The organism is Kitasatospora nipponensis (assembly GCF_039528135.1).
In the GTDB taxonomy this organism is placed as follows: domain Bacteria; phylum Actinomycetota; class Actinomycetes; order Streptomycetales; family Streptomycetaceae; genus Kitasatospora; species Kitasatospora nipponensis.
The window spans coordinates 1-91,142 of sequence record NZ_BAAALF010000011.1 but is presented as its reverse complement, the minus strand read 5'-3'; the positions used below and the strand labels follow the sequence as shown (position 1 = coordinate 91,142).

Here is a 91,142-nt window from a genome sequence, read left to right as displayed (position 1 = left end):
GCCCTTCGACGACATCCGGTTCCTCGCCGAAGGCGTGCTGCGCGCGCCCCTGGCGGCCTTCCCCGGGACGGTGCCGACCGTTCGGGACGGCCTCTCCCGGGCCGCCCGGGCCCGGCAGGTCCGGCGGCTCCCCGGCCGACCTCCGAGCCCAGCACCCCCGCGCCCCGGCACAGCGTCAACAGCCGCGGGCTGCACGCGGGCGGGCCGGGCGCCGCGCCGGCGTCCGGTTCCCTGCACCTGCCGCCGCTCGCCGCGCTGCCCCCGGCCGGCGCCACCCCGCCGCCGCAGCAGCCGTCGCACGACGGCCCCGGCAACGTCCCGGCCCCGATCCCGCCCGCCGTCCCGTCCGCGGGCCCGACCGCCGGGCCGGTGCCGCCCGCAATCCCCGTCCCGCCGCCGGTCGTCGAGGCCGAGCCCGCGCCCACCCACGACGTCGCCCCGGCCCCGGCACCCGCCGACCCGCGCCTGCCGCTGCGCCCGGAGCCGGTCCCCTCCACCCCGCCCGGCGGCACACCCGTTGGCGGCGGCACGCCCGCGTACGCCCGCACCGACGCCGACGACCTGCTCGCGATCCTGCGCTCCCCGGAGGCGCACGCCCCCCGGACCACCCCGCGGATCCGCCTGCTCGGCCCGGTCGACGTGCAGGGCGCGGTCGGTCCCGCCGAGCCGGGCGCGCTGCCCGCGCTGACCGAGCTCGCCGCCAGCGTCGCCCTGCACCCGGGCGCCGACCCGGCCGCCGTCGACCGCGCCCTGCACCCCGGCGACCACGCCCGTCCCGACCAGGCGCTGCCCGCCTCGCTCGCCGAACTCGCCGCCTGGGTCGGCGGCGACCCCGACGGTCGGGCCTTCCTGCGCCAGGACATCCCCGACACCTGCACCTTCGCCCCGACCGTGACCTGCGACTGGGACGAGTTCCGCAGCCTCTACCGGCGCGGCATGCGCAGCACCAGCACCACCGCCGACGCGGCGCTGGCGCACGCGCTGGCCCTGGTGCGCGGTGCCCCGTTCGCCGAGACCCCGGCCACCGGCTACGGCTGGGCCGAGGCGATCCGCCAGGACATGCTCGCCGCCGTCGTCGACACCGCGCACGAACTGGCCGCCCGCCGCCTGCAGTACGGCGACCACCGCAGCGCCGAGGCGGCCGTCTTCCGCGGCCTGGCCGTCGCCCCCGACGTCGAACTGCTGCACCGCGACCTGTTCTACGCCTACGCCTCGGCCGGCGCCCGCGACCAACTCCTGAAAGCCGTCAACCGCCTGGACGCCCTCAGCCGCCGTACCGGCCGCAGCCTGGACCCGGACACCGTCTCCCTGCTGCGCGACCTGCTCTCCAGCCCCTGAGGCCGCGCGCGAACCGCACGGCGGCGTGCCGCAGCGACGTGTCGAGCACACGGCGGTGCGGCACTCCGCCGTGGGAGGCGGGCGGTCGTGGACGCGCTCGGGTGTCGGCTCGGCCCGACCATGGCTCCGGAGCAGGCTAGGGAGACCGAGGCCCGGGTGGGATGAGTTCGGTACGGGCGTCGCCGGTCTGAAGGACGTCGACGCGCGACTCCAGGCCTTCGGGTGCCTGCCGCACGGTAACCCCTGGGCGGTGCAGGTGAACGCGTGCCAGGCAACCGGGGGTTGCGGCGGTCCAGTGCCGGCTGACGCGCGGGCGCGGCGCACCCCCCACGCGTCAGCCGGCCAACCCTGCTGTCGGGCAGCCGACTTACTGCTCGGGGCTGCCGTACGGGCGGGTGATCATCTCCATGCCGTGGCCGGCCGGGTCCAGGAAGTAGACGCCGCGGCCGCCGTGGTGGTGGTTGATCTCGCCCGGGAGCTTCAGCTGCGGGTCGGCGTAGTAGGTGATCCCGGCGTCCAGGATCCGGGCGAACGCCGCGTCGAACTCCTGCTCCGACAGCAGGAAGGCGTAGTGCTGGCAGGTGATCGGCCCGGCCGGGGCGGTGGCGAAGTCCAGGGTGACGCCGTTGGCGGTGCTGACCGGGACGAACGGGCCCCAGGCGGGGCCGACTTCGAGGCCCAGGATGCCCGCCAGGAACTCGGCGGACTCCCGGTTGTCGCGGGCGTGGACGATGGTGTGGTTCAACTCGACCGACATGGGTGAGATGCCTCCGTAGGCACTCGTGGCCACCTCCATGCCTCACCCGGTCGGTGACCGGCACGCGATGCCACGTCCACGATCCTAAACAGCCGCGACCGCCCCGTCGAGGGCCGCCCGCGGTGGCCCGGACCAGTGGCCGGATCAGTGCACGGCGGTGGCCGGTCCGTCGCCCGGTGGGCGCCTCAGTGCACCGCGGGGGCCAGGGTCCAGTCGATGGCCGAGAGGGTGACCATCGACAGCAGGGTGGACCAGAGCACCGAGTCGCGTGGCAGCGCGGTGCTCAGGCCGTACTGGCGGGCGTAGACGAAGACGTTCTGCGCGGTCGGCAGGGCGGAGCAGATCACCACGGCGAGCAACTGGTGCTCGTTCAGGTGCAGCAGCAGGCTGCCGACGGCGAAGGCGACCAGGGGCTGCACCAGGTTCTTGCAGACCACCGCGAGGCCGACCTCGGCCCGCAGGCCGGCCGGTCGGGCGGCCGCACCCGCCGCGCGGGCGGCGGCCGGGCCGGCGTGCAGCGACATGCCGAGCGTGATCAGCGCGGTCGGCACGCCGGCGCTGCCGAGCACCTCGCAGGAGTGGCCGAGGGCGGTCGGCAGGCGCAGGCCGGTGGCGGAGCAGAGCGCGCCCAGCGCCGACGCCAGGATGATCGGGTTGCGCAGCGGCAGCCGCAGCATGCGCGCCACCTGCCCCCGGGCGCCGCCGCCCTCGCGGTCGCCGGCGGTGTCCGCGTCCAGCGTGCCGAGGATGATCGGGGTGACCAGCAGGACCTGGAAGAGCAGCACCGGCCCCACGAAGGAGGCGTCCCCGAGCACCTGGACCGCCACCGGGATCCCCAGGTTGGCCGAGTTCACGTAGCCGGCCGCCATGCCGCCGATCGCCTGGTCGGCCAGCCGCCGTCCGAAGAGCCAGCGCGCGCCCGCCCAGCCGAGCAGCGAGGCCGCCGCGGTGCCGGCGGCGAAGGCGAGCATCGAGGGGTTGGCGAAGGTGGTCAGCGGCGCTTTGGCGAGCATCGTGAACAGCGCCGCGGGCATGGCCACATGGAAGACGAACCGGCCGAGCACGGCCTCCGCCTGGTCGCCCAGCAGCCCGGTGCGGCTGACCAGGTAGCCGATCGCGGTGAGGACCCAGATCGGGACGAAGCTGGCCAGCAGGGGCTGCAGGGCGTGCATAGGACCTCGAACGGTACGCCCCGCCCGGATCGCGGGCCGGAGGGTGGGCGCGGTGCGGGCCCGGAGGTGGCCGGGCCCCGAGCAGTCAACCAGGCGCCCGCGCACCGCCGGTCGGGACCCCACCCCGGGGAGAAATCGACCGCGGGCACGTCACCCGGGTAGGCGGCGTCGATCACCGCGTCGTGCCCGGCGGTGACGGCGGGCACCCTCGCCGGGGCCGCCACGTCCCCGGCGGTCACCGTCGCGCCCGGCGTTGCCGCCCGCCCCGAACACGGCGGTCCTGCTCATCCCGGTGCTCCTCCGCTCGATGCCGGCCTGACGTGTCGTCGTGGCCGATGCGCCGACCGCAGGGCGGGACCCCCTGGTTACTTCGACGATGCCGGCGGCCACCGGCCCGGAGCGGGTCGGCGCCGCGCCCGGCGGCACGCTCGCGGTGCTGCCCGGCGCAGGTGCGGCGGCACCGCGCCGGCCTGCGCACCCGGCGTGGAACGGGGGGCCGTGACCCCGTAAGGTGGCGCGGAAAGGGGAGCGCCACGGCTGGCCGCGACCCTCGGACAGAGACCGCCCAGGGCGGCGGGCGGGGTGGTGACCGGCGTTGGCGGACAGTGCATCGATCTCCGGTGTTCCGGCGGCCGAACCCCCGCCGGACCCGCCGGCGGTCCTGCTGGCCGAGGACGCCGCGCCGCTGGGCCCGCCGCCGCCCGACCGGGCCGCGGCCGATCGGACCCTGGCCGACCGGGCGCCCGCCGACCGCGACAACCCCGCCGACCCTCATCTGACGGCCCCGCACCCGGCCGGCTCGCACCCGGCCGGCCCGCACCTGACCGAACCGCACCCGGGCGAGCGGTACCTGGCGGACCGCCAGCCGCCCGGCATGGCGACCGTGGTCGGTGGCGGCCTGCGCGGGCGGATCCTGGCGGTGGAGGGCGGCTACGGCGGCTCGGGCCGGCGGGGTTGGGGCCGTGGCGGCAGCGGTCAGGCCCAGGTGCTCTCGGCCATGCTGGCCGCCGTCGCGCCGCAGACCCTGCTCGCCGCCGACGCGGTGGACGCCGTGCACCTGCCGTCCGCGAGCGATCCGCAGACCGTCCTGGCCCACCTGCGCGCGGCCGCCCGGCACCCGGGGCCGCTGCTGCTGCACCTGGGCGGCCACCTGGTCGCCGACAAGCGTGGCGGCGGGCTGTACCTGACGCTGCGTGACGCGAAGGCCGGCACGATCCGCCAGGACGGCCTGGCCTGGCAGGCCGTGGTCGGCGAGCTGCAGTCGCGGCCCGCCGACTGGGACACGCTGGTGATCGCCGACCTGAGCGCCGAGCAGGGCGCCTGGCCGCTGCTGGGCGCACCCGGCGCGCTGGTGGACGGGCTGCCGCTGTGGGCGGTGGTCAGCCCCGACCCCGAGCAGATCGGGACCTTCACCCGCGCGCTGATCGAGGCCCTGCACGGCGGCCGCCCCGGCGCCGGGCCGGTGCTGGCGCCCGAGCAGCTGCGCCAGCAGGTGCACTCGGTGCTCCGCCCCGACGTGCTGGTCTTCGCCTCCTACGGGCCGAACCGCCCGGTCTTTCGCAACACGGCCCGTCAGCAGGCGGGCGAGGTGCGCCCGATGGCGGGCCCGGCGGCGAGCGGCGGGCTCGGCCGGCCGGTCGGCGGCCGCGGCCCGGCGATGCCCGTCACGGTGGCCGCGCAGGCCGTGGGCGCGCGCGCCGTCCCGTTGCCGAGACCGGCGGTGGACCGCGGACCGGTGACGCTGCTGAAGGCCGACGCGCCGCCGACGGTCCGTCCGGTCCGACCGGTGTCGCTGCTGAAGGCGGCACCCAAGGCCGTGCCGCCCGCCATCACCCCCGAACCCGTCGTACCCGTCGAGCCCGCTGTTCCCGTCGAGCCCGCTGTACCCGTCGAGTCCGTCGAGCCCCCCGAGGACTACCGGGCCTCGCTGGGCCGCATCGTGCGCACCGCCGACGCCGGTGAGCACGCCGCCGCCGCCGGGCTCGCGCTCGCACTGGAGGAGCAGGTCATCGCCGCCCACGGCCCGGTGGCCGAGCCGGTGCTGATGGTGCGTCAGGTACGGGCGCACGTGGCCCGCTTGGCGGGCGAGCCGGCGGTGGCGGCGGAGCTGTACCGGGAGGTGGCACTGGTGCTGCTGGCCGCCCAGGGGCCGGACGACCCGGAGACCCAGCGGGTGGCGACCAACGCGGAGGCGTGCTGGCGGGCGATCCCGGACAGCGCGCGGGCGTTGGCGGCCGCGCCGCTGATCCTGGAGCTGCGCGCCCACCTGCCGGGCCCGGACGGCCGCAAGCTGCGCGCGGCCGAGCGCTACCTGGCCCAACTGGCCGCCGCCGCACCGCAGTAGCCCACGCGCCGGGTCCCATTCGCCCGATCCGTCGCGCCCCCGGAAACGCGTGAACCGGCCGGCGCCACCACCGCGCAGTCGCGCAGAGGTGGCACCGGCCGGTTCACCGGCGCGTCGGGGGCCGAGCCGAGCTGTCAGGCGCGGCGGCCGGCCCCCGACGCTTCGTCAGCGTCCCGCGAGGGCGTGGACGAACTTGGTGGCGTCGATGGTGCCGACACCCGAGGCCATGTCGTAGCCCTTGGTGGCCGCGTAGCCCGTCACGCCGTTCCAGCCGTTGTCACTGGTGGTGACGTCGGTGATGCCGCTCCACTGCGAGGGCAGCAGGGACAGGCCGTACAGGCGCCAGTTGAGCTGGCCGAGGCGGTAGCCCGCGGCCTGGTCGGCGAGCGCGACGACGCCGGAGAAGATCGGCGAGGCCTCGCTGGTGCCACCGGTGAGGTGCCAGCCGACGCGGGTCGGGTCGAACGACTCGTACGTCCAGGCCGCGCCGTCCACCGCCGCGCTCATGCTGATGTCCGGGGTGCCACGGTGCGAGCCGACCACGTTGGCCACGCCCAGCTGGTACCACGGGCGGTCGAAGACCGCGGACTGGCCACCGCCGCCGGCGCCGTAGGCGTCGTGCCACACCGCGTCGGGCGCGGTGCGGTTGCCGTCGTTGTCCAGGGTCAGCTGGGTGCCACCGATGCTGGTGACCAGCGGGTCGGAGGACGGCCAGGAGTTGACCTTGTACGGGTACAGGTTGCTGTTGTTGTCGGCGTCCGTCACGCCGTTGTCGCCGGAGGAGGCGAGCACCGTCACGTTGTGGTCGGCGGCCGCCTTGAAGGCGTAGCGCAGGTCGGTGAGGGAGGAGTAGTCACCCTTGTCGAAGCCCGGGAAGGTGTTCTCGGTGGCCCCGAAGCTCTGGGTGATGACGTCGCCCTTGCCCTGCTTGATGAGCGCCTTCTCGGCGTCCATCATCTCGGGCAGACCGGTGACACCCTCGGTCTCGGCGACCCCGGTCTCGACCAGGACGATGTGGGCGTCCGGGGCGATCGCGTGGGCGTACTCGACGTCCAGCGTGGTCTCGCCGGCCCAGCCGGTGTGGTCCGGGTTGGTCGGGTCGAAGGGCGGGACGTTGCCCCACTTGACGACCTCGACGTTGGTGTCCGGGATGCCCCACTGCTTGTCGAACGTCTGCAGGTCCGACTGGATCGTCGGCGAGCCGAAGGAGTCGACGATGACGATCGTGCGGCCCTTGCCGGTGATGCCCTGCTTGTACAGCGGGTTCAGGTTGTACGCGGTGCGGTACTGCAGCGGCGAGTAGCAGTGGATGCCGATCTGCGATACGCAGTCGCTGGTGCTGATGGGGGAGGTGCGCCCCACCGCGTTGATGTGGCCCTGCGAGGCCGGCCGCAGCTTGAAGGCGGCGTGAGCCGGTGCGGCGACCGCTGCGACCGTGCTCTGGGCGGTGACGGTGCCGGCGGTCAGGGCGGTGGCCCCGACAGCGAGCATGGCCAGGGCCCGGGCGGACACGGAGCGTCGGGGGCCCGCGGTGGCGGGGGAGGTGCCCATGGAACTCCTTTGGATGGAGGGTCGGGCCGACACGGGGCCGGCACGGTTATCTCATCGTGTGGAGAGCCGATGGATCTATAGTCATTTCGGACTCTTGACATGCCTGCGCGGCATGCCGACATGTCCCGAAAAAGCGTTCGGAAGTTACCCCTGATGGCGCTGATCGGAGCTGTGCCCACCTCATCAGAGGGGGCGTCAAGGCGAGGTAAAGACCGGCCGACCGGTTTCGGACGCGCCGGGGGCCAGCCTGACCCCCCTGCCCGCGCGGTCCGTCCCCGCTGGGCGGATGGGCGGCGAACGGTGCGTGAACTCTCCCTGCTCCGGCCCCCACGGGGGCCTTCGGGTGACCAGGATCTGCGCTGACCCGTGCAGCTTCCCGTACGGACGTACCCGGGAGGGACCTCCATGCCCCATCGCAGGATCGCCACCGCAGCAGCCGTCGCCGTCACCATGCTCGCCGCCGTCACCGCCACCGCCGGGCCGGCCCTGGCCGCCGGCGCGGACGGATCGTCGGGCCCGGACGGGTGGGGCCGCGGCGGCCACCACCACGGCGCGCTGAGCTACACCGTCGGCACCCCCGTGGTCGACAAGGTCAAGGGCGGCCCCTGGACGCTCGCCCAGGGCGACCCGACGCTCGGCGCCCCGTACAGCCGGAGCCTGCCGGTCTACGCGGGCGGCGGGAGCGGGACCGTCACCGTCGGCGGTGTCAGCTACCCGAACCTGGCCGTCGACCCGGCCGGCTCGGGCGCGGTCCCGGCCGCCAGCGGCGTGACCGGCAGCCCGGGCCCGCTCACCGGCTACTGCTCCAGCGGCGGCGCCACCCCCGAGACCGGCTCGGTGGTCCGTCAGCCGCAGGGCAGCACGCTGCCGATGCAGCCGTACTACTTCCCGTTCGTCACCAGCGAGGACGGCGGCGAGACGCTGAACGGCCTCTTCGACTACCGCCCCAAGGACGGCGACGAGGCGGTCGTGGCGGCGACCTCCACCGACCACGGGCGGACCTGGCGGTACGCGGGCCAGGCCCTGGAGCAGAACGCCGGGCTCTGCCCGAACGGCAACACCAACGACGACGGCCAGGGCCACGCCTTCGTGCTGACGGTGCCCGACTACGCCGGCACCGGTCACCGCGGCCAGGTGCTCTACACGCTCTCGCGCCCCTCGGGCGACGCGCTCGGCACCAACCTGATCGTGCACCACCTGACGCCCAAGGGCGGCAACCCGCTGGCCGGCCTGCCCGCCGCCGAGCCGGTCGGCGAGGGCGGCGACACCACCGTCACGGCGCCGGTCGCGGTCCCGGCCGGCCCGGGCGGCGCCGGCGTCACCATCGCGGTGGTCGCCACCGCCGAGGACGAGCAGCCCGGTCACTTCTCGGTCGCCGGCGTCACGGTGGACTGCAACGACGCCGCCGCCACCGCGACCGCCTTCACCGGCTGCACCACCCGCACCGGCACCGGCGTCACGCTCGCGGTGGGCGACGCGGTGCGGGCCGACGCGGTGATCCCGGCGAGCGCCCAGCAGACCTCCGGCCTGATCGCGCCGGACGGCATCATCAGCACCCTGCCGCACTACCCCGGCGCGCCCAAGGGCAGCGTCGCGGTGCTCTACACCGAGAAGATCGCCGGGTACTTCGCCCCGACCACCACCACGGCCGCCGTCACGCTGCCGGCCGCGACCCTGCCGGTGGCCGACACCTCGGCCCTGCAGCCGGTCGGCGGCTCGGTGACGGTCAGCCTGGGCACCCCCGCGGGCATCGTCCAGGTGAGCTGCACCGGCGCCGACGCCACCCACCTGACCGGCTGCACCGGCGGCACCGGGGCGGTCGCCAAGGGCAGCAGCGTCGGCGCGCCCGGCGCGGCCACCGTGCCGTACGACCAGCTGGCGCGGATCGGCGAGGGCAAGAACAAGCCCAAGTCGCTCTACGGCAACAACGAGGACTACACCGTGGTGCGCGCCGCGTACACCACCGACGGCCTGCACTTCACCGACCTCGGCCAGGTCAGCGGCCTGGGCGACCCCACCAGCACCAGCGACAGCGTGCTGCGCTGGATCGGCTCGCGCGGCACCGTCATCACCAACCCGGACGGCAGCTACGGCCTCTTCCTGTCCGGCGCCTACGCCTCCGACGGGGACAGCGACGCCTTCAACCAGATCTTCTACTCCTCCTCCCGGGACGGGAAGACCTGGTCCGCGCCGCAGAAGCTGATCGGCACCGACTACACGTTCTCGGCGCTGGCCCGGCAGGCGGCGAGCGGCGGCGCGCTGGACGTCAGCGGCTACTACGGCGGCCGGGTCTACGACCCGACCGTGGTCCAGAACGACAACGGCACGCTGACCATGCTGTTCGCCGGGTACTCCACCCCCAAGCCGCTGCCCGCCACCGGCAGCGTCTACGGCACCGACCCGGCCGCGCCCTACACCGTGCCGGCCGCCCAGCCCGCCGAGTACCGGACCATCCTGAGCGTCACGCTGCGCCCGCACTACGGCAGCTGAGCGCCCCACCGGTGCGCCGCGCGGGGTCCGGACACCCGGACCCCGCGCGGCGCCGTCGTCCCGGCTCGCGGAGTGCTGCGGTGCTACATCCAGAGGTCCCGGACGATCCCGGCCAGCCGCCGGCCCTGGGCGAGGCCGGCGTGGGCGGAGGGGGTGCGGGTGGCGGGGGAGAGCGGGTCGGCGCCGAACGCGGCGGTGGCCTCCTCGTCGGGCGAGATCAGCTCGACCCGCGACTCCTCGGCGAGCAGGGCGATCTCCTCCGCCAGCGCCGGGTCGGTCATCGGGGCGATCACCAGGACCCGGTCATGGCCGGCCGCCAGGTCCGCGTTGTTGGAGGAGCGGACGCCGCCGTCGATGTAGCGGCGGTCGCCGACCGTGACGGCCGGCCAGATGGCCGGCACCGCGCAGCTGGCCGCCACCGCGTCGACCAGCGGGACGCCGCTGTGCCGGTCGAAGAGGCGCACCTCGCCGCTGTGCGCGTCCACCGCGACCAGGGTGATGGCGCGCTCGGGCCATTCGTGCACCGGCAGCCGGCCCTCGATCACCGCCCGGCGCTCGGCCTCGGTGACCGTCTCGGCCTCCAGCGACATCGCGCCGGCCCGCCGGCGCAGCTCGAGCGGGTCCGACACCTCGGCCAGCAACGCGCCCCAGATCTCCATCAGTTCGGCGATGGTCAGGTGGGTGGGGGTCAGTTCGGGGTACTGCCGCGCCGGGTCGGCCTGCCGCTCGAAGAGCTCGCCCAGCGGCAGGCCGCTGGCCAGCTGCCCGGCCGTCGTGGAGCCCGCCGAGGTCCCCACCACCAGGTCCGCCCCCGTGACGTCGACCCCCTGTTCGGCGAGGCCGGTGAGCACGCCGATCTCCCAGGCGATGCCCGCCACCCCGCCGCCGCCCAGTACCAGTGCCCTTGTCGACATGTCGATCCCCTCTTCTGACTGCACACCAGGTGTCTCGGGGCCAGCCTCGCTGACGCATGATCAATTCCGCAATCCCGTTCCACCGCAGTCGTCTTGCGCCCACCACGACCGGCCGTTCGGTCCGGGTGCGGGCGCGCTACACTCGCCCCCCGTCCGCCCGCCCGGCCGTCCACTTTTTGTCCACCGGCTGTTCAGCTGGCCGTCCAGCCGTCCACCCGCGACCCGAACTGGTACCGACCGATGCCCTACGCGACTGCCCGCTACGCCCGGCGAACCCTGGGGGCGCTGGGCATCTTCACCCTCGGCGTGCTCGCGCAGGTCGTCCACGCGCTGGTCTTCGACCAGGTGGTGGTCGAGCCGACCCGCCACTGCCACCGCGCCGCGGCGGTGCCGTTCGTCTCCTACCTGGCCGGGTTCGTGGTGCTGGGCCTGACCGCGGCGACCGTGGTGGCCGTGGTGCGCGCGCTGGGCCGCCACCCGCGCGGCGGCGGCGCGCCGGCCCACTGCTGCCTGGCGGTGCTGGTCCTGCTGCTGTTCGCGGCCGCCCTGCTGATGCTGTTCGACGCGGCGGCGCTGCACGCCGACTTCGACCCGGGCGAGCTCGACCCCTTCCACTGCGGGCAGTGAGGGCGCGGGCAGCACGGGGGGACGGTGGGAGCAGCCCGCCGTCCCCCCGGTGACCCGGTCGTTCAGTGACCGGCCGTCAGCGCGCCCCGCCGTTGACGTACAGGGTCTGGCCGCTGACGTACGAGGCCTCCTCGCTGGCCAGGAAGGCCACCACGGAGGCGATCTCCTGCGGCGTGCCGGCCCGGCGCAGCGGCGTGCGCGCGGCCACCTCGGCCTGGTGCTCCTCGGGGGTCGCGCCGACCCGCTCGGCGGTCGCGGCGGTCATCGAGGTGACGATGTAACCGGGCGCCACCGCATTGACGTTGATGTTGAACGGGCCCAACTCGATGGCCAGGGTGGCGGTCAGGCCCTGGATGCCGGCCTTGGCGGCCGCGTAGTTGGCCTGGCCGCGGTTGCCGAGCGCCGAGCGCGAGCTGAGCGAGACGATCTTGCCCCACTTCTGCGCCACCATGTACGACTGCGCCACGTGGCTGCAGTTGTACGCGCTGGTCAGGTTGACGGTCAGGACGGCGTCCCAGTCGTCCTTGGGCATCTTGAAGAAGAGGTTGTCGCGGGTGATTCCGGCGTTGTTCACCAGGATGTGCAGGCCGCCGAGGTCGGCGGCGATCTGCGCGAAGACGCCCTGCACCGCGTCGTAGTCGCTCACGTCGCAGCCGTAGCCGCGCGCGGTGCCGCCCTTGGCGGTGATCGCCTCGGCGGTCTGCTGCGCCCGCTCGGCCGTCAGGTCGACCACCGCCACGGTGGCGCCCTCCTCGGCCAGCAACTGCGCGGTGGCCGCGCCGATGCCCTGGGCGGCCCCGGTGACCACGGCGACCCTGCCTGCGAAACGTGCCATCTCTGCTACTCCCTCGATGTCGACTGTGACGTTGACGTTGACCGCGTTGCCCACGTCAACTCAGCGGATCTTCCCGGTGGTTCAGGACGCGTTCTCGACCAGCACGGCGGTGCCCTGACCGACGCCGACGCACATGGTGGCCAGCCCGCGCCGGGCGCCGGTGCGCCGCATCCGGTGCAGCAGGGTGGTCAGGATCCGGGCGCCGGAGCCGCCCAGCGGGTGGCCCAGCGCGATGGCCCCGCCGGTCGGGTTGACCAGGTCCGGGTCGAAGCCCAACTGCTCGACGCAGGCCACCGCCTGGGCGGCGAACGCCTCGTTGAACTCGGCCTCCTGGACGTCCGCCACGCTCCAGCCCACCCGGTCCAGCACCTTGCGGGTGGCGGGAACCGGGCCGATGCCCATCACGTCCGGGTGCACACCGGCCGAGGCGCCCGCCACGTAGCGGCCCAGCGGCTCCAACTCCAGCTCGCGCAGGGCCGCCTCGCTGACCAGCAGCAGGCCGGCCGCGCCGTCGTTCATCGGGGAGGCGTTGCCGGCCGTCACCGTGCCGCCGGCGCGGAAGACCGGCTTGAGCGCGGCCAGCCGCTCCAGGCTGCTGTCCTCGCGGATGCACTCGTCCCGCGTCACCGTCACGCCGTCCGGGCGCTGCACGGCGAGCAGTTCGGCGTCGAAGTGGCCGTCCTTGCGGGCGGCGGCGGCGCGCTGGTGGCTGCGCAGCGCGAAGGCGTCCTGGCGCTCGCGGCTGATCCCGTAGCGCTCGGCGACCTCCTCCGCGGTCTCGCCCATGCTGAGCACGCCGTGCAGGTCGCGCATCAGCGGGTTGGTCAGGCGCCAGCCGAGGCGGGTGTCGAAGGTCTCGATCCGGTGCGGCAGCGCCTCGTCGGGGCGCGGCAGGACGAACGGCGCGCGGGTCATCGACTCGCAGCCGCCGGCCACCACGATCTCCGCCTCGCCGGAGCCGATGGTGCGGGCGGCCATCGTGACGGCCTCCATTCCAGAGGCGCAGAGCCGGTTCACGGTGGCGCCGGGCACGCTCTCGGGCAGGCCCGCGAGCAGCACGGCCATCCGGGCGGCGTTGCGGTTGTCCTCGCCGGCCTGGTTGGCGGCGCCCCAGTAGACGTCGTCGATCCGGGCCGGGTCGAGGGCGGGCACGTCGGCGAGCAGGCCGCGCAGCACGGCGGCCGACAGGTCGTCGGGGCGGACGGTGGAGAGCGCTCCGCGCAGCTTGCCGATCGGGGTCCGGCGGGCGGCGGCGAAGTAGACAGGGCGCACGGCGTTGGGCTCCTCTGAGGGGTGGTGGCGTGTCGGGGGACCGGGACGTGGGAGGGCCGGAAGGGTCAGAACGCCGAGACGCCCGTCAGTGCCCGGCCGATCAGCAGCTTGTGGATCTGGCTGGTGCCCTCGTAGAGGGTCATCACCCGGGCGTCGCGCAGCAGCTTGCCGACCGGGTACTCGTCGATGAAGCCGTACCCGCCGAAGACCTGCAGCGCGTTGTTGGCGGACCGCACGGCCGCCTCGCTCGCGAACAGCTTGGCCACCGAGGACTCGGTGGCGAAGGGCAGGCCGCGCTCGATGTGGTCGGCGACCCGCCAGGTCAGCAGCCGCGCGGCGTCCAGGTCCACGGCGATGTCGGCGAGCAGCTCCTGGACCAACTGGTAGGAGGCGATGGGCTTTCCGAACTGCTCGCGCTCCGCGGCGTAGCGCACCGCGGCGTCCTGGCAGGCGCGGATGATGCCCACGCAGCCGGCCGCCACCGACATCCGGCCCTTGGCCAGCGCCGCCATCGCGACCGTGAAGCCCTTGCCCAGCGGTCCGAGCCGGGCGCCGTCCGGCACCCGCACCCGGTCGAGGACCAGCTCCGCGGTGGCCTGGCCGCGCAGCCCGAGCTTGCCGTGGATCTCGCGCCGCTCCAGGCCGGGGCTGGCGGTGGGCACCAGGAAGGCGGTCACGCCCCGGTGGCCCGCCTCGCCGGTACGGGCGAAGACGAGGGCGACCTCGGCCCAGGTGCCGTTGGTGATGAACATCTTGCTGCCGCTGATCAGCCAGTCCTCGCCGTCGCGCACCGCGCGGGTGGTCAGGTTGGCGGCGTCGGAGCCGGTGCCCGGCTCGGTGAGCGCGAAGCAGGCCAGTGCCTCGCCGGAGCAGAGCCGCGGCAGCCAGGACCGCTTCTGGTCCTCGGTGCCGTAGCTGTTGATCGACTTGCCGACCAGCCCGAGCGAGACCGAGACGATCCCGCGCACCGCGCTGTCGCCGCGGCCGAGTTCCTCCAGGACCAGGCAGTACGCCAGGTGGTCGCCGCCGCTGCCGCCGTACTCCTCGGGCAGCGTCAGGCCCAGGAAGCCGAGCTTGCCCAGCTTGCCGACGACGGACCGGTCCACCGACTCGGCGCGGTCCCAGGCGGCGGCGAACGGCGCGATCTCGCGGTCGGTGAAGTCGGTGGCCAGCCGGCGGACCGCCTCCTGCTCCTCGGAGAGCTCCAGGTCCATCGTCAGACTCCTCGGGTCCGGTACCGGGTCGGGGTCGATCGGATAGTCTGCCGACCGGTCGATCGGTCGGGTGATCGGTCTAAACTAGCGGTGCAAGTTTTTTCGGACTCTACGCCCGCCCGCACCGATCTGGGAAGACCCGCCCACGGGCCCCCTGCGAGAATGTCGCGATCGCCACCCGACCGGAGGAGCCCACGCCATGGCCCGCCCCCGCACCCCGCTGCTCAGCCGCGAGCGGATCGTCGGCGCCGCGCTGGCCCTGGTGGACGCCGAGGGGCTCGACGCGCTCTCCACCCGGCGGCTGGCCACCGAGCTCTCGGTCAGCGGCCCCTCGCTCTACAACCACTTCGCCACCAAGGACGACCTGCTGGACGCGGTGGTCGACTACGTGATGGGCGAGGTGGACCTCGCGATGTTCACCGCCGGGACCGACTGGCGCACCGCCCTGCGCGACTGGGCCCGTTCCTACCGCGCCGCACTGGCCGCCCACCCGCACATCGTCCCGGTCCTCGCCCAGGGCCCGGGTCGCCGTCCGAACGCGCTGCGCCTGGCGGACGCCGTCTTCGGCCACCTGGTCGCGGCCGGCTGGCCACGCGGCCAGGCCACCCGGATCGGCGCCCTGATGCGCTACTTCGTCACCGGCTCCGCCCTCGGCTCGTTCGCCGCCGGCTTCCCCGAGGACGCCCGCCTCTACACCGACGACTACCCCCACCTGAGCGAGGCCCACCGCCTGGCCGAGCACCGCCGCACCGTGGACGAGGGCGCCTTCGCCCTCGGCCTGGAAGCCCTGCTGGACGGCCTGGACCTGCGCTTCGCGGCACTGGAGCGCTGACCGGCCGCAGGCCCGCCCGTCGGTGCCCCGGCCCCGGGCCCCGGCGGTGTGAACGAGCACGCACCCGCTGGGGCGGAGGAGCGTTCTCAGGCGCGGTCTGAAGGCTTGGGCGGGTCGGTGAGCAGACGGCCCGACCACCGGAACTGATCCTGTGACTCGCTCTGCTCCAGTACTCCTGCCTGAGCGAGTTGCAGCAGCACCTGATGCAGTGCGTTCCCCAGCGGGTTGACGCCCCAGAAGACGTACTTGACGTTCGAGAACGCCTCCACCTCGGAGAAGACTCCCAGCGACTGGCCGAGGCGGAACGCTGCCCAGTCGTCGTCAGTCCACTCACGCAGTCCCACTGACAGATCCACGACCGCATCCTCGCACCCGCACCCCGGCCCCACGGTCGACCCGGCGAACCAGTGCGGTCTGCGTCCTAGCGGGGTGACCGGCGGTGGAGTTGGCGCAGGCCGAGGCTGCCGCCGGCCAGGAAGAGGCCGAAGAAGGTGAACAAGCCGTCCGCCCGGACGAACTCGCCCTGCCAGCGGGCGTACTGCTCGTGCGGGACGTCGGTCCAGTCGGAGTGGTCGAGGTCCGGTACCGACACCTGGTACCTCGGGCCGGGCAGCACGCGCGCGCTGCCGTTGGAGCCGCCGACGGCGAACCCGCCGACCACGACGGCGAGGCAGAGCAGGGCGACGGTGCCGAGTCCGATCCGCACCCGCCGGTGCGGGAACATGGCCCTCCAGATCTGCTTCTGGGCCGCGCGGTACGCGGCTCGCTCCTCCCTGCCGAGGCTGCGCGACTTCCCACCCATGACCAGGGCGAACGACGCGATGAGCCAGAGCCAGAACGGGAGGAGGATCGCGCCCGCGATGCCTGCCAGGTTGCCGTGGGTGAGCAGCACCCGGTTCGAGGGCCAGGAGACCAGGCTGTCGACCGCGGCGAGGAGCAGCAGGGCGGCGCCGCCCGCTCCGGCGACCAGATCGATCGCAGCACAGAGTCGGGAGCGGGTGCGCCACCGTGCCAGCCGCGCGGAAGTGGTGGAGTTCCCGTCCGGGGTGGGGAGCGGCGCGGTGTTCTGGGGTATCGGCACAACTGGACGGTAGACCTCCGCCCCGCCGGCGTCGATCAGGTTTTCCCTCCACTGCGCGCGGGGCGCCGGGCGGACCGCGGCTCAGACGACCAGGACCCGGCGCCCGCGGGTGTGGCCGGCGCGGCTGTCGGTGTGGGCCGCCGCTGCCTCGGCGAGCGCGTACGACTTCTCGACCGGGATGCGGAGCCTGCCCCGGGAGATGAGGTCGACGGCCTCGGCGAGCGCGTCCGGCACGCTCCCGGCCACGCCGGAGAACCGGACACCCAGCTGCGGCGCATCGAGGTCGGCGATGGAGACGACCTTGCGCGGGTCCCCGGTCAGCTCGACGAGTTCGCGGATCACGCCCGAGCCGGCCAGGTCGAGGGCAGCGTCGATCCGGCCCAGCTGCCGCACCCGTTCGACCCAGCCCTCGTGGTAGGTCGTGGCGAGGGCGCTCAGCGTGCGCAGGTAGTCCTGGTTCGCGGCCCCGGCCGTGCCGATCACCGTGATGCCGCGCGCGTGGGCGATCTGCAGCACCGCCGACCCGACGCCCCCGGACGCGCCGCTGACCAGCAGCGTCTGTCCGGGCCGCACGCCGACCTCGCGGATGATGCGCAGCGCGGTCTCCACCACCGACGGGTACCCGGCCGCCTCCTCGAAGTCCACTCCCTCGGGGATCCGAGCCCAGGCCGACAGCACGGCGAACTCGGCGTACGTGTCGGCGCCTTCGCCGAACACGCGGTCGCCGACGTCGACCCCCTCGACGCCCTCGCCGACCTCGTCCACCACCCCGGCGGCGTCCAGCCCGACCCCGGCGGGCAACGTGACGGGATGGGCCCCCAGGACCTGGCCCTCCCGGATCCTCCAGTCGACGGGGTTGACGCCCGCCGCCCGTACGGCGATGCGGATCCGGCCGGGGCCCGCGTGGGGCTCCTCGGCCTCCACCAGGCGCAGGACTTCGGGACCGCCGAACTCGGTGAAGCTGATTTTCCTCATGCGGCCGACGATAGCCATAACCGTTAGGATTTCACAATGGTTAGGGATTCATACCTGGTAGGGTCAGCACATGACCGAGCCGTCCGGACGCCGTGAACGCAAGAAGGCCGCGACCCGTCAGAAGATCGCTGACACCGCCCTGCAGCTCTTCCTGGAGCGCGGGTACGACGTCGTGGGCATCCGTGACGTGGCGGCCGAGGCCGACGTGGCCGTCACCACCGTCTTCGCCCACTTCGCCTCGAAGGAGGCCCTGGTCTTCGAGCGCGACGAGGACTTCGAGCAGCGCCTCACGCGGGCGGTCACCGACCGCTCGCCGCACGAGCCCCTCATCCCGTCCCTGCACCGCGAGGTCCAGGCGCTGGTGCGGCACTGCACGGCGGAGGGCAGCGCCCCCGTGCGACGCATGATCGAGGGATCACCCGCCCTGCGGGACCACGAGGAGTCGATGATCCTGCGTCACGCACAGGCGCTGGCAGCGGCCCTGGCCGCCGATCCCCACCTGTCCCGGAGTGCGACGGCCTGCCGGGCGACCGCGCGGTTCGCCATCGACGCCTACGCGCTGGCCTGCCGGGCGGACGATCCCGACGCCACGGTGGACGAGGTCTTCCGGATGATCGAGGCGGCCTGGGAAGCCACCGCGCCCTGAGCCGATCAGCTGACTACCGCCGGCCCGGGGCGTCGGCTCGGGCCTCGGCGTACCACGTCAACAGCGGTGCCAGGTAGTCGACATGCGGCTGCCACCGGGTCGCACCGGCACAGGGCCCGGCGGCCCTGGCGGGGTCTGCCGGAAGAGGGGCGGGCGTCCCATCGCAGGAGTGGTCGGCCGCAATCAGGAGGCCTGGGCCGCCAGTTGTTCGGCCTTGGCCACGGCCTCGTCGGCGCCGGCGGTCTCGAGTTCCACCACGGCCGGGTCCTCGAGCAACGCCCGGGTGTAGACGACGTAGCCACCGCCGGGGACGAGACCGATGTTGACCGGCAGGACCGTGCCGTCGCCCGTCCACCACGTGGGCCCTGTGGCGAACCGCAGCGTCACATGGCTGGTGAAGGGGTAGTAGCAGCTCAGCGGGGTTCTTCTCGCGGCGAGGACCAGGTCCGTGAGGATGGGTGGGACCCATGACGCCCCGGGACGGCGATGGGACTCGTCCTCGATTTCGGCAGCTCGGATCCGAAAGTCCCATGCCTCGCTCGGAGGATCGCTCACACTCCGATTTCGGTAACGCACATGATCACGCCAGGGCCTCCCTTACTCGGGCCCGCCGCCGACGTCGGGACCAGTAGTGTCCGGTCCATGCGATATGACGTGGTGATCTTCGACAATGACGGCGTACTCGTGGACAGTGAGCCGATCGCCCACCGGGTGCTGTCCGGATACCTGACCGAGCTCGGCTACCCGACCACTCTTGAGGAGTCGTACCGGGACTTCCTCGGGAACGCCGGGCACAACGTCCACGACGTCATCATGGAGCGCTACCAGGGACGGTTGCCGGAGGACTTCGAGGCCCGCTGCCATGAGCGGGTCTTCGCCGCCTTCCGAGCCGGTCTTGTGGCATCAGCGGGCGCCGAGGAGGTGCTGAAGACCCTTCAGCAGCGTGACCTGCCGTACTGCCTCGCGTCCTCCTCCAACCACGAGTGGATCCGGCTCTCCCTCGACTTGGCGGGCTTGCGCGGACACCTGGCCGACGACCGGATCTTCAGTGCCCAGGACGTCGGCGTCGGCAAGCCGGCGCCCGATCTCTTCCTCCACGCTGCGAAGACCCTGGGCGTGGCTCCTGAGCGATGCCTGGTGGTCGAGGACAGCCCGAACGGTGTGCTGGCCGCCCGCTCGGCCGGGATGGACGTCTACGGCTACACCGCCCTCACCGACCCCGCCAAGCTCACGGCTGCCGGCGCCACCGGGTTGATCGCCGGACTGCCCGAGGTACTGGCACTTCTGGCGCTCTGAGCTTGAGGTAAAGAACAAGCCAGGTGGACGTCAGGCGGGTCCGAAGGCGCCCGTGTCGACGCCGCCGACGGGCCGACGAATCCCCATCAGGACAGCCGAAGCGTCAGTCGGACCCAGGGCCGGACCCGCCGGCAACGTCACCACGCACATCATCACGGTCAGGCCAGGGCGGCTCCGCCGTCGAGGGTGAGCACCGTGCCGGTCGCGTAGCCGTTGTCCAGGAGGTAGAGGTAGGCCGCCGCGGCCTCCTCGGGGCTGCCGACGCGCTGCACGGGAAGGCCGCTGCCCTGGGCCTGGAGGAAGGCCTCCGGGTCGGGCACGGTGCTGTCCCAGAGCTCGGTGCGGATCGCGCCGAGGCGGACCGCGTTGACCCGCAGGGGGGCGAGTTCCAGTGCCAGGGCCCGCGTCAGGCCCTCGACGGCCGCGGTGATGCTGGCGCCGAGCGAGGTTCCGGGGGCGGGCCGGGTGGCGAAGGCGCCGGAGGTGAAGGTGATCGAGCCGCCCGGGCGGAGACCCGGCGTCGCGTACTTCGCGGCGAGCAGGGCGCCCCAGAAGCGGCGCTCGAAGAACGTTCGGGACTCCTCGGCGGTGAGGGCGGCGAGCGGCTTCAGCACCAGGGGTTCGCCCGCCGTGTAGACGAGGTGGTCGAACGCGCCGACCCGGTCGAAGAAGGCGGCGAGCGCGGCCTCGTCGGCGACGTCCAGCACGATGCCCTCGGCCGGGCCACCGAGCTTCCTCACCGCCAGGTCGACCCGGTCCTGGCTGCTGGAGGCGACGACCACGTGCGAGCCCTGAGCCGCCGCGGCCTGCGCGACGGCGAATCCGACGCCGGAGGTACCACCGATGACGACGACACGCCGGGTGTCTGCTGTGTTGTTCATGGTGAGGACGCTACGGGTCGCGACCGAGACGATGAATGGCCTGAAGTCTCGATTCCCTGTCTGATCGTCTCGATTTCGACGCGCTAGGGTGGGCGGATGGACATCCTCAGCGACACGCTCGCTGCCCTGCGCACCGGGCGTCCGTCCGTGGTCCGCACCGATGCGCAGGCGCCCTGGGGTGTGCGCTTCCAGCCCATCGCGGGAGCCGGATTCCACGTCGTCGTCGAAGGGCACTGCGTCCTCCTGCCGGTCGGCGGCGATCCGCTGGCACTGGGCCCCGGCGACGTGGTGTTCCTGCGGCGCGGTACCGATCACGCCATCTGCGACGCCGTCACCAGCGAGCCGGTCGCCTTCGAACCCGACCGCGTCGACACCTCCTCGCCGATCGGGCGCTTCGCGGTCGAGGGCGACGGTGCTCGCAGCGTGCTGGTGTGCGGGGCCTACCACCTCGACGTCGACCGGCCGCACCCGCTGCTCGGCGACCTCCCGGAGGTCATCCACCTCCCGGCCGGCCCGGGCCGGCATCCGGCGCTGCGCTCGGCGGTCGACCAGCTCTGCGCCGAGATGCACCGGCCGCAGCCCGGGTCGGACTCGGTGGTCACGACGCTCGTCGACCTGCTGCTTCTCTACATCCTGCGGTCCTGGTACGCCGAGTTGCCCGGCGAGCAGACGCAGGGCTGGGCCGCGGCACTGAACGACCCGTCGATCGCCCCGGCGCTGAAGGCGATCCACGACGACCCGGCGCATCCGTGGACCGTCGAATCGCTGGGGAGCCGGGCCGGGCTGTCGCGCGCCGCGTTCGCCCGGCGGTTCACCACGGTGGTCGGCGAGCCGCCGCTCAGCTACCTGACGACGTGGCGGATGGCCGTCGCGGCGCGGATGCTGCGCGAGACGGCCGACCCGCTGAGCACCGTGGCCGAGAACGCCGGCTACACCTCGGAGTTCGCGTTCGCGAAGGCCTTCAAGCGGCACTACGGCGCCCCGCCCGGGGCCTATCGGCGGGAGCGGCGGACGGTGTCGGCTGCGCTGTCGGTGCCGGGTTGATGCTTCTGACTGGAAGGAGGGGGGAGGGCGGCGGACGGCCCCGGCCGGAGGGGGTCTCCGCGCCGGGGCCCGGGGGCCGTGTCAGACGGTACCGAAGGTGCCGGTCCTGACGCCGGTGACGAAGGCCTGCCAGTGGGCGGCGGGGAAGACGAGCGCGGCGCCGTGGGGATCCTTGGAGTCGCGGACGGGGACGAGGCCGGGGAAGTCCGGGGCGACCTCGACGCACGAGCCGCCGTTCTGGCTGTGGCTCGACTTGAACCAGGATGCGGCGGACAGGTCCGGGTGCGTCATGTCAGTTCCTCTCGTGCCTTGCGGATCAGGGCCAGGGATTCGGTTCTGGGCAGCGCATCTGCCTGGAGCCGATCGTAGGCCCTCTCCCAGTCGGCCACGGTCGTCGTCTCGCGGATCACGAATCCCCGGTCCGCCGATTCCGTGTAGCCCGCCACCGAGCGGTCGGGGAAGGTCAGCAGGGTGACGAAGGCGCCGAACGGGATCGGCTCGTGGAGGCTGAAAGGAGTGATCTGCAGGATCACGTGCGGTTGCGCGGCCATGGCCACCAGATGGTCCAACTGGGCGGCCGTGACCTCCGATCCACCGATTCGGCGCCGGATGGCGCTCTCATCGATGACGGCATGGATGAACGGCGGGGAGGTGCGCAGGTGCAGTCGTTGACGGGTGGCCAGGAACCTCAGTCGCTCATCGGCCTGTTCGCGGGTGATCGCGCCGCGCTGGACGTTGGCCGTGGCATGGGCGGCGGCGTACTCGCGGGTCTGCAACAAGCCCGGGATGATGGTCGGCTCGAAGATGCGGATCTTCGTCGCGCGGGTCTCCTGCGCCGCGTGCTCGGGGAAGCCCGGCAATGCCGACCGCTTGACCCCCCACCACATCAACTCCAGGGTCTGGCCGGTGCCCAATGCCGCGTCCGCCGACTTTGCGAACTTGAGAGTGGGGGACTTGCGCGCCGTTTCCACGGCCGAGACGTACGTTCCCGAGTACTCCATCCGCTCGGCCAGCTGGTCCTGCGACCAGCCGTGCGCCTCGCGCGAACTGCGCAGTTGCGAGCCGAAGGCGGCGCTGGGGGATGACTGCGGGTCAAGTGTCCTGATGTTCACCATGGTCGGCCCCGTCTCCACTCCCGATACGGACAGGTTGAAGAGTTCCCCGCGATCCGCGACTCTGAACATCCTTCGGTAATCGGATGACTACCGAGGGCAAGCGGGCGTGCTCTCGTGTTCACCCCACCCGGGGGCAACCAACCGTTCCGCCCGCTGAGTTGACGTTCACCCACTGCGTGCTGGAGGTGGCTTCGCCATGCCCGGATTGCTTGCGGAAAGGCCCGCTTCGTCGGGTCGCGAGGAGTGCTGGTTGCCGAGTACCGCCCGGGCGCCGCGTGCGGCCCGGCAGTTGCTGGGCGGCTTGCTCGAACGGGTCGACGGCGGTGGGCGGTTCGCGGAGGACGGCGCACTGGTGGTGACGGAGCTGGTCTCCAACGCGGTCCGCCACGGGCAGCCGGGTGGGGCGCGCCGGCTGGTGTTCGTACGGTTCGACCTGGCGGTGGACCGGCTGACGGTCGAGGTGCACGATGCGAGTCCACTCCCACCATGCGAGGTGACCCCCGACGCCATGGCGCAGGCCGGGCGCGGGCTGCTGCTGGTCCGTGCGCTCACCACGTCCTGGGGCTGGGGGCCGCGCGAGGGCGTGGGCAAGGCGGTCTGGGCGGTGCTGGCGCCCGCGGGGGGCCCGCCGCGCTCCCGTAGCGCGCGGCGGGCCGCCCCGGGGCAGGTCGGCGACTGAGGAGCCCCCGCGTCCCGTCGGGCGGCCGGTCCGTCGGTGGACGGACCGGCCACCCGGGGAACGGGCGTCAGTCCACGGGGGCGAGCGGGATGTCGAGGTAGGACTCGGCGCCCTGCGGGGAGCTGAACTCGATGGTGGTCGGGGTGGAGTTGGCGTCGGCGAAGAACTGGTCGTGCGTGTCGATGACCAACTGGAGCTGGCGGCCCCTGGCCAGGACGTAGTGGGCGGGCTGCAGGGAGAAGGTCACCGTGGTGGCCTGGCCGGCCTGCTGGTTGGTGAGGGTGTAGGGGGCGTTGGTGATGATGGCGGCCTTGCCGGTGGCCGGGTCGCGGTCCAGCAGGTAGGCCACGATCGTGGCGTCCATCGCCCGCGGCTTCACGGTCACCCGCAGTTCCAGGTCGCCCTGGACGCGCATGGGCTGCTCCAGCGGCGCGGTGGTCCAGGTCGCGGCGAGGTCGCGGTCGATCTCGGCGGTCTTGTAGACGTGGGGCATGCCCAGGCGCTCGGCCAGGCCGGTCTGGACCAGCTTCGGGGCGACGACGACGTCGGTGCCCCGGCCGGTGGCCTTGACGGAGCGGGTCCAGCCCGGCTGCGGCTGATCCCGGGTCAACTGCCCGTCGCTCTCGCCGGCGGCCGCGCCGCTCAGGTGGAACCGCTGCCCGGGCAGGGCGTATGCGGCCCAGTCGGGGTGGGAGAGGTCGGACAGGAGGTTGTGCATGTACTCCGAGCGGATGCCGAACCGGGGCTCCCGTCCGTCACCGGCGCTGCCGCCGAGGTGGTGGTCCACCCAGCGGTAGGCCATCTCGGTGGGCTTGGAGATGAAGCCGAACAGGCCGGGCAGCTCGCTGTTGCCGTGGTCGCCCACCTGGACGAGCAGCGACTTGGGACCCTGCAGTTGGGTGAACAGGTCGACGACGGCCGGTACCGAGAAGATCGTCTCGTGCCAGGCGGTGGTCAGCAGGATCGGCGTCCGGGCGTCGTTGAACGCCGCCAGCTGGTGCTTCGGCGAACGTGCCCGGGCGAACTCCCGGACCTCGTCGTCGATGGTGTTGTTGCGGATCTTCTCGATGACGCCGCGGAACTCCTTCGAGCACCGCTCCTCGCCGAAGAGCTGCACGAGCGCCTCGAAGGCCTTCAGGTGGCGGGTGCCGTTCTCGTACAGCGAGGCGAACAGGTCGCCCCAGGCGCTGGTGCCGGCCACGGCCTTGACCCGCCGGTCCTTCGCGGCCACCAGCAGGCTCGTGCCGGCGCCGTAGGAGGAGCCGAAGAAGCCGATCCGCTCCGGGTCGACGGAGTCCTGTCCGACCAGCCAGTTGATGATCTCGCCGCCGTCGGCGACGTCCTGCGGGCCGGCGACCTGGATCTCGCCCCCGGAGTCGGCCAGGCCGCGCTGGCTGTAGGCGAGGACGACGTAGCCGCCGAGCGCCCAGCGCGGGAACATGCCGAGGTAGGCCTTGCGGCCGATCCCGATCAGCGGGGCGGGCATCACGATCGCGGGACAGGTCTGACCGGGCGCGAGGTTGCGCGGGACGCTCAGCGCCGCGTCGATCAGTGTCCCGTCGGCCATGGCGATCGAGACCTCCTGGTAGCCGGCGATCTCCGCGTACATCTCGTAGGTGTCGGCCAGGCCCCACTGGTCGAGCCTGCCGATGCGGCGCGGCGACGGGTCCAGGAGTGCCTCGCTGATCGCCTCCAGCCTGGCGAGGTCTTCGCTGCTGAGCGCGAACGGGCTGTCCGAGGGGCTGCTGACGGGCATGGCTGTATCGCCTTCCGTGGCAGGGGTGCTGACGAAGTGTCAGAGACATGCTCACCCGGCTGCGATCACCCTCGGGGGGCGTCCGATGCCGACCACCCGAACGAGTGATCGGCGTCGCCTAAACCTTGGACGCGACGGCGAAATCCCGGTGTGCCGAGGCGGCCCGATGTCAGGCGGCCGGGGTGTCGGTGAGGCCGTCGATCACCAGGTCGCCGAGGCGCACCTGGTACCGGACGTCCCGCGCTCCCGTGCCGTCCGCCTTGGCCTCGGTCAGGACCACCGTGGCGTGGCCGTCGGCGCTGCCCCTGTCGCTCACCGACCAGGTGTCGGGGACCTCGTTCTGACGGAAGACCGGGTCCGTCCGGTGGGGGAAAGGTTTCCGCACTTGCCCGTCCGGCGGCGGTCAGGGTGCGCAGCGCCACCCGTACGGCCGGTGGGGCGCCGACGGCCGCGCGCCCCCGACTCGTGTCACCAGGGCGTCCTGGCCACGAAGGCCGGGCGCAGCGAGGGGTCCACCGGGTCGTAGTAGCGGTGGAAGACGGCGGTGGCGCCGCCGGAGACCGGGGGAACGATCCAGCTCCAGTCGGTGGGCGTGGGCCGGCCCAGCCGCTTCTCCTGGGCCACGTGCTTGAGGAAGCGCTCGGACTCGGTGTGGTGGTCGGCCATCGTCACGCCCGCCTCCTGGAAGGAGTGCAGGACGGCGACGTTCAGCTCCACCAGGGCGCGGTCGCGCCAGAGCGTGCGCTCGCTGCCGGTGTCCAGGCCCAGCCGGGCGGCGACCTCGCCCAGCAGGTCGTAGCGGTCGGCGTCGGCCAGGTTGCGGGCGCCGATCTCGGTGCCCAGGTACCAGCCGTTGAAGGGCGCGGCCGGGTAGCGGACGCCGCCGATCTCCAGCGTCAGGTCGCTGATCGCGGGCACGGCGTACCAGCGCAGCCCCAGTTCGGCGAACCAGGGGTGGTCGGGGTGGCTGAGCGGGACCTCCAGCGTGGTGTCGTCCGGGAGTTGGTACCAGCGCGGCTTCTCGCCGGGCCGCTCCTGGATCATCAGCGGCAGGACGTCGAACCGGCCCTCGCCGCGCTTCCACCCCAGGTCCTCGGCCCGGGCGGCGAGTTGGCCGCCCGCCGGGTCGCCCGTCCAGCCGCCGCCGGGGCGCGGGTGGCCGGCGTAGCGCACCAGTTGGGCGTTGACGATCCGGGCGGCCGGGCGGCCCGGGCGGTCGGGGGCGAAGACGCTGATCACCGGGCGGATCCGGCCGCCGTTGGAGGCCAGCCGCAGGTGCTCGAAGCACTGCTCGGCGAGGTCGTCGGCGCTGGCGAGTGCGCGCAGGTCACGCACCACCAGGCTGCGCCAGTAGAGCCGGCCGATGCAGCGCGCGGAGTTGCGCCAGGCCACCCGGGCGCCGAACGAGAGCTCCTCGGGCAGGTGCTGGTAGGTGCCGGTGCGGTCGATCTCGTCCAGCACCTGGCGGATCCGGGGTTCGGGGTCGCCGGCGCCGGAGCGTTCGGCGTGGAACTGCCGGATGAAGGCGGCCGCCTCGGCAGGGTCGGTGAACGGGACGAGGTCGGCGGCGGGTGCCGGGTCGGTGCCCGTGCGGACCTCGGCGTCCGCGCGGACCTCGGTGCCGGTGCGGACCTCGGTACCGGTGTGGACCTCGGCGCCGGTGGAGGGCTCGGCCGCGGGCCGGCGGGCCTGACCGGGGACGGTGGGGCGGTTGCCGGTCCCGGCATGGCCCAGCGGGCAGCCGGTGGCGGGTACGCCGACCGCCGTGGTGGGCGCGGCAGGTGGAGCCGGGGCGGTGGCGGCGGCAGTCGGGGCGGTGGCAGGCGAGGCGGCGGCGGGTCTGCGGGAGCGAATCCGGCTGAAGATCAAGGGGCGTCCTTTCCGCACCCATGGATACCGCGCCGGCGGGGCCCGGCGGCCGGGAGTGGGCGAATCCCGGACCGGACCCCGCACGGCGCGCTACGCTGCCCCGCCTACACCGATCGTGCGATGGTCAGACCGGACTGACCCGCCTTGCTGTCGGGTGCCTCCGTACTTCCTTCGGCAGCGGCCATCCGGTCCTGCGGGCGGCGCGCCAGCAGGTACCCGAGCCCGATCAGGCTCACCGTGCCGACCCCGAGCAGCGCGGCCCACACCTGGTACCAGGGCGCCCCGGCCGGCGCGAGGATCGTGCGCGGCCAGCAGATGTTGACCACCTCGAACCCGGTCCACAGCACCGCCAGGGCGTTCAGCACCGTCCCGGCCCGGCCGTAGTCCACCTCGCCGGCCGGGCGCCAGGTGCCGCGCAGCCGGGCGATCAGGGCGGCCAGCGTCAGCAGGAAGAACGGCAGGAAGGTGGCCGCGCTGCCGAAGGTGATCAGGCTGCCCATCGCGGTGGCCTTCAGGCCCAGCGGCAGTGCGGCACAGCTGATCACGGTGGCCGCGACCAGTCCGCCGATCGGAGCCTGGTGCCTGTTGACGGCGCGCACCCGGGCCGAGAACGGGAAGACGCCGTCGCGGGCCAGCGAGTACAGGCCGCGCGCCGCACCGCCCTGCGAGGCCATCAGGCAGGCGGTGAAGCTCACCAGCACCACCACCACGAACGGCTTGGCCGACCAGTCCCCGAAGGAGCTGGTGACGGCGGTGGTGACCGGGTCGAGGTCCCGCCCGGCGACCACCGCGGCCGGGTCGGGGTGCGCCAGCGCCACGGCGACCGCGTTCAGGATCACCACCGCGCCCACGCTCAGCAGCGCATACCACATGGCGCGCGGCACCTGGCGGCCCGCGTCCTTGGTCTCCTCGGCGGTCGAGACGCAGGCGTCGAAGCCGATGAACGCCCAGCCGCCGACCGCGACGACGGCCAGGAAGGCCAGCAGGCCGCCGGTGCCGGTCGCCGCCGGCGCGCCCAGGGTGTCGGTGAGCAGGCCGAAGCCGTGCTTGCGGAAGAAGAGCAGCAGCGAGACGCCGACCAGCACCGAGGCGATCGCCTCGGCGGCGATCCCCAGCGAGACGAACCAGCGCAGCAGGTTGATCCCGTAGGCGTTGACCAGCGCGCAGAGCAGCGTGAAGCCGGCCGACACCAGGACCAGCTGGGCGGGCGTCGGGACGGCCCCGACGAGCGCGAAGACCCAGGGCGAGGCGAGGTAGGCGACCGTGGTGTTGGCGAACATCACCGCGAACTGCCAGAGCCAGCCGCTCATCCAGGCGAAGGAGGGGTTGGCCAGCCGCCGGGTCCACTGGTAGGCGCCGCCGGCCAGCGGCCACTGCGAGGCGAGCTCGGAGTAGACGCAGACCACCAGGGCCTGGCCGAGCAGGCAGATCGGCAGGGCCCAGATCCAGGCGCCGCCGTCGATGCTCATCCCGACCTGGGCGACCGCGTAGAGGCCGACCACGGGGGAGACCACGGCGAAGCCCATCGCGATGTTGCCGAGGATGCCGAGGCTGCGCCGCAGTTCCTGGCGGTAGCCGAGGGCGGCCAGCCGTTCGCTGTCGTCCGGCCGGGCCTGCGGGAGGTCGGTCTGCGGGAGGTCGGTCGGTGGGTGGTCGGTCTGCGGGAGGTCACTCATCTGGGCCGCCTGCTCTGCTGTGAGGGTGTGAGGGGTGAGGGGTGAGGGGCTGTGAGGGAAAACTAACTTAGTTAGTTGGGAACCGTAGACCGCCGACCCGCGGAAGCGGAAGGGTCGACACCGGGCTGTAACCTGACGCCGACTGCCACCGCGGCGGCGGGTGACGAAGGGTGGGGGCGTGGGACGACCGGCGAAAGCCCTGCTGAGCAGGGACATCATCGCCCGGGCGGCGCTGGAGGTGGTGGACGGCCACGGGCCGGCGGGGCTGACCATGCGGGCGCTGGCCGACCGGCTCGGGGTCAAGGCCGCCTCGCTCTACAACCACGTGGCCGGCAAGGACGAGCTGCTCGACGCCCTGGCCGAGCTGGTCAACGGCGAGATCGACCACACGCCGCTGCACACCGCCGCGGCCGGCCCCGACCACGACTGGCGCGAAGAGGTGGCCCGGTACGCCCGCGGCTACCGCCGGGTCTTCCTGCGCCACCCCAACACCATCGCGCTGCTGGCCCGGCGCCGGGTCGAGGCGGCCCGTCAGCTGATCGACTACGACGCGCTGCTCGCCGCGCTCGGACGCGCCGGGGTGGGCCCGGCGGGCGCCGGCGGGGGCCCGGCCGCGCGGGGCTGGCCCCGGCGGCCGCCGCGGTGGCCGCCGCCGCGCTGGACTACCTGGTGCTCGGCTCGGCCCTGGAGACCTTCACCGAGGGCTTCGCCCGCCCGCCCGCCGACTACCGGCCGCACTACCCGGCGCTGGCCGAGGCGCTGGAGGCCTCCGCCGCCCGCGGCGGCGGCCCCGGCGGGCTGGACGAGCGCGGCTTCGAGCTCGCCCTGCGCCTGCTGCTCAACGGGTTGGCGGCCCCGGGCGCCTGACCCGGGCGGCCCGGGGCGCCCGGACGGACCCGCGCCCGCGCGGTCGGTTCCCCCGTCGCCGCCCGGTTCAGCCCTGCGGGCCGCTGCCCGACGGCGTGCGGCCCGAGCCGGGCGGGCCGGCGAAGACCTGGGCGATCGGCACCCACGCGGTCGCCACCGGACCGCTGACCGTCAGGGCCAGGTCCTCGGCGTGCCGGCGCTGGGCGACCAGCAGGCAGAAGTCCAGTGCCGGCCCGCTGATCCGGTCGTTCGCCTGCTCCGGCCCCCAGTGCCAGTGCTCGCCGTCCGGCCCGGTCAGCTCGACCCGCACCGGCTCGGTCGGCACCGCCAGGCCGTGGGCGGCGAAGGCGAACCCCATGGTCCGCACCCCCAGGTGCGCCACGTGCCGCAGGCGCGCGGTCGGCGGCCGGGTGACGCCCAGCGTGTCGGCCACGTCCTCGCCGTGCGCCCAGGTCTCCATCAGCCGGGCGGTGGCCATCGAGGGCGCCTTCATCGCCGGCCCGAACCACGGCAGTCTGGTACCGGCCGGCACGGCCGCCAGCGCGTCGAGCAGCTTGGCCCGCCCGGCGCGCCAGTGTTCCAGCAGCTCGGCCGGCGCCAGCAGCGCGCCGGCCTCCGCGCCGCGGTCCACCACGCCGTCGAACTCGGCCGCGCCCAGCAACAGTTCGGCCGCAGCCGGGTGGAAGCCGAGCGGGTCGTGGATGGCCCGCAGGCTCCACTCGTCGGTCCAGGCGAGATGGGCGATCTGGTGCGCGATGGTCCAGCCCGGGGCCGGTGTGGCCTGTGCCCACCCCCGGTCGTCCAGTGCGGCCACCAGCGCGTCCAGGCCCTCGCTCTCGGCCGCCAGGTCCGCCAGCAGCGGTTCGATCTCCGCCATCGCCCACTCACCCTTCTCGGTTCCCATGGTCCACCGACGCCGGTGGCGGCCGCGGTTGCGATCCGCCCCGGCGTGGCGCCGGTTCACGGCATCGGTCGACGCCGTCGGTCCACCCGGCCGGTCCACCCGGCCGGTCCAGCCGGTCAGTTCACTCCACGGCTGTGCCCGGCCCAGTACGGCTCGCGCAGCCGGAACTTCTGCAGCTTGCCGGTGCTGGTGCGCGGCAGGCTCTCGCGGAACTCCACGCTGGTGGGCGCCTTGTAGCCGGCCATCCGGGCCTTGCAGTGCGCGATCAGGTCGGCCGCCTCGGCGCTGCGCCCCGGCTTGAGGACGACCAGCGCCTTCACCGTCTCGCCCCACTTCCGGTCCGGCACGCCGATCACCGCGACCTCGGCGACGGCCGGGTGCCCGTAGAGCACGTCCTCCACCTCGATCGAGCTGACGTTCTCGCCGCCGGTGATGATGACGTCCTTCTTGCGGTCCGAGATGGTCAGGTAGCCGTCCTCCAGGCTGCCGCCGTCCCCGGTGTGGAACCAGCCGTCCTTCAGGGCCGCGGCGGTTTCGTCCGGCCGCTCCCAGTAGCCGGTCAGCACGGTGTTGGAGCGCACCAGCACCTCGCCCTGCTCGTCCACCCGCAGCCGGGTGCCCAGCGCCGGGGCACCGGCCCGCACCAGCTTCTCGGCCCGCTCGGCCGGCGGCAGGTCGTCCCACTCGGCGCGCGAGCGGTTGACCGTCACCACCGGGGAGGTCTCGGTCAGCCCGTAGATCTGCAGGAACTCCCAGCCGAGTTCGTCCTCCACCCGCTGGATCACGCTGCTCGGCGGCGGGGCGCCCGCCACGATCATCCGGACCCGGTCGCGGCCGGGAACCGGCCCGTCCCACTCGGCCGCCGCGTCCAGCACGCTCGCCACCACCGCCGGCGCCCCGCACAGGAACGTCACGCCGTGCCGCTCCACGCGGCGCAGGATCTCGGCGCCGTCCACCTTGCGCAGCACGATGTGCTGGGCGCCCAGGCCGGTCAGGCCGAACGGCATGCCCCAGCCGTTCGCGTGGAACATCGGCAGCGTGTGCAGGTAGACGTCGCGGTCGCTCGCCCCGAAGTGCAGGGCCATCAGCGTGGCGTTCAGCCAGTTGTTGCGGTGGGTGAGCTGAACGCCCTTGGGCCTGGCAGTGGTTCCGCTGGTGAAGTTGATCGTCGCGGTGTCGTTCTCGTCGATCCGGTGCTCCACCGGCGCGGTGGTGAAGTCGTACAGCTCGGCGTCGGAGGCGGCGCCCAGCACGTACCGCCGTGCGCACGGCACCCCGGCCAGCGCCTCGTCCAGCTCGGGGTCGACCAGCAGCAGGCTCGCGCCGCTCTGTTCGACGATGTAGGCGACCTCCTCGGCTCTGAGCCGGAAGTTCACCGGAACGAGGACCCGGCCGAAGCCGCTGACACCGTAGAACGAGGTCATCAACCGGGCCGAGTTGTGCGAGACGATCGCCACCCGCTCGCCGCGGCCCACCCCGAGCCGGTCCAGCCCGGCCGCCTGGGCGCGGGCCAGCTCGGCCATCCGGCGGTACGTCAAGGAGCCCCAGGACTCGGCGGGTTGGGTGGGCTCGTCGATGAGGCCGATGCGGTCCCCGTACACCGATTCGGCGCGATCCAGAAAGTCCATCACGGACAGTGCGGTCTGCATTCCCCCCACTCTGGCCCCGTCCGTACGTCCGGCGCCAGAGCGCGTCAACGGCCGACGGTCGCGACCGCCCCCGTGGCGCGGTCGGCGGCCGGGAAGCGGCGCGGGGCGGGTGGCCGAGGACCGGCCGCCCGCCCCGCCCGACGCGCCGTCAGATCGACGGCGAACGTCAGGGCTTGAGGTCCACCACCTGCGGGTCGTGGTCGCTCGCCTGGTTGGCGTACTCGGAGTTGACGTGCGCCACCTGGTCCGTGCAGTCCTTCACGCCCTGGGTCACCAGGATGTGGTCCAGCACCTCCGACACGCCCTCGTAGTCGTAGGTGTACTGCTGGTCGACCGGCAGCGTGCTGATCGGGTCGGTCAGGATCGAGGGGCCGGTGCCGTCGGAGGTCCCGGTGCGCAGCGAGGACAGCGCGGGGCTGAACTGGTAGTCGTTCAGGTCGCCCAGCACCACCACGGCGGCGTTCTTCCTGGCGTCCAGCAGGTGCTGCACGAAGTCGTGCTCCACCTTGGCCGGCCCGAGCGCTGCAGGGGAGTCGGGATCCGAGTGCCCGCCGTGGGGGCTGGACGGAGGCTGGGAGCGGGACCGGCGACCGAGTCGGACGGTCGGCTGTCCTAGGGCGAAGGAACCCCCGCCGCCGGGCCCGACGGCTGATCCGCGGCGGGGGTCGGCGGAGCGAGAGTGCAGGTATGAACAGCACGGACATCACCCACACCGCCCTCTCGCCGTCGCCGTCGCCCTCGCAGCCGCAGGGGCCGAGCGCCCCCGGTCCGGTCGCCGTCGTCACCGGGGCCTCCCGGGGCCTGGGCCTGGAGCTCGCCCGGGCGCTGGCCGCGGACGGCTGGCAGCTGGTGATCACGGCCCGCAACCCGGTCGAACTCGCCGCCGCCGAGGCACTGCTGCGCCCGCTCACCACCGTCCTCGCGCTGCCCGGCTCGGTCGTCGACGACGACCACCGGGCCGAGCTGGCGGGCGCCGCCGACCGGCTCGGCGGCGCCGCCCTGCTCGTCAACAACGCCTCCACGCTGACCGGTTACGACCTGGAGGGGGCCGCGCCGCCCACCCTGGCCGGCTTCCCGCTGCCCGGACTGCTGGAGACCTTCGAGGTGAACGTCCTCGCGCCGATCGCGCTGACCCAGCTGCTGCTGCCCCAGCTGCGGATGCACGGCGGCTCGGTGATCAACCTCAGCTCCGACGCCGCGGTCGAGGCGTACGCCGGCTGGGGCGGCTACGGCGCGAGCAAGGCCGCCCTCGACCACGCCTCGGCGGTGCTCGCCCTGGAGGAAGCGCAGGTACGGGTCTGGGCCGTCGACCCGGGCGACATGCGCACCCGGATGCACCAGGAGGCGTTCCCCGGCGAGGACATCTCGGACCGGCCGCTGCCCGGCACGGTCGTGCCGGCCTTCCGGACGCTGCTGCGCGAGCGGCCCGCCTCCGGCCGGTACCGCGCCGCCGACCTGTCGGCCGTGCCCGAGGCCGTAGCCGAGTCCGTGCCCGAGGCCCTGCCCAGGACCGTGCCCGAGGCTGGGTCCGTCATCGCCGCCGCCGCTTCGGACGGCCGCTGAGATGACCCCGACCACTCTCCTCGCCCAGGACGACGACTGCGACCACGACGGCGGCAGCGGCTTCGACTTCACCGTCCCGCCGGAGCTCTCCGCCCACGCCCCGGCCGAGGCGCGCGGCCTGACCCGCGACGGCGTGCGGATGCTGGTGGGCCACGGCGACCCGGTGCGCGCCGAGCACCGCTCCTTCGCCGACCTGCCGAACGTCCTGGCCCCCGGCGACCTGCTGGTCGTCAACAACTCGGCCACCCTGCCCGCCGCCCTCCCGGCCACGCTGCCGGACGGCCGCCCGGTCGTGCTCCACCTCTCCGGCGCCCACCCGGACCCGCGGGGCGCCCACCTGGTGGAACTGCGCCGCCCGGCCGGCGCCGCCGGCGGCGCCGCCGAGTACCTCGCACCGGCCGACAGCCCCGCCGAGCCCGGCCTGCGGCTGCGCCTGCCGGCCGGCGGCGAGGCGGTGCTGACCGCGCCCTACACCGCGCGGCTCTGGCACGCCCGGCTCACCACCCCCGGCCCGCTGACCGGCTACCTGGCCCGGTACGGCAAGGCCATCCGCTACGGCTACGTGGACCGCGACTGGCCGATCTCGGCCTACCAGACGGTCTTCGCCGCCGAGCCCGGCAGCAGCGAGATGCCCAGCGCGGCGCGGCCGTTCACCCCGCAGCTGGTCAGCGCGCTGGTGGCGCGCGGCATCCTGATCGCGCCGATCACCCTGCACACCGGCGTCGCCTCGCCGGAGGCTCACGAGGCGCCCTACGCCGAGTGGTTCCGCGTCCCGGCGGCCACCGCCCGGCTGGTGGAGCACGTGCGCGGCAGCGGCGGCCGGGTGGTCGCCGTCGGCACCACGGCGGTCCGCGCCCTGGAGTCGGCGGTCGGCCCCGACGGGCGCGCCCGGGCCGCCGAGGGCTGGACGGACCTGGTGATCACCCCCGAGCGCGGCGTCCGGCTGGTCGACGGCCTGCTCACCGGCTGGCACGAACCCGAGGCCTCGCACCTGCTGATGCTCGAAGCCGTCGCCGGCCGGCCGCTGCTCGACCTCTGCTACGCGCAGGCGCTCGCCGGACGCTACCTCTGGCACGAGTTCGGCGACGTCAACCTCCTGCTGCCCGGCGCCCGTTGAGGCAGGCGCAGGGCAAGGTCGCAGGCCGCGGGTCAGCCGCGCCGCCGCAGGTCGGCGACCAGGCGGAAGCGCTCCAGCACGACCAGGGTGTCGTCGTCGACGGTGAACGTCGGGTCCGCCAACGCCTCGCGCATCTGCGGGCTGTGCCAGAACCGCTCGTGCCCCGCCCGCCACTGGGCCACGGTGGTGTCGCCCTCGCCCTCGTCCACCGCGTGGGCGAGGTCCACCTCGGCCAGCCGGACGACCCGCACGCCCGTCGTCTCCAGCACGGCGACCGGCCGCTCGGCCGAGTCGGGCACCACCGACCGCCCGCCGACCACCGGCAGCGGCTCGTTCTCGTGCTCGAGGTCGGCGAGCAGTCCGGTGGTCGAGGTCTTCGTGCCGTCGAGGATCGCCGCGACCAACCGGTCACGCAGCGGCCCGGGAAAGGCGAACTGGTTGAGCGGCAGGCCGGCGTACTCGGCGGGCAGCGTGGTGTCATGGGTCACCGGGTCACCCTAGATCCACTCACCCGGCCGCCGTCGAGCGATTTACCCGACCGCGGTGCCGCGCCCAGGGTTCGGGGCCAGGTTTCGGGGCCAGCGCCGTGCCCAGCTCAGCGCCCCAGCACCGCACCGCCGTTGAGACCGATGACCTGGCCGGTGAGGTAGCCGCCCGCCGGTGAGGCGATGTACCGGACGGCCGTGGCGACGTCGGCCGGCGTCCCGGCCCGGCCCACCAGGGTGTCGGCGACCTTGTCGGCATGGAACTCGGCGCTCCACCGGTCACCGAAGATCTCGGTGTCGGCGACGTAGCCGGGGGCGAGCACGTTGACCGTGATGCCGTCCGGGCCCAGCTGGCGGGCCAGGCCGAACGCCCAGCCGTGCAGGGCGGCCTTCGCGGCCGCGTAGGAGCCGGCCGAGTGGGAGCCGGCCCCGCCGCGCTGCGCCGCGGCGGAACTGATCATGATCAGCCGGCCGCCGGGCCGCCGCAGGTGCTCCTGCAGGGCGGTGGTGAGCAGGACGGCGGTCAGCAGGTTGGTGTCCAGGTCCCGGCGCCAGGCGCGGGCCAGGGCGGGCAGCGTGTCGTCCTCGGGGGCGCTGATCACCGCCCCCGCGTTGTTGACGAGGACGTCCACCGGTCCCAGCGCGGTGATCTCCGCGACCGCCCCGGACACCTGGTCGGCGTCGGACAGGTCGGCCCGGACCGGTACCACCCGCCCGGCGCCGACCGCCTGGTCGATCTCCGCGCGGGCCTGCTCCAGGACCTCCGCGCGCCGTCCCAGGATCACCACCCGGTCGCCGCCGGCGGCGAGCTCCCGCGCGATCGCCTTGCCGATGCCGGTGCCGCCTCCCGACACCACCGCAAGCCGTTCCCCCACCATGCCCCCCTGGCCGTCGAGCGCCTGGCCGGCCCGGCCACGCGGTGATCATCGACGGCCAGCCTAGCGCGGGCGGGTCCGCGGGCCCGCTCGGCGCCGGTCGCGCCCGCTCGGCGCGGATCGGTGCCGTCGCCACCTCGGCTAGCCTGAACGCACGATGAACGGTTTCACCACGCCCTGGGGCGAGCTCCCACTCACCCGGTTCCCCGAGGACCCCCGCGACCGGCTCCGCGCCTGGGACGCCGCCGACGAGTACCTGTTGCACCACCTGCACGGCGACCACCGGCACGGCGACGAGGAGCACGGCGAGCTGCCGGGCTCGGCCGCACCGGTCGACCTCGCCGGCGCCGCGGTGGTGCTCGGCGACCGCTGGGGCTCGCTGACCACGGCGCTGGCCACCGCCCGTACCGCCGGGACCGCCTCGGTGGCGGGCGGCGAGCAGGTCCTGATCACCGACTCGTTCCTCGGCCGGCAGGCCACGGCCGCCAACCTCGCCCGCGCCGGGTTCGCCCCCGACGCCGTGCGGCTGCTCAGCACCGCGGACGCGCCGCCCGAGCGGATCGACCTGCTGCTGGTGCGCGTCCCCAAGAGCCTGGCGCTGCTGGAGGACCAGCTGCACCGGCTGGCCCCGGCGATCCACCCGGGCACGGTCGTCATCGGCACCGGCATGGTCACCGAGATCCACACCTCCACGCTGCGGCTCTTCGAGCGGATCCTCGGCCCGACCCGCACCTCGCTGGCCCGGCGCAAGGCGCGGCTGATCTTCTGCGTCCCCGATCCGGCGCTCGCCGCCACCCGCCCGGCCAGCCCCTGGCCGCTGCGCTACGCCCTCCCCGACGACCTCGGCGTGCTCGCCGGCCGGACCGTCACCAACCACGCCGGCGTCTTCTGCGCCGAGCACCTGGACATCGGGACCCGGTTCTTCCTGCAGCACCTGCCGCACCGTCAGGGGCCCGACCGGGTGGTCGACCTCGGGTGCGGCAACGGCGTGCTGGGCACCGCCGCGGCGCTTGCCAACCCGCGGGCCGAACTGACCTTCATCGACGAGTCGTTCCCGGCGCTCGCCTCCGCCGAGGCCACCTTCCGGGCCAACGCGGGCCCGGACGCGCCCGCCGAGTTCCTGGCCGGCGACGCGCTGGACGCCGTCGGCGCCGGCTCGGTCGACCTGGTCCTGAGCAACCCGCCGTTCCACTCGCACCAGGCCACCACGGACGCCACCGCCTGGCGGATGTTCACCGGGGCCCGGCGCGCGCTGCGCCCCGGCGGCGAGCTGTGGATCGTCGGCAACCGCCACCTCGGCTACCACCTCAAGCTCCGCCGGCTCTTCGGGCGCTGCGAACTGGTGGCCGGGAACCCGAAGTTCGTCGTCCTGCGGGCCGTCAGGCAGTGAACGCGCGGCGGCTCGGCCGCCCGGGGGACCCCGCCCCCGGGTCGCCGCGCCGTCGCCCGCCTACCGTCGCCCGCCTACCGTCGCCCGCTTACTGTCGGCCGCTTGTCGTCGGCCGTGCTCGGTGGCCCGCTGACGGCGGACCACCTACGCCGGCTTCCACTCCTCGGCCAGCAGGCCGTAGAGGACCTCGTCGGCCACCGCGCCGTACACCCAGGCGGCGGACCGCAGGGTGCCCTCGTGGACGAACCCCGCGCCCCTGGCTGCGGCCACCATCGGCCCGTTGCCGCTCAGCGTCTCCAACTGCAGCCGCCGCAGCCCGCGCACCGCGAAGCCGTACTCGCACAGCACCCGCACGGTGTCCGTGCCGAGCCCGCGCCCGCGGAACGCGGGGCGCAGCGCCAGGCCCAGGTGGGCGACCCGGTTGTGCGTGTCGATGCCCCAGAGCAGGGCCTCACCGGCGAGTTCGCCGGTCTCCAGCAGGACGATCGAGAAGAACGCCACGTCCGGGTTGGGCGCGGTGACGGCGAACGGCGACTGGTCCGACCCGGCGGGCACCGGGACCCAGGGACGGGTGTCGGCCGCCGCCCGGGTGGGCACGTCCTCGTAGAGCTCGTGGTGCAGGATCGGTACGTCGTCCTCGTGTCGGGCCCGTAGCCCGATCAGTGTGCCTCGCATCATGCCGCCTTGGTACCGTCCGTCCGCCCTGCCCGGCAACCGAATTGATCGCGGCGGCCGGGCGGGGCGGCGGCAGGTCACGCGGGGTCGGCGAGCTGCGCGGGCACCGCGCCGAGCCACCAGGAGGGGTGCGCGGTGCCGTCGGTGGTGCGTCCGTCGCGGTGGACGTAGTGCCGCACGTCGCGGCCTGGCTCGGCGAACTCGCCGTCCAGCGCCCGCTCCAGCCACTCGGCGCCGAACCGGAAGACCTCCGCGGCGACTCCGCCCAGCGGGTGGAACTCGTTCTCGTAGACCCGGATCTCCTTCGGCGCGGTGATCCGCCGGTAGCTCGCCAGGGCCTGCTCCAGAGGAGTGAGCTCGTCGAACTCGCCGATGCCGAACAGCACCGGGCAGTCGATCTCGCCGACCAGGTCGCCCAGCGGCATCCGGGCCGCCAGGTCGCGGTCGAAGGCCGCCTCGTCGGTGTAGCCGGCCATGTACATGTAGTTGTTCTTGAAGGTCGGCTGGGCCCGCTCGAAGATCGTCTCGAAGTCGCCGGTGACCGCCTCGAAGGCGGCCAGCGCCGCCAGCCGGCCGTCGGTGGCCGCCGCGCGCGAGCCCCAGTAGCCGCTCATGCTGATGCCGAACATGCCGATCCGCAGCGGGTCGACCTCCGGCAGCGTGGTCAGGTGGTCGAGGTAACGGCCGATCGCCCGCTCGTAGTTGGTGAGGTCCACGGTCACGCCGCCGGCGCGGGACTCGCCCTGGCCCGGTCCCTCGATCGACAGGGCGACCATGCCGCGCGAGGTGTAGTAGCGCTCGGCGGCGTAGATGTAGTCCTCCTTGATCATGTCCATCCCCGGTCCGAGGATCACCGCGGGGGCGCCCTGCACCGGGCCGGCCGGCAGGTGCAGCAGGGCGTGGATCAGGCCGCCCTCGAAGTCCAGGACGACCCGGCGCACCCGCCCGCCGCGCAGCGCGCCGAGCCGCTCGACGCAGTGGTCGGTGCGGGTGCGGAAGGCCGCCTTGCGCGGATCGGCGGCGTCGAAGACGGAGTACTGGGCCCGGCCCCACATCACGGCGGCCCGGACGTACAGGTCGGCGGCGGTCTGCTCGAACCCGCCGCGCTCGTGGTGGGCGGCCCGCTCCTCGGTCTGGCCGGCCACCGTCGCCCACGCCTTGGGCAGCATCGCGCCGCTGCGGACCAGGGCGAAGACCTTGTCGAAGTCGGTGTGGTCGTGCCCGAGCTGTTCCAGGGTGCCCTTGGCCTCGGGGTGCAGGGCATCGAAGCCGCCCTGCGCGAGGGCGATGTCCAGGGCCCAGCTCTGGCCGGTCGAACGCACGGTCATGGGAGGTTCCTTCCAGCGGACGGCCGGCGTGGGGAGCGCGTCGGCCAATGGCTAAGTACTTATATTTAAGTACTGAGGCTAGGGTGTCTGTCAACCCGAGCTCGCCGACCCGAGCCAGCTGATCCGACCTCGCTGGGAGAGCCCCCGTGTCCACACCCCCGCCCACCGCCGACCGCGACCAGGCGCTCGGCCGCCTGTCCCGGGCCGCCTACAGCCTCAGCGCCGCCGACTCGCGGCTGCGCGGTCGCGCCACCCGCACGCCCGGCGCGCTCTCGCTCACCCACGCCCGCGCGCTGCGGGTGCTGGCGGAGGAGGGGCCGCTGCCGATCGGCCGGCTGGCCGCCTCCACCGAGACCACCGGAGCCGCCGCGACCCAGCTGGTCAACGGCCTGGAGGCGGCCGGCTACGTGAGCCGCGACAAGGTGCCCGGCGACCGGCGCTCCGTGGTCGTCTCGCTCACCGAGGCCGGCCGGCGCCGCCACCAGGAGCGCGAGCTCACCCTCGCGACCGCGCTGAGCGAGGCCCTCGCCCACCACGACGCCGCCGCCCTGGAGGCCGCCGGCGACGTCCTGCGCCGGCTGGCCGAGGTCTACGACCGGCTCTGAGCAGTGGTGATGGGGGGTGGGTGCCCGTCGTGCCGACCGCGGCAGCCGGCGCCGGCCAGGGCGCCGAGCAGCAGCACCCCGCCGGCCGCCAGCAGGGTGCCGGTGAGCGAGCGGTCGGCGCCCAGCCCGGCCAGGCCCGCGCCGAGCGCCCAGCCGGTGGTCTTGAGGCTCGCGCCCGTGGTGAAGACCTGGCCGCGCAGCCGCGGCGGCGCCTCCCGGTGGCGCACCGCGATCAGGGCGCTCAGCTGCGGCCCCTCGCCCACCCCGACCAGCAGCGCGCCGGCCACCACCAGGGGCGGCCACCCGGTGGCGACGAGCAGCAGGGCGGCGGCCAGCACCAGGGTGGCGGCCCGCAGGACGGCGTCCGGGCGCAGCAGTCGCGGCATGGGCGGCGGCCGTCGGGCCAGCAGCGCAGTGGTGACCAGCGCCGCGGCGGCCGTCGCGGAGAGCAGCAGCGCGCCACGGTCGGCCGCGCCCAGCGCCCGCGCGCCGAGCAGTGGCCCGCAGGCGACCAGCATGCCCTGCCCCGCGCAGGAGACCACCGAGGTCACCGTCGCCCGCGCCAGCGGCGCGCTGCGGGCGATCGCCCGCAGTCCCGCGGCGAGTTCGGCCCGGATCGGCGGGGCCGGGTCGACCGCCGCCGCACCGTCGGTCGGCTCGGCCGGCGCCGACGGCAGGGTCAGCGCCGCGGGCAGCGCCAGGCAGATCAGCGCGGCCGCCCCCGGCACCGCGCCCGCCCCCCCGGCCAGCGCCCCCGCGCGGGGGCCTCGCCCGCGCCGGGGGCCGCCCCGGGCAGACCGGCGCGGCCCCCGCCGGCACCGCGCCCGCCGCCCCGACCAGCGCCGCGGCGAGTCCGGCCAGCGCCGGTCCCAGCAGGGCGGCCAGGCTGAAGGTCATCGCGTCGAGCGCACCGGCCCGGGCGAGCGCTGCCGCGGGCACCACCCGCGGCAGCTGCGAGGTCCACCCGCCGGACAGGGCCGGTCCGAGCAGTCCTGCCCCCACTGCCAGCAGGACGGTCGCGCCGAACGGCAGGCGGGTCAGGCAGAGCGGTACGGCGGCGAGCGCGACCGTGTAGCCGCCCAGCGCCCGGGCCAGCAGCCGGCCCGGCCGGCGGGCCCGATCGAGCAGCACGCCGATGGCCGGGCCGCCGAGCGCCGCCGCGACGGTGATCGCGGCCAGCAGGGTGCCGGCCGCGGCGGTCGAGCCGGTGGTGGCGAGGGCGGCCAGCAGCAGGGCGGGCCCCGCCATCTCGTCGCCGGTGCGGGCCGCCGCGGCACCGGCCGCGTAGCGCAGGCCCGGGTAACGGTTTCGCATGCCCGGCACGTTACGCAGGTAACGTAAAACTTGACCAGATGCGTTACATTCGCCGGGTGCCCCCTACCCCGGACGACTGGTCCACCCGCCACTCGGTGCTCGCGACCGCCCGCCGCACCGCCGCCCTGGTCAACGCCCTCGCCGTGGAGGACCCGACGCCGGAGGCGATCGCCGCCGTGTTGCGCGAGCACGGCGAGCCGGAGCCGATCGACCTGGACGAGGACGACGTCGCCGCGATGCGGGCGGTCGCCCAGCTGCTGCGCGAGGTCCTCGCCGCCACCGAAACCGGCGTCGCCGCCCGGGAGTTGAACCTGCTGCTCGCACGTACCACCGGCGCCCTGCGGCTCACCTCGCACGGCGGCGCCGCCCCCTGGCACCCGCACCTCGACGGTGACGACGACGCCCCGTGGGGCGAGTGGTTCCTGGCCTCGTCCTGCCTGGCCATGACGGTCCTGATCTGGGACCAGCAGCGTCCGCCCGGCGGCCTCTGCGCGGCGTCCGGCTGCCGCAACGTCTACCTCACCCAGGGCAGCGGCCTGCCGCGCCGCTACTGCTCGCGCCGCTGCGCGACCCGCGAACGGGTGGCCGCCCACCGCCGCGCGCACGGCTGACCGGCGGGGGTGCCCCGCCGGTCAGCCGGCCCCCACCGGGGCCGAAGGGGGAGCAGGGGGTCAGACGGTGGCCAGTGCGACCTCGGTCGACTTGATCAGCGCGACCACGCTCGATCCGGCGGCCAGACCCAGCTCGGTGACCGCGTCCCGGGTGATCGCGGCGGTCAGCTCGCCGCCGGCGATGGAGACCTTCACGGTGGCCATCGCGGGGCCGGCGGCGATGTCCGTGACCGTACCGGGGAGCTGGTTGCGGATGCTCAGACCGGCGACCGGTCCGGTGGCCAGGGCCACCTCGGTGGACTTCACCACGGCCCGCACCGCGGTGCCCTCGACGAGCCCGAGCTCCTTGACGGCGTCCACCGTGATGGCCGCGGTGATCTCCTGGCCGCCCGTCAGCCGGGCCTTCACGGTGGCCATCGCCTCGCCGGTGGTGACGGAGCTGACCGTGCCGGGAATCTGGTTGCGGATGCTCAGAGTCATGGACGAACAACCTCGCAGGGATTGAGGGGGAGCAGGCTTCCCGCCTGCCGTACGCCATCGACCCTAGCCAGGAATTCCGACCCCCGCCCGACCCCACTCGCGCCTGCGAGGTGCTTTTCGTCAGGGGCTCGCAGATCGGAGACGGTGAATTCCCGATGAGCCATTCGGCAGCCCGTTCGCCGCCCGTTCGACAGGCCGTTCGGCAGCCCTTAGGCACCCGTTCGGAAATCGCCCGCCGGCCCATTCCGTCGACGCCCGGCGCCCCCTGGTCCCCCGCCCTTCCTCACCCCGTGATGACGACCTTGCCGCGGGCCCGGCCCGCCCGCAGGTAGCCGACCGCGTCGGCGACCTCGGCCAGCGGGAACGTCCGGTCGACGACCGGCGTCACGGCGCCGGACTCGATGAGCCCGGCGAGGAACCGGAGGTCGTCGTGGCGCTGATCGGAGAGCAGCGGGCGCAGGCGCTGGCCGACGAACGGCGACAGCAGCAGCGCCCGCACCTGCCGGTCGGTGCCGCCGAGCCACCGGCCGCCGCCCTCGCCGCCGACCATGACGAGCGTGCCGCGCGGCGTCAGGGCGCGGCGCAGGTGCCGCAGCGGGCGGTTGCCGGCGATGTCGAGGACGAGGTCGTGGCGACGGGTGCCGTCGGTGGCGTCCTCGCGGGTGTGGTCGATCACCTCGTCGGCGCCGATCGACCGCACCAGGTCCGTCTTGCCGGTGCTGCACACGCCGGTCACGTGGGCGCCGTAGGACTTGGCCAGCTGGACGGCGTACGTGCCGACCCCGCCGCCCGCCCCGATCACCAGGACGCGCTGACCGGCCGTCAGGTTCCCGCTGTCGCGCAGGGCCTGCAGGGCGGTGCAGGCGGAGATCGGGACGGCGCCGGCCGCACCGAAGTCGACGTTCGCCGGCTTCAGCGCGATCCGGTCCTGCCGGGCGCAGGCGTAGGCGGCGAAGGTGCCGGCTCCGGTGCCGTACACCTCGTCGCCCACCTGGAAGCGGGTGACATCCGGGCCGACGGCCTCGACCCGTCCGGCGAGGTCGGTGCCCCGGATCCGGTTCCGGGGCGCCCGCAGCCCGAAGCCCATGGCGCGGACCAGGTAGGGCCGCCCGGCGGTCAGGTGCCAGACGCCCTGGTCGACGGCGGCCGCGTGCACCCGTACGAGGACCTCACCGCTGCCGGGGACCGGGCGGTCGACCTCGTCGAGGCGCAGGACCTCGGACGGCGGCCCGTAGGAGTCGTGCACGACGGCCCGCATCCTGGGCGGGCCGGCGTCGCTCCCGGTCTGGGTCTCGGAGGCGGAGGCGTTCACGGGGTCTCTCCTTCTGCGGGGTACCGGCCTTCTGCGGGGTACTGGAACACGTCGTCGAGCGGGACGCCGAACACCCGGGCGATCTGGAAGGCCATCTCCAGGGAGGGCGAGTAGCGGCCCTGTTCGATGGCGATGACGGTCTGCCGGGTGACACCGATGCGGCGGGCGAGTTCGGCCTGGGTCATCTCGTCGTGGGCGAAGCGCAGCGCGCGGATGGAGTTGGTGACCCGGGTCGGCTTCACCACGGGTGGAAGCCCAGCCGGTAGGAGACGATCTTCGCGGTCGAGCCGAGCAGCGCGGAGAGCACGAAGGCCAGGTAGATCGCGTTGGCGATCCAGAACTGGTCGGCGCGGGCCAGCGCCAGGCCCAGCCCGGCCACGCCCCCGATCACCAGGAACGACTGCCCGACGTACTCGCCGAAGCGGTGGATCTCGCGGTCGCGCTGGTCCTTGGTGTTCGCCCCCCTGGGCGAGGCGAGCGCCACCGCGATGTTCAGCGCGATCGACGCCACGATCGAGGCCCCCACGGTCCACACCAGCAGCGCCCCGTAGGACGCGTGGGCCAGCGGCGCGCCGCCCGCCCGGCCGAGCAGCACGACCAGGTAGGCGGTGTAGGACACCACCGTGACCAGGACCATGATCCAGGCCCGTTTCTCTTCGTACGCCATGCCCGCTCCCCTGGGATGTAAAGAAAACCTGACACTCGGGAGTGTGAAGCAGCCTCGACATGGTGTCAAGAATTCTTTACTCAGCGGGCTTGGCAGGTCGGGTGTCGCAGTTGGCCGCCCGGGCGGGGGAGGGCTGGTCACCGCACGCCGCGAACGCGATCATGGCGGGATGACCGATCACCCGTCCCCCGCGCCGCCGACCGTGCTGCGGCTCGCCCGGTACACGAGGACCGAGCAGAACGGCATCCTCGGCGACGGCGCCGACCCCTTCGGCGTCGCGGACACCGGCCTGACCTGGCTCCCCAAGGAGCACCACTTCGGCGTCACCCGGCAGGGCCGCCTGGTGGCCCACGCCGGCCTGCTCAGGCTGCCGCTGTCGATCGGCGGAGCCGCCACCGAGGCGGTGGGCGTCGGGGGAGTGGCCGTCGCGGCCGACCAGCGCGGCCAGGGGCTGGCCCGGCTGGTCGTGGCCGCGGCCCTCGACCACGCCCGCACGATGGGGCCGCGCTACGGACTGCTCTTCTGCCGGCCGCCACTGGTCCCCCTCTACGGGCGGCTCGGCTGGCACCCCATCGACGAGGACGTGCACGTCGAGCAGCCCATCGGCCCCACGCTCATGCCGCTGCGCACCCTGTGGACGCCCCTGCACCCCGGCGCGGCCTGGCCCCCCGGGCCGGTCCGCCTGCACTCGCTCCCGATGTGAGCGCGGGCCCCGCCCCCGTCGCCGCTCCCGTCGCCGCCCCCGTCGTCGTCGGGCTCAGTCGTCGGCGGCGACCAGCAGGGTGAGCACGCCCGCGGGGCGGTCGATGAGGACCAGCTCGTGGAACTCCATGTGGATGGGGCCGTAGTCGTGGTGCGCGTCCTCGGGGAGCTCCCCGAGCTCGTAGCGACTGGTCGCCCGGTGGATCGGCGTGAAGACCGCTTCGTGCAGCCGCTGGTCGAGTTCGGCCGGGAGGGCGATGCCGTCGACGGGAGCGGCCCAGGAGCGGATCACGCCGGTCGCGGTGGCGTCGTCGACGGCCAGGTAGCTGTCCGGGGTGATGCGGTCCGACCACCACTGGCCGTGGCGCGGCTCGAGCCAGACGCCGGCGCCGTCGTAGGTGTCGCGGAACTCCGGATGGGCGATCAGGGCGGTCAGCAGGGCCCGGTCGTCCCGCGGCGCGCCGGCCGGCAGGTGGAAGCGCTTCAGGTGGACCCACCGGCAGGCGTCCCCGAGCCCGTCGGGGAAGGCGAACGTCACGAAGTTGACGAAGGGGCTGTCCCAGTGGGTCAGCGCGGGGGTCGACGGCATGCCGATCAGCATCGACCACCGCACCGAGGGGACGAAATCGCCGCAGCCCCGGTCGTATGCTCCGCAGCATGCCACAGTCCGAAGAGGCGGCCGGGTCGGCCATGACGATGCTGACCGAGGTGCTCCACCGTGCCGGCGTCACCGCGGAGTTCGGGCCCTGCCCGGCCGCCGACCTGCGGACGGCGGCCCGGGACCTGCCGCTGTCGCCGGAACTGGTGAACCTCTACGCGACGTTCGGGCCACTCGACCCGGTCCACATCCCCGCCCCGCTCGGGGGCATCACCCTCGTGCCCGCCCGGGACCTGGTGTCCCGCCAGTCCTGTTACCGCTGGCACGGCACCGGCGGGCACCGGCTGGAGGGGTGGCCGGACGCGTGGGTGGTCATCACCGACCACTCGGGAGATCCGTTCATCGCCGACACCGCGGCGCCGGGCACCCGGGTCGGCATCGCCGTCCACGGCACGGGCTCATGGCGGCCGTTCTGGGTCGCCCCCACGCCGGCGGACTTCCTGGTGCTGCTCGCCTGCCTCACCCAGGCCTATGCCGTGGAGCATCTTGGCCGCTCCGGTGAGGCCGAGGGTGACGACGACGAAAGCTGGCCGCCCGGCTCGCCGTCCTCCTGGCCGACCATGCGCCGGGAGTCGATGCCGCGGCATTCCTGCACTACCTGAGCCAGTAGGGCCGAGGCAAAAGCAGAGGCAAGGAGGTCATCCACTCCTTGCCACTCTCAACGTATAGCGCACCAGGGGGCTTGCGACAAGGCCCGGTCGATGTCCCAGAATGGTCGGCCACGGCCTGGTCCCGCGGAATTGCCGGATGCACGAAGGCCGTTATCCGATCCCGTTGAATGGGTGTTCTGATGATTGACGTGATCGTGGTCGGCGCCGGACCGACCGGCCTGATGCTGGCCGGTGAGTTGCGGCTGGCCGGCGTGCACGTGGTGGTGCTCGAGAAGTTGACCGAGCCGACTTCGCAGTCCCGCGGGCGCGGTCTGCATGCGCGCAGCGTCGAAATGCTGGACCAGCGCGGCCTGCTGGAGCGGTTTCTCGCGGTCGGTGAGAAGTTCCAGGCCGGCGGTCTCTTCGGCGGCATCGTCAAGCCGTGGCCGGACCGGCTGGACACGGCCCACCCGTACGGCCTCGCCATCTCGCAGCCGGCCACCGAGCGGCTGCTCGAGGAGCACGCCGTCGAACTCGGCGTCGAGATCCGGCGCGGCTGCGACGTGGTCGCCCTGACCCAGGACGGGGACGGCGCCGGGGACGAGGCGGGCGTTTGCGTCGAGCTGGCGGACGGCCGGCGGCTGCGCTCGCGCTACCTCGTCGGGTGCGACGGCGGCCGCAGTACGGTGCGCAAGCTGCTCGGCGTGGGCTTTCCCGGCGAGCCCGCCAGGGTCGAGACGCTGCTCGGCGACCTGGAGCTGGCCGAGGACCCGGCGACCGTGGCCGCCGTCGTCGAGGAGGTCCGCCGGACCCACCTGCGCTTCGGCGCCATCCCCGAGGGCGACGGGGTGTACCGCGTGATCGTGCCCGCCGACGGCGTGGCCGAGGACCGCACGACCGGGCCCACCCTCGAGGAGTTCAGGCAGCGGCTGCGGGACGTCGCCGGCACCGACTTCGGCGCGCACTCGCCGCGTTGGCTCTCCCGGTTCGGCGACGCCACCCGCCAGGTGGAGCACTACCGGGTCGGCCGGGTGCTGCTGGCCGGGGACGCGGCGCACATCCATCCGCCGACCGGCGGGCAGGGGCTCAACCTCGGCGTGCAGGACGCCTTCAACCTCGGTTGGAAGCTGGCCGCGGCGGTCAACGGCTGGGCGCCGCAGGGGCTGCTGGACAGCTACCACGCCGAACGGCACCCGGTGGGCGCCCGCGTGCTGGACAACACCCGCGCGCAGATCACCCTGCTGGGGACCGACCCGGGCGCGGTCGCGCTGCGTGAACTCTTCTCGAAACTGATGGACTTCGAGGAGGTGAACCGCCACGTGACCGGGATGATCACCGCGGTCGAGGTCCGCTACGACCTCGGCGAGGGCCACGACCTGCTCGGCCGGCGGCTGCGGGACGTGCGGCTGCAGCAGGGCCGCCTCTACGAGCTGATGCACGGCGGCCGCGGCCTGCTGCTCGACCGCACCGGCCGCCTCTCGGTCGCCGGCTGGACCGACCGCGTCGACCACGTCGTCGACCTCGGCGACCACGGCGACGAACTGGACGTCCCCGCCGTGCTGCTGCGACCGGACGGCCACGTGGCCTGGGTCGGCGAGGACCAGCAGGACCTCCTCACCCGACTGCCCCGCTGGTTCGGCGCCGCGACCGCCCGCTGACCACGGCCGGGTCCGGAGGCAGGGGCCCCGACCACGGTCGGGGCCCCTGGCCGCGGGCCCCTCCGCACGGCCTCCTACTATCGATTCGCATTCTCCTTCGTCGGACGCTGATGCCCGCCTGGTCGTGTGCCCGCCGTCCAACGCCCCACACGACACCACGCCTCCGCCGCAGGGCGCCGCAGGCGCGCACCGAGGAGGAACCCTCATGAACGGCCGGAGGATCGGCGCGGCCGCCGCGACAGCGGTGGCGCTCCTGGCTGCCCGCGACCTCATCCAGAAGAAGCACGCGCTGCTGCGCAACTTCCCGGTGGTCGGGCACGCCCGGTACCTGCTGGAGACCATCGGGCCGGAGCTGCGGCAGTACATCGTGACCTCCAACGAGGAGGAGCGCCCGTTCAGTCGTGACCAGCGCAGCTGGATCTACGCCTCCGCGAAGGAGGAGAACAACTACTTCGGGTTCGGCACCGACGTCGACGTCGAGCACGTGCAGGGGCACGCCTACCTCAAGCAGCGCACCTTCGCCGGCGCCCTGCCCGACGCGCACGACCCGCAGGCCCCGCTGCCCTCGGCCAAGGTGCTGGGCGGGCCGCGCGGGCGCGCCAAGGCCTTCCGGCCCGCGAGCGTGGTGAACATCTCCGCGATGAGCTTCGGATCGCTCTCCGGCGCGGCCATCACGGCGCTCAACAAGGGCGCGGCGCTGGCGGGCACGATGCACAACACGGGTGAGGGCGGGCTCTCGCCGCACCACCGCAACGGCGGTGACCTCGTCCTGCAGATCGGCACGGCGTACTTCGGCTGCCGCAACGAGGACGGCAGCTTCAACCTCGCCAAGCTCAAGGAGGCCGTCGCCGGCGCCCCGGTCAGGGCGATAGAGATCAAGCTCTCGCAGGGCGCCAAGCCGGGGCTGGGCGGCATGCTCCCGGGCGCCAAGGTGACCCCGGAGATCGCGGCGATCCGCGGCATCCCGGCCGGCAAGGACTGCGCCTCCCCCTCGCGGCACACCGCCTTCCACGACGTCGACTCGATGCTCGACTTCGTCGAACTGCTCGCCACCGAGACCGGTCTGCCGGTCGGGATCAAGAGCGCGGTGGGCGAGCTGGGCTTCTGGCAGGAGCTGGCCACGCTGATGGCGCGCGGCGACCGCGGCGTCGACTTCGTGACCGTCGACGGCGGCGAGGGCGGCACCGGCGCGGCGCCGCTGATCTTCACCGACTCGGTGTCGCTGCCCTTCCGGATGGGCTTCTCCCGGGTTTACGGCACCTTCGCCGAGCAGGGACTGACCGACGACCTGACCTTCATCGGCTCCGGCAAGCTCGGCCTGCCCGAGAACGCGGCGGTCGCCTTCGCCCTGGGCGCCGACATGGTCAACGTGGCCCGCGAGGCGATGCTCTCCATCGGCTGCATCCAGGCGCAGAAGTGCCACACCGACAAGTGCCCCACCGGCATCGCCACCCAGAACCCGTGGCTGTCCCGCGGCCTGGACCCGACCTCCAAGTCCACCCGGGCCGCCGTCTACCTGCGCACCCTGCGCAAGGAGCTGATCAAGGTCTCGGGCGCCCTCGGCGTCGCCCACCCGGCCCTCATCACCGCCGACGACATCGAGATCATGAACGGCGACTACGAGGCCCGCACCCTGGCCGCCGTCTACGGCTACAAGGACGGCTGGGGCCAGCTCGGCCCGCACCTCAGCAAGGAGCTCACGGCCCTGCTCACCACCAAGTGACGTCCGCGGGCCCGTCGCGCCGTGCGACGGGCCCCACCGAAGGTGAACGGGGAGGCACGACGGTGGAACCACTCACAGCCGCGGTACGGGACGGGGACGTGCAGGCGGTGGACACCCTGCTGCGGGCAGGCGCCGACCCCGACACCGTCGACGAGCACGGCACTCCCGTCCTGTGCCTGGCGGTGGAGGCCTTCGACCTCCCGATGGTGGAGACCCTCCTCAGCGCGTACGCGAGCCCGGACCGCGCCGACGCCCTCGGCCGCACCCCGCTGCTGCGCGCGATCGAGCTGGGCGCCGGCGACCTCACGAGCATGATGGTCGGCCGTGGCGCCCACCTGTGGATCAAGGACGCCGAAGGGCGCGACGCCCTGGCCTTGGCCAGGCACTGGCACGGGACGGACGTCGTGGCCGAGTTGGGCCGCAGGAGCGGTGGGCGGGGTCCGGTCGACCGCCGTGCCGTCCGGTCCGATTCCGGGTCCCTGTGCGAGCAACTCTCCCTGGGCGGCCTGACGGTCAGGACCGGGCACGCGGCGATACTCACCGGACTGGAGAGGTCGTACGGCATCGCGACGCCCTTCGACGACCTGCTCTCCCGCGCGCTGGCCGAGCCCGACGTCGACCACGACGTGTGGTGGGCGACGACCGACACCCTCTCCGGGCGACGCACCCCCGCCACCTGGGACGCGGCCGCCGCCCTGCGCGAGCGGCCCGACCCGTTGGAGCGCTACTTCGGCGCGATGGTCCTGCGGTTGATGGCTCTCTTCGACGAGAGTGACGACGCGCCGTTCGAGGGGCCACTCGTCGACCTCTTCCTGCCCTGGGTGGCGAGCGAGCCGGACCCCCGCGTCGCCTGGTGGCTCACCGCCGGACTGGCCGACACCCCGGACCCGCGGTGCGACGGGCCGCTCACCACCCTCACCCGGCACATCGACGCCACGGTCCGGCACGCGGCACTCTCGGGGCTGCACCGCACGATCCAACGGGGCGACCGCGAGGCCCTGTCCGCAGCCGTGGCACGCACCGAGGACGCGGACGTGGCGGTCCGCCAGCAAGCCTGCCGCACCCTCGGCTCCGCGCCCACCCACGATCAGGACGCCACCGCCGCCCTCGCCGCCTGCCTCACCGATCCGGCCGAGGAGGTACGGGTGGAGGCCGCCGCACGGCTCGCGCTCCGCGACGACCCGCGGGGGGACGAGATCCTGGACGGCGTCCCTTTCGCCGACTGGAGCTCCCCCTATGACGGGCTGCTCTACGAGGTGTTCCGGCACCGTCAGCCATAGTCGTGAGCATTCCGGAAGTGCATGCACAACTGACGGGCGCGCGCGAGGGCATGCTGATCTTGGCTCCCGGGAAGAACGGAGTCGTACCTGGATCCAGTGACCCGGCCGACCTCCGGCAGGCTCTGGCTGCCGCTCGCGTCCCGGGAAGAGAGAACACGCATGGGTGTCCCAATGCCGAGCCGCGGGGACTACGCGACTGATTTCGACTACGACCAGGCGATGACCGAGTACTACAACCGCCTGAACGACGATGACTCGAAGACTCCGCCGCCCAATGTGACGTCTATTCCCGACCCCCCGCCGGGAGTTGACCTGGATTCCCCGAGATCCGGCCGGTCGCCGTACATTTCCAAGGGCCTGTTGATATCGGTTCCGTTCGCGGTGCTGATGGCCTTCGGCCTGCGGAACGGAAGTCACCTGCTCCCCCTCTGGGTTCGGGGCGTGGCCGGCCTCATGGTCGCCGGGCTCGGCTCACCCAGGATTCGCGGGTGGATCGGCAGCGCGATCGCCATGGTCATCGCCGTGGTGTTCATCGCCTTGTTCGTCGAGATCATCCTGGTGCTGACACACAGCCACATCCCCTGGCTGGGGAGCTGAAACCCCACCCCCGTTCCACGGCAGCCCCCTCGCCCCCTGCGGACACCTGGCGAGCAAGGCCGTAATGGGCGCCGAGGCTTACCCCGTGTCACCGGCCGGCCTTGCATCGCGTGGACGGTCTGCCCGGCCGGGGTGGATGATCCGGTCATGCCGACCGAAGAAGAGCTCGATGCCATGGAGCTGCGCATCGCGGCCGCGTCCACGGGTCCGTGGGTTCCCGTGCTGGAGACGCGCGGTGCGACCGGCGGGGCGAGCCGGATCCAGATCGCCCCGGCCACGGCGGTGGAGGACGATGAGATCCATCTCAGCCGGTTCACCGACGGAGAACGGGTCCAGGTCGGTCCGGACCTGCAACTGGACGCCGATCTCGACTTCGTCGCTTCCGCGCGACAGGACATGCCCCGCCTGATCGCCGAGGTGAGGCGACTGCGTGCCCTGCTGGAAGGGGACAGCGAACGGCGGCAGGTGGCTTTCGTGGCGCTCCGCGAGCTCGGGCGAAGCCACGACTACCGCGACCGGGCGGATGCCGGTCGCGGCCTCGCGGCCTTCGCCGACCTGCAGGAGGCCTCCGGGCCACTGCTGGAGCTCTTGCTCGACCCGGGGGACACCTTCGTCACCCGAGTGACCGCGGAAGCCGTGCTGCGACGAAAGGACAGGGTCGGACTGACGATAGTCGCCTCCGCGTTGGCAGTCGCCGACCCGAATCACAGCGACTGGATCCACACCGCAATCCTCGACGTGTTCGGCATCTTCTCCGAGGACCGGGACAACGCGATGCAGCTGTGCGAGGAGATGTCGCGGAACACGGACAACCGCGTTGCCCGCGGGGCCCGTCGGCTGCACGAAATCCTGGACGACATCGATCCCGTTCTCCGCCCCGCATAGCTCCGCACTTCGGGATGGGGGCTTCGGAGGGCTTCGGCGTCAGCGAGCCGTAGGGTTGGCGCGCCAAGACAGTCTGCTGGCAGGGGAGACGCGTGCGGTCCGGGGAACATGCGGGGTGGGAGCGGGACTTCCCGGTCCGGTATCTCCTGGTGCGGGAGGACAGCGATGGTGAGGAGGGCGTGCTGTGGGGGCGGTGCGCGGAGGTCGAGGGCCTGTTCATGGACCCGCCTCCGCTGCCGCGAGAGGTCCTGACGCTGCGCGGCTGCCCGCGCGAGAGCCTGCTGGTCCAGGCGGTGGTGGCCGGCGCCGAACCGGTGCGGCTGCTGGGGGACGGAATGCTCTCGATCGAGCCTGTGGATCCCTCGAACGACGGGCCGGCCCGCTTCTGGGACCTGGAGGACACGGCTGTCCTGGCCCAGTGGCCCACACCGGGCGATCCCGGGTGCGTGGACATCGTCGTGGGCACCGGTGTCAGGGAGGACGACTTCTGGGGCGGCAAGCAGCTGCCTTCGAGTCCGCGGTTCGACCTGTGGTTCCCCGCGATCCGGGGGGACAGCCCTTCGGGTGGCTGTCGTTCCATTGACAGCCTCTTCACCCCGCGTCCGCAGCGACCCACCCAACCCGTGCGCCTGATCGGCTGCGAACCCGCCGAGCCGCTTCTGGCCCTGCTGTGCCGTCCCCTTCCACAGAAGGGCGATTCGATCGCGCTCCGGCCCCTCGACCACCACGGCCGGACGATGACCCGGTACCGCCTCGACGTGCACATCGTCGAGGCACGCCCGTCCGTCCTCGGCGGGGCCCTGATCGACGTCACCATCACCGACCCCGGCGACGACCGCCCCACCCTGGCCGCCCGCGCAGTCTGGGAGATCTGGTCCGATGGTGTTCCCACGCGGCCCAACCAGTGGGCACAGTTCGACAGCGAGGGCCGGTCCGAGTGGCTGGACCTCACCCGCTGCGGCCCGTACGGGCTGCAAGGCCTCTCCGGCGGGACGTACCACCTGGACGGACAGCACGTGACCGACCGGAGCGGCTTGCTCCTGGCGCTCGGCGAAGCCCTGCTCGGCCCTGGCGCCAACTACGGCATATGTCTGGACTCGGTGGCGGACTGCCTGTGCGGCGGGTTCTCCGTCGTCCCCCCGTTCACCCTCGTCTGGCACCACGCCGCCATCGCCCGCCACGCCCTCGCCGGGCATGTTCTGGCCCACCGCGGCAGCCTGTCCTACTTCGAGGAGACCGTGAACCTCCTGCGCGAGCACGGCGTCACCGTCGTGCTCCAGTGAGGGAGGCGACGGACAATCCCGGACCCCTTGAAGTGGAGCAGGGCTCCAGCAGTCCGAACGTCGAGCGGCAACGTGATGCCGGCCAGGCACTGGTGGACCAGAAGTACGCCTCGACGTCCTCCGGCGTCCAGTCCCACGGGTATGTCGCGGTGAACCGTGCGAACCGCCGCGCCAGGCTCAGCCGGTCATCGATCGTCCTCTTCGCCGGCAGCCGGCTCCGCAGCGCGGGGATGATGGTCACCGTGGATACGACATCACCGGACCAGCGGGCCCTGGTCGAAGCGGGTTGGCAGAAGGTCCGCGACGACGGGCGGGTCCGTCCGGACCTGCTCGAAGCGGCCTACGCCGAACCCCGCCTGCGCCAGTTGTTCCCCTGGACGGGGATGGGAGAGCTGCACTTCAGCCGCTGCACGGAATGGCAGTGGGCATGGGACGTTCCGTACATCCAGCCCGCGTCGGAAGGCGAGTACTGGGTCGCCGGCCCCCTGCGCAGCGAGTCGGTGAGTCCGGCCCGGACGGCACTGGAGGCCGTCGCGATGGTCGTCGACCGACTCCCTCCCCACTGCAGACCTGCCCTCGTCGGAACCCCGGAGGAACTCGCCGCCCACGACGCGGCGATCCTGCGCGCGAACCGCGCGAACCGTGAGACCCCGGGCCCCGATCGCTCGACGAGCTGATCTCGGTTCCACTCCTCGTGACCCACTTCCAACGATCGCGTCCCGGCGCGCGGGCTCGCCCAGGTGACCGTGCTCAGCTCGCCAACGGAAGCGCTCACTCCCGGGCGGCGGACCTTGCATGAATGTTCCGTGTTGCGTATATTCATGCCAAGTCCTAGGAGGGAACTGTCATGGCATTGCGAGTCGCCGTCGCCGGAGCCAGCGGATACGCGGGTGGCGAGGTGCTGCGTCTGCTGCTCGGCCACCCGGAGGTGGAGATCGGGGCGCTGACCGGCGGGTCGAACGCCGGGACCAGGCTCGGGGAGCTGCAGCCGCACCTGCCGGCGCTGGCCGACCGGGTGCTGGAGCCGACGACCGCGCAGACACTCGCGGGGCACGACATCGTCTTCCTGGGGCTGCCGCACGGGCAGTCGGCCGCGGTGGCCGAGGAGCTGGGCGAGGACGTCCTGGTGATCGACTGCGGGGCCGACTTCCGGCTCCGGGAGGCGGCGGACTGGGAGCGGTTCTACGGCTCCGCGCACGCCGGGACCTGGCCGTACGGGCTGCCGGAGCTGCCGGGGAACCGGGCCGCGCTCAAGGGGAGCCGACGGATCGCGGTGCCGGGCTGCTACCCGACCGCCGTCTCGCTGGCGCTCTTCCCGGCGTACGCGGCCGGCTTCGCCGAGCCGGAGGCGGTGATCGTGGCTGCCAGCGGGACCTCGGGGGCCGGCAAGGCGGCCAAGACCAACCTGCTGGGCAGCGAGGTGATGGGCTCGGTCACCCCGTACGGGGTCGGCGGGGTGCACCGGCACACGCCGGAGATGTCGCAGAACCTGGGCGCGGTGGCGGGGGAGCCGGTGACGATCTCCTTCACGCCGACCCTGGTGCCGATGTCCCGGGGCATCCTGGCGACCTGCACCGCCAAGGCCAGGCCGGGCGTCACGGCGGCCGGCCTGCGCGCCGCCTACACCCGGGCGTTCGCCGACGAGCCGTTCGTCCACCTGCTGCCCGAGGGTCTGTGGCCGCAGACCAAGTCGGTGTACGGCGCCAACACCGCCCTCGTCCAGGTCGCCCTGGACGAGCACGCCGGGCGGATCATCGCGATCAGCGCGATCGACAACCTCGTCAAGGGCACCGCCGGCGGCGCGGTGCAGAGCATGAACATCGCCCTCGGCCTGCCCGAGGAGCTGGGCCTTCCCGTGAACGGAGTCGCACCGTGACCACCCCCCAGAACAGCGGCGAGGCCACCCCTCACCACGGCGGCGAGAGCGCGGCGCAGGGCATCGGCGTCACCGCGGCGCGCGGCTTCCGCGCGGCCGGGGTGACGGCCGGCATCAAGGCCTCCGGCACCCCGGACCTCGCCCTGGTCGTCAACGACGGCCCGTCCTTCGCGGCGGCCGGTGTCTTCACCTCCAACCGGGTCAAGGCCGCTCCGGTGCTCTGGTCCCAGCAGGTGCTGAAGGACGGCCGGTTGGCCGCCGTCATCCTCAACTCCGGTGGCGCAAACGCCTGCACCGGCCCGGCCGGCTTCCAGGACACGCACGCCACCGCGGAGCGGGTCGGCGCCGAACTGGGCGTCGGGGCGGGCGAGGTGGCGGTCTGCTCGACCGGCCTGATCGGTGAGCGGCTGCCGATGGACCTGCTGCTGCCGGGCGTGGAGCTGGCGGTCAAGGAGCTCACCGGGCACGGCGGCGAGGCGGCCGCGATCGCCATCAAGACCACCGACACCGTGCACAAGACCGCGGTGGTGCGCAGCCCGGCGGGCTGGACCGTCGGCGGGATGGCCAAGGGCGCGGGGATGCTCGCGCCGGGCCTGGCCACCATGCTGGTGGTGCTCACCACCGACGCCCGGGTGCCGGCCCCGGAGCTGGACGCGGTGCTGCGCGCCGCCACCCGCACCACCTTCGACCGGGTCGACTCCGACGGCTGCATGTCCACCAACGACACGGTGCTGCTGCTGGCCTCCGGTGCGAGTGGCGTGACGCCGCAGGGCGAGGAGTTCGCCGCCGCAGTCGAGCGGGTCTGCGCCGAACTGGCCCGGCAGCTGATCGGCGACGCGGAGGGGGCGAGCAAGGACATCCGGATCGACGTGACCGACGCCGCCACCGAGGACGAGGCCGTCGAGGTGGCCCGCACCATCGCCCGCAACAACCTGCTCAAGTGCGCCCTGCACGGCGAGGACCCCAACTGGGGCCGGGTGCTGGCCGCGATCGGCACCACCGCGGCCGCCTTCGACCCGGACCGCCTGGACGTGGCGATCAACGGCGTCTGGGTCTGCCGGGGCGGCGCGGTCGGCGAGGACCGCTCGCTGGTCGACATGACGGGACGTCAGATCACCATCACCGCACGGCTGAACGCGGGTGGGGCCGGGGCCACGGTGTGGACCAACGACCTGACCGCCGACTACGTCCACGAGAACAGCGCCTACTCCACCTGATCCCCGGGGGACAGAGACCGTGCAGATCGCACCCAAGGGCGAACAGGCCCGCAACAACACCGCGTTGCCCAAGGCGCTCACCCTGATCGAGGCGCTGCCGTGGCTGGAGCGCTTCCACGGCAAGACCGTGGTGATCAAGTTCGGCGGCAACGCCATGGTCGACGAGGAGCTCAAGGCCGCCTTCGCGCAGGACGTGGTCTTCCTGCGCTACGCGGGCCTGCACCCGGTGGTCGTGCACGGCGGCGGCCCGCAGATCAGCGCGCAGTTGGAGAAGCTGGGGCTGGAGTCCTCGTTCACCAACGGGCTGCGGGTGACCACCCCGGAGACCATGGACGTGGTCCGGATGGTGCTGGCCGGTCAGGTGCAGCGCGAGCTGGTCGGCCTGCTCAACGCGCACGGGCCGTTCGCGGTCGGCATGACCGGCGAGGACGCGCACACCATGACCGCGGTCAAGCGCTACGCGGTGGTGGACGGCGAGCAGGTGGACATCGGGCTGGTCGGCGACATCGTCAACATCGAGGCGGGCGCGGTGAAGGCGCTGCTCGCGGACGGCCGGATCCCGGTCATCTCCTCGATCGCCCGCGGGACCGACGGCCACGTCTACAACATCAACGCGGACACCGCCGCCGCCGCGCTCGCCGCCGCGCTGGGCGCCGAGATGCTGGTGGTGCTCACCGACGTCGAGGGCCTGTACGCCAACTGGCCGGAGTCCGACGACGTGATCAGCCAGCTGTCCGCCTCCGAGTTGGAGGCCATACTGCCGACGCTGGCCAGCGGGATGCTGCCCAAGATGGAGGGTTGCCTGAAGGCGGTCCGCTCGGGCGTGGGCACCGCGCGCGTGCTGGACGGACGGGTGCCGCACAGCCTGCTGCTGGAGATCTTCACCGACGAGGGGATCGGCACCATGGTGGTGCCGGACGACGAGAGCACCGTACTGGGGGGACTGGCATGACCGGGCACGACAGCACCGACGCGAGCGGCGGCAACGCCACCGGCGCCGAGGGCACCGACGCCACCAGCGCCGACGGCACCGCCAACACCGCGCTGACGGACCGCTACGAGCACGCGTTCACGCACAACTACGGCACCCCGCGCCTGCCCCTGGTGCGCGGCGAGGGCGCCCGGCTCTGGGACGCGGACGGCACCACCTACCTCGACCTGGTCGGCGGCATCGCCGTCAACGCGCTGGGCACCGCGCACCCGGCGATCGTCGCGGCGGTCACCGAGCAGATCGGCCGGCTCGGCCACGTCTCGAACCTCTTCACCGCCGAGCCCACCATCGCGCTCGCCGAGCGGCTGCTGGCCCTGGACGACCGGCCGGGCCGGGTCTTCTTCTGCAACTCCGGCGCCGAGGCCAACGAGGCGGCCTTCAAGATCAGCCGGCTGACCGGCCGCACCCACCTGGTGGCGCTGGAAGGCGCCTTCCACGGCCGGACCATGGGCGCGCTCGCGCTGACCGGACAGCCCGGCAAGCAGGAGCCGTTCCGCCCGCTGCCCGGTGACGTCACCCACGTCCCGTTCGGCGACGTCGAGGCGCTGCGGGCGGCCGTCACCACCGCGACCGCCGCACTCGTGCTGGAGCCGATCCAGGGCGAGAACGGCGCGGTCCCGCTGCCGGCCGGCTACCTGCGGGCGGCGCGCGAGATCACCCGGGCCACCGGCACGCTGCTGGTACTGGACGAGATCCAGACCGGCATCGGCCGCACCGGCCACTGGCTGGCCCACCAGGCGGAGGAGGGCGTCGAGCCGGACGTCGTCACGCTGGCCAAGGGCCTGGGCGGCGGCCTGCCGATCGGCGCGGTGATCGCCTACGGCGAGGCGGCCGAACTGCTGCGGCCCGGCCAGCACGGCACCACCTTCGGCGGCAACCCGGTGGTGGCCGCGGCGGCGCTGGCGGTGCTGGACACCATCGAGGCGCAGGGACTGCTGGGCCAGGTGCAGAAGGTCGGCGACCGGCTGCGCCACGGCGTCGAGGCGCTCGGCGACCCGCTGGTGGCGCACGTGCGGGGTGCCGGCCTGCTGCTGGGGATCGTGCTCACCGCCCCGGTCGCCGCCCGGGTCCAGGCGGCGGCCCAGCGGGCCGGTTTCCTGGTCAACGCGGCCGTGCCGGACGCGGTGCGGCTGGTCCCGCCGCTGATCCTCACCGAGGAGCAGGCGGACGAGTTCCTGGCCGCGCTGCCCGGCATCCTGGACGAGGTCCGCGCCGAGCTCACCTCGCCGGACGCCCCGGCCGAGCAGGGCCGAGGGTAGTCCGGGAGAATCATCATCATGACCGTGCCCCCTCATCTCCAGCCCGCCGGGCCGACGCCGCAGGTTCCGCAGACCCGCACCGCGCGCCACCGCCGGATCGTGGACCTGCTGACCCGTCAGCCCGTGCGCTCGCAGAGCCAGTTGGCCAAGCTGTTGGCCGACGACGGGCTGGTGGTCACCCAGGCCACGCTCTCCCGGGACCTGGACGAGCTGGGGGCGGTCAAGATCCGCAACCGGGACGGCGCGCTGATCTACGCGGTGCCCGCCGAGGGCGGCGACCGCACCCCGCGCGCCCCGATGGGGGAGTCGGCCAGCGAGGGGCGGATGGCGCGTCTCGCCGGCGAACTGATGGTCTCGGCGACCGCCTCGGGCAACCTGGTGGTGCTGCGCACCCCGCCCGGCGCGGCCCAGTTCCTGGCCTCGGCGATCGACACGGCCGAGGTCTACGAGATCATCGGCACCATCGCGGGCGACGACACCGTGCTGCTGATCAGCCGCGACCCGGCCGGCGGGCAGGCGCTGGCGGACCACCTGATGCAGCTGGCCCAGGCCCGCAGCGACCGTCAGTAGCGACCGTCAGTAGGGACCGGCGGTAAGACGCTAGGGACCGTCGGCAAGACGCTCCCCGGCCGGGCGGCAGGGCGCCCAGGGACGCGAATCAGCCATTCTGCGATGGCCCCCGGCCCGCTCTTCGTGTGCATCACAACTCCGGGCTAGGTTGGCATCACGGAACGTTGGTTGCCTCGGGCAACCGGCCCACCCTTCGCCCCCATCGAGGTCCCGCCATGCACGTGACTGTCGACCAGGACCGCTGCTGCAGCTCAGGCCAGTGTGTGCTGACCGCTCCCGCGGTCTTCGACCAGAGCGAGGAGGACGGGCTCGTCCTGCTGCTCCAGGACCGGCCCGCCCCCGCCCTCTTCCCCCAGCTGCGGACCGCCGCCGCGCTCTGCCCCGGCGGCGCGATCACCGTGCGGGAGGTGTCGGCATGAGCATCGTCGACGCCCCGTTCAGCCTGCCGGCCCCCCGCGAGGGCTGCCCCTTCGACCCGCCGCCCGGCTACCGCGAGCCCGCGCCGGCCAGCCGCGTCAGCCTCTGGGACGGCACGCCCTGCTGGCTGCTGACGGCCTACCAGGACGTGCGGACCGCCCTGACCGACCGCCGGTTCAGCGCCGACGCCCGCCACCCCGGCTTCCCCTTCCTCTCCCCGGGCCGGCGCGAACTGGTCACCGACAAGCCGAGCTTCCTGCGGCTCGACGATCCGGAGCACTCCCGGCTGCGCAGGATGCTCACCACCGACTTCCTGATCAAGCGGGTCGACGCGATGCGCCCGCAGATCCAGCGGATCGTCGACGAGCGGCTGGACGCCATGCTGGCGCTCGGCTCGCCGGTCGACCTGGTGGCCGAACTGGCGCTGCCGGTGCCCTCGTTGGTGATCTGCGACCTGCTCGGCGTGCCGTACGCCGACCACGACTTCTTCCAGGAGCAGAGCCGGCGCCTGCTCGACAACGCGGCCAGCGCCGACAGCGTGCGCCAGGCGCTGGACCGGCTCACCGGCTACCTGAGGGAGCTGGCCACCGCCAAGCGCGAGCGGTTCGCCGGTGCGGGGGAGGAGCTCGCCGAGGCCGACGGGATCCTGGCCAAGCTGGCCGTGCGCGAGGACCTGACGGTGGCGGAGGTCGCCTCCAACGGCCTGCTGCTCCTGCTCGCCGGCCACGAGACCACCGCGAACATGACCTCGCTCTCCACCCTCGCGCTGCTGCGCAACCCCGAGCAGGCCGAGCGGCTGCGGGCGGACCCCACGCTGGTGCGCGGCGCGGTGGAGGAGCTGCTGCGCTACCTCACCATCGTGCACACCGGCCTGCCGCGGGTGGCGCTGGAGGACGTCGAGCTCGGCGGGGTGGCGATCGCGGCCGGCGAGGGCGTGCTCTGCATGCTCGCCACCGCCAACCGGGACGAGGAACTCTTCGCCGACGGCAGCGCGTTGGACGTCGAGCGGGACGCCCGCCGGCACCTGGCCTTCGGCTTCGGCGTGCACCAGTGCCTGGGGCAGCCGCTGGCCCGGGCCGAGCTGCAGATCATCCTGGAGACGCTGCTGCGCCGGCTGCCGGCGCTGCGGCTGGCGATCCCCTTCGAGGAGGTCGACTTCCGTACCGACGCGCTGATCTACGGGATCCGTGAGCTGCCGGTGGCCTGGTAGCCGGCGCGGCGACCCGCCGCCGATCAGCGCGGCGACCGGCCCCCGACCGGCCCCCCCATCGGCTCCCGGCCACCTGGTGGTCGGTCGGGGGCCGGTCGGACTTGGAGTTTCATGCAGAGTCGTGCATACTTATGCCTATCAGCGCATGAGACACCACTGCGTGAGACATCAGCGCGTGGGCCACCGAAGAAGGAGCAAGCCGTGACCGAGCGCGTCGTACTCGCCTACTCGGGCGGTCTGGACACGTCCGTCTGCATCGGCTGGATCGCCGAGGAGACCGGCGCCGAGGTCATCGCCGTCGCGGTCGACGTCGGCCAGGGCGGCGAGGACCTGGACGCCATCCGCCAGCGCGCCCTGGACTGCGGTGCGGTCGAGGCCGAGGTGGCCGACGCCCGCCAGGAGTTCGCCGACGAGTACTGCCTGCCGGCGCTGAAGGCCAACGCCCTGTACCAGGGCCAGTACCCGCTGGTCTCGGCGCTCTCGCGGCCGGCCATCGTCAAGCACCTGGTGGCCGCCGCGCAGAAGCACGGCGCGAGCACCGTGGCGCACGGCTGCACCGGCAAGGGCAACGACCAGGTCCGCTTCGAGGTGGGCATCCAGTCGCTGGCCCCCTCGCTCAAGTGCATCGCCCCGGTGCGCGACTACGCGATGACCCGGGACAAGGCGATCGCCTTCGCCGAGGCCAAGAACCTGCCGATCGTCACCACCAAGAAGAACCCGTACTCCATCGACCAGAACGTCTTCGGGCGGGCGGTGGAGACCGGGTTCCTCGAGGACATCTGGAACGCGCCGATCGAGGACGTCTACGAGTACACCCAGAACCCGGCCACCCCCCGCGAGGCCGACGAGGTCGTCATCACCTTCGAGGCCGGCGTGCCGGTCGCGATCGACGGCCGCAAGGTGAGCGTCCTGCAGGCGATCGAGGAGCTCAACAAGCGGGCGGGCGCGCAGGGCGTGGGCCGGCTCGACATGGTCGAGGACCGGCTGGTCGGCATCAAGTCCCGTGAGATCTACGAGGCGCCGGGCGCGATCGCGCTGATCACCGCGCACCAGGCGCTGGAGAACGTCACGGTCGAGCGCGAACTGGCCCGCTACAAGCGGCAGGTGGAGCAGCGCTGGGCCGAACTGGTCTACGACGGCCTGTGGTTCTCGCCGCTCAAGCGCGCGCTGGACGGCTTCATCAACGAGGCCAACCAGCACGTGACCGGCGAGATCCGGATGGTCCTGCACGGTGGTCGGGCGGTGGTCAACGGCCGCAAGTCGGACCAGTCGCTGTACGACTTCAACCTCGCCACCTACGACACCGGCGACACCTTCGACCAGTCGATGTCCAAGGGCTTCATCGAGATCTTCGGCCTCTCCTCGAAGATCGCGGCCCGGCGCGACCAGGGCTGAGCCCACCCCGCCGCCCCACCACCGCGCCACCCGGGTCCCGGCCGTCTCCCGCGGCCGGGACCCGTCCCCTCCCCCCGACCCCAGCAAGGAGCCCACGCGATGCCCGCCGACCAGAACGCCGACGTCCGCCTCTGGGGCGCGCGCTTCGCCGACGGCCCCTCCGAGGCACTGGCCAAGCTCTCCGCCTCGGTCCACTTCGACTGGCGCCTCGCCCCCTACGACATCGCCGGCTCCCGGGCGCACGCCCGCGTCCTGCACCGGGCCGGCCTGCTGTCGGACGACGAACTCGCTGCCATGCTGGCCGGGTTGGAGCAGCTGCTGGCCGATGTCCGCAGCGGCGTGCTGACCGGCACGATCGCCGACGAGGACGTCCACACGGCGCTGGAGCGCGGGCTGCTGGAGCGGCTGGGCGCGGAGCTCGGCGGCAAGCTGCGGGCCGGCCGCTCGCGCAACGACCAGATCGCCACGCTCTTCCGGATGTACCTGCGGGACCACGGGCGGATCATCGGCGCGCTGATCCTGGACCTCCAGGAGGCGCTGGTGGGCCTGGCCGAGGCGCACCCGGACACCGCGATGCCCGGCCGCACCCACCTGCAGCACGCCCAGCCGGTGCTCTTCGCCCACCACGTCCTCGCGCACGTGCAGGCCCTCGGCCGGGACGCCGAGCGGCTGCGCCAGTGGGACACCCGCACCGCCGTCTCGCCGTACGGCTCCGGCGCGCTGGCCGGCTCCTCGCTGGGCCTGGACCCGGAGGCGGTCGCCGCCGAACTGGGCTTCGAGGGCGGCTCGGTCGGCAACTCCATCGACGGCACGGCCTCGCGCGACTTCGTCGCCGAGTTCGCCTTCGTGACCGCGATGATCGGCATCAACCTCTCCCGGATCGCGGAGGAGGTGATCATCTGGAACACCAAGGAGTTCGGCTTCATCACGCTGCACGACGCCTTCTCCACGGGTTCCTCGATCATGCCGCAGAAGAAGAACCCGGACATCGCCGAGCTGGCCCGCGGCAAGTCCGGGCGCCTGATCGGCAACCTCACCGGCCTGCTGGCCACCCTCAAGGCGCTCCCGCTGGCCTACAACCGGGACCTCCAGGAGGACAAGGAGCCGGTCTTCGATTCCTGCGACACGCTGGAGGTGCTGCTGCCCGCCTTCACCGGCATGATGGCCACCCTCACCGTGCACCGCGAGCGGCTGGAGGAGCTCGCCCCGGCGGGCTTCTCGCTGGCCACCGACATCGCCGAGTGGCTGGTCAAGCGCGGCGTGCCGTTCCGGGTCGCGCACGAGGTGGCCGGCGCCTGCGTGAAGGTCTGCGAGGGCCTGGGCATCGAGCTCGGGGACCTGACGGACGAGCAGTTCGCCGCGATCTCGACGCATCTGACACCGCAGGTGCGCGAGGTGCTCAGCGTGCACGGCGCGATCGGCTCGCGGGACGGGCGCGGCGGCACGGCGCCCAGCGCGGTCGCCGTCCAGCTGGCCGAGGTCAAGGCCGACCTGGCCGTCCAGCGGGAGTGGACCGAGCGGTAGCGGCAGCGTGACCGGTCACGGCACCGGTCACAGGGCTCCGGAACGGGGGCGCGGCAGCGAGTCTGCCGCGCCCCCGCCGTCGTCCCCGCCCGCGCACCGGGGCGCAGGGCCCGCCCGCTCGCGCGGTGCCGCGCCCGCGTCCGCGCCGCTTTGTTTGCACTGGGTCAGCCGAGTGATTTCTGCCACCTGTGACGGCCGGGGGGTTGAGAACAGCTGAAGGCTGGGTAGAGCGCTGGCGAACGTATCTCCGGTTCGGCTGATACGGTCGTGCGCTGTTCCCGGTCAGGGTCACCCCCTGCCGGGCCAACCTCCGGCAGGCCATCCGGTGCGGAACCCTCACCCTGCGCGCCGGGAATTGACGATGGGAGGCCCCCGCACATGGGCATGAGTGTGATCATCTCGGTGGCGACCGAGCAGGACACCGAACAGATCCTCAAACTCCAGTACCTCGCCTTCCAGGGCGAGGCCGAGCTCTACGGCGACTGGTCGATCGAGCCGCTGACCCAGTCCCTGGAGGACCTGCGCGAGGAGCTGGCCGACCGTCACGTGCTGGTCGCCCGGCTCGGCGGCGAGGTGGTCGGTTCGGTCCGCGGCTGGGTCGACGAGGACGGCGTCGGCCGGATAAGCCGCCTGGCGGTGCACCCGCGGATGCAGCGGCACGGCCTGGGCGGGCGCCTGATGAGCGCCGTCGAGGAGCGCATGCTGGCCGAGCGTCCGGTGCACGCCTTCCGGCTCTTCACCGGCCACCGCAGCCTGGGCAACCTGCGCCTCTACGCCCGCCAGGGCTACCGCGAGACCGAGGTCCGCCCGGTCAACCGGCTGCTCAGCCACGTCACGCTGGAGAAGCCCGTCCCGGTCGCGCTGGCGACCGCGGTCTGAGTCCCACCGGGCAGGCCCGAGCCGGGCCGCGCCCGTCCGCGCGGCCCGCACCCGAACGGCCCCGTCCCCGCTCCCCGGAGCGGCGGCGGGGCCGTTCGCGTCGGTCCCCGTGTGCCGCGGAGCCCTTGTGCCGGCTGCACCGTGTCCGCATTTCGGACAACACATCCTGCTCACTGGGATGCTGTGAGCTCATCTGTTTTACTGGTTCCTATGACTGCGACGACGAAATCCACCGCCCCCGGCACCATGCCGGCAGGTGTGCGTGGCATGTGTTGTCGAATGTGTCCCTGCTGAACCGGGTCATCGCCCGGCGGGCCGCCGCCCGCCCAGCCCGGTTCGGCCCGGCCCCGCACCGCGCCCCGCACAGCTGACCGCTGAGCCTGTCCGCGCGGACGGCCCCGCGACATCGTGGCCGTGATCGGGAGCAACGCTCCACCGGCCCCACCCCCACCCCACCCCCCCGCACGGCATCGTGTCGCGATGTCCGGACAGCGGATCGGCACGCCGTCGTGTGCCCCATTCATGCCTTTTCTCCCCTTCCGTCCCCGACCATCGGAAAGCAGCTGTGATCACCACTCAGGGCCTCACCAAGGTCTACACGTCGCGCGGCCGCCAGGTCAGCGCGCTGCAGGGCGTCGACCTGCACGTCCGAGAGGGCGAGGTGTACGGCGTCGTCGGCACCAGCGGCGCGGGCAAGAGCACCCTGATCCGCTGCGTCAACCTGCTGGAGCGCCCCACCTCCGGCACGGTCACGGTGGACGGCGTCGAGCTCACCGCGCTGCCGGGCACCGAGAAGCGGGCCGGCCGCGAGCTGCGCGCCGCCCGGCGCCGGATCGGCATGGTCTTCCAGCACTTCAACCTGCTCTCCTCGCGCACCGTGCAGGAGAACGTCGAGCTGCCGCTGGAGATCACCGGCCTGGACCGCGCCGCCCGCCGCCGCAAGGCCGGCGAGCTGCTCGACCTGGTCGGCCTGGCCGACAAGGCCCGCGCCTACCCCGGCCAGCTCTCCGGCGGCCAGAAGCAGCGGGTGGGCATCGCCCGCGCGCTGTCCGGCGACCCCAAGGTGCTGCTCTCCGACGAGGCCACCTCGGCGCTCGACCCGGAGACCACCCGCTCGATCCTGGCGCTGCTGCGCGACCTCAACCGGCAGCTGGGCCTGACCGTCCTGCTGATCACCCACGAGATGGACGTCATCAAGTCGGTCTGCGACTCGGCCGCGCTGATGCGCGGCGGGCGGATCGTCGAGGCCGGCCCGCTCACCGACCTGCTCGCCACCGGCGAGTCGGAGCTGGCCCGCGAGCTCTTCCCGCTCAGCGAGTTCGGCACCGGCCGCCCGGACGGCACCGTGCTGGAGATCACCTTCCAGGGCGACACCTCCGGCCGGCCCTTCGTCTCCCAGCTGGCCCGCACCTACCAGATCGACATCAACATCCTGGGCGCGGCGGTGGAGACCATCGGCGGCCGGCTGGTCGGCCGGATGCGGGTCGAGCTGCCCGGCAGCCACCAGGACAACGTGGTGCCGATCGGCTACCTGCGCGAGCAGGGCCTGCAGGTGGACGTCCTCGGCGCCACCGCCACCGCCCCCGCCACCCGTACCGGCGCGGTCGCGGACCTGATCACCGGCGATCGCGCCCTGGAGAACGGAGTGGTCGCATGACCTGGGACGACATGCAGCCGCTGCTGCGGACCGCCACGCAGGAGACCTTCCAGATGGTGGGCATCGCCACCCTGGTCGCCCTGGTGCTGGGACTGGCGCTCGGCGTCCTGCTGGTGCTCACCGACAAGGGCGGCCTGCTGCAGAACCTGGCGGTCAACAAGGTGGTCGGCGCGGTCGTCAACGTGGGGCGCTCGCTGCCCTTCGTGATCCTGCTGGTCGCGCTGATCCCCTTCACCCGCTGGGTGGTCGGCACCTCCATCGGCTGGCAGGCGGCCACCGTGCCGCTCGCGGTGGGCGCCATCCCGTTCTACGCCCGGCTGGTGGAGAGCGCGGTGCGCGGCGTCGACGGCGGCCTGGTGGAGGCCGTCCAGGCGATGGGCGGCAGCACCTGGGCCGTGGTGCGCAAGGCCCTGCTGCCCGAGGCGCTGCCCGCCCTGGTCTCCGCCCTGACCACCACGGTGATCGCCCTGGTCGGCTACTCGGCGATGGCCGGCACGGTCGGCGGCGGCGGGCTGGGCAACCTGGCCATCACCTACGGCTACATGCGCTTCGAGACCGGCTTCATGGTCGTCATCGTGATCGAGCTGGTGCTGCTGGTCACGCTGGTCCAGCTGCTCGGGGACTTCGCGGTCCGCCGCCTGAGCCACCGCGGCGCCGCCCGCCGGCTGCCGGCCCTGCCGCGCCGCGGCTGACGGCGCGACCGAACCGCCGCTGACACGCGCCCGCCGCGGCCGCACCCGCACCGACCGACCCCCCTGACTTCCGCCCCCCGGAACCCCGGGTGCGCGGGCCCCGGGACCACGTCCCGGACCACCTGATCCACCAGATCAACGGAGAAAGGCACTTTTCGTGCGTACCGTCCTGAAGTACACCGCAGTCCTCGCCACCGCCGGCCTCACGCTCTCCGTGGCGGCCTGCTCCTCCGGCTCCTCCAGCTCCTCGAACAGCGCCGACAAGCCGCTGGTCGTGGTCGCCAGCCCCACCCCGCACGCCCAGATCCTGAACTACATCAAGGACAACCTGGCGGCCAAGGCGGGCCTGAAGCTGACGGTCAAGGAGGTCTCGGACTACACCCTGCAGAACCCCGCGGTGCAGGACGGCTCCGCCGACGCCAACTACTTCCAGCACGTGCCCTACCTGACCGACTTCAACAAGACCCACGGCACGGACCTGGTGTCGGTCGAGAACGTCCACCTGGAACCGCTGGGCGTCTACTCGAAGAAGGTCAAGAAGATCACCGACCTGGCCCCCGGCGCCTCGGTCGCCGTCCCCAACGACGCCACCAACGAGGGACGCGCGCTCAAGCTGCTCGCCGACAACCAGGTGATCACCCTCAAGGACGGCGTCGGCACCGGCGCCACCGTCCACGACGTCACCGGCAACCCGAAGAACCTGAAGTTCAAGGAGCTGGACGCCGCCCAGCTGCCGCGCGCGCTGGACGACGTCGACGCCTCGGTGATCAACGGCAACAACGCGCTGGGCGCCAACCTCAAGCCGGCCACCGACGCGATCCTGCTGGAGAAGGCCGAGGGCAACCCCTACGCCAACGTGCTGGCGGTCAAGAAGGGCCACGAGAGCGACCCGCGGATCCAGAAGCTGGCCCAGCTGCTGCACTCCGATGAGGTCAAGAAGTACATCGACGACACCTTCACCGGCTCGGTCGTCCCGGCGTTCTGACCGGGTCCCACCCCGCGCCACCCGCACCCGGCCGCCCCGCCGACCCTCCGGTCGGCGGGGCGCACGCGCGTGCGCGCGCGCCGGGAGCTGACGCTCCGTCGACCCGCGGCAACGCCCGCGCCGCACGGGGCGTACCGTGGGTCCACGACCCGGCGAGGAGAGACGGTATGCCAGCGAGCTTCCCCGAGACCGCGATCAGCACCGAACGGCTGCTGCTGCGCCCTCTGGAGGAGGGCGACGTACCCGCGCTGGTCGCCATGATGGCCGACGACCTGGTGCTGAGCTGGACCGACGTCCCGCAGCCCTACACCCGCGCGCACGCCCTGCGCTGGATCCGCCACGAGGCGCCGGCGCTCAGAGCCGACGGCCGCGGCATCGCGTTCGCGGTCACCGAGCACCTGACCCAGCGTCTGGTCGGCCTGGTCGAGCTGCGCCACACCGACTGGCGGCTGCTGAGCACCGAGACCGCGTACGTCACCGCCCCCTGGGCACGCGGCGAGGGCTACGCGGTCGAGTCACTGCTGGGCCTGGCCCAGTGGCTCTTCGAGGACCGCGGCTTCCACCGGCTGGAACTGCGCACCGCGGCCGGCAACACCGCCGCCCAGCAGGTCGCGCAGAAGATCGGCTGCATCAGCGAGGGCGTGCTGCGCAGCGCCTGGATAGTGCGCACCGGGGAGGTCGGCTCGGCGGGGGAGGAGAGCCGCAGCGACCTGATCGTCTGGAGCCTGCTGCCCGAGGACCTGGACCCGATGGACGGGCCGGACCCCTATCCCGTCCAGGCGGACCGTTTCGCCCTGCACGACTGACGTCCCCGCCGGCAACCGCTGCCGGTAGCCGCCGGGCGTCCACGGGAACCACCGCCCCGACGAGCCCGCGAACGCGCCGCAGGACGGACGAAGATCGCCGAAACCCCGGCAGCGCGCCGCTCACCAGGTACCCTCTGCTCCTGGGCGGATGGCCGCGACGACAGCCGGGGGTGCAGCACCTCCCGCAGGCGGCCCGCCGGCCGATCCAGGGTCGGGGCGCGCGCACTGCCGCGCGCCGTGACCGCGTCGTGAAGCGGGAACCGAGGGAGAACAGCCGCGATGGCTGACCGGATCACGGTCATCGGGTGGGACGGCACGCCGCTGACCGAGGCGGCCGCCGCCGCGCTCGCCGCGGCCACCCTGGTGGCGGGGGCGCCCTACCAGCTCAACGCGCTGCCGGTACCGCCGGCCGCCGAGCGGATCGCGCTCGGCAGCGTGGAACTGGCGGCGCGTCGGATCGCCGAGCACCGCGGTGCGGTGGTGGTGGTCGCCGAGGGCGACCCGGGCTTCTTCGGGGTGGTCCGCACGCTGCGCCGGCCCGAGTACGGGCTGGAGCTGGAGGTGCTGCCGGCGGTCTCCTCGGTCGCGGCGGCCTTCGCCCGGGCCGGCATGCCCTGGGAGGACGCCCAGGTGGTCAGCACCCACGGCGGGCGGCTGCGCCGGGCGGCCAACGTCTGCCGCGCGCACACCAAGGTCGCCGTGCTGACCAGTGCCGACGCCGGGCCCAGCGAGCTGGCCCTGATGCTCCGTGGGGTGCACCGCACCTTCGTGGTCTGCGAGGCGCTGGGCACCCCGGACGAGGACGTCACGGTGCTCACCTCCGACCGGGTGCCGGACCACGACTGGCGCGACCCCAACGTGGTCCTGGTGATCGGCGGCAGCAGCCAGCCGGTGGGCGTGGACACCGCGGCCGGCTGGCTGGCGGGCCGCCCGCTCGGCTACCCGGCCGCCGAGCGCGGCTGGGCGCTGCCGGGCGAGGCGTACGACGGGGAGACCGGGCAGACCCTCTCCGCGCAGACCCGCGCGGTGGTGCTGGCCCGGCTCGGTCCCGGTCCCGGCGACCTGGTCTGGAGCGTGGGCTCGGGCAGCGGGGCGCTCGCGGTGGAGACGGCGCGCTTCGGCGCGGCGGTGGTGGCGGTGGAGGCGGACGCGGCGGCCTGCGCGCGGATCGCGGTCAACGCGCGCCGGTACGGCGTCGAGGTGGAGACCGTGCACGGCAGCGCGCCCGAGGTCCTGGGCGGACTGCCGGAGCCGGACGCGGTGGTGGTCGAGCACGGCGGCCTGGACGTGGTCCGCGCGGTGCTGGACCGCCGGCCGGACCGGCTGGTCGCGGTCGCCGGCACCCTCGCCGAGGCGGAGGCGATCCGCGGTGCGGCCGCCACGGCCGGCTACCAGGTCGAGGGCGCCCTGCTGCAGTCCGCGCCGCTGACCGCCGAGGACGGTCTGGCGATCGGCGCCGGTGAGAGCACGCTGCTGCTCTGGGCCGAGGCCGGTTCCTGACCGTCGTCGGCCCTTTGCCGCGCGGTCGGCGGCCGGTTGGCGGGTCGTTGCCGAGCAGTTGGCGACCGATCCCGGGACGATTCGGACACCGATTCGATCGGCTGTCAGTCGGGGCCGGTAGTCTGACGGTCCGCCGCCCGCCACCTGTCCGGGGCGGCGGTCGCGCCGACGTGGTGCAACCCACACGGAGATCGGCGCGTGGGCATTCGACTGACGCGCACCCGACCGGGAGAATGTCCCGGGGTCCGGGTGGTCGTGCCGGTTGCCCCGGGCTGTCGTTAGTTCAGGTGACGGTGCATTGCGGCCGGTCGCCCCGACCGGGGTGTGCCGGAGCCGGCACCGGGCGCCGTGACCAGCCGGACGGACCACGGTTTGCGTGCGACAGCGCGCAGGCCGGCAGTTGTTGTGGGGTGGGCCGGCACGCGGCTTGGACCCGGAGCGGGCAGTGCGCCCCGGTCGGTGACCGGGTCGCCAAGGACGCGGATGCGGCCTGGAAGGAGTGTTGACATGACCGACGGAGGTCACGTCCCCCAGGAGGGACGGCCGGAGCACCTGCTCCCGGAGACCGGAACCGATCCGGCGCCCGGAGGTGGCGGATGGGTCTCCGACCTCGGCGGCCGGCCGGTCGCCCCGGGCACCCCTCGACCGCCCTACACCTTCATCGACCAGCCGGACCGGCCGGACCACCTCGACGACGAGGACGACGTCCTGCTGATGCCCGGTCCGCAGGGCTCCTGGAGCGACGCCGCGACGCCGGTGGTCCCGCTCACCGAGTCGCTCGGCGGCCAGGGGGGTTACTCGGGTGCCGCGGTCTTCGCGGTGGCCGACGGCTCGATCGCCTTCCCCTCGGCCGCGCAGCCGCTCACGCCGGCTGCGCCCGAGCTGCCGGCGGACGGGGTTTCCCAGGTTTCCCCCGTTTCCCCGGGGGTTTCCCCGGCTCCGGCCCCGGTCGCGTTCACCCCGCTGGTGGCGGCCGTGCCGGCCGACGCCGCGTTCCCGACCGCGCCGACGGGCACCGACCCGTCGGTCACCGTCCACCTGGTGGACGTCGCGGCCGAGCTGGCCGGGTCGGGCGCGAGCGGCACGCCGGTCGAGCCCTCCTGGCCGCCGCTGGCGCCGCCCGGGCTGGAGGGCGAGCCCGGCGGGCAGCCCGCCCCGGGCACGCCGCAGGCCCCCGTCGCGGTCGTGGCCGCGCCGGAGCCGGTCGCGGCCCAGCCCGTGCGCCGCCCGCTGCACGCCGGACCGCCGATTCCGGACCCCTCGCTGATGACCGGTCAGGTGCCGGTCCGCTCGCTCGCCGACCGCGGTCCGTCCGGCCAGGGCGCCACCCCGCCGCCCGGCGTCCCGCCCGTCCCGCCGGTGGGCCCGGTCGCCGTCGCCGCCCCGCTCGCCGTCGCGGTGCCGGCGCAGCCGGCCGTGGAGGCCGAGCAGCTGGTGACCGAGCCGGTCGCGGCCGAGCCGGTGGCGGTCGCACCGGTGGTGGCCGAACCCGTGGTGGTGGAGCCCGTGGTGGAGCCCGTGGTGCTCCCGGCGCAGGCCGTGGTGGCCGACCCGGTGGCGCCCGTCGTGCCGGTGACGCCCGCCGAGATGCCGTCGCCCGAGGAGGTGGCCGCCGTCGTCGCCCAGGAGGTCCCGGTGCAGGACGCCGCCGTACAGGAGGCCCCGATCCAGGAGGCTCCGGCCCAGGACACCGCCGCGCAGGAGGCCGCCGCCCCGGCCGAGCAGGTCGAGCCGGCCCCCGCGCAGCCCGTCGCCCCGGCCGCCGTGGTGGCCGAACCGGGCGTGGACGACGCCGTCGCCCCCGTTCCCCCGCAGGCCGTCGTCGAGCCCGCCGTCGTTGACGCCGTCGTCGTCGAGGCCGCCGTGGTGGAGCCCGTCGTCGAGCCGGCCCAGGACCCGGCCCAGCCGCCGGTCGCCGAGCCCACGGCCGAGGCCGCGCAGGTGGCCGAGCCCGCTGCCGCCGTCGAGCAGCCGGCCGTCGAGCAGCCGGCCGTCGAGCAGCCCGCCGCCGCGCCGGCCGCGCCGCCCGCGCACCCGCGCCGGATCTCGGCCTTCCTGGCCGCCCCGGCCCCGCTGGGCCTGCCGATCGTGGAACCCGTCCCCGCGCAGCCCGTCGCCCCGGCCGTCGCCGAGCAGCGCCTGGCCGCCGATCAGCCGGCCGCTCCCGAGCAGCCGTCCGAGCCGGAGGCCGCCGAGGTGCCCGTCGTCCCCGCGATAACGCCCACCGCCGACACCCCGGCCGCCGCCGAGCCCGCCCTCGACGCCGTCCCGGTGGCGAGCCCCGCCGAGGCCGCGGCCGGCGCCGAGCTCGCCGTGGCCGTCGCCGTCGCCGCCGCGCAGGCCCTCGAGGCAGCGGACGCACCCGACGCGCCCGCACCGGCCGAGGCGGCGCAGACCGCCGCCGGCACCGGCGTGGTGCCCTCGGTCACCGCCGCCCCCGCCGAGGCCCGCCCGGAGCCCACCGCCACCCCGGACGCCCCCGAGGCCGCAGCCGTCGACGCCCCCGTGGACCCGCAGGCCCCCGAGGCTCCCGTCGACGCCGAGGTCACAGCCGGCGCCGAGCCCGCAGCCGAGGTCGCGGCCGACGCCGACGCCGACGTGCCCCGCCCGCCGGCCGCCCCCGGCTACGACGAGGCCATGCGCGAGGCCGTCCACCAGGTGATGCGCGAGCGCCGCGACATCCGCAACGGCTTCCGCCCCGACCCCGTCCCGCACGAGGTGCTGCTGCGCGTCCTGGAGGCCGCCCACACCGCCCCCAGCGTCGGCTACTCGCAGCCCTGGGACTTCGTGGTGATCCGCTCCTCCGAGACCCGGCGCAAGATGCACGAGCTGGCGGCCCGCCAGCGCGAGGCGTTCGCCGACTCGCTGCCCAAGGGCCGGGCCAAGCAGTTCAAGGAGATCAAGATCGAGGCCATCCTCGACACTCCGGTGAACATCGTGGTCACCGCCGACCGCACCCGCGGCGGCCGGCACACCCTGGGCCGCCACACCCAGCCGCAGATGGCGCCGTACTCGGCCGCGCTGGCCGTGGAGAACCTCTGGCTGGCCGCCCGCGCCGAGGGCCTGGGCGTCGGCTGGGTGAGCTTCTTCGACGAGGAGGAGATGGTCCGCGAGCTCGGCCTGCCCGAGCACCTGGACGTCGTCGCCTACCTCTGCGTCGGCTACGTGGACGCCTTCCCGGACGAGCCCGAACTGCAGCAGCAGGGCTGGGCCAAGAAGCGCCCGCTCTCCTGGGTGGTCCACGAGGAGCAGTACGGCAACCGCGCGCTGCCCGGCGAGGAGCCGCACAGCGTGCTCTCCGAGACGCTGCGCACCATCCGCCCGCTGGACGCCAAGGCGCTCGGCGAGTCCTGGGACCGGCAGAAGCGGATGACCAAGCCGGCCGGCTCGCTGGGCATGCTGGAGATCATCGCCGCGCAGCTCAGCGGCCTGTCCCGCAAGTGCCCGCCGCCGATCCCCGAGCCCGCCTGCGTGGCGATCTTCGCGGGTGACCACGGCGTGCACGCCCAGGGCGTCACCCCCTGGCCGCAGGAGGTCACCGCGCAGATGGTGGCCAACTTCCTGGCCGGCGGAGCGGTGGTCAACTCCTTCGCCGCCCAGGTCGGCGCCGAGGTCTGCGTGGTCGACGTGGGCGTGGCCAGCGAGCTGCCGGAGGCGATCCAGCAGGGCCGCACCACCGGGCTGCTGCCGCGCAAGGTCAAGGCCGGCACCGACGACATGACGCAGGGCCCCGCGATGACCCGCGAGGAGGCGCTCAAGGCGCTGGAGGTCGGCATCGAGACCGCCCGCGACCTGGTCGCGGCCGGCAACAAGGTGCTGATCACCGGCGACATGGGCATCGCCAACACCACCGCCTCGGCGGCCCTGATCTCGGTCTTCGCGGGCGCCGACCCGGCCGAGGTGACCGGTCGCGGCACCGGCATCGACGACGAGACGCACGCCCGCAAGGTCGACGTGATCCGCCGCGCGCTGGAGCTGCACCACCCGGACCCGGCCGACCCGATCGGCGTCCTGGCCGCGGTCGGCGGACTGGAGCACGCCGCCATCGCCGGGTTCCTGCTCGGCGCGGCCTCGCTGCGCACGCCGGTCATCCTGGACGGCGTGATCGCCGGCTCGGCGGCCCTGGCCGCCAAGGCGATCGCCCCCGAGGTGCTGGCCGCCTGCATCGCGGGCCACCGCTCCGCCGAGCCCGGCCACCAGGCCGCGCTCGCCAAGCTGGGCCTGCGTCCGCTGATCGACCTGGACCTGCGCCTCGGCGAGGGGACCGGCGCTCTGCTGGCCCTCCCGCTGGTGCAGAGTGCGGCGCGCGCGATGCACGATGTAGCCACCTTCGACTCCGCCGGCGTCACCGAGAAGGCCTGACGACCGGGGAGCCGGGCTCCCCGCGGTCCCCACCCCCGTACCGGCCCGAGGGCGCGCCGGTACGGGGGCCTGTCCAACCCGTACATGCCTCTCTGCCCCCTTGGAGCCCCGCCGATGATCGCGCCCAACCCCCACCCCAGCACCGAGGGCCGCACCCCCTACCCCGTGGGCCTGCTGCTGGCCGGCCGCCGCGTCGTGGTGGTCGGGGGCGGCCAGGTCGCCCAGCGCCGGCTGCCCGCGCTGATCGCGGCCGGGGCCGACGTGCAGCTCATCTCGCCGGCCACCACGCCCGCCGTCCAGGCGATGGCCGACGCCGGCGAGCTGACCTGGCACCGCCGCGGGTACACCGACGGCGACCTCGCGCAGAGCTGGTACGTGCTGGTCGCCACCGACAGCCCGGCCGTCAACGAGGCGGTCAGCGCCGAGGCCGAGCGGCTGCGGGTCTTCTGCTCGCGCAGCGACGACGCGGCCGCCGCCACCGCCTGGACCCCTGCCACCGGCCACGACGACGGCACCACCGTGGCCGTGCTGACCGGCGACCCGCGGCACTCCGCGGCGCTGCGCACCACCATCGTGGAGGGCCTGCGCGACGGCAGCCTCAGCGCCCGCCAGTACCGGCGGTGGGCGGCCGGCGTGGCCGTGGTCGGCGGCGGCCCCGGCGACCCGGACCTGATCACGGTGCGCGGCCGGCGCCTGCTGGCCGACGCCGACCTGGTGGTCGCCGACCGGCTCGCCCCGCGCGAGCTGCTCGCCGAGCTGGCCCCGCACGTCGAGGTGATCGACGCCTCCAAGATCCCCTACGGCCGCGCGATGGCCCAGGAGGCGATCAACCAGGCGCTGATCGACGGCGCGAAGGCCGGCAAGTTCGTGGTCCGCCTCAAGGGCGGCGACCCCTACGTCTACGGGCGCGGCGGCGAGGAGCTGCTGGCCTGCGCCGAGGCGGGCGTCGCGGTCACCGTCGTGCCGGGCATCTCCAGCTCGATCAGCGTGCCCGCCGCCGTCGGCATCCCGGTCACGCACCGCGGGATGACCCACGAGTTCACCGTGATCTCCGGTCACGTCGCCCCCGAGGACCCGCGCTCGCTGGTCAACTGGGAGGCCGCCGCGCAGATGAGCGGCACCCTGGTGCTGCTGATGGCCGTCGAGCGGATCGCCGCGATAGCCGCCCGCCTGATCGCCGGCGGCCGGGACGCCCACACGCCCGTCGCCGTGGTCCAGGAGGGCACCACCGCCGCGCAGCGCCGGATCGACGCGACGCTGGCCACGGTCGCCGAGGTGGTGGCCGCCGAGGGCGTGCGTCCGCCGGCGGTGATCGTCGTCGGCGACGTGGTGCACGTCCTCGACCCGGCCACCCGCACCGCCTGACCGGGGGAGAGATGTCCGAGCCCAGCGCCGTCACCGATCCCGCCGACCCGCGGCTGGCCGACTACGCCGACCTGACCGACGTCGAGCTGCGCCGGCGCCGCGAGCCGGCCGAGGGGCTCTTCATCGCCGAGGGCGAGAAGGTCATCCGGCGCGCCCTGGCGGCGGGCTACGGCATGCGCTCGATGATGCTGACGGCCAAGTGGCTGGACGTGATGGCCGACGTCATCGCGGCCGTCGACGCCCCGGTGCACCTGGTGGAGCCGCAGCTGGCCGAACAGGTGACCGGCTACCACGTGCACCGCGGCGCGCTCGCCTCGATGGCCCGCAGCCCGCTGCCGGACACCGTGGACCTGCTGGCCGCCGCTCCCCGGCGGGTCGCCGTGTTCGAGGACATCGTCGACCACGCCAACATCGGCGCCGCCTTCCGCAACGCCGCCGCGCTCGGCGTGGACGCCGTCCTGCTCACCCCGCGCTGCGCCGACCCGCTCTACCGGCGGTCGGTGAAGGTCTCGATGGGCGCGGTCTTCCAGGTCCCCTGGACCCGGCTGCGGTCCTGGCCGCAGGACATCGCGACGCTGCGCGGAGCGGGCTTCACGGTCGCGGCCCTGTGCCTGAGCGAGCGGGCGATCACCCTGGACGAACTCGCCGCACGCGACGACGAGCGGCTCGCCCTGGTCTTCGGCACCGAGGGCGCGGGCCTGGCGCCGGGCACGCTGGCCGCGGCCGACCAGCACGTGCGCATCCCGATGGACGCCGGCGTCGACTCGCTGAACGTGGCCGCCGCCTCGGCGGTCGCCTTCTACGCCACCCGCCCGCGCTGACCCGGTGGCCACCCGCCCGCGCTGACCCGGTGGCCACCAGGCCCGGTGGCCACCGGGTCAGGTGGCCGCCGTTCCCACGCTCCCGCCCCCGGGGTCAGTGACCGGGCCGGGGGTGGGGGCGGGCACCGGCGCGGGCCGGTTGAGCCGTGAGGCCGTGACGTGGCAGACCACCACCGCCACGATCACCAGCGGCATGACCGTCACGCCGTCCGCCCCCAGCAGCAGGGTCGCCAGCAGCACCGAGGTCATCGGCAGCCTGAGCATGGCCACCACCAGCGCGCCCATGCCCATGGCGGCGCCGGTCACGAACGGGAGCCCCGGCAGGTGGGAGACCGCGATCCCGCCGGCGGCGCCCACGAAGAGCGCGGGGAAGATCGGCCCGCCGCGGAAGGCGGCGAGGCAGACCACGTAGCCGATGCCCTTGCAGGCGACCAGCAGCGTGAGCGCGCCCGCGGTGTAGTCGCCTGCGTGCAGCAGGAGCTGGGGCAGGTCGCTCTGGCCGGAGAAGAGTACGTCGGTCAGCGGGTGCCCGGTGCCCTCGACATAGGCGATGGCGACGCCGGCGGTGACCAGGCCCATCAGCGGGGTCATCAGCAGCCGCCTGCGGTTCACCCGCGGCTGCAGCCCCAGCGCCAGGCGGTGGATCGCCGTGCCGAGCAGGGCCGCCGCGACACCGATGGCCAGCGCCCAGCCGAACTGGGCGATGTCGGGCCGGTCCACCGGCGGCAGGCTCGGGATGACCAGCGAGCCGGCCGACACCCCGGTGAACGACCCGAGCCCGGTGAAGATCAGCGAACCGACCCCGGAGGCCAGCAGGCCCGGCAGCAGGACGATGCCGAGCATCGGCCCGCCGAGCCCGGAGGCCTCCATCAGCAGGAACGCGCCGAGCAGCGGCGAGCCGAGCAGCGCGCTGATGGCGGCGAAGCTGCCGGAGGCGGCCACCACGGCCTGCGTCCTGGCGTCGGCGTCCGGCTTCAACAGCCGGAAGGCGTACAGCGCCAGGCCCCCGCCGAGCGAGATCAGCGGGGCCTCGGGGCCGATCACGGCGCCGAGCCCGAGCGAGAGCAGGGCCGCGATCAGGATGCCGGGCAGTTCGCGGCCCGTCGCCGTGCCGCCGTGGGTCTTCAACCCCTCGGCCGGCTGGTGGCCGCCGTTCCCCGGCAGGTACTGGACGGTCAGCGCGACCAGCACCCCGGCCACCGCGAGCAGCGGCAGCGGCCACCAGGTGGGCGTGGACCGGAAGCCGAGCCCCTGGGGCAGGTCGGTGTAGACGGCGTGCTGGAACTTGTCGACCAGTTGGAGGAAGCCGTAGGCGCCGGCCGAGAGCACGACGCCCAGCACGGCCGCGATGACCAGCAGCATCAGGTAGCCCTTGGTCCGCAGCGGGCCGAAGGGGTCCGCGAGGAGGGCGGCGTTCGCGGCGTCCGCGGCCTGCTCGTTCGATGACGTCAAGGTGCTCCTCGGTGCCGGCGCTCGCGGGGACGGGATGGGCGGGGAGGGCAGGACGTTCGGGTCGTGCGGGCGCCCGCCCGGCCTCCGGCTCGATGATCTCAGCAACCCGCTGTGATCGGCCGTATTCGACGGGGCACCGGTGCGCGGGTTGCCCCCCGCCCGGCGGCCTGCTTTGCTGCTCGCTGGGCCCTGTCCGATCGAGTGCCACGGCCCGCGGCCGTCAGGAGGATGCGGTGGAGAGCGACCACGCGCAGCCGGCGCACCGGCCGACCCTGATCGTGGTGCTGGGCGTCTCCGGGGCGGGCAAGAGCACGGTGGCCGCTCTGCTCGCGGCGCGGCTGGGCTGGCCCTTCCAGGAGGGCGACGACCTCCACTCGCCGCGGGCTCGCGCGAAGATGGCGGCCGGCCACCCGCTCACCGACGAGGACCGCCGGCCCTGGCTGGCGGCGATCGGGCACTGGATGGACGAGCGGCTGCGGGCCGGCGAGTCGGGGGTGCTGGCCTGCTCCGCCCTCAAGCGGGCCTACCGGGACGTGCTGCGCGAGGGCCGCCCCGAGGTCCGGCTGGTCTACCTGCGCGGCAGCCGGGAGCTCATCGCGGCCCGGCTCTCCGCGCGGCTCGGACACTTCTTCCCGCCCGCGCTGCTGGACAGCCAGTTCGCCACCCTGGAGGAGCCGACCGCCGACGAGCACCCGTGGGTGGTCCCGCTCGGCGCCTCGCCGCAGGCCGTCGTCGAGGCGGTGCTGGACCACCTGCGACCCCCCGCCCCGCCCGCCGAGCCGGCCGAGCCCACCGGCCGCGGGTGAGCGACCGTCGGCCACCGGGCCCGCTCACCGCAGCCGGTGCCCGACCCTGCGCCCCGGGGGGAGCCGGCCGCGGGTGCACCGCACGAGTGAAGGCCGCTGGGCCGCCCGGGCGATCGCCGCGGCAGGCGGCTTGACGCGCCGGAGCGGGGCCAACAGAGTCGGGGTTCGGCGTCCCGCGCGCGGCGCCGTCCCGGCCTGCGGCTTCGGCCCTCAGGCCCAGGCGCCGCGATCCGGAGGTGGCCGGCAGCGATGTTCGTCGACCTTCTCGTCATCGGCACCGCGATCACGCTGGGGCCGCTGCACAACAGCGCCTTCATCCTGATGCTCTCCGCGCGCGGCGGCGTCCGCAAGGGACTGGCCTTCATCCTGGCCTGGTTCGCGAACCTGGCGCTGGTGATCGCCGCCGTGATGCTGCTGACCGGCGGCAAGCCGCCGGCGCACGGCAGCGCCCCCTCCACGGCCGCCCTGTCGGTGAAGCTGGCGGTGGGCGCGGGCCTGGTGATCTACGGCGCGCACCGCCGCCGCCGGCCCCCCGGCCCGCACCGGCCGCCCAAGTGGCTGGCGAAGCTGGACGGGCTCTCCGGGTGGACGGCGGCCGGCCTCGCCTTCCTGCTGCAGCCCTGGGCGATGGTCGGCGCCGGCGCGGCCTCGGCACTCGACGCGGACCTGTCCTCGGTGGCGGCCACCCTGGCGCTGATCGGGTACTGCCTGCTGGCGACCGCCAGCCTGCTGGTCATGGAGGTGTACACGGCGCGCTCGCCGGCCGCCGCCCAGGACCGGCTCGGCCACCTGCGCGGGTGGCTGGACACGCACCAGGAGCAGTTGATCGTGCGGCTCTCGCTGGTCGTGGGCCTCTGGCTGGTCGGCCACAGCATCTACCAGCTCGTCAGCTGAGCGCCGCGCCCGGCGCACCGCCGGGCTCCCTTAGCCCGCCCGGAGGAGATTGCCCGTCCGAAAGCGGCCGCCGCCGCGAGCCGCCGCGCCCGGTGACGGCGAGCGGTGGTTCCGTCCAGGGGAGGTCCGCGGCGCGAGGCGACCGCCCGGCGCCGGCCCCGGACCGCTCTCCCAACACCGAAGGAGAAGTCGTGGCGGCAGAAGGTAGCGGCAAGTCCCCCGGGGCGATCAGCGCCCAGCTCCTGCGGGGGCAGAAGGCGCTGGTGACGGGCGCCAACTCGGGCATCGGCAAGGCGACCGCGATCGCGCTGGGCCGCGCCGGGGCGGACGTCGTGGTCAACTACGTCGTCGGCGCGGACGAGGCCGAGAAGGTCGTGGCGCAGATCAGGGACCTCGGCGTGCGGGCCTACGCCCACGAGGCCGACGTCTCCGACGAGGACCAGGTCGTGGCCATGGTGGCCAAGATGGTCGAGGAGTTCGGCACCATCGACATCATGGTGGCCAACGCCGGTCTCCAGCGGGACGCGCCGGTCACCGAGATGACGATGGCGCAGTGGCGCAAGGTCATCGACGTCAACCTGACCGGCCAGTTCCTGTGCGCCCGCGAGGCGGCCAAGGAGTTCGAGCGGCGCGGGGTCGTGCAGGAGGTCTCCCGGGCGGCCGGCAAGATCATCTGCATGAGCTCGGTGCACCAGATCATCCCCTGGGCGGGCCACGTGAACTACGCGTCCTCCAAGGGCGGCGTGGGCATGCTGATGCAGACCCTCGCCCAGGAGCTCGCGCCCCGCAAGATCCGGGTCAACGCGGTGGCCCCCGGCGCCATCCGCACCCCCATCAACAAGGACGCCTGGGACACCCCGCAGGCCGAGGCCGACCTGCTGAAGCTCATCCCGTACCACCGGGTCGGCGACCCCGACGACATCGCCAACGCGGTCGTCGCGATGGCCTCCGACCTGCTGGACTACGTCGTGGGCGCCACCCTCTACGTCGACGGCGGGATGACGCTCTTCCCCGGCTTCGCCACCGGCGGCTGACCCGTGCCGCCCACCGTCGCCCTGCTGGCGAGCCCCCCGGCCCTGCTGGCGAGCACCCCGGCCCAACTCCTGCCCGCCCGCGAGATGATGGCCTTCACGCTGGCCTCCCACATCCTGCTGGTCCCCTTCGGAGTGGCGCTGCCCGCCCTGACGCTGCTGATGCACTACCGGGGCCTGCGCCGGGGCGACGTGGTCGCCCTCAAGCTCGCCCGCCGCTGGTCCGCGGTGATGGCCGTGCAGTTCGCCATCGGGGTGGTCACCGGCACCGTCCTCTCCTTCGAGTTCGGTCTGCTGTGGCCCGGGATGATGGGGCGCTGGGGCGACGTGTTCGGCCTCGGGTTCGGCGTGGAGGCCTGGGCGTTCTTCCTGGAGGCCGTGCTGATCGCGATCTACCTCTACGGCTGGCGCCGGCTCAAGCCCTGGACGCACTTCTGGCTCGGCCTGCCGCTGCCGCTGGCCGCCCTGATGGGGGCGTTCGGCATCATCGCGGCCAACTCCTGGATGAACACCCCGCAGGGGTTCACCCTCGACGCCGCGGGCAACCCCACCGACGTCACCGTGCGGCAGGCGGTCTTCACGCCGATGTTCGGCCCCGAGTACTGGCATTTCGCGGTGGCCATGTTCCTCACCGCCGGCTACGTGGTCGCCGGCGTCTACGCGGTCGGCTGGCTGCGCGGACGCCGCGACCGCTACCACCGGCTCGGGTTCGCCCTGCCGTTCACGGTCGCCGCGATCCTCACCCCGGTCCAGTTCTTTCTCGGCGACTCCATCGCCCGCTCGGTCTTCCACAAGCAGCCGATCAAGTTCGCCGCCCTGGAGATCGTCTGGAACACCGACACGCACGTGCCGGAGTACCTGTTCGGCCGGCTGAACTCCGACGGCACCATCTCCGGCGGCCTGAAGATCCCCCAACTCGACTCGATCCTGGCCGGGTTCAAGCCCAGCACGCAGGTCACCGGGCTCACCTCGGTGGCGGCCGACGACCGGCCCACCACCACCCAGGCCACCATCGCGCACTGGGCCTTCGACCTCATGGCCACCATCGGCAGCCTGCTGATCCTGCTCGCGCTCTGGTACGCCTGGTGCTGGCTGCGCCACCGCGACCTGCCCCGCTCGCGCTGGTTCTTCCGCTGCGCCGCGATCGCGGGGGTGGCCTGCCTGTTCACCGTGGAGTGCGGCTGGATCAGCACCGAGGTCGGCCGCCAGCCCTGGATCGTCTACTTCAACATGCGGGTCTCCGAGGCGGTGACCACCACCGGCTCCGGCTCGCTCTGGGCGATGCTGGGCGTGGTGGTGGCGGTGTACGTGGCGGTCTTCGGGGCCTTCCTCGCGGTGCTGCTGAAGATGCGCACCCGGTGGCGGCTCGCCGACGCCGCCCCGGACGCCGCCGGCCCGCCACCGGAGCTCGACACCCCGTACGGGCCCCGCGGCGAGCCGCTGCCCACCGCGGCGGCGCCCGGTGCCGGCGGCGAGCGCCCCTCGGGAGGTGACTCCTGATGGCGGACCTCATCGCCTGGGTTCTCGTGCTCGCGGTGGCCGCCTACGCCTGCGCGGGCGGCACCGACTACGGCGCCGGCTTCTGGGACCTGCTGGCCGGGGGAGCCGAGCGCGGCAAGCGCCCCCGCTGGCTGATCGACCACGCCATGGGCCCGGTCTGGGAGGTCAACAACGTCTGGTTGATCTTCGTCCTGGTGCTGATGTGGACCGGCTTCCCGGCGATGTTCCAGGCCGTCTTCGAGGCGCTGTGGCTGCCGCTGGCGCTCGCCGCGATCGGCATGGTGCTGCGCGGCGCCGGCTTCGGACTGCGCAAGCCCACCCGCCGGCTCGCCCAACGGCGCCTGTACGGCGCGGTGTTCGCGGTCTCCTCGCTGCTCACGCCGTTCTTCCTCGGGGCCGTGCTCGGCGGCATCGCCTCGGGTCGGGTCGAGGTCGGCACCACCGCCTCCGCGGACGCCTGGGCCAACCCCACCTCCGTGCTCACCGGCCTGCTCACGATCGGCGCCGTCGCCTTCCTCGGCGCGGTCTTCCTGTGCTGCGACGCCCGCCGCTTCGGCGCCGACGACCTGGTCGGGTACTTCCGCCTGCGCGCCCTGCTCGCGCTGGCGGCGATCGTGGTGGTGGCCCTGATCGGCCTGCCCGTCACGCACGGGGACGCGCACTACGTCTGGCACGGGCTCACCCGCGGCCTGGGGCTGCTGTTCGTGCTGCTGGCGCTGGCGAGCGGCGCGGTCACCGCGGTGCTGCTGCTGCGGCGCTCCTACCGGTGGTGCCGCTACACGGCGGTGGCGGGCGTGGGCCTGACCGTCTTCGCCTGGGGCTTCGCCCAGCGGCCCTACCTGCTGCCGACCTCGCTGACGGTGGCGCAGGCCGCCGGGGCCTCGGCCACCCTGGGATGGCTGGTGATCGTCACGCTGGTGGCGATCGTCCTGGTGGGCCCGGCCCTGGTGCTGCTGTACTGGATGGACACCCACGGCGAGCTGGAGTCGCTGACCGACGCCGACACGGGGGCCGCCCCGGCGCCGGGCGACAACCTGTAGGGCCGGGCCGGACAGGCCCTAGCGGATCCGCTCCAGGATGCGGTCACCGACCCGCAGGGCGTTGGCGATGGCGGTCAGCGACGGGTTCACGGCGCCGATGCTCGGGAAGAAGCTGGTGTCGACGACGTAGAGGTTGTCCAGCTCGTGGGCCTTGCAGTCGACGTCCAGCGCCGAGCTGCGCGGGTCCGTGCCGAACCGCACGGTGCCGGCCTGGTGCGCGGTGGCGCCGATGGGCATGCCCTTGTGCAGGTAGAGGCTGTGGTCGAGCAGCCGGTGCGGGTGCATGCCCAGGTGGCCCAGCATCCTCTGCAGGCGGTGCTGCAGCCGTTTGAGGCCGATCATGTTGTTCTGCTCGTCGATCGTCAGGTGGATGGCGCCGTCGCCGTCCAGGGTGACCCGGCTGTCCGCCAGCGGCAGGTCCTCACCGCAGAGCCAGAAGTCGACGGCGTGGTGGGCGAGCACCTCGAACGGCATGTCGGGCGAGATCTTGCCGGCCCAGCGCGGCGCCTCGCCGTGGATCTGCGCGGCGTCGGACTTCCCGAGCATCTGGATGCCGCCCATCGGGTACTCGAAGTCGTCGTCGCCCAGGTACCAGTCGTGCAGCGCCAGGGTCTTCTGGAAGCGGGTCGGGTTGGGCTCCTTCGAGACGGCCATCAACGCCAGGTTGTTGTGCCGCATGTAGTGGCGGCCCACCACGTCCGAGCCGTTGGCCAGGCCGCCCGGATGCCGGTCGCCCGCCGAACGCAGCAGCAGGGCGGCCGAGTTGACCGCGCCGCAGGCGACCACCACGATGTCGGCGGAGAAGGTCGCCGTCGAGCCGTCGGCGAGCTGCGCCACCACACCGGTCACGGTGCGCCCGCTCGGGTCGGTCGTCAGGCTGCGGACGTCGGCCCGGGTGACCAGCTCGACGTTGTCGTGCCGCAGCGCGGGGTCGACGCAGATCACCTGGGCGTCCGACTTGCCGTTGACCAGGCACGGGAACCCGTCGACCCGGTTGCACCGGATGCAGACGCTCGCGTGCGTGGCCCCGCCCTGCTCGTCCTGGGTGAGGTTGACCCCGATCGGCAGGTGGAAGGGGTGCAGGCCCTGCTTCTCCAGGTCGTCGCTGAGCTGCTGGATCCGGGGCTCGTGGCGCACCGGCGGGTGGGCGTACTGCGCGCTGGCCGGCCCCTCGGTGGGGTCCTCGCCGTGCCGGCCGTGCACCAGGTAGAGGTGCTCGGCCTCGGTGTAGTACGGCTCCAGGTCCTCGTAACGGATCGGCCAGGCGGGCGAGATGCCGTCGTGGTGGCGCAACTCGCCGAAGTCCTCGGGCCGTAGCCGGAACAGCGCGGCGCCGTAGAACTTGGTGTTGCCGCCGACGTAGTAGTTGACCTCCGGCTGGAACGCGCGGCCGTTCGCGTCGTACCAGCTCTCCGGCGCCAGGTACTTGCCCTTGACGAAGACGGCCGTGGAGTCCCAGTTGTCGATCTCGCGGGGCAGGTAGTCGCCGCGTTCCAGCAGCAGGACCCGTTTGCCCGAGGGCGCCAGCCGGTGGGCGAGGGTACCGCCGCCCGCACCGGTGCCGATGATGACGACGTCGTAGTGCCGGTCCTCGGTCATGAGTGCTCCCGTTCTGAAAGGTCCAGCAGGGGTGGGGGGTTGAATAGGGTGTCGGTCGGGGTCTCAGAGGATCGCGAGGGGGTTGACCGGGGATCCGGTGGCCGTGGGCAGCCGCAGCGGGGCGATGACGCACAGGAAGGACCACCGGCCGGCCTCCTCGCAGGCCGGGACCAGGTCCTCGAACTGCAGGTAGTCCAGCAGGTGCAGGCCCATGGCGTGGACGCCCAGCACGTGCACGGGGAAGGCGACGCCCTCGGTGGTGCTGGGGGCGGTGTCGTTGTTGCCGTCGCCGCCCAGCACCGCCACCCGGCGCTCCGCCAGGAACTCCAGCGCGGTGGGGTGCAGCCCGGCGCGCGCCTCGGCCGCGTTCCAGGAGCCGAGTTCGCCCCGGCGGCGGCGATGGCCCACCCGCACGAAGAGCAGGTCGCCGCGGCCGACCCGGACCCCCTGCGCGGCCTCGGCGGCGCGCAACTCCTCGCCGCTGACGTGCTCGCCGGGCTCCAGCCACGGCACCCCGCGCAGCCGGGGGACGTCGAGCAGCACGCCCCGCCCCACGATCCCGTCGCGCGCCAGGTCGATGGAGAGGGCGGTGGCGCCGCCGGGGGTCAGCGTGCTCGCGGGCACACCCCCGTACAGCGTCCCGTCGTAGACGACGTGGCAGAGCGCGTCGATGTGGCTGTCGGCGTCGCCGTGCACGTTCATGGCGATCCGGTCCCGCGCGAACTCCAGCCCGCTCGGGTCGATGGACCCGCGCACGGCGCCCGTCATGAGGTGGTCGCTGGGCTCCGGGTTGTCCGGGCCCGGCACGGTCTCCACGGGCGCCGCCATGGTGACCGTGCGTCCCGAGCGGACCTCGCCGACCGCGGCCAGCACCTGCCGGTCGGTCACCTCCTCCAGCGCCCCGCGGCCGGCCGGGCCGGCCCGCCGCAGGCGCCGGTAGAGCGCGTCGAACTCGGCCGCGCTGAGCGGGGGCGGCGCGGATCCGGTGGGGGAGGTGACCATCGGGACTCCTCTCGGCGGGCGCTGGGGGGCCGCGCCCGGCTCAGCGGCCTTCCGCGCGGTCGAGCGCCTCGTCCAGGGTGGTGGCGGCCATGATCAGCGACAGGTGGGTGAACGCCTGGGGGAAGTTGCCCAGTTGCTCCCCGCTCGGGCCGATCTCCTCGGCGAACAGGCCGACGTGGTTGGCGTAGGTGCGCATCTTCTCGAAGGTGTACCGGGCCTGCGGGAGCCGGCCCGCGCGGGCGAGCGCGTCCACGTACAGGAAGGTGCACAGGCTGAAGGTGCCCTCGGAGCCGCGCAGGCCGTCCGGCGAGGCCGCCGGGTCGTAGCGGTAGACCAGGCTGTCGGAGACGAGCTTGCGGTCCATCGCGTCCAGGGTGGAGAGCCAGGCCGGGTCCCGGGGGGCGACGAAGCCGACCCGTGGCATCAGCAGCAGCGAGGCGTCCAGGACGTCGCCCTCGTACTGCTGGACGAAGGCCTGCTCCGACTCGCTCCAGCCGCGTTCCATGACCTGCTCGAAGATGGCGTCGCGGGCCCTGGTCCACTTCGCGGTGTCGGCCGGCCGGCGGAAGGTGTCCGCCAGCTGGATGCCGTGGTCGAGCGCGACCCAGCACATCACCCGGCTGTAGGTGAAGTCCTTGCGCCCGCCGCGGGTCTCCCAGATGCCCTCGTCGGGCCGGTCCCAGGAGTCGGCGAGCCAGTCCAGGGTCCCGGCCAGGGCCTTCCAGCCCGAGTAGTTGGCCTGCGGGGCGATCCCGCGCCCCTGGGCGACCGCGTAGATCGCCTCCCCGTAGATGTCCAGCTGGAGCTGGTCGGCGGCTCCGTTGCCGGCCCGCACCGGGAACGAGCCGCGGTAGCCCTCCCAGTGCTCCAGGTTCACCTCCGGCAGGTCCGGATCGCCGTCCACCCGGTACATCGTCTGCAGCGGCTCACCGCCGGTGCCGGCCCGTTCGCGCAGCCGGGTGACCAGCCAGTGGGTGAAGGCGGTCGCCTCCTCGACGAAGCCGAGGTCCAGCATGGCCCGCACCGACAGCGCACCGTCGCGCACCCAGGTGTAGCGGTAGTCCCAGTTGCGCTCCCCGCCGACCTGCTCGGGCAGGCCCATGGTGGCCGCCGCGATCAGGGCCCCGGTCGGTGCGTAGGTGAGCAGCTTGAGGGTGATCACCGAGCGGTGCACCTGCTCGGGCCAGCGGCCCCGGTAGGTGGAGGTCCGCAGCCAGTCGCGCCAGAAGGTCACGATCCCCCACAGCTGGGCCTCGATCTCCTCGGCCGTGGGCGTGGGCGGGGCCTCGCCGCCGGGGTCACAGACGGTGAACATCACGCACGCGCGCTCGCCGGCTTTGAGCGTCACCGACCCGGTGACGTCCTGGCCGTCGCGCTCCAGCGGGAAGGAACTCTGCACGTGCGCGCTGATCCCCGGCGCCCGGAACAGGCCGCCCTGGGGCCCCAGGTCGAGCTCGTGCTCGGCCCGCCCGTAGTCGAAGCGCGGGCGGCAGTCGAGGGTGAAGGTCACCGTGCCGCGCACCGTCCGTACCACCCGCACCAGGGTGTGCCGGTCGGTGGCGGTGTGCACACGGTCCGGCGGCATGTAGTCGATCACCTCGCCGACGCCGTCCGGCGACAGGAAACGGGTGACCAGGACCGCCGTGTCGGGGTAGTAGAGCTGCCGGCAGGTGATGTCCGGGTGCTCGGGCGCCAACCGGAAGTAGCCGCCCTTGTCGTGGTCGAGCAGGGCGGCGAAGATGCTGGGCGAGTCGAAGCGGGGCGCGGCGAACCAGTCGATGACGCCCTGCGAGGAGACGAGGGCGGCGGTCTGCAGGTCGCCCACCAGTCCGTGCTCGGCGATGGGAGGGTAGCGGTCCATGGTCGCTCCGGAACATCGGGAAGTCCCCCCTCCGATCCCACTATCCGACAGGCCGCGCCTCGTCGCCCGGCCGGACGTCCGCGCCGGCTGCTCAGGGCTCCCGGCGGTCCCGCTCCCAGGCCTCCCAGGCCGCCACCCAGGCCTGCTTCAGCGCCTTGCGCCGTTCGATCTCCGCCGGCGTGACCGGGGCGAGGGGCGCCTGCTGCTGGGTCGACCAGTGCTCCTCCCAGCGGGCCTGCGCGGCCTCGCTCGCCACCGGCTGGCGCAGGCCCACGTGCCGCAGCAGCTCCTCCAGGGCCGCCTCGCGCGGTGCGTTCGGCCCGGTGTACCAGGGCACCGCCAGGTTCAGCTGGTTCAGCTGGTTGACCAGCGACGTCACCAGGTAGTCGGCCCGCTCCGGACCGCAACCGAGCACCCCGTCCAGCTCGCGCACCGCCCGCTGCCACAGGCGGTGGGTGGTGCGCCCGTCCCGGGACCCGCCCGGCAGGGCGGTCTCCAGCAGCGCGCGCACCGCCGCGATGCCGCAGGCGGGGGCCAGTTCGGGCTCCGGCTCGGCCGCCCGGGCCGCCCGGTGGCGCTCGATCAGCTCGTTGCGCGCCACGACGAAGGGCTGCAGGTCGACGACCGGCTCCAGCTCCACCCGCGCCGGCTGGGCGCCGCCGCGACCGGTCACCAGCACCGCCTGCGTCCCGCACCGCGCCCGCAGCAGCCACCGGTCGCCGCACCGGCACAACTCGCCCTGCGGCAGCTGCTCGTGACTGGTGACCCAGGTCTCGGGCGGGAGCGGGGAGTCCGCGCGGAGCTCCAGCTCCAGGTCGATCTCCCGCTCGGCGCTGCCCGGTGGCAGGGTGGTCACCAGCAGGTCCGGCAGGGCGGCGCCCTCCTCGTCGCCGTAGCCGAGCCCGACCGAGACGTGGGTGCCCTCCTCGACGCACCAGCCCGCCAGGTAGCCGGGCTCGACCACCGGCCGGCGCAACCCGTAGATCGTGTAAGGCGGTTGCTCGGCGAGCTCCTGCAGGCTGCGCTGGTAACGGTCCCAGTGCGACGGATCGGGCGGCATCCTCTTCATGCGCCCGAGTCTGCCATCCCTGACGCCCACTCAGAAGGGCGCCCGGTCCGGGCCCGGACTCGGCCCGTCGGCGCCGTCGGTGCGGTCGACTAGCCTGGCTGCCGGACCACCACCGAGCCCAGGAGACCAGCGTGCACCCCATCTTCGTGGACTTCAGTACCTCGCAGCCGCGCACCCAGGGCGCCGAAGTCCACTGCGAGCGCACGTTCTTCGGCGGCGACCACCTCGCCCTGGACGCCGGTGGCTCGGTCGACGTGGAGTTCGCGGTGCCGCCGCAGGGCGTCACCGACGAGGCCACCTTGAAGATCCGCGCCCTGGTCTCCAAGCTCGGCCCCCAGCTCGGCTCGGCGCCGCTGGACGTCACGGTCAACGGGGCGGCCCTGCTGGGCGGTTACCGGATACCCGGCGGCGGCGACCTGCCCCAGGACATCGTGGTGGCGATCCCCGCCGACCTGCTGCACCCCGGCACGAACACCCTCACGCTGCGCTCCGGCGACCGGGCCCGCTCCCATCTCTGGCTCTACCGCGTCCTGTTGGAACAGGTCTGGGACCGCGACGCGGCCGAGTGCGCGTTCCTGGACGCCGCCTTCGCCCTCCCGCTGGTCACCTGGCGCACCGAGCGCCGGGCCCCCGGCGCCGCCGGCTGGCAGAGCGCGGCGACCTGGCGCCTGCACGTCGACAGCGGCGAGCGCGGCCTGCCGCTCCGGCTCGACTGGCGGGCCCGCAGTGGCGTGGAGTCCTCGGTGAGCTTCAGCCACGAGCAGGGAGCCTGCGCCGGCCTGGTCCGCGACCCCGACGGCGGCTGGTACGAGCTGCGCGGTGAGCGCAGTGACCGCCGGGCGTTCGGCGCCGACGCCGCCGGCGAGTTCACCCACAGCTTCGCCACCGAGACCCACTGGGGCGAGCGCTGGCACCCCGGCGGCCCGCTGCTGGTCCACCTCGACACCGGTGACGGCCCGCTGGAGCGGATCTCCTGGAGCGACCAGCGCGGCTGCTCGGCCTCGATCGGCCTGGCCGCCGACGGGCAGTCCTTCCTGGGGTGGTCCCAGCGGGTCGACGAGGGCCCGGTGGGCTACCGCGGCACCGCCCGCCCCCGGCCCGCCGCCGGCCCCCGGACCCTCACCGAGGACCTCGCGGGCATCGGCGAGGTGCTCGGCGGCCTCGCCGACACCGCGGCCAAGCAGCTCTCCGGCTGGCTGCGGTCGCTCTGAGGGTGCCGGCCGCCGGGCGTGCCGCGCGCCCGGCCGGTCAGCTCGTGCTCGGGGCGCCGGAAGCGACGGTGGCGGCCGCTGCGGAAGCCGGGGCCGGCGCCGCCTGAGCCGACGGTGTCACGGGAGCGGCCGCCGGGCCCGTGCCCGTGCCCGTACCGCCGGAGACGCCGGCGCCGGGCCACGACTCCTCCAACGTGCCGTCCGGGCGCACCGCGTAGCGCGTGGTGGCGCTCGCACCGGTCTGCGTGACCCGCTCCTCACGGACCAGCGCACCCTCCTCCAGCCGCCAGGCCGCGGCGGACTGCGGGTCGGCGGCCGAGGTGCGCGAGGTGACCGGCACCGGCTGGCCGTCGGCCCCGAACCCGAAGAGCTCGACCAGGTCGACCGGCACCGAGGCCTCGGTGCGGCGCAGCACCACCACCGCGGCCGCGGCGCCGCGGTAGCGCGCGGGCAGCACGGTGGCCAGCGTCACCAGGGGGGCGGCCGGCGAGGCCTCGGAGACCGCGCGGCCCTCGCGCAGCCGGATCGTGGGGCCGCCCGCGGGGTCGGCGTAGCTGCGGTTGGGCCAG

The 91,142-nt window shown here is 73.8% G+C and carries 85 protein-coding genes and 2 pseudogenes; 50 read left to right on the top strand and 37 right to left on the bottom strand.

Annotated features, from left to right (window positions below; genetic code table 11):
* Positions 1–1,338: bacterial transcriptional activator domain-containing protein (locus ABD323_RS05965; RefSeq protein WP_344440010.1), on the top strand; the 1,338-nt coding region annotated here is incomplete at its 5' end.
* A 367-nt stretch (positions 1,339–1,705) separates the two neighbouring features.
* Here ABD323_RS05965 and ABD323_RS05960 read toward each other — a convergent pair.
* Both ABD323_RS05960 and ABD323_RS05955 read right to left on the bottom strand, forming a co-directional pair.
* A complete protein-coding gene (locus ABD323_RS05960; protein ID WP_344440008.1) occupies positions 1,706–2,095 on the bottom strand; it encodes a VOC family protein in 390 nt (129 codons plus the stop codon).
* Positions 2,096–2,280: 185 nt separating this feature from the next.
* Complete coding sequence (locus ABD323_RS05955; protein WP_344440006.1) at positions 2,281–3,267, bottom strand: AEC family transporter; 987 nt, start codon at positions 3,265–3,267, stop codon at positions 2,281–2,283.
* A 595-nt stretch (positions 3,268–3,862) separates the two neighbouring features.
* On the opposite strand from ABD323_RS05955, the gene ABD323_RS05950 reads away from it, so the two are divergent.
* Complete coding sequence (locus tag ABD323_RS05950; protein ID WP_344440004.1) at positions 3,863–5,611, top strand: hypothetical protein; 1,749 nt, start codon at positions 3,863–3,865, stop codon at positions 5,609–5,611.
* A gap of 165 nt (positions 5,612–5,776) precedes the next feature.
* Here ABD323_RS05950 and ABD323_RS05945 read toward each other — a convergent pair whose 3' ends face one another.
* The gene (locus ABD323_RS05945; protein ID WP_344440002.1) at positions 5,777–7,162 is read right to left on the bottom strand and encodes a S53 family peptidase; all 1,386 of its coding nucleotides are present in this window, start codon (positions 7,160–7,162) and stop codon (positions 5,777–5,779) included.
* A gap of 405 nt (positions 7,163–7,567) precedes the next feature.
* Here ABD323_RS05945 and ABD323_RS05940 point away from each other — a divergent pair, with 405 nt between their 5' ends.
* Complete coding sequence (locus tag ABD323_RS05940; RefSeq protein ID WP_344440000.1) at positions 7,568–9,652, top strand: sialidase family protein; 2,085 nt, start codon at positions 7,568–7,570, stop codon at positions 9,650–9,652.
* A gap of 83 nt (positions 9,653–9,735) precedes the next feature.
* Here ABD323_RS05940 and ABD323_RS05935 read toward each other — a convergent pair whose 3' ends face one another.
* Positions 9,736–10,566 (bottom strand): patatin-like phospholipase family protein, encoded by an 831-nt coding sequence (locus ABD323_RS05935; protein ID WP_344439998.1) that lies wholly within the window; start codon positions 10,564–10,566, stop codon positions 9,736–9,738.
* 240 nt (positions 10,567–10,806) lie between these two features.
* On the opposite strand from ABD323_RS05935, the gene ABD323_RS05930 reads away from it, so the two are divergent.
* The gene (locus ABD323_RS05930; protein WP_344439996.1) at positions 10,807–11,193 is read left to right on the top strand and encodes a hypothetical protein; all 387 of its coding nucleotides are present in this window, start codon (positions 10,807–10,809) and stop codon (positions 11,191–11,193) included.
* A gap of 76 nt (positions 11,194–11,269) precedes the next feature.
* Here the strand turns inward: ABD323_RS05930 and fabG are convergent, their stop codons facing one another.
* The 3 genes from fabG to ABD323_RS05915 form a co-directional block, all read right to left on the bottom strand.
* Complete coding sequence (gene fabG, locus ABD323_RS05925) at positions 11,270–12,028, bottom strand: 3-oxoacyl-ACP reductase FabG (protein ID WP_344439994.1); 759 nt, start codon at positions 12,026–12,028, stop codon at positions 11,270–11,272.
* A gap of 81 nt (positions 12,029–12,109) precedes the next feature.
* A complete protein-coding gene (locus tag ABD323_RS05920; RefSeq protein ID WP_344439992.1) occupies positions 12,110–13,300 on the bottom strand; it encodes a thiolase family protein in 1,191 nt (396 codons plus the stop codon).
* 65 nt (positions 13,301–13,365) lie between these two features.
* A complete protein-coding gene (locus tag ABD323_RS05915) occupies positions 13,366–14,514 on the bottom strand; it encodes an acyl-CoA dehydrogenase family protein (RefSeq protein WP_344439990.1) in 1,149 nt (382 codons plus the stop codon).
* 199 nt (positions 14,515–14,713) lie between these two features.
* Between ABD323_RS05915 and ABD323_RS05910 the strand changes: the two genes are divergently transcribed.
* A complete protein-coding gene (locus ABD323_RS05910) occupies positions 14,714–15,346 on the top strand; it encodes a TetR/AcrR family transcriptional regulator (protein WP_344439988.1) in 633 nt (210 codons plus the stop codon).
* Positions 15,347–15,432: 86 nt separating this feature from the next.
* Here ABD323_RS05910 and ABD323_RS05905 read toward each other — a convergent pair whose 3' ends face one another.
* The 3 genes from ABD323_RS05905 to ABD323_RS05895 all read right to left on the bottom strand — a co-directional run bounded on the left by ABD323_RS05905 (position 15,433) and on the right by ABD323_RS05895 (position 17,402).
* Entirely contained in the window at positions 15,433–15,702 is a 270-nt protein-coding gene (locus ABD323_RS05905; protein WP_344439986.1) for a hypothetical protein, read from the bottom strand.
* A 65-nt stretch (positions 15,703–15,767) separates the two neighbouring features.
* On the bottom strand, positions 15,768–16,427 hold the full coding sequence (locus tag ABD323_RS05900) for a hypothetical protein (RefSeq protein ID WP_344439984.1): 660 nt from the start codon (positions 16,425–16,427) through the stop codon (positions 15,768–15,770).
* Positions 16,428–16,508: 81 nt separating this feature from the next.
* Positions 16,509–17,402, bottom strand: a complete 894-nt coding sequence (locus ABD323_RS05895; protein WP_344439982.1) for an NADP-dependent oxidoreductase — start codon at positions 17,400–17,402, stop codon at positions 16,509–16,511.
* Positions 17,403–17,472: 70 nt separating this feature from the next.
* On the opposite strand from ABD323_RS05895, the gene ABD323_RS05890 reads away from it, so the two are divergent.
* Positions 17,473–18,048, top strand: a complete 576-nt coding sequence (locus ABD323_RS05890) for a TetR/AcrR family transcriptional regulator (RefSeq protein WP_344439980.1) — start codon at positions 17,473–17,475, stop codon at positions 18,046–18,048.
* 183 nt (positions 18,049–18,231) lie between these two features.
* Here ABD323_RS05890 and ABD323_RS05885 read toward each other — a convergent pair whose 3' ends face one another.
* On the bottom strand, positions 18,232–18,603 hold the full coding sequence (locus tag ABD323_RS05885) for a hypothetical protein (protein WP_344439978.1): 372 nt from the start codon (positions 18,601–18,603) through the stop codon (positions 18,232–18,234).
* Between the two features lie 87 nt (positions 18,604–18,690).
* Between ABD323_RS05885 and ABD323_RS05880 the strand changes: the two genes are divergently transcribed.
* Complete coding sequence (locus ABD323_RS05880; protein WP_344439976.1) at positions 18,691–19,344, top strand: HAD family hydrolase; 654 nt, start codon at positions 18,691–18,693, stop codon at positions 19,342–19,344.
* Between the two features lie 158 nt (positions 19,345–19,502).
* Here the strand turns inward: ABD323_RS05880 and ABD323_RS05875 are convergent, their stop codons facing one another.
* Positions 19,503–20,225, bottom strand: a complete 723-nt coding sequence (locus ABD323_RS05875) for an SDR family oxidoreductase (RefSeq protein WP_344439974.1) — start codon at positions 20,223–20,225, stop codon at positions 19,503–19,505.
* Between the two features lie 96 nt (positions 20,226–20,321).
* Here ABD323_RS05875 and ABD323_RS05870 point away from each other — a divergent pair, with 96 nt between their 5' ends.
* Positions 20,322–21,269: an AraC family transcriptional regulator gene (locus tag ABD323_RS05870; RefSeq protein WP_344439972.1), complete on the top strand. Its 948-nt coding sequence runs from the start codon at positions 20,322–20,324 to the stop codon at positions 21,267–21,269.
* Between the two features lie 81 nt (positions 21,270–21,350).
* Here the strand turns inward: ABD323_RS05870 and ABD323_RS05865 are convergent, their stop codons facing one another.
* Both ABD323_RS05865 and ABD323_RS05860 read right to left on the bottom strand, forming a co-directional pair.
* Positions 21,351–21,560 carry a DUF397 domain-containing protein gene (locus ABD323_RS05865; protein WP_344439970.1) on the bottom strand — a complete coding sequence of 70 codons (210 nt, stop codon included), beginning with the start codon at positions 21,558–21,560 and terminating at the stop codon, positions 21,351–21,353.
* The gene (locus ABD323_RS05860) at positions 21,557–22,453 is read right to left on the bottom strand and encodes a helix-turn-helix domain-containing protein (RefSeq protein ID WP_344439968.1); all 897 of its coding nucleotides are present in this window, start codon (positions 22,451–22,453) and stop codon (positions 21,557–21,559) included. The genes ABD323_RS05865 and ABD323_RS05860 overlap by 4 nt, the downstream gene beginning before the upstream one ends.
* Positions 22,454–22,634: 181 nt before the next feature.
* Here ABD323_RS05860 and ABD323_RS05855 point away from each other — a divergent pair, with 181 nt between their 5' ends.
* On the top strand, positions 22,635–23,063 hold the full coding sequence (locus ABD323_RS05855; RefSeq protein WP_344439966.1) for an ATP-binding protein: 429 nt from the start codon (positions 22,635–22,637) through the stop codon (positions 23,061–23,063).
* 67 nt (positions 23,064–23,130) lie between these two features.
* Here ABD323_RS05855 and ABD323_RS05850 read toward each other — a convergent pair whose 3' ends face one another.
* The 4 genes from ABD323_RS05850 to ABD323_RS05835 all read right to left on the bottom strand — a co-directional run bounded on the left by ABD323_RS05850 (position 23,131) and on the right by ABD323_RS05835 (position 28,364).
* Positions 23,131–24,819 (bottom strand): CocE/NonD family hydrolase, encoded by a 1,689-nt coding sequence (locus ABD323_RS05850; protein ID WP_344439964.1) that lies wholly within the window; start codon positions 24,817–24,819, stop codon positions 23,131–23,133.
* 169 nt (positions 24,820–24,988) lie between these two features.
* Positions 24,989–25,135 (bottom strand): hypothetical protein, encoded by a 147-nt coding sequence (locus tag ABD323_RS05845; RefSeq protein WP_344439962.1) that lies wholly within the window; start codon positions 25,133–25,135, stop codon positions 24,989–24,991.
* A 152-nt stretch (positions 25,136–25,287) separates the two neighbouring features.
* The gene (locus tag ABD323_RS05840) at positions 25,288–26,688 is read right to left on the bottom strand and encodes a nitric oxide synthase oxygenase (protein ID WP_344439960.1); all 1,401 of its coding nucleotides are present in this window, start codon (positions 26,686–26,688) and stop codon (positions 25,288–25,290) included.
* Between the two features lie 104 nt (positions 26,689–26,792).
* The gene (locus ABD323_RS05835; protein ID WP_344439957.1) at positions 26,793–28,364 is read right to left on the bottom strand and encodes an APC family permease; all 1,572 of its coding nucleotides are present in this window, start codon (positions 28,362–28,364) and stop codon (positions 26,793–26,795) included.
* 271 nt (positions 28,365–28,635) lie between these two features.
* Between ABD323_RS05835 and ABD323_RS05830 the strand changes: the two are divergent.
* Together ABD323_RS05830 and ABD323_RS05825 are read left to right on the top strand one after the other, a co-directional pair.
* Positions 28,636–28,887: pseudogene (locus ABD323_RS05830) on the top strand (TetR/AcrR family transcriptional regulator); the annotation flags it as partial.
* 119 nt (positions 28,888–29,006) lie between these two features.
* The gene (locus ABD323_RS05825; protein WP_344439954.1) at positions 29,007–29,231 is read left to right on the top strand and encodes a hypothetical protein; all 225 of its coding nucleotides are present in this window, start codon (positions 29,007–29,009) and stop codon (positions 29,229–29,231) included.
* 67 nt (positions 29,232–29,298) lie between these two features.
* Here ABD323_RS05825 and ABD323_RS05820 read toward each other — a convergent pair whose 3' ends face one another.
* The 3 genes from ABD323_RS05820 to ABD323_RS05810 form a co-directional block, all read right to left on the bottom strand.
* Positions 29,299–30,108 (bottom strand): TIGR03084 family metal-binding protein, encoded by an 810-nt coding sequence (locus tag ABD323_RS05820; protein WP_344439952.1) that lies wholly within the window; start codon positions 30,106–30,108, stop codon positions 29,299–29,301.
* Positions 30,109–30,251: 143 nt separating this feature from the next.
* A complete protein-coding gene (locus tag ABD323_RS05815; protein ID WP_344439950.1) occupies positions 30,252–31,784 on the bottom strand; it encodes an AMP-binding protein in 1,533 nt (510 codons plus the stop codon).
* A 166-nt stretch (positions 31,785–31,950) separates the two neighbouring features.
* Positions 31,951–32,469: an endonuclease/exonuclease/phosphatase family protein gene (locus tag ABD323_RS05810; RefSeq protein WP_344440022.1), complete on the bottom strand. Its 519-nt coding sequence runs from the start codon at positions 32,467–32,469 to the stop codon at positions 31,951–31,953.
* 2 nt (positions 32,470–32,471) lie between these two features.
* Between ABD323_RS05810 and ABD323_RS05805 the strand changes: the two genes are divergently transcribed.
* Together ABD323_RS05805 and ABD323_RS05800 are read left to right on the top strand one after the other, a co-directional pair.
* Complete coding sequence (locus tag ABD323_RS05805; RefSeq protein ID WP_344439948.1) at positions 32,472–33,347, top strand: SDR family NAD(P)-dependent oxidoreductase; 876 nt, start codon at positions 32,472–32,474, stop codon at positions 33,345–33,347.
* Position 33,348: 1 nt separating this feature from the next.
* A complete protein-coding gene (locus ABD323_RS05800; protein WP_344439945.1) occupies positions 33,349–34,464 on the top strand; it encodes an S-adenosylmethionine:tRNA ribosyltransferase-isomerase in 1,116 nt (371 codons plus the stop codon).
* Positions 34,465–34,496: 32 nt separating this feature from the next.
* Here the strand turns inward: ABD323_RS05800 and ABD323_RS05795 are convergent, their stop codons facing one another.
* Together ABD323_RS05795 and ABD323_RS05790 are read right to left on the bottom strand one after the other, a co-directional pair.
* Positions 34,497–34,952: an ASCH domain-containing protein gene (locus ABD323_RS05795; protein ID WP_344439943.1), complete on the bottom strand. Its 456-nt coding sequence runs from the start codon at positions 34,950–34,952 to the stop codon at positions 34,497–34,499.
* 107 nt (positions 34,953–35,059) lie between these two features.
* Positions 35,060–35,806, bottom strand: a complete 747-nt coding sequence (locus ABD323_RS05790) for an SDR family NAD(P)-dependent oxidoreductase (RefSeq protein ID WP_344439941.1) — start codon at positions 35,804–35,806, stop codon at positions 35,060–35,062.
* A gap of 175 nt (positions 35,807–35,981) precedes the next feature.
* Between ABD323_RS05790 and ABD323_RS05785 the strand changes: the two genes are divergently transcribed.
* Positions 35,982–37,214, top strand: a complete 1,233-nt coding sequence (locus ABD323_RS05785) for a methyltransferase (RefSeq protein WP_344439939.1) — start codon at positions 35,982–35,984, stop codon at positions 37,212–37,214.
* A gap of 144 nt (positions 37,215–37,358) precedes the next feature.
* Here ABD323_RS05785 and ABD323_RS05780 read toward each other — a convergent pair whose 3' ends face one another.
* Both ABD323_RS05780 and ABD323_RS05775 read right to left on the bottom strand, forming a co-directional pair.
* Positions 37,359–37,892, bottom strand: coding sequence for a GNAT family N-acetyltransferase (locus ABD323_RS05780; protein WP_344439937.1), 534 nt, complete (start codon positions 37,890–37,892; stop codon positions 37,359–37,361).
* Positions 37,893–37,966: 74 nt separating this feature from the next.
* Positions 37,967–39,217: an alpha/beta hydrolase gene (locus tag ABD323_RS05775; RefSeq protein WP_344439935.1), complete on the bottom strand. Its 1,251-nt coding sequence runs from the start codon at positions 39,215–39,217 to the stop codon at positions 37,967–37,969.
* Positions 39,218–39,363: 146 nt separating this feature from the next.
* On the opposite strand from ABD323_RS05775, the gene ABD323_RS05770 reads away from it, so the two are divergent.
* Positions 39,364–39,822, top strand: a complete 459-nt coding sequence (locus ABD323_RS05770; protein WP_344439933.1) for a MarR family winged helix-turn-helix transcriptional regulator — start codon at positions 39,364–39,366, stop codon at positions 39,820–39,822.
* Here the strand turns inward: ABD323_RS05770 and ABD323_RS05765 are convergent.
* Positions 39,807–40,550: a hypothetical protein gene (locus ABD323_RS05765; RefSeq protein WP_344439931.1), complete on the bottom strand. Its 744-nt coding sequence runs from the start codon at positions 40,548–40,550 to the stop codon at positions 39,807–39,809. The two genes, ABD323_RS05770 and ABD323_RS05765, sit on opposite strands and share 16 nt — an antisense overlap.
* 407 nt (positions 40,551–40,957) lie before the next feature.
* Here ABD323_RS05765 and ABD323_RS05760 point away from each other — a divergent pair, with 407 nt between their 5' ends.
* Both ABD323_RS05760 and ABD323_RS05755 read left to right on the top strand, forming a co-directional pair.
* Positions 40,958–41,110, top strand: coding sequence for a hypothetical protein (locus tag ABD323_RS05760; protein WP_344439928.1), 153 nt, complete (start codon positions 40,958–40,960; stop codon positions 41,108–41,110).
* 64 nt (positions 41,111–41,174) lie between these two features.
* Positions 41,175–41,747 carry a CGNR zinc finger domain-containing protein gene (locus ABD323_RS05755; RefSeq protein ID WP_344439926.1) on the top strand — a complete coding sequence of 191 codons (573 nt, stop codon included), beginning with the start codon at positions 41,175–41,177 and terminating at the stop codon, positions 41,745–41,747.
* A 60-nt stretch (positions 41,748–41,807) separates the two neighbouring features.
* Here ABD323_RS05755 and ABD323_RS05750 read toward each other — a convergent pair whose 3' ends face one another.
* The 4 genes from ABD323_RS05750 to ABD323_RS05735 all read right to left on the bottom strand — a co-directional run bounded on the left by ABD323_RS05750 (position 41,808) and on the right by ABD323_RS05735 (position 44,206).
* The gene (locus ABD323_RS05750; protein ID WP_344439924.1) at positions 41,808–42,227 is read right to left on the bottom strand and encodes a TOBE domain-containing protein; all 420 of its coding nucleotides are present in this window, start codon (positions 42,225–42,227) and stop codon (positions 41,808–41,810) included.
* A gap of 283 nt (positions 42,228–42,510) precedes the next feature.
* On the bottom strand, positions 42,511–43,485 hold the full coding sequence (locus ABD323_RS05745) for an NAD(P)-dependent alcohol dehydrogenase (RefSeq protein ID WP_344440020.1): 975 nt from the start codon (positions 43,483–43,485) through the stop codon (positions 42,511–42,513).
* 50 nt (positions 43,486–43,535) lie between these two features.
* Positions 43,536–43,877, bottom strand: a complete 342-nt coding sequence (locus tag ABD323_RS05740; RefSeq protein WP_344440018.1) for a helix-turn-helix transcriptional regulator — start codon at positions 43,875–43,877, stop codon at positions 43,536–43,538.
* Complete coding sequence (locus ABD323_RS05735; RefSeq protein ID WP_344439922.1) at positions 43,778–44,206, bottom strand: hypothetical protein; 429 nt, start codon at positions 44,204–44,206, stop codon at positions 43,778–43,780. The genes ABD323_RS05740 and ABD323_RS05735 overlap by 100 nt, the downstream gene beginning before the upstream one ends.
* A gap of 169 nt (positions 44,207–44,375) precedes the next feature.
* On the opposite strand from ABD323_RS05735, the gene ABD323_RS05730 reads away from it, so the two are divergent.
* Entirely contained in the window at positions 44,376–44,909 is a 534-nt protein-coding gene (locus tag ABD323_RS05730) for a GNAT family N-acetyltransferase (protein WP_344439919.1), read from the top strand.
* Between the two features lie 54 nt (positions 44,910–44,963).
* On the opposite strand, the gene ABD323_RS05725 is transcribed toward ABD323_RS05730, so the two are convergent.
* Positions 44,964–45,497 (bottom strand): hypothetical protein, encoded by a 534-nt coding sequence (locus ABD323_RS05725; protein ID WP_344439917.1) that lies wholly within the window; start codon positions 45,495–45,497, stop codon positions 44,964–44,966.
* 68 nt (positions 45,498–45,565) lie between these two features.
* On the opposite strand from ABD323_RS05725, the gene ABD323_RS05720 reads away from it, so the two are divergent.
* From ABD323_RS05720 to ABD323_RS05595, 26 genes are all read left to right on the top strand, one after another.
* A complete protein-coding gene (locus tag ABD323_RS05720) occupies positions 45,566–46,168 on the top strand; it encodes a hypothetical protein (protein WP_344439915.1) in 603 nt (200 codons plus the stop codon).
* Between the two features lie 188 nt (positions 46,169–46,356).
* Positions 46,357–47,814, top strand: a complete 1,458-nt coding sequence (rox, locus tag ABD323_RS05715) for a rifampin monooxygenase (protein ID WP_344439913.1) — start codon at positions 46,357–46,359, stop codon at positions 47,812–47,814.
* 205 nt (positions 47,815–48,019) lie between these two features.
* Positions 48,020–49,537, top strand: coding sequence for an FMN-binding glutamate synthase family protein (locus ABD323_RS05710; RefSeq protein ID WP_344439911.1), 1,518 nt, complete (start codon positions 48,020–48,022; stop codon positions 49,535–49,537).
* A 62-nt stretch (positions 49,538–49,599) separates the two neighbouring features.
* A complete protein-coding gene (locus ABD323_RS05705; protein ID WP_344439908.1) occupies positions 49,600–50,817 on the top strand; it encodes a HEAT repeat domain-containing protein in 1,218 nt (405 codons plus the stop codon).
* 219 nt (positions 50,818–51,036) lie between these two features.
* Positions 51,037–51,414: a hypothetical protein gene (locus ABD323_RS05700; protein ID WP_344439906.1), complete on the top strand. Its 378-nt coding sequence runs from the start codon at positions 51,037–51,039 to the stop codon at positions 51,412–51,414.
* A gap of 147 nt (positions 51,415–51,561) precedes the next feature.
* Positions 51,562–52,299 (top strand): hypothetical protein, encoded by a 738-nt coding sequence (locus ABD323_RS05695; RefSeq protein WP_344439904.1) that lies wholly within the window; start codon positions 51,562–51,564, stop codon positions 52,297–52,299.
* Positions 52,300–52,391: 92 nt separating this feature from the next.
* Entirely contained in the window at positions 52,392–53,582 is a 1,191-nt protein-coding gene (locus tag ABD323_RS05690) for a barstar family protein (protein WP_344439902.1), read from the top strand.
* Between the two features lie 32 nt (positions 53,583–53,614).
* Complete coding sequence (locus ABD323_RS05685) at positions 53,615–54,259, top strand: DUF6193 family natural product biosynthesis protein (RefSeq protein WP_344439900.1); 645 nt, start codon at positions 53,615–53,617, stop codon at positions 54,257–54,259.
* A gap of 170 nt (positions 54,260–54,429) precedes the next feature.
* The gene (argC, locus tag ABD323_RS05680; RefSeq protein ID WP_344439898.1) at positions 54,430–55,458 is read left to right on the top strand and encodes an N-acetyl-gamma-glutamyl-phosphate reductase; all 1,029 of its coding nucleotides are present in this window, start codon (positions 54,430–54,432) and stop codon (positions 55,456–55,458) included.
* A gap of 62 nt (positions 55,459–55,520) precedes the next feature.
* Positions 55,521–56,675 carry a bifunctional glutamate N-acetyltransferase/amino-acid acetyltransferase ArgJ gene (argJ, locus tag ABD323_RS05675; protein ID WP_344440016.1) on the top strand — a complete coding sequence of 385 codons (1,155 nt, stop codon included), beginning with the start codon at positions 55,521–55,523 and terminating at the stop codon, positions 56,673–56,675.
* Positions 56,676–56,694: 19 nt separating this feature from the next.
* The gene (argB, locus tag ABD323_RS05670; protein ID WP_344439896.1) at positions 56,695–57,627 is read left to right on the top strand and encodes an acetylglutamate kinase; all 933 of its coding nucleotides are present in this window, start codon (positions 56,695–56,697) and stop codon (positions 57,625–57,627) included.
* Positions 57,624–58,925, top strand: a complete 1,302-nt coding sequence (locus ABD323_RS05665; RefSeq protein ID WP_344439895.1) for an acetylornithine transaminase — start codon at positions 57,624–57,626, stop codon at positions 58,923–58,925. The genes argB and ABD323_RS05665 overlap by 4 nt, the downstream gene beginning before the upstream one ends.
* Positions 58,926–58,943: 18 nt before the next feature.
* The gene (locus tag ABD323_RS05660) at positions 58,944–59,495 is read left to right on the top strand and encodes an arginine repressor (protein ID WP_344439894.1); all 552 of its coding nucleotides are present in this window, start codon (positions 58,944–58,946) and stop codon (positions 59,493–59,495) included.
* Positions 59,496–59,710: 215 nt separating this feature from the next.
* Positions 59,711–59,914, top strand: a complete 204-nt coding sequence (locus ABD323_RS05655; protein ID WP_344439892.1) for a ferredoxin — start codon at positions 59,711–59,713, stop codon at positions 59,912–59,914.
* Positions 59,911–61,122: a cytochrome P450 gene (locus ABD323_RS05650; RefSeq protein WP_344439890.1), complete on the top strand. Its 1,212-nt coding sequence runs from the start codon at positions 59,911–59,913 to the stop codon at positions 61,120–61,122. Before ABD323_RS05655 ends, ABD323_RS05650 begins: the two co-directional genes overlap by 4 nt.
* Before the next feature lie 201 nt (positions 61,123–61,323).
* Positions 61,324–62,517 carry an argininosuccinate synthase gene (locus ABD323_RS05645; RefSeq protein ID WP_344439888.1) on the top strand — a complete coding sequence of 398 codons (1,194 nt, stop codon included), beginning with the start codon at positions 61,324–61,326 and terminating at the stop codon, positions 62,515–62,517.
* Positions 62,518–62,616: 99 nt separating this feature from the next.
* Positions 62,617–64,041 (top strand): argininosuccinate lyase, encoded by a 1,425-nt coding sequence (gene argH, locus ABD323_RS05640; RefSeq protein ID WP_344439886.1) that lies wholly within the window; start codon positions 62,617–62,619, stop codon positions 64,039–64,041.
* 378 nt (positions 64,042–64,419) lie between these two features.
* Positions 64,420–64,920, top strand: a complete 501-nt coding sequence (locus ABD323_RS05635; RefSeq protein ID WP_344439884.1) for a GNAT family N-acetyltransferase — start codon at positions 64,420–64,422, stop codon at positions 64,918–64,920.
* Positions 64,921–65,485: 565 nt separating this feature from the next.
* Positions 65,486–66,577, top strand: a complete 1,092-nt coding sequence (locus ABD323_RS05630) for a methionine ABC transporter ATP-binding protein (RefSeq protein WP_344439882.1) — start codon at positions 65,486–65,488, stop codon at positions 66,575–66,577.
* The gene (locus ABD323_RS05625) at positions 66,574–67,269 is read left to right on the top strand and encodes a methionine ABC transporter permease (protein WP_344439880.1); all 696 of its coding nucleotides are present in this window, start codon (positions 66,574–66,576) and stop codon (positions 67,267–67,269) included. Before ABD323_RS05630 ends, ABD323_RS05625 begins: the two co-directional genes overlap by 4 nt.
* 157 nt (positions 67,270–67,426) lie before the next feature.
* Entirely contained in the window at positions 67,427–68,254 is an 828-nt protein-coding gene (locus ABD323_RS05620) for a MetQ/NlpA family ABC transporter substrate-binding protein (RefSeq protein ID WP_344439878.1), read from the top strand.
* A gap of 167 nt (positions 68,255–68,421) precedes the next feature.
* A complete protein-coding gene (locus ABD323_RS05615; RefSeq protein ID WP_344439876.1) occupies positions 68,422–69,060 on the top strand; it encodes a GNAT family N-acetyltransferase in 639 nt (212 codons plus the stop codon).
* Positions 69,061–69,339: 279 nt separating this feature from the next.
* A complete protein-coding gene (gene cbiE, locus ABD323_RS05610; protein WP_344439874.1) occupies positions 69,340–70,560 on the top strand; it encodes a precorrin-6y C5,15-methyltransferase (decarboxylating) subunit CbiE in 1,221 nt (406 codons plus the stop codon).
* Between the two features lie 507 nt (positions 70,561–71,067).
* A complete protein-coding gene (gene cobT / locus ABD323_RS05605; RefSeq protein ID WP_344439872.1) occupies positions 71,068–74,922 on the top strand; it encodes a nicotinate-nucleotide--dimethylbenzimidazole phosphoribosyltransferase in 3,855 nt (1,284 codons plus the stop codon).
* 114 nt (positions 74,923–75,036) lie between these two features.
* Positions 75,037–76,287: a uroporphyrinogen-III C-methyltransferase gene (gene cobA, locus ABD323_RS05600; RefSeq protein ID WP_344439870.1), complete on the top strand. Its 1,251-nt coding sequence runs from the start codon at positions 75,037–75,039 to the stop codon at positions 76,285–76,287.
* Positions 76,288–76,298: 11 nt separating this feature from the next.
* Entirely contained in the window at positions 76,299–77,108 is an 810-nt protein-coding gene (locus tag ABD323_RS05595; RefSeq protein WP_344439867.1) for a TrmH family RNA methyltransferase, read from the top strand.
* Between the two features lie 57 nt (positions 77,109–77,165).
* Here the strand turns inward: ABD323_RS05595 and ABD323_RS05590 are convergent, their stop codons facing one another.
* A complete protein-coding gene (locus ABD323_RS05590; RefSeq protein ID WP_344440014.1) occupies positions 77,166–78,470 on the bottom strand; it encodes a chloride channel protein in 1,305 nt (434 codons plus the stop codon).
* A 323-nt stretch (positions 78,471–78,793) separates the two neighbouring features.
* Here ABD323_RS05590 and ABD323_RS05585 point away from each other — a divergent pair, with 323 nt between their 5' ends.
* From ABD323_RS05585 to ABD323_RS05565, 5 genes are all read left to right on the top strand, one after another.
* The gene (locus ABD323_RS05585) at positions 78,794–79,366 is read left to right on the top strand and encodes a gluconokinase (protein ID WP_344439865.1); all 573 of its coding nucleotides are present in this window, start codon (positions 78,794–78,796) and stop codon (positions 79,364–79,366) included.
* Positions 79,367–79,615: 249 nt separating this feature from the next.
* A complete protein-coding gene (locus tag ABD323_RS05580; RefSeq protein ID WP_344439863.1) occupies positions 79,616–80,260 on the top strand; it encodes a GAP family protein in 645 nt (214 codons plus the stop codon).
* A 191-nt stretch (positions 80,261–80,451) separates the two neighbouring features.
* Positions 80,452–81,294, top strand: coding sequence for an SDR family oxidoreductase (locus tag ABD323_RS05575; RefSeq protein WP_344439861.1), 843 nt, complete (start codon positions 80,452–80,454; stop codon positions 81,292–81,294).
* An 84-nt stretch (positions 81,295–81,378) separates the two neighbouring features.
* A complete protein-coding gene (locus tag ABD323_RS05570) occupies positions 81,379–82,791 on the top strand; it encodes a cytochrome ubiquinol oxidase subunit I (protein WP_344440012.1) in 1,413 nt (470 codons plus the stop codon).
* Positions 82,791–83,831, top strand: coding sequence for a cytochrome d ubiquinol oxidase subunit II (locus tag ABD323_RS05565; RefSeq protein ID WP_344439859.1), 1,041 nt, complete (start codon positions 82,791–82,793; stop codon positions 83,829–83,831). Before ABD323_RS05570 ends, ABD323_RS05565 begins: the two co-directional genes overlap by 1 nt.
* 18 nt (positions 83,832–83,849) lie before the next feature.
* Here ABD323_RS05565 and ABD323_RS05560 read toward each other — a convergent pair whose 3' ends face one another.
* The 4 genes from ABD323_RS05560 to ABD323_RS05545 form a co-directional block, all read right to left on the bottom strand.
* A complete protein-coding gene (locus ABD323_RS05560) occupies positions 83,850–85,430 on the bottom strand; it encodes a GMC oxidoreductase (protein ID WP_344439857.1) in 1,581 nt (526 codons plus the stop codon).
* A gap of 63 nt (positions 85,431–85,493) precedes the next feature.
* The gene (locus ABD323_RS05555) at positions 85,494–86,432 is read right to left on the bottom strand and encodes a cyclase family protein (protein ID WP_344439855.1); all 939 of its coding nucleotides are present in this window, start codon (positions 86,430–86,432) and stop codon (positions 85,494–85,496) included.
* Positions 86,433–86,472: 40 nt separating this feature from the next.
* Positions 86,473–88,293 carry a glycoside hydrolase family 15 protein gene (locus ABD323_RS05550; RefSeq protein ID WP_344439853.1) on the bottom strand — a complete coding sequence of 607 codons (1,821 nt, stop codon included), beginning with the start codon at positions 88,291–88,293 and terminating at the stop codon, positions 86,473–86,475.
* A gap of 91 nt (positions 88,294–88,384) precedes the next feature.
* On the bottom strand, positions 88,385–89,362 hold the full coding sequence (locus ABD323_RS05545) for a hypothetical protein (RefSeq protein WP_344439851.1): 978 nt from the start codon (positions 89,360–89,362) through the stop codon (positions 88,385–88,387).
* A 131-nt stretch (positions 89,363–89,493) separates the two neighbouring features.
* Between ABD323_RS05545 and ABD323_RS05540 the strand changes: the two genes are divergently transcribed.
* Entirely contained in the window at positions 89,494–90,573 is a 1,080-nt protein-coding gene (locus tag ABD323_RS05540; RefSeq protein ID WP_344439849.1) for a hypothetical protein, read from the top strand.
* Positions 90,574–90,610: 37 nt separating this feature from the next.
* Here ABD323_RS05540 and ABD323_RS05535 read toward each other — a convergent pair.
* Positions 90,611–91,142, bottom strand: a pseudogene (locus tag ABD323_RS05535) (hypothetical protein); the annotation flags it as partial.

What these genes read in the sequence shown, in the direction of transcription:
- ABD323_RS05960 (WP_344440008.1), bottom strand. Translation starts at nt 2,095, where the DNA reads ATGTCGGTCGAGTTGAACCACACCATCGTCCACGCCCGCGACAACCGG.
- ABD323_RS05955 (WP_344440006.1), bottom strand. Translation starts at nt 3,267, where the DNA reads ATGCACGCCCTGCAGCCCCTGCTGGCCAGCTTCGTCCCGATCTGGGTC.
- ABD323_RS05945 (WP_344440002.1), bottom strand. Translation starts at nt 7,162, where the DNA reads ATGGGCACCTCCCCCGCCACCGCGGGCCCCCGACGCTCCGTGTCCGCC.
- ABD323_RS05940 (WP_344440000.1), top strand. Translation starts at nt 7,568, where the DNA reads ATGCCCCATCGCAGGATCGCCACCGCAGCAGCCGTCGCCGTCACCATG.
- ABD323_RS05935 (WP_344439998.1), bottom strand. Translation starts at nt 10,566, where the DNA reads ATGTCGACAAGGGCACTGGTACTGGGCGGCGGCGGGGTGGCGGGCATC.
- ABD323_RS05930 (WP_344439996.1), top strand. Translation starts at nt 10,807, where the DNA reads ATGCCCTACGCGACTGCCCGCTACGCCCGGCGAACCCTGGGGGCGCTG.
- fabG (WP_344439994.1), bottom strand. Translation starts at nt 12,028, where the DNA reads ATGGCACGTTTCGCAGGCAGGGTCGCCGTGGTCACCGGGGCCGCCCAG.
- ABD323_RS05915 (WP_344439990.1), bottom strand. Translation starts at nt 14,514, where the DNA reads ATGGACCTGGAGCTCTCCGAGGAGCAGGAGGCGGTCCGCCGGCTGGCC.
- ABD323_RS05910 (WP_344439988.1), top strand. Translation starts at nt 14,714, where the DNA reads ATGGCCCGCCCCCGCACCCCGCTGCTCAGCCGCGAGCGGATCGTCGGC.
- ABD323_RS05895 (WP_344439982.1), bottom strand. Translation starts at nt 17,402, where the DNA reads ATGAGGAAAATCAGCTTCACCGAGTTCGGCGGTCCCGAAGTCCTGCGC.
- ABD323_RS05890 (WP_344439980.1), top strand. Translation starts at nt 17,473, where the DNA reads ATGACCGAGCCGTCCGGACGCCGTGAACGCAAGAAGGCCGCGACCCGT.
- ABD323_RS05880 (WP_344439976.1), top strand. Translation starts at nt 18,691, where the DNA reads ATGCGATATGACGTGGTGATCTTCGACAATGACGGCGTACTCGTGGAC.
- ABD323_RS05875 (WP_344439974.1), bottom strand. Translation starts at nt 20,225, where the DNA reads ATGAACAACACAGCAGACACCCGGCGTGTCGTCGTCATCGGTGGTACC.
- ABD323_RS05870 (WP_344439972.1), top strand. Translation starts at nt 20,322, where the DNA reads ATGGACATCCTCAGCGACACGCTCGCTGCCCTGCGCACCGGGCGTCCG.
- ABD323_RS05865 (WP_344439970.1), bottom strand. Translation starts at nt 21,560, where the DNA reads ATGACGCACCCGGACCTGTCCGCCGCATCCTGGTTCAAGTCGAGCCAC.
- ABD323_RS05860 (WP_344439968.1), bottom strand. Translation starts at nt 22,453, where the DNA reads ATGTTCAGAGTCGCGGATCGCGGGGAACTCTTCAACCTGTCCGTATCG.
- ABD323_RS05850 (WP_344439964.1), bottom strand. Translation starts at nt 24,819, where the DNA reads ATGCCCGTCAGCAGCCCCTCGGACAGCCCGTTCGCGCTCAGCAGCGAA.
- ABD323_RS05835 (WP_344439957.1), bottom strand. Translation starts at nt 28,364, where the DNA reads ATGAGTGACCTCCCGCAGACCGACCACCCACCGACCGACCTCCCGCAG.
- ABD323_RS05820 (WP_344439952.1), bottom strand. Translation starts at nt 30,108, where the DNA reads ATGGCGGAGATCGAACCGCTGCTGGCGGACCTGGCGGCCGAGAGCGAG.
- ABD323_RS05815 (WP_344439950.1), bottom strand. Translation starts at nt 31,784, where the DNA reads ATGCAGACCGCACTGTCCGTGATGGACTTTCTGGATCGCGCCGAATCG.
- ABD323_RS05805 (WP_344439948.1), top strand. Translation starts at nt 32,472, where the DNA reads ATGAACAGCACGGACATCACCCACACCGCCCTCTCGCCGTCGCCGTCG.
- ABD323_RS05800 (WP_344439945.1), top strand. Translation starts at nt 33,349, where the DNA reads ATGACCCCGACCACTCTCCTCGCCCAGGACGACGACTGCGACCACGAC.
- ABD323_RS05785 (WP_344439939.1), top strand. Translation starts at nt 35,982, where the DNA reads ATGAACGGTTTCACCACGCCCTGGGGCGAGCTCCCACTCACCCGGTTC.
- ABD323_RS05780 (WP_344439937.1), bottom strand. Translation starts at nt 37,892, where the DNA reads ATGATGCGAGGCACACTGATCGGGCTACGGGCCCGACACGAGGACGAC.
- ABD323_RS05775 (WP_344439935.1), bottom strand. Translation starts at nt 39,217, where the DNA reads ATGACCGTGCGTTCGACCGGCCAGAGCTGGGCCCTGGACATCGCCCTC.
- ABD323_RS05760 (WP_344439928.1), top strand. Translation starts at nt 40,958, where the DNA reads ATGGCCGGGCCGCCGAGCGCCGCCGCGACGGTGATCGCGGCCAGCAGG.
- ABD323_RS05755 (WP_344439926.1), top strand. Translation starts at nt 41,175, where the DNA reads ATGCGTTACATTCGCCGGGTGCCCCCTACCCCGGACGACTGGTCCACC.
- ABD323_RS05750 (WP_344439924.1), bottom strand. Translation starts at nt 42,227, where the DNA reads ATGACTCTGAGCATCCGCAACCAGATTCCCGGCACGGTCAGCTCCGTC.
- ABD323_RS05745 (WP_344440020.1), bottom strand. Translation starts at nt 43,485, where the DNA reads ATGCGGGCCGTCGTGCACGACTCCTACGGGCCGCCGTCCGAGGTCCTG.
- ABD323_RS05735 (WP_344439922.1), bottom strand. Translation starts at nt 44,206, where the DNA reads ATGGCGTACGAAGAGAAACGGGCCTGGATCATGGTCCTGGTCACGGTG.
- ABD323_RS05730 (WP_344439919.1), top strand. Translation starts at nt 44,376, where the DNA reads ATGACCGATCACCCGTCCCCCGCGCCGCCGACCGTGCTGCGGCTCGCC.
- ABD323_RS05725 (WP_344439917.1), bottom strand. Translation starts at nt 45,497, where the DNA reads ATGCCGTCGACCCCCGCGCTGACCCACTGGGACAGCCCCTTCGTCAAC.
- ABD323_RS05720 (WP_344439915.1), top strand. Translation starts at nt 45,566, where the DNA reads ATGCCACAGTCCGAAGAGGCGGCCGGGTCGGCCATGACGATGCTGACC.
- rox (WP_344439913.1), top strand. Translation starts at nt 46,357, where the DNA reads ATGATTGACGTGATCGTGGTCGGCGCCGGACCGACCGGCCTGATGCTG.
- ABD323_RS05710 (WP_344439911.1), top strand. Translation starts at nt 48,020, where the DNA reads ATGAACGGCCGGAGGATCGGCGCGGCCGCCGCGACAGCGGTGGCGCTC.
- ABD323_RS05700 (WP_344439906.1), top strand. Translation starts at nt 51,037, where the DNA reads ATGACCGAGTACTACAACCGCCTGAACGACGATGACTCGAAGACTCCG.
- ABD323_RS05695 (WP_344439904.1), top strand. Translation starts at nt 51,562, where the DNA reads ATGCCGACCGAAGAAGAGCTCGATGCCATGGAGCTGCGCATCGCGGCC.
- argC (WP_344439898.1), top strand. Translation starts at nt 54,430, where the DNA reads ATGGCATTGCGAGTCGCCGTCGCCGGAGCCAGCGGATACGCGGGTGGC.
- ABD323_RS05665 (WP_344439895.1), top strand. Translation starts at nt 57,624, where the DNA reads ATGACCGGGCACGACAGCACCGACGCGAGCGGCGGCAACGCCACCGGC.
- ABD323_RS05660 (WP_344439894.1), top strand. Translation starts at nt 58,944, where the DNA reads ATGACCGTGCCCCCTCATCTCCAGCCCGCCGGGCCGACGCCGCAGGTT.
- ABD323_RS05655 (WP_344439892.1), top strand. Translation starts at nt 59,711, where the DNA reads ATGCACGTGACTGTCGACCAGGACCGCTGCTGCAGCTCAGGCCAGTGT.
- ABD323_RS05650 (WP_344439890.1), top strand. Translation starts at nt 59,911, where the DNA reads ATGAGCATCGTCGACGCCCCGTTCAGCCTGCCGGCCCCCCGCGAGGGC.
- argH (WP_344439886.1), top strand. Translation starts at nt 62,617, where the DNA reads ATGCCCGCCGACCAGAACGCCGACGTCCGCCTCTGGGGCGCGCGCTTC.
- ABD323_RS05635 (WP_344439884.1), top strand. Translation starts at nt 64,420, where the DNA reads ATGGGCATGAGTGTGATCATCTCGGTGGCGACCGAGCAGGACACCGAA.
- ABD323_RS05625 (WP_344439880.1), top strand. Translation starts at nt 66,574, where the DNA reads ATGACCTGGGACGACATGCAGCCGCTGCTGCGGACCGCCACGCAGGAG.
- ABD323_RS05615 (WP_344439876.1), top strand. Translation starts at nt 68,422, where the DNA reads ATGCCAGCGAGCTTCCCCGAGACCGCGATCAGCACCGAACGGCTGCTG.
- cbiE (WP_344439874.1), top strand. Translation starts at nt 69,340, where the DNA reads ATGGCTGACCGGATCACGGTCATCGGGTGGGACGGCACGCCGCTGACC.
- cobT (WP_344439872.1), top strand. Translation starts at nt 71,068, where the DNA reads ATGACCGACGGAGGTCACGTCCCCCAGGAGGGACGGCCGGAGCACCTG.
- cobA (WP_344439870.1), top strand. Translation starts at nt 75,037, where the DNA reads ATGATCGCGCCCAACCCCCACCCCAGCACCGAGGGCCGCACCCCCTAC.
- ABD323_RS05595 (WP_344439867.1), top strand. Translation starts at nt 76,299, where the DNA reads ATGTCCGAGCCCAGCGCCGTCACCGATCCCGCCGACCCGCGGCTGGCC.
- ABD323_RS05590 (WP_344440014.1), bottom strand. Translation starts at nt 78,470, where the DNA reads ATGCTGCTGGTCATCGCGGCCGTGCTGGGCGTCGTGCTCTCGGCCGGC.
- ABD323_RS05580 (WP_344439863.1), top strand. Translation starts at nt 79,616, where the DNA reads ATGTTCGTCGACCTTCTCGTCATCGGCACCGCGATCACGCTGGGGCCG.
- ABD323_RS05570 (WP_344440012.1), top strand. Translation starts at nt 81,379, where the DNA reads ATGATGGCCTTCACGCTGGCCTCCCACATCCTGCTGGTCCCCTTCGGA.
- ABD323_RS05565 (WP_344439859.1), top strand. Translation starts at nt 82,791, where the DNA reads ATGGCGGACCTCATCGCCTGGGTTCTCGTGCTCGCGGTGGCCGCCTAC.
- ABD323_RS05560 (WP_344439857.1), bottom strand. Translation starts at nt 85,430, where the DNA reads ATGACCGAGGACCGGCACTACGACGTCGTCATCATCGGCACCGGTGCG.
- ABD323_RS05555 (WP_344439855.1), bottom strand. Translation starts at nt 86,432, where the DNA reads ATGGTCACCTCCCCCACCGGATCCGCGCCGCCCCCGCTCAGCGCGGCC.
- ABD323_RS05550 (WP_344439853.1), bottom strand. Translation starts at nt 88,293, where the DNA reads ATGGACCGCTACCCTCCCATCGCCGAGCACGGACTGGTGGGCGACCTG.
- ABD323_RS05545 (WP_344439851.1), bottom strand. Translation starts at nt 89,362, where the DNA reads ATGAAGAGGATGCCGCCCGATCCGTCGCACTGGGACCGTTACCAGCGC.